Consider the following 115,343-nt stretch of genomic DNA (forward strand, 5'->3'; position numbering starts at 1 on the left):
TCATCAACGCATTCGGGAAGTAGTGCGACCTGCTTGCGGTCTTCGCCTTCAACGAATCGCTTCATGAGTCACCCGGTCTCAGTGCGTTGATTCAGTTTAGGCGATCAATGCGTTTTCACACACTCTGGGTCGAACTGGGCCGTTCGCCTTCATTGAGTAGAAGTCACCCAGAGGACCGCTTCGCGTCGATCCCAGCCTCCCGACAAAGCAAAGCCGCAATCCCGACGTCCAGGTCTCCATTGGAACGATCTCTGGTAGCGCTCATTGCGGCCCTTCACTGACAGACCAGCTCACCGCCGAGACATGAGGCGCAAGCGCGAGTTCGCCTACCAGTACCTCCAGTTGCTCATCCTGTTGCTGGGGCGCAAACACCACGGCATTCACTTCAACCTGCGCGCTGCTCTTCAAAGCGTGGCTCTCCAGGCTCTGGAGCGAGAGTCCGTTGGCGTCCAGACGTTGCAGCAGCGTGGCTCGAACGAGTGCTTCCTGTTGCGACTGGGTAACCACTTCGATGATGTAATAGCACTCGTTTCTCGGTTCAACTGGAGCGTGCCGATATATAAATCGTGCTAACGGCGGTAGTGCGAGATTACATAGGATGATCAGCAAAGCTGCGATGAGGGCTGTGGCGAGGAAGCCGCTGCCGGCGATCACACCCACCGCTCCCGTACCCCAGACTGTCGCCGCTGTGCTTAGTCCGCGCACGCTGAGACCGTCACGAATGATGACGCCTGCGCCAAGGAAGCCGATACCGGAGACAACCGGCGCTGCCATCCGCACGACCTGTCCCTCCTCTCCAAGCAGGAATGGCAGTGTAGTGAAGGTGGCCGCGCCCAGTGAGACGAGTGCATGGGTGGCAATACCTGTGAAACGCTGCCTTGATTGCCGCTCCATGCCGATCAAGGCACCGAGCGCAACGGCTGCCAGCAAATCATGGATTATTTCCGGGTGCATGTCGTTCTACTCAAAGCTCCGCGAATCAGCCTCGATGGTACCTGGTTTTTCTCGCGATGAGCGCTGCCGTCAGCAGGACGATGCCGCCGCCAACTTCGACGTAAAGGAAATGTTCGAGGGCCACGAAGGCTTTGCGCGCGATGCGCAATGGATGGGAGAGGATATCGGAGGACAGATTCTGTGACATGGGCGTGTCAGTCCTGCGGCCGGACCAGCGCAGATGACCTGCCCCGCCGCAACACGCGGCTGACGCCCCTGGATGATTTCCCCTTACGTTGCGTGCCAGGCTACGGACATCCTGGCTGTGCGGCCCAGGCCGGGCACGTTGGTGTGGACGGGGGGACGATTGCGGGCCTTTGACGCCTTGCAGTCGTCACTCCTGCTAGCGCGAACTGCGACTTGCTGCAAGTTGCAGCAGGCAAATTGAATTTCCGAGACAATCGGTCTAATATCGCGATATGGACACGCCCACAGCTAAACCTCGCCGAGGTCGCCCGCCGAAAGACCCCAGGGTTCACGGCGCAACGCGCGCGACTTTAATCCGCGCCGGCATGGCTCTACTCACGGAGCAAACCTTCGCCGCGACGGGCCTCGATACGATCCTCAAACGGGTTGGGATTCCCAAAGGCTCGTTCTATCACTACTTCGAAAGCAAGGAAGCCTTCGGCCGCGAGCTGATGACCGCCTACGACGAGTACTTTTGCTCGAAGCTCGATCACTGGCTTCTCGATGACACTCGCCCTGCCCTCGAACGCCTTGCCACTTTCGTCGACGATGCGAAGGACGGTATGGCACGTCACGGTTTTACGCGGGGCTGCCTGATTGGTAACCTCGGCGTGGAGGTCGACATGCTGCCCAGCGATTTCCGTGCGTCGCTCGAGCGCATCTTCGAAGGCTGGCAGGCTCGCGTGGCCGCGTGCCTGCGCGAGGCCCAGATCGAAGGCACGATCGCGCCAAACGCCGATCTGGCCGCGCTTTCAGAGTGCTTCTGGATCGGTTGGGAAGGCGCCGTTCTTCGCGCGCGACTGGTGCGTAGCGCCGCGCCCCTCGAAAAATTCTTCCACGGATTTATCACAGGCTTGCCGCTTATATCGCAGCGGTAGGCCCTCCTCCTGAGCAGTCGTCTTTCATCCTTTTTCAGCGAGACGAAACATGTTTAAAGCCATTCTGGTTACCAAGGACTCCGACACATATTCGGCTCACGTTACCGAGCTCGACGATGATCGTCTGCCGGACGGTGACGTGCTGATCGACGTGCAATACAGCACGCTCAACTACAAGGACGGCCTTGCCATCACCGGAAAAGGCCCGGTAGTGCGAAGCTTTCCGATGGTGCCGGGCATCGACCTCGCCGGCACCGTAGCTAAAAGTTCGCATCCGCGATATTCGGTCGGAGATGCCGTCGTGCTTAATGGTTGGGGTGTCGGCGAGCAGCATTGGGGCGGCCTCGCACAGCGGGCGCGTCTTAACGGTGACTGGCTGATTCCACTGCCCACAGGCCTCACGCTACGTCAGACGATGGCGGTAGGCACCGCCGGTTACACGGCAATGCTCTGCATCCTCGCGCTCGAACGTTACGGCATCCACGCAGACCGCGGCGAAGTACTCGTGACCGGGGCGAGTGGTGGCGTCGGCAGCTTTGCCATCACGCTACTCGCGCGACGCGGCTACCGTGTCGTGGCATCGACAGGAAAGCTCGAAGAAGCCGACTATCTGAAACAACTGGGCGCGGTGGAAGTTATCGACCGTGCATCCCTGGGGGCTCCCGGCAAACCACTCCAGAAGGAACGCTGGGCAGCGGCCGTCGATTCGGTGGGCGGCCATACGCTCGCGAACGTTTGCGCGAGCCTGCGTGCCGATGGCGCTGTCGCCGCTTGCGGTCTCGCACAAGGTATGGACCTTCCGGCCACGGTCGCGCCTTTCATCCTGCGTGGTGTGAGCCTGCTCGGCGTCAACAGTGTGACGCGTCCGTTCGAAGAACGTCAACGCGCATGGCAAGCGCTCGCCGAGACACTCGACCTCGCCGACCTCGACACCATCACACGAGAAATCGGCCTTGCAGAAGCCATTCCCGCAGCAAGCGATCTGTTCGCGGGGCGTGTGCGCGGACGGATCGTCGTCGATGTAAACCGTTGATAAACGCGGGGCGACGCCTAAGCGGGCACCTCGCCACGCCGTCATCCGAATTCGCGTCCCGAGAAATCAGGGTCGATCACGGGACGCGAATCGGCAAGCGCCGACAGCGGCACCGACACGAGCGATTCATCCGGCACGTCTGCCACGTTATCGATTGACCAGTTCGCGCGGGAAACACAGCGCGAGGCACCCGCCGACGAACATGAAACCTGCCAGCATGACCATGCTTGCGGTAGGCGTTCCGGTAAGTTCGCGCAACCATCCCACAGCGTAAGGCCCGACGAAACCGGCCACATTCCCCATCGCATTCACGAGCGCAATGCCCGCGGCAGCGCCGGCACCCGCGAGGATCGCGGTCGGGAAACACCAGAAAAGCGGGAGCGTCGTCAGAATGCCCGCGGTGGCGAGCGATAGCGCGATCATCGCCAGCGTCGTGTCGTGCGACCACGCGACGGCAAGAAGCAGCGCGACCGCGCCGCAGAGCGCGGGCGCCGCCGTATGCCACCGACGCTCCCGGCGCAGGTCGGCACTCCGCGCTACACCGAGCATCATCACGACGGCAGTGAATGCCGGAATCATCGACAGCACGCCGATGATCCACGGATCCACCACGCCGGCGCCCTTGATCAGCGTCGGCAGCCAGAACCCCACGCCATACATGCCCATCACGAAGCAAAAGTGCATCGCGCAGATCAGCCAGATGCGCGCATCCGTCATGACCGCGCCGAAAGTCAGGCTCTCCTTGCCGGCGTTATCGATCTCGACGTTGCGCTCGAGCAGCGCCTTTTCGTCGTCGGACAGCCATTTGGCTTTGCCGATTCGATCGTCCAGACACAGCAGCACCAGCACGCCAACCGCAATCGAAGGCAAGCCCTCGAGCAGAAACAACCACTGCCAGCCATGCCAGCCGTGAACACCGTCGAAAGTCTTGAGGATGTAGCCGGAGAGCGGTCCGCCAATCATGCCGGACAGAGGAACGGCAACGATAAAACGCGATGTCATACGCGCACGACGATGCGCGGGAAACCAGCACGTCAGATAAACGATGATGCCGGGAAAGAACCCCGCTTCCGCGACGCCGAGCGCAAAACGCATGATGTAAAACCAGGTCGGCGACGAGACGAACATCGTGAGGCACGAAATGAGTCCCCACGTCACCATGATGCGGGCAATCCAGATACGCGCGCCAACCCGGTGAAGAATCAGGTTGCTCGGAATTTCAAACAGAAAGTAGCCGAGAAAGAAGACTCCGGCGCCGAAGCCATACACGGCATCCGACAATTGCAGGTCGCTCGCCATCGGCAGTTTGGCAAAACCGACATTGACGCGATCGAGATACGCGACGACATAACATAGCAACAGCAGCGGCACCAGCCGCCAGGCAACCTTACGGTAGGTTGCTTCCTCGAAGCCGCTCTCGCCGGCGCGCAAGCCTGTGCGCACAGGCGATACGGGACTGGAAAAAGGCTCTCCTTGCAATGCCATCGACGCGTCTCCAAAGGAGGACCCTCGTGTGGGATCCTTTAATAGGTGGTCTGTCGTGAAGCTATTGCCGGATTCTATGCTTGCCGTTCGTTAAACCACTCTTCCGAATGTCGAATCCATTCATCCAAAGACCGAATGAATCCGCGAGCCGACGTGCGAACACGGGGCATAGGCGCCGCAAACGGAATTCACAACGTCATTTCCCATCAATTGGAATATCAGAAACCTCACCATCCAATTCAGCTACGCGTAAATTCGGTCCGATATATGTCCGCCTAGTCAGCGTTTTATGCTCGTCGCGTGCCTTTGATTAATTTTGCGATTCACCCGGCATTTAAGCGGGTATCGAGCGATAAATGACTGCGTCACGCGTGAAATCGTCATATATACTCGCCTCGATCTCCCTGCGATATACGAGGTCGTGCAAAGATTCGACGCCTTGGAATTAGCTATACATAACCTCCAATTAATCCCTCCTGCGCATACGAGACGACGCCGCCCTTCAAAACGGTGCCGATGACGCAGGAAGCCGCTTGCGGTCAATAGCGGCTCACAATATTTAGGATGACATATGTTTATCTATCGAAGGAGCAGTTACGTTGTTTTCTCCTTGAGTGCCGTATTGGCCGTCACGTTAACGGCGTGCGATAGCGGCGCCGGCAGCGTGGCCGGCAGCGTAGCGCATGCGCATGCCGCTATCGTTACGTCGAATACGCCAGACTTCGGGTCCAATGTCGTCGTGTTCGATTCGAGCATGTCGAGTGCATCGATTCAATCGCAACTCGATGCCGCGTTCAATTCGCAATTGCTCAGTTCCACCGCGCAATTCGGTTCGCAACGTTATGCATTTCTGTTCAAGCCCGGCACGTATAACAATATCAATGCGAATGTCGGGTTCTATACGTCGGTTGCCGGACTGGGACAGAATCCGGACGACACGAATATCAACGGCTCAGTCACCGTGGATAGCGGATGGAATTACGGCGACCAGTCGAACGCGACGCAGAATTTCTGGCGCTCGCTGGAGAACGTGGCCGTCACGCCGAGCAATGGCACCGATCGTTGGGCGGTGTCGCAAGCCGCGCCGATGCGCCGCGTGCACATCAAGGGCAACCTGACGCTCGGCCCGTCCAATCAGGGCGACGGGCAAGGCTACGCAAGCGGCGGCTATCTCGCCGACAGCGCGGTCGACGGCACCGTCACCTCCGGTTCGCAACAACAGTGGTACACGCGTGACAGCTCGATCGGAGGATGGTCGAACGGCGTCTGGAACATGGTGTTCTCGGGTGTCAACGGTGCGCCGGCGCAATCGTTCCCGGCCACGTGGAATGCCGCGCCGCCCTACACCACGCTCGCCACCACGCCGGTATCGCGCGACAAGCCTTATCTGTACATCGACGCGTCGGGTAACTATCACGTCTTCGTCCCCGCGCTGCGCACTGGCGCGAGCGGCGCGTCGTGGGCATCGGGGTCGACGGCGGGCACGTCGCTTCCGATGAGCCAGTTCTATGTCGCGCATCCGACGGATACCGCCGAGACGCTGAACGCCGCGCTGCAGCAGGGGCTGAATCTGTTCTTCACGCCCGGCACCTATCACCTCGACCAGCCGCTTGCGATCACGAACGCTAACACCGTGGTACTGGGCATCGGCTTTCCCACGCTCACGCCCGATAACGGCGTGAACGCGATGACGGTAGCTGACGTGGATGGCGTCAGAATCGCCGGCCTGCTGTTCGACGCAGGTTCGGTGAATAGCGACACGCTGCTGACTATCGGCGCTACCGGTTCGTCGACGAGCCATGCGGCCAACCCGACCAGCGTGCAGGACGTGTACTTCCGCATCGGCGGCGCGCAGGCGGGCAAGGCGACCAACAGCCTGGTCGTGAACAGCAGCGACGCGCTGATCGACGACATCTGGGCATGGCGTGCCGACCACGGCTCCGCGCCGACCGGCTGGACCGTGAACACCGCCGACACCGGTCTGATCGTCAACGGCGCGAACGTGCTGGCTACGGGTTTGTTCGTCGAGCACTATCAGAAGTACAACGTGGTCTGGAACGGCCAGAACGGCAAGACGATCTTCTTCCAGAACGAGTTGCCCTACGACGTGCCCGATCAGGCGTCATGGATGAGCAGCGCCGGCAATGGTTACGCGGCGTACAAGGTGGCGGACGGCGTGACGACGCACGAAACCTGGGGGATGGGCAGCTATTGCTATTTCAACGTCAACCCCGCGGTCAACGCGCTGCACGGCTTCGAAGTCCCGCAAACGGCCGGCGTGAAACTGCATGACACGCTTACCGTATCGCTCGGCGGCGTGGGCACCATCTCGCACGTGATCAACACCACGGGCGCGGCGGCGACCGGCACGTCGACGATTCCGGTTAATGTGGTCAGTTATCCTTAAGCGCTGAAGGCTGGGCACGAGATTCCGGACGGTGCCGGGGATCGTGCCGGTGCGCAGCGCAATCGATCAGGGGATTGCGCTGCACTACTCTATATCTGCGATTCATCTACGCGGCGAACTGAGCGACCATAGCGAAAACGTGGTCGACCGAACACACATCCACATCATGTTTCAATTCCCTGACAACCCCTCTTCTGTCAGGACGCGCTGCACCGCTGGCCTATCCCTGACGCGTTCGTACCACGCCTGAAGATGACGATGCGAGCTGAAGTCAACGTTCGCGTTGTATACAGACTTCATCCATGTCGCCTTGCCCCAACCCGTCAGCGTGAACAGATAGGCATCTGCGATAGTGAAATCGTCTCCCATTAAAAACTGCCGGCCAGATAGCTGCTGATTAATCCACTCGTACCTGCTTTCGAGCTTTGGCCTGGCGGTATCAACCCATTTGCCCGCTGCCACGGCATAGAGCAACGGGATGAAGCCTTTATGAACTTCGGAAGTCAGAAAGTTGAGCCATTCGAGCAATCGATAACGGCCCATCGTGCCGTAAGCAGGTGCCAACCGTGTCTCCGGACGCTGGTCGGCAAGATACTGCGCGATGACCGGCCCCTCACGGAGAAACGTGCCATCGTCCAACTGCAAGAGCGGTACGTAGCCCAGTTCGGCAAGGTCGTAATAGCTGGTTCCGTCCTCCAATAAATGCTTGCGGGCATCGACTTTGATGGTCCTCGCATTCAATCCGGTTTCCTGCAAAACGATACAAATTGCCTGCGAGCAACTACCCGGTGCGTGATATAGCTTCAATGTACTTTCCTCATGATCGAAAACGTGTGTGCACCACCGTTATGGCGCGGAGGATAATATCGCCGAGCAGGGATAAAAAGAGAAGAAGGCAGAAGTTTGTGATATAGGTACAAAAAATATACTTAAACGGGAAACAAATAATGAAGAGAAGTGCGACAGGATGTTCAGTTGAAGAGGCAATGCGCTTGCTAGGCGGTCGCTGGCGTCTGCTGCTAGTGTCTTATTTGCTTGACGGACCGAAGCGGTTTAATGATCTGCGCCGGGACGTTCCCGGAATATCACAACGCATGTTGACGCTTGATTTGCGAGCCCTGGAACAGGTCGGCCTGGTCCAACGGACAATATTCGCCGAGGTACCCGCAAGAGTGGAGTACCAGCTTACTGACGATGGAGAGCGCCTCAAACCCGTGGTCGAGGTCATGCGCGACTTCGGGCTTTGGCTTAAGACTCGCATTGAAGCGGAACCTGAAAATCCGGAACTCACAGCCGTCGAGAAGGCACAAGAAGTGGTGCTTCCGAGCGATGCGTGATATCCGGCATGAACAGGATACTTGTCAGCGGCTGCCTCACTGGCTCGCCAGCTTGCCTGTGCGTTACGACGGCTGCACTAAAACGCTCACAAGCGCACTACTACAAGTTTGGCGCGACAAATGTGTACATCGCAACATGCAATCGAAGGCTGTCGCCATGCAACTGAGCAGGACGCTTTGGGGCTCGGTGCCGCGAGAGAGAAGCTGTGTGATTGCACACCCTCAGCCATTTCGAAGTCTGTTTCACGTCGAGAACTGGCGCACACCCGCTTTTTCAAAAAAAACTAATGACATCTCTTCGACAACGCCGTATGTGGATTAGGCCGTAATTATAATAATATCCACCCTCACAATAAATATTAAATCAGAAATTATCATGACCAAACAGAACAACTCGAATAATTTTCGTATAGCAAAACGCAACTTTGAAAAAGATTTAAAAAAAGTAGCTAATCTAAGAATCCTATACTCAACGACGAAAAAATTACTGGACGACAATTTTGATCAGTGTATAGGCACATTGAAATCGTCACTTGCCCAAACCCAATGTTACACAATCATATCGGCAATAGAAGAGATGGTCGAAACGACTTTGATCTGCCTATCGGATCAGCGCTTCACCACCGCGGAGGTTTTATCCAGAGTCATACTTGAGCACAGTGTAAACCTTATCTACATAATTTCTGAAAATCCTAAGTATCGAGCACGTTCGTTTCTGCGGGCACATTTTGAAAATGCACATTCCCGTGCGAAGAAGTGGCATGAGTATGCCATTTCCCAGAAAAACAAAAACGCAATCGATGATGCCGCTGCACGCATGGAATATCTTCAGAGAATCAAGAAGGTTGTAGGAGGAATCAATAACGCGGAAGCATGGCCTGATGCCCGACGACGCTTTCAATCGATAGGGGCCGAACACTTTTATCACGATGTCTTTGCACCGGCGTCCGACTCGATTCATACATTGGGAGAGGACTCGTTCAACAATTGGATTTCTGGACCCATGAATAAGGAATACGATCACGATCTTGCCCTGGCAGTGGTGCATGCCGAGAAAGGTTCGTATGCGGTCTACATGAGCACAAATGCGTTGGCCTTCTATGCAGAAATAGTAAGAAATTTAATCGAAAATTCAGGTAATGACCAAGCCCTTCAATGTGCGCTACATCTCGCTGACAGCTTCAGCAAACTTATCTCGGACTTCACTACATTGCATACCGCAACTATAGATAACGACGATAAGCTTGCGAACCAGACCTAGCCGACGAATCAACCTCATCTGCTGTGTTCATGTGCCCCGAAAATCCGATCGTTCGCGGATCTTTACGAGGCACCGAACGACCGTTCCATGAAAGACGACGGATGCGCCGTATCGGGTCAAGGCAGCTATGGGTCGACTACGAAAGCACCCGAATTAAGCCAAGGGCGTCTCGCAGCGATAGCGACCCAAGCTCCGAAGTCAGCCGAAAAGTGCCCCTCACACTCCAAACGCAACGTCCAACACCGACAACGTACTCCTTGAAGCCCTTTTCTCCCGTCAATTGCCATGGTCCGCGTTCAGTCATCGCAAAGCGTGGATTCACTCACAGCGCCCTCCTAGATGAGGCCATCGAGTGGATCTGTGCCGGCATCAGGCGCTATGACGAAAACCGCGCGAGACACACGCGGCTTTTTCGCACCCTCACCCCTTCGAATACAACCCCAACGTACTCGCATGCAAGCGCGCGAGCCCAAGCAACGCATCCGTATACGGCGTAGCAACCCGCGTCAATTGCCCTAACTCGCGCACCGCGGCCACCAGCGCATCGAGCTCCACCGCCTTACCCGCCTGCACGTCCTGCAACATCGACGTCTTCATCGCGCCGAGCTTCAGCGTCACCGCGTGACGATCCTCCGGCGCCTGATCGATCGGAATGCCGAAGCGCGCGCCGATCTCCTTCGCCTCCAGCATGATGTGCGTGACGAAGCCGCGCACGAGTTCATCGCCGAGGATCTTGTCGGTCGTCGCGCCGGTGATCGCGCTGACCGGGTTCATCGTCATGTTGCCCCACAGCTTGTACCAGACGTCGCGCTGGATCTGCGCCGACATCGTCGCGTTGAAGCCGGCCGCCTGCAGCAGCGCGGCGAGCCGTTCGACGCGCTCGCCCGGTTTGCCCGACGCCTCGCCGACGATCAATCCGTTACCCTGGTGATGGCGGATCACACCAGGCGAGTCGATCAGGCAACTCGCATGCACGACGCAGCCAACGGTCTTCGCGGTCGGAATCGCCGCGGCGATCGCGCCGTCCGGGTCGATGGTCTTCAGACGCTGGCCGGCAAACTCGCCGTCGAGGCCGTCGCAGAACCACCACGGCACGCCGTTCATCGCGGTCAGCACGATCGTCTCAGGCCCAAGCAGCGGCTTGACGTGCGCGGCCACCGCCGCCATCGCCGGCCCCTTGACGGCGACCACGACGAGGTCCTGTGCGCCGAGGTCGGCCGGCTTGTCGCTGGCCTTGACCTGCTCGGCGTAGATCACGCCGCCTTCGATCAACCGCAAGCCGTGCTGGCGCACCGCGTCGAGCGTCGCGCCGCGCGCGACCACGCTCACCTCGTGCCCCGCCTGCGCGAGCTTCACTCCCATCCAGCCGCCGATCGCACCGGCGCCGTAGATCGCTACTTTCATCGCTTCAATCCTTGCTCATTTTCTGCGTCCGCTGCTGTGTTCATCACCGCGTTCGTCACCACGTTCGCGCTTTCACACTCCGCCCAAGCCATTCTATTCAATCACTGCCGATAACTCGCATCGATCCGATCGACCCGCCGCACCAGCGCATCGAACACATCCTGCCCGGCGCCATGACGCGGATCGAATTGCAGCGAATCGCGCGAGCAGCGAATCGCGACCTCCTCCGGCACCGGCCGCGCGCGGCCCATCGAGAACGTCGCCATCTGGATTTCGCACGCGCGATTCAGCGTCCACAGAATCGCGAAGGTCTGCGCCAACGTGTGGCCCCACGCGAGCAGGCCGTGATTGCGCAGGATCACCGCCTGTTTGTCGCCGATATGCGCGAGCAGGCGCGGCCCCTCTTCCGCATGAATCGTGATGCCCTCGAAGTCGTGATACGCGATCCGGTCATGCAATTGCGCGCTATAGAAGTTGGTCTGCTGCAAACCGTCTTCGAGGCAGGCCACCGCGACGCCCGCCGTCGTATGCGTATGCATCACGCAGTGCGCGTCGGGTAGTCCCTCGTGAATCGCCGCATGCACGACGAAGCCGGCCGGATTCACCGGATACGGCGAGCCGTCGAGCACGCGCCCGTGCGCATCGATCTTCACCAGATTGCTCGCGGTCACTTCGCTGTAGTGCAGCCCGAACGGGTTGATCAGGAAATGCCGCTCGTCGCCGGCGACGCTCGCGGGCACACGCAACGTGATGTGGTTGTAGATCATCTCGGTCCAGCCGAGCAGATCGAAGATCCGGTAGCACGCGGCGAGTTGCACGCGCGCCTGCCATTCGTCCGGATGCATCGCGGCGGAGCCGGACGCGCTGGCCGGTTGCGCTTCGAGGGTCGTGGCCGTCATCGGTGTCTCCATGATTGTTGTCGTGGCGGCGCGGTCGCGCGCCGCTCATTCGTGTGCCATGCCGTCATGCACGGCGGCTCGACTGCCCGACTCCTTGCGTCAGGCGCCCGACACCACCGCCGCGATCGACGACGCAACATAGTCCGCGTTCCGCGCATTCAGACCGGCGACGCACATTCGCCCCGAGCGCAGCACGTACACCGCGTACTCGTTGCGCAGTCGCTCGACCTGGCTTTCGCTCAGCCCGGTGTAGGTGAACATGCCGCGCTGCGCGACGTAGCGCGTGCGCATCACGTCGTCGACGCGACCTTCGAGGCCCGCGTAAATCACGTTGCGCATCGCCAGAATGCGCTCGCGCATCGCGCCGAGTTCGGTCTCCCACGACGCGCGCAGCGTCGCGTCGGCCAGCACGTTGGCGACGAGCCGCGCGCCGTGCGTCGGCGGATTGCTGTAGTTCGCACGCACCGCCGACATCAGCTGACCAGCCACGCGTGCGGCTTCGTCGGCGCTCTTGCAGACCACGCTCAACGCGCCGACGCGCTCGCCATACAGCGAGAAATTCTTCGAGAACGAATTCGCGACGATCAGCGGCACGTTCGCATCGGCGAGCAGGCGCACCGGCGCAGCGTCTTCTTCGAGGCCCGCGCCGAAACCCTGGTAGGCCATGTCGACGAATGCGATCAGCTTGCGGCGCTGCAAAACCGGCACCAGCTCAGCCCATTGCGCCGGGCTCAGATCGACGCCGGTCGGGTTGTGGCAGCACGCGTGCAGCAGCACGACGCTCTTTTCCGGCAGCGTATCGAGCGCGGCGAGCATCTCGGCGAAACGCAGGCCGCCGGTTTGCGGGTCGTAGTACGGATAGGTGTTGACCGTCAGGCCCGCGGCCTCGAACACGACGCGATGGTTCTCCCAGCTCGGGTCGCTGATCCGCATCTGCGAGCCCGGGAAATAGCGCTTCAGGAAATCGGCGCCGACCTTCAGCGCGCCCGAGCCGCCGAGCGTTTGCAGCGTCGCGATCCGGCCTTCGGCGCGCGCCGCGCTGTTCGCGCCGAACACCAGCGCCTGCGCGGTGTCGCGGTACAGCGGCAGACCGGCCATCGGCAGATACGAGCGCGGGCCGATCGCCTCGAGCAGCGCGGTCTCGGCGCGGCGCACCGCGTCGATCACCGGCAGCTTGCCGGCGTCGTCGAAATAGATGCCGATGCTCAGGTTGACCTTGTTCGGCCGAGGGTCCAGCTGGAAGTCTTCGTTCAGGCTCAGAATCGGGTCGCCCGGATAGGCGGGAATATGGTCGAACATGACGGGTCCTTGAAGGCGGCCTCGGAGGGCCTGGGGTAGCGGGCTGGCCGCGCGGCGCGCGAGCCCGCGTGAGCGACCTGACGCGCGCCGGCGGCGCACGGCCGGGCAAAGCTGAAGTCTAAGCGGGTTTGCCGGGCTACGTCGACCGCTACGAGTGTCGTTGCTGCGGGCGCCGCGCACAATCAACCGATTTTTCACGATTCGTAAGTTTTTCTTTAGAATCGATCGTATGCCACTCACCCGCGTCACGATCCGCCAATTCGAAGCGTTTCTCGCCATCGTCGATCTGCATAGTATCGGCGCGGCGGCGCAGCGGCTCGGGCTGACTTCGTCGGCGGTCAGCCAGCTGCTGGCGGAGCTGGAAACCGAGCTCGGCTTTCGCCTGTTCGACCGCACCACGCGACGTGTCGCGCTCTCCAGCGCCGGGCAGGATTTTCTGGCGTCGGCCGAATCGGTGCTGCGTCACGTGCGCGCGGCCGCCCAATCCGCCGACGATATCCGCAACCGCGCGGCCGGCATCGTGCGGGTCGGTGCGCCGCTCGTGATCGCGTCGACCGCGCTGCCCGCGGCGATCGCCGACTATGCGCGCGACAAACCGAAGGTCGTCGTGCGCATCTGCGATACCGTGGTCGAGCAACTGGTGGAACGTGTGGAGAGCGGCGACATCGATCTGGCGATCGGCCCGGACCGTCAAAGCGGTGCGCGCGTGCGCTGCGATCGGGCGTTCGCGAGCCCGTGGGTGATGTGGTGCGCGGCTACCCATCCGCTCGCCTCGCGACGCCGCGTGCAATGGCAGCATCTGCGCGACGTGCCGATCGTCGCGACCGGCCGCGATCACGAGCGCGCGGTCGACCAGATGCTCGCGAACCTGCCGCTCGAAGCCCGCATCATCCCGGTCGATGTCGTCGATAACGTGACGACCGCGTTCGGCCTCGCCGCGCAAGGGCTCGCGGTCACGCTCGCGCCGGCCTACGTCGCGCCGCTCGCGCGCACGTTCGGGCTGGTGATGAAACGTATCGTCGATCCGGAAACGATTCGCGCGGTCTGCGTCTACCGCTCGACCGAACGCACGCTGTCGCCGTCCGCCGACGGCTTCGCGGACTTCGTGATGCCGTGGCTGAAACGCTGGGACCGGGACACGCAGACCGACGCGCGGAGCAAGCGGGATTGATGCGCGGCGGCAGGCTGAACGTGAAACGGAGCCGCCGCGGTGGATGCAACCGGCTCTGAAACCGGCGATGAAACGGCACGCGAATCAAGCGTGTTGAAGCGCGCTTTAACGCGCTATTCGAAACCACACGAAACCGAACACCCGCGAAACCTCAAGAAACGCCGGCCCAACCCAAACCACTACGGCTGCATACACAGCGCGAACAATTGCCGCTGATTCGAAATCCCGAGCCGCGCATACGCGCGTTTCTGATAAGTGATCACGCTCGCCGGCTTCACGCCCATGCACGCGGCGATCTCGACGGCGCTCGCACCTTCGAGCGTGCCGCGCAGCACGTCGAGTTCGCGCGGCGTCAACGCCGGACATACGCGCCGCACACGCGCGAGCATCGCCACGGCCGCGCCCTGCTGATGCTGCCCATTCAACGCGTAATGGCCTGTGGCCGCATGCGCGAACAGCGGCGCGACGCTTTCGATCCGCTCCAGCTCGCCCGCCTCGAACACGCCGTGCGCGCGGTCGCGATACAGGTTGATCGACAGCCACACGCTGTCCATCGGCTGCATCAGCAGCGACAGCCGGTCCGACACGTTCGGCTGCGCGTAGCAGGCCGCGCGATACGCTTCGTTTTCGATTTCGTCGCCGCGCTGCTGATGCAGCACCAGCGCGTTGCGCGCGGGCGGCTGAGCGTTGTGGCGGGTATCGCCGATAATCGCGCGATTGCCGTCCAGCGCATAGAAATGGGTGGCGTAGCGCTCGGCGACGTCGCGCAGAAAACGCCCGCCGCGATGATCGGCCGCCGACACCGTGCGCGGCCGCGCGCCGAATTCGTACGCGAAGATCGTGCACTGCGAAACCGGCAGCGACAGCGCTTCGCCAACCGTCTGCAGAATGCTCGCGGCGAGCGCATCGGCGTCCGGCTGCGAGATCGCCATGACGAGATCGGCGGCGAGCGCGGTGCTGATCTGTCCGCTGCGCTGGGGTGAGGCGAGACGCCAGGAACGCATGATGGGTGCCGGTTGCGCTGCGTGAAATGGGTGGACCCAAGCGTAGCACAGCGCGCGGCGCCGCCATCGCCACCGACCTCCGCCTACCTCCGGGTAAACGCGCCCCGCGAGCCGCGTTGCAACGTCACCGTGCGCGGCAATGCGATCGTAAACGTCGTGCCCGCAGCCTCGCTCGATTCGACGCTGACCTCGCCGCCATGCATGCGCGCGATCTCCTGCACGATATGCAGACCGAGCCCGAGCCCTTCGCGCGAACGCGCTCCGCTGCCGTTCGAGCCGAACGCCTTGAACAGATGCGGAAACACCTCGGCCGGAATCTCGCCGCGATTGGACACCTTGAGCCGCACGACCTCCTCCGCGTCGCCGTCGACGTCGACACCGATATCGCCTTCCGGCGCGCCATGATGCAGCGCATTGCCGATGAGATTCGACACCGCCTGCCAGATCAGGTCCGTATCCCACGCGCCCGTGCTGTTGCCCGAGCAGGTGAACACGATCCGCTTGCCGCTCTTCTGCGACGCGAATTCGTCAATCACGGAACGGCACAGCGTCGCCAGTTCGATCGAGCGCGGCTGCAACGGCAAGCGTCCACCCTGCAGGCGCGCGAGATTCAGCAGTTGATCGACCATCCGTGCCATGCGCAGCGAGCTGTTCTTCACGCGCGTGGCGACGGTCGCGGCCTGCTCGTCGGTGGCGGTACGCATCAAATATTCCGCCGACGCCAGTACCGCGCCAAGCGGCGTGCGCAGATCGTGGCTGAGCACCGCCATCAGCATCTCGTTCGCTTCGAGCATCTGGCGCGTCGTCACCAGTTGCGCGGCGAGCTGGCGCTTCTGCTGTTCGAGTTGCACGAATACGTCGACCTTCGATTGCAGGATGCGCGGATCGAACGGCTTGTACAGGAAGTCGACCGCGCCCGCCTCGTAGCCGCGAAACGTGCGCGACGCGTCCTGCGCGGTCGCAGTCAGGAAGATGATCGGCACGTGCGAGGTGCGCGGGCTGCCGCGCATCAGCGCGGCCAGTTCGAAGCCGTTCATGCCGGGCATGTTGACGTCGAGAATCGCCAGCGCGACTTCATGCTTGAGCAGCAGATCGAGCGCGGCGGTGCCGGAGTCGGCGACCAGCACGGTGACGTCGGGGCGCGTAAGCAGCGCTTCGAGCGCGGTGATGTTGTGGACGATGTCGTCGACGATCAGGATGTTGACAGGTGAGTTCGTCATTGCATCGAATCAGGGAGAAGTCGGCAGCGCGGCAAGGTGCGCGGCCAGGGTTTCGGGATTGTAGATGGCATCGGCCGCGCCGCGCACGATCGCCGCTCGCGGCATTTCCGGCGAGCCGGCGCTCTCCGGCGTCTGCACCCACGCGGTACCGCCGAATGCGCGCACGCGTTCGAGGCCAAACGCGCCGTCGTCGTTGGCGCCGGACAGCAGGATCGCGAGCAGCCGCTCGCGGTACACGGCGGCAGCCGACTCGAACAGCACGTCGATCGACGGCCGCGAGAAGCGCACCGCCGCATCGGTGGACAGCGCGACCGTGCGATCCACCTCGACCAGCATGTGATAGCCGGGCGGCGCGACCAGCACGCGCCCCGGCACGATCGGTTCGCCCGCGTCCGGTTCGAGCAGCGGCAGCGCGCAGCGATGCGCGAGCGCGGGCACCAGATAGCTCGGCGAATCGGCCGGCAGATGCATGACGATCATCACGGCCGCCGCGAAGCGCGCGGGCAACGCGAGCAGCAGCACGCCGAGCGCGTCGATGCCGCCCGCCGACGCGCCGATCACGACGAGGTCGTAGCCGCGCGGCACGGTGGGCGCTTCGGCGTCGGTATCGGTATGGATATCGGCAGCCGGCGGGGTCGAAGGCGGATCGATCGGGCGTGACATGGCGCTACCGCTTCTGATAGATGCGTTCGGCCGCGCGAAACTCGTCGAACGCTTCGTAATGACGGGAAAAACGCAGGCTTTCCTTGCTGCCCAACCCAAGAAAGCCACGCCGCACCAGCGCGTTTTCGAATAGCCCCAACGCGCGATCCTGCAAGCCGCGATCGAAATAGATCAGCACGTTGCGGCACGACACCAGATGCGCTTCGAGAAACACTTCGTCGGTGGACAGGCTGTGATCGGCGAACACCACGCGCTCTTTCAGCGAACCGGCAAAGCGCGCGCCGCCATACGCCGCATGATAGTAGTCCGATAGCGACCGCGTGCCGCCGGCCGCCAGGTAGTTCTGCGTAAAGCCCTGAATCCGCTCCAGCGAGTAAATGCCCGATTCGGCGCGCGCGAGCGCGTCGGGGTTGATGTCGGTCGCGTAGAACAGCGTGCGCTCGGTGAGGCCCTCTTCGTCGAACAGGATCTTCAGCGACCACAGCTCTTCGCCGGTGCTGCAACCGGCGACCCATACCTTGATCGACGGATAGGTGCGCAGCCGCGGCAGCACGTGCTCGCGCAGCGCGAGAAAATATGAAGGATCGCGAAACATGTCGCTGACCTGCACGGTCAGGTACTGGAACAGCCGCGAGAACTGCTCGCCGTCGCGCATGATGCGGTCCTGCAGTTGCGACAGCGTCTGCAGGCCGAACTCGTCGAGCGCCTGCGTCAGGCGGCGGCGTAGCGACGACATCGCGTAGTGGCGAAAGTCGTGCTGATACTTCAGATAAATCGCGTCGAGCAGCAGCTTCAACTCGATGTCGAAGTCGCTCATGCGCTGCGGTACGTCGAAAGCCGATCGGCTCATCGCGGTTCCCGGTTCCGTTGTTTCTTCCGCCTCTGTATTCATTTTCACTGCCCCCGCGTGCGCGTTCGCCCGCCGTCCCGTCAACGCTGCCGCAACCAGACGCGGCACAGCGCGACCAGCTTGTCGACGTCGATCGGCTTCGATACGTAGTCGTCGGCGCCCGCCTCAAGACAGCGCGTGCGGTCGTTCGCCATCGCCTTCGCCGTCAGCGCGATGATCGGCAGATGCGCGAAGCGTGGATTGCGACGGATCTCGCCCATCGCGGTCAGGCCGTCCATCTCCGGCATCATTACGTCCATCAGCACGAGGTGCACGTCGGGACCGTTTTCGAGTTCGTCGAGCGCCTCGCGGCCGTTACGCGCGATCAGCAGCTTCGCGCCGAGCGGCTCCAGCACATGCGACAGCGCGAAGATGTTGCGCACGTCGTCTTCGGCGAGCAGGATCGTGCGGCCCTCGAACGCATTGTCGCGCTGCCGCACGGTACGCAGCATGCGTTGCTGCTCCGGCGCGAGCGACGACTCGACGCTATGCAAAAACAGCGTGACTTCGTCGAGCAGCCGCTCCGGCGACTTCGCGCCCTTGATGATGATCGACTTCGAATAGCGGCGCAGCCGGTGCTCTTCGTCGTCGGACAGCATGCGGCCGGTGTAGACGATCACCGGCAGCGACGCGTGCGCGGTGTTCGCGGCGAGGCGTTCGAGCAGATCGTAGCCGGTGCCGTCGGGCAGCGCGAGGTCGGTGACCACGCAGTCGAAGCTCAACGCCTCCAACCGTTCGAACGCGTCGGCGAGCGTCGCGACCGCGACGATCTCGGTGTTGTCGCTTTGCAGCAGCGCGCGGATGCTCTCGCGCATCGGCGCGTCGTCCTCGATCACCAGCACGCGTTTGAGCCGCTGTTGCAGGCGCGCTTCAAGGCGGCGGATCGCGGCTTCCATCGTCGAGCGCGCGGTCGGCTTCAGCGTGTAGCCGATCGCGCCGAGGTGCAGCGCCTTGTCCGCGTGGTCGGTGGCCGACACGATATGGATCGGAATATGACGCGTCAGCGGATCGTTCTTCAGCCATTCGAGCACGGTGAGGCCCGAGCGGTCCGGCAGGCCGATGTCGAGCAGCACCGCGGCCGGCCGCATGTCGCGCACCAGCGCGAGGCCGCTCGCGGCGTCGCTCGCGTGTACGAAGTCGAAGTCGAGTTCGTGCACGAGGTCGCGCAGAATTTCGGCGAACGCGAGATCGTCTTCGACCGCGACGATCAGGCGGCCGGCGCGGGTGCGCTGGTCGCGGTCGTCGGGAATCGATGCGGCAGCGGGTTTGGCTGGTTCGGCGCTGTCGGTCGGCGGGGACGTTGGGGTCGCGGCTGTCGCTATGACCGATACGCCGTTCACGGGCGAGAGCGCCGTGGCCGGTACAGGCTCCGCTGGAGCGCGCATTAACGGAGCCTCGGCCGCGCTCATTGCGCCGCTTGTCGAGTCGCTCATTGCACTGCTTATCGCACCACTCATCGCCCCGCCGTCGCTGGCGGCCGGCACGTCACGCGCCGCCAGCGCATCGCGCGGCAGCCACAGCGTAAACACGCTGCCCTTGCCCACTTCGCTCGCCACCGTGATACGCCCGCCGAGCAGCCGCGCCAGCTCGCGCGAAATCGACAGTCCCAGTCCGCTGCCGCCGTATTGCCGGCTCGTCGAACCGTCGGCCTGCTGGAACGCCTCGAAGATCATCTCCAGCTTGTCGGGCGCGATGCCGATGCCCGAATCGCGCACGTCGAAGCGAAGCGCGTCATCGCCGACCGGCGCCACCGCGAGCGTCACTTCGCCGTGCTCGGTGAACTTCAACGCGTTCGACAACAGGTTGCGCAGAATCTGCGTGAGCCGCTGCGCGTCGGTGACGAACGTATCCGGCGTGCCCGGCAAGCTGTCGAACGCGAGCCGCAACCGCCGCGTCGCGGCGAGCGGCCGGAACATGTCCTCCAGCGACTGCAGCGTCGCGTCGAGCGATACCGTTTCGGCTTCGACCGTCAGTTGCCCCGCTTCGACCTTCGACAGATCGAGGATGTCGTTGATCAGCACCAGCAGATCGCTGTTCGAGGCGTAGATCGTCTCCGCGTAGCGCACCTGCTCGTCGGTCAGATTGCCGCCGCGGTTCTGCTGCAGCAGCTTCGCGAGAATCAGCGAGCTGTTCAGCGGCGTGCGCAATTCGTGCGACATGTTGGCGAGGAACTCGGACTTATAGCGGCTCGACTGTTCGAGGCGCTCCGCATTGGCCGCGAGATCGTTCTGCGCGCGCAGCAGATCCGACTTCTGCCGCTCCAGCCGTTGCGCGTATTCCTCGAGCTGCACGTTGGTCTGTTCGAGTTCGGCCTGCTGCGCTTCGAGACGCCGCTGCGAGTCCAGCAGCGCGCGGCCGCGTTCTTCGAGCCCTTCGTTGGAGACGCGCAATTCTTCCTGCTGGACCTGCAGCTCCTCGTTCAACTGCTGCGTCTCGGCAAGCACGTCCTGCAGACGCTCGCGATACAGCGCCGCCTCGACGAAATCGCCCATGCTGTTGCGGATCAGCTCGATCAGTTCTTCGTCGCGCGGCATCACGTCGCGCAGAAAGCCCATTTCGACGACCCCGTTCACCTGGCCGTCGTTGTCGAGCGGTGCGATCAGCAGATTGCGCGGCGCGCTTTTGCCGGTGGCCGACGCGACCTGCACATAGTGCTCGGGCACCTCGCGCAGCACCATCGTGCGGCGCGAGCGCGCGGCCTGACCGATCAGCGTCTCGCCGTCCTCGAAACTGAGCGCCGCGCCCTGCTCGCTTTCGCGGCTGAAGCCGTAAGTCGCGACGCGCCGCAGCGTGCCGTGCTGCCGGTCGCGCACGTAGAGCACGGCCACCACGACGTCCAGATACTGGGCCAGAAATTCGAGCATCGCGCGACCGACCAGTTGCGGGCTCGTCTGCCCGACTACCTTCTCCGCGAGCAACCGTTGGCCGGAGCGCAACCAGACCTGCTGTTGCAGCTTGCCGGTCTGTTCGGCCTGCTGACGCAGCGCGGCGTCGTAAGTCTCCGACAGGCCCAGCAACTCGCGACGCCCGCGCCATGCAAGCAGCCCGCTGACGATGAGGCTAAACAGCAGGAACGCGCCGACCAGTGTCGCCGTGACACCGCGCGTCGCTTCGGCGCGCTGCTGGCGCAGGCGCAATTCGACGTCGAGAAAATCGTCGAATTCGCGACGGATTTCGTCGAACTCGACCTTGCCACGCCCGGTCGCGATCGCGCTTTCGTAGTCCTGATTGCGCCGGCGTGCGTCGATGATCTCTTCGGCGAAACGGCTCCAGCGCTGCTGCAGCGCCTGAATCTGCTTGAGCCGCTCGACTTGCGGCGGGTTGTCGGCGACGAGCTTCTGCAGCGCGTCGAGCTGCGCCCTGAACTTCGGGCCGCCGTTTTCATACGGCGCGAGGAAGCTTTCGTCGGCGGTGATCAGGAAGCCGCGCATCGACGACTCGCGATCCACCGCGAGGCGCAGCATTTCGTTGGCGTTGCCGATCACGCGCTCGGAATGCTCGGCCCAGTTCATCGTCGATACGAGGTAGGCGATCAGCCCGACGAACAGCGCCATCGTGACGAGGCCGACGCCGAGAGGCAGCGCGAGATTGCGGCGCAGGATGCGGCGAAAACGCAGTTGATCGACGGCCGGCGCGGCGGTCATTTTTTCTGTTTTCGGCATGGTGAATCGGGTCGATGCGGAATATTTTTCGGATTGACGTGCGGTGGTTTTCATCGCGACACGGCCGCCGTCATCATACAAGCACGAGGTTCATCTTGAAAATGGATGCGCTCGCGCCGAGGCTTGCTGCATATGGCCGCGCGCGGAACCGGCGGGCTCGCGCGAGGGTTTGTCCGGGGCGTCGTCAAGCGCAAAAAAACTGGCCGGTTCGTACCGGCCAGGTGTGTTCACCGAGCGCTTGCGCGGCGCGCCGCGGTACTGCGCTCACCGCGTGCAGCGCCGTCGCAACCGGTGCGTTGGTCCGCTCATGCAGCACCGCTCATGCAGCACCGCTTATGCAGGACCACTTACGCCGGCACCGATTCGGCCTGCGCCGCGCGCGACCACACGCGATGCTGCTCGGCCGCCGCGATAAAAGCCTTCAGCACGTCGGCGGATTGCTGATCGTCGCCGGTCGCGACGCCATCCGCATGGTCCGGTAACTGCGCGGCGGTGAGCACGTCGCGCCCCGCGCCGAGCGCGGCGATCGCCTTCAGATGCTTGAACGCCTCGAGCACGAAATGCCGCGCGTCGCCCGATTGCGCGAGCGTCTTCGCCCCCTTCGCACCGCCGACGACGATCACCCCATCGAACATGATCGACGGCAGCCCGGCGATCGTCGCGTCCGGCGCGAGGCCGTCGATTTCCGCGAGCGTCGGCGCGATCAGCATCGGCACCGCGCCTTCGCCGCCCAGCGCCTGCTGCAACTGCCTGATCGCGGCGCCATCGGAACCGGGCGCGGCGAGCAGCGCGATCTTGCAGGTCTTGATGCCGGGCTTGACGCGGTTCATCAGACTCAATGCGGGCGAACTCTTCGGCCCGACCAGCTTCGCGGTGCCCTTCTTCGGCGCCGGCAGCCCCAACCCTTCGGCGACCGTGGCGGCGAGATCCGCGTCGAAGTTCGCGAGGATCTCGTTGACGACGCGCGCGCGAATCTCGGGCTTCGTGACCTTCCCCAGCTCGAACTGATAAGCCGCCGCGATATGGTCTTTCTCGGGCTGCGACATGCTGTTGTAGAACAGCGCGGCCTGCGAGAAGTGATCGGCGAACGACTCGCTGCGCACGCGAATCTTCGTGCCGTCGACGCGCTCCTGATAGCTTTCGAAGCCACCGTCCTCGGCGGCCGGGTCGGTTTCCTTCGGCCAGCCGTCGTTCAGCGAGTTCGGTTCGTACGACGCCTGACCGACGTGAATCGCCTGCCGATGCATCGCGTCGCGCTGATTGTTCACATACGGGCAGACCGGCCGGTTGATCGGAATCTCGTGGAAATTCGGGCCGCCGAGCCGGCTGATCTGCGTATCCGTGTACGAGAACAGCCGCCCCTGCAACAGCGGATCGTTGCTGAAATCGATGCCCGGCACCACATGACCCGGATGAAACGCCACCTGCTCGGTCTCGGCGAAGAAGTTGTCCGGATTGCGATTGAGCGTCATCTTGCCGATGATTTTCACCGGCACCCGCTCCTCCGGAATCAGCTTGGTCGGATCGAGCAGATCGAAGTCGAACTTGTGCTCGTCCGCTTCCTCGACGATCTGCACGCCGAGTTCAAACTCGGGATAGTCGCCGCGCTCGATCGCGTCCCACAGATCGCGCCGATGAAAATCCGGGTCCTTGCCCGCGAGCTTCTGCGCCTCATCCCACAGCAGCGAATACGAACCGAGCACCGGCCGCCAGTGAAACTTGACGAAGCGGGCCTGGCCCTTCGCGTTGACGAAGCGGAACGTGTGGATGCCGAAGCCCTCCATCGTGCGCAGACTACGCGGAATCGCGCGGTCCGACATCGTCCACAGCACCATGTGCGCCGATTCGGGGACCAGCGAAACGAAGTCCCAGAACGTGTCGTGCGCGGAACCGCCGGTCGGCATTTCGTTCGGCGCCTCCGGTTTCACCGCGTGCACGAAGTCCGGAAACTTGATCGCATCCTGAATGAAGAACACCGGCATGTTGTTGCCGACCAGATCGTAATTGCCTTCCTGCGTGTAGAACTTGACCGCGAAGCCGCGCACGTCGCGCACGGTGTCGGCCGAACCGCGCGGTCCCTGCACGGTCGAGAAGCGCACGTAGACCGGCGTTTCGACCGCCGGGTCCTGCAGGAACGCGGCCTTGGTGTACTCGCGCATCGATTCATACACCTTGAAGATGCCATGCGCGGCCGAGCCGCGCGCATGCACGATGCGCTCGGGAATCCGCTCGTGGTCAAAGTGCGTGATCTTTTCACGCATGATGAAATCTTCGAGCAGCGACGGGCCGCGCGGACCCGCGCGCAGCGTGTTCTGGTTGTCGGCGATCTTCACGCCCTGATTGGTGCGCAGCGCTTCGCCTTGCGGGCTGACGCGATTGCGTTCGAGATCGCGCGACTTGGGATCGTTCGTCGGGTTCGTCCCGGCCGACCGGGCGGCGGCCTTCTGGGTATTCGCTTTACCTGCCATGGGGATACACTCCTTGGTTCCTTTGTTCGAGGGCGCGGGCGCGTGCTCACTCGTACTCATCGAGGCAGCAAGCGATATACCCATGCCGCGGGTTCGTGGTTGCGTCGATGCGGGCGGGGACGAGGTGGGGAATGCAGCGGCGTTGCGGAGGGAAGGCGGTGCGAGCGGCGGGAGTAGTGAAAAAGACAGTGGGAAGAAAAGACGCAAGCCCTGGGCGCGGCGCTTGCCGCGCCGCCCCGCTGGGTGCAGCGGGCACCTCAGGAAGGTCACCCGACAAGCGAGCCCAACCGCCGCGCTTCCGAAGCGGCCCCGCATGCCGCTTCAGAAATGCCGCGTCAGAACCGGTAATTGATCGACACATCGGCGACGCCGGTCGCGCGGCTCCGGACGATCGGACTATTGCCCGCGCTACCGACCAGTTGCTCGAACGCGCCATCGGCGGTCGCGAACCAGTGCTTGTTGAACAGCCAGATCGCGCTGACGCCAAAGCCCACCGATTTGAAACCGGCGCTCGCGTGGTACTGCGAATACTGCGAGTGCGCGGCCTGCTCCTGATTGACGCCGAACCAGCTGTTCATGTACTTCGAATTCGCGAGCGTCACGTTCGGTCCGGCGAACCAGAAGAATTGCTTCGAGCTGCCAGGCATCGGCAGATACGCGCCGATGTCGCCGATCCAGCCGTTCGAGCCGCCGAAATAGCGGCGAATGTCCGCGCGCACGACCAGCGGAAAGTTCTTCGACACTACGTATTCGCCCGATAGCTTCAGGCCCGGCGCCACGTTGATGTTGCCGAGGCCGTCGAGCTCCTGCGGGTCGTCGCGCGCGCGTCGGCCGAGATCGTAGACGGCCGCGAGACTCATGCGCCAGTTCTGGCCCTGCGCGAAGTTGACGCCGAAGCCCTCGCCGCTCGACAGAAAGAACAGATCCTTGTAGCGCACGTCGATGCTCGGGCCGCCCACCACGTGATAGCGGTCCGAGCCTTCGAAGCGCGGCTGGAACGACGCCGCCGCGCCGAGGCGCACCTGCCAGTCGGGGATGTTCGGCTGCCACATCTTCTGCAGCGGTATGCCCACCGAGTACTGCCATTCGCCGAGCGGCGACGGCGTCTGCGCTTGTGCCGCGTTCGGCATCCACGCCATCCCGCCAAGAGCCGCGACGACCAGCGAAGTCGCCGCGATGCCGGTTTGTTGGTGGCGAGGCGTCGCGCCCCGCTTCTTTCTACGGCCGATCCACACCAGAAGCCTCCGATCCCGCAGTCGCGAGGAGCTTATGTGCCCGTTAATGTTCCCGCCCGGGGTCCAGCGCGGACCCAGAAAGCTCGAGCGAGCGCCGCGCTACTACTGACGGCGTGTAATTTTTCCAGTAAGACGACGCGCGCCGCCTGGCCTGAGTGAAGCATCGCGAGTCCACGTGGCTCCAGAGCCGCGGCGAGCCGGTTCACGGCTTGCACGAACGCTGCGATGCGCGATACGGCGAAAACGCGCGACGACGGCAAGCTGATTCGCAAGATATGCGCCAAGTCTGTGGAGGTTTGATGACGGCGAGCCGCAGCGGTGCGACTGCACCGCCGCATCGCCGAAAACCTGGAGCCGGAAAGAGCGCGCGAAGACGCGACGCTACTGCGCCGCGTCGACCAGCACAGGTTTGTCGCGATATAGATGAGGGAACAGACGCTTCAGACTGGCAACTTTCGGCATGTCGTTGATCGCGATATAAGCCGAATCCGGATGCAGCGTCAGGTAATTCTGGTGATACGACTCGGCCGGATAGAAACCCCTGTACGGCTCGGTCTTCGTGACGATCGGTGCCGGGAACGCATGCGACCGGTCGAGTTGCGCGATATAGCCTTGTGCGACGCGCCGCTGCGTGTCGTTCAACGGAAACACCGCCGAGCGGTATTGCGTGCCGCTGTCGGGCCCCTGGCGGTTGAGTTCGGTCGGGTCGTGAATCACCGAGAAATAGACCTGCAACAGTTGGCCGTAGGTGACCCGGGCGGGATCGAAGGTCACCTGCACCGATTCCGCGTGGCCGGTCTCGCCGCCGCTGACGATCTCGTAGCCGGCGGTCTCGCGCGTGCCGCCGGAATAACCGGACACGGCCTTCGTGACGCCGCGCACGTGCTGGAACACGCCCTGCACGCCCCAGAAGCAGCCGCCGGCGAACACCGCCGTCTCCTCGTGCGCGGTGCTCGCGGCAAGCGGTTCGTCGAGCGCGGGTGGGGCGATCACGACCGCCGTTTCCGCCGATGCCGCCAGCGGTTGGGTGAGCAGGAAGGTCAGTAGGCTCGCGGTGATGCTGATGCTGATGCGGAGTGGCCGTCGATTGGTTGTGGGGCGTGGGTGCGTCGCGGGGTGGGCTGGGGAAATGGGATGGTTTGGCTTGGCCGCATTGGCCAGGTTTACCGCATTGGCCGCATTGGCCGCGTTAGTAGCGCTAGTAGCGCTAGTAGCGTTGGCGGCGTTGGTGAGCTTCCCGGCATGGAGACCGGCGTGAGGACCATCGCCGTTTTCCGAACCGTCTTTAGTGCCGCGTTCATAACCGCGACGGGCACCCTTGCGTTCGCCGATGTTCATCCCGCACCTCCTCATTCAAGCCACGCTCGGGGCGGCGTCGATCCGCCTCGCGCTACGGCGGCCGCCTGACCGCGAAGCCGCACGCGAGCATGCATGGCGCCGCACAACGTCGCCCGGCGACCGCTCCACGAGCGAACCCGCCGCCGCTCCGCTCATGACAGCATGCGCGTTTTCCGCTCCGCTTGCGCGGCCTACAGCGGAAATTTCGTCGTCGACAGGATTTCCTTCAGCACCATGAACGAGCGGATCTGCCGCACGCCCGGCAGATACAGCAGTTGCTCGGCGTGCAGACGATTGAAGCTGTCGCTGTCGCGCGTGCGGATCACCATGAAATAGTCGAACTCGCCGGTCACGACGTGGCACTCCATGCAGCCCGCGACGTTCTGCGCGGCCTTCTCGAACTCGGCGAACGACTCCGGCGTCGAGCGATCGAGCACCACGCCAATGATCACCAACATGCCCGCGCCCGCCGCCTTCGGATCGAGCAACGCGACCACGCCGCGAATCAGCCCCGACGCCTTGAGCCGTTCGACGCGCCGCAGACAGGCCGGCGCGCTCAGCTTCACCCTGGCCGCGAGCGCGACGTTCGAAATCGATGCATCGGTTTGCAATTGCCGCAGGATCGCGCGGTCGATGCGGTCGAGCGTGGGCTGGGTGGCAGCCGAAGCGTTGGCCGTGGACGCAGCCGGGGCCGGCTGCGTAGACGGCGCCGACCGGCTTGCGGTCTTGCCGGCTGCCCCGGTTCTGGCGGTAGTTTTACCGGTACGCGTCGTTCCAACTTTAACCGTGCGAACTTTTATTGTGCTCATAGGCTGATAAGCAAACTTTTCTTAAAAGAAGGTCACAATTTATTTTCCAAACGTATGCGTTGGTATTTTTTTTCGCAAGCTCATTTCTCTCGGTTTTTTCTACCATGAAGCCACCGAATTCACCACCATGGAGCCGCGATGAACCTGCAACGATTCCCCCGCTACCCGCTCACCTTCGGCCCGACGCCGATCCAGCCGCTCAAGCGCCTGAGCGAACACCTCGGCGGCAAGGTGCAGCTGTATGCGAAACGCGAGGACTGCAATAGCGGCTTCGCGTTCGGCGGCAACAAGACCCGCAAGCTCGAATATCTGATCCCCGATGCGCTCGCGCAGGGCTGCGACACACTGGTGTCGATCGGCGGCATCCAGTCGAACCAGACGCGCCAGGTCGCGGCGGTCGCCGCGCATCTGGGTCTGAAGTGCGTGCTCGTGCAGGAGAACTGGGTCAACTACTCGGACGCGGTGTACGACCGCGTCGGCAATATCCAGATGTCGCGCATGATGGGCGCCGACGTGCGGCTCGTGCCGGACGGTTTCGACATCGGCTTTCGCAAAAGCTGGGAGGACGCGCTCGAAAGCGTGCGCGCGGCCGGCGGCAAACCGTATGCGATTCCGGCCGGCTGCTCCGATCATCCGTTGGGCGGGCTCGGTTTCGTCGGCTTCGCGGAGGAAGTGCGGCAGCAGGAGGCCGAGCTCGGCTTCCAGTTCGACTACATCGTCGTGTGTTCGGTGACGGGCAGCACGCAGGCAGGCATGATCGTCGGCTTTGCGGCGGACGGCCGCGCGGAGCGCGTGATCGGTATCGATGCATCGGCGAAACCCGCGCAAACGCGCGAGCAGATCATGCGGATCGCGAAGCACACCGCGGAGAGCGTCGACCTCGGCCGCGACATCACTGCGCGCGACGTCGTGCTCGACGAGCGTTACGGCGGCCCGGAATACGGCCTGCCGAACGACGGCACGCTCGAAGCGATCCGCCTGTGCGCGAGGCTCGAAGGCGTGCTGACCGATCCGGTCTACGAGGGCAAATCGATGCACGGCATGATCGAGAAGGTGCGCAACGGCGAGTTTCCGGAAGGCTCGCGCGTGCTGTATGCGCACCTGGGCGGCGTGCCGGCGCTGAGCGCGTATAGCTTTATTTTCCGCGACGGCTGATGGGTATTCGGCGGGCTGGCCGCCCGAGCAACTTGGGCAACTTGGGCGGCTAGCAAATTGGGCCGCTCACCCCGCCCTCACCCCGCCAGCTTCCGCAGATGCTTGCGCAGAAACTCGACAAACGCCCGGATCGTCACCGAACTCTGCCGATGCTGCGGGTACACCGCATAGACACCCGTCGCCGTCGGCAGGAACGCTTCGAGCACGGGCACCAGTTGCCCGCTCTGCAGCGCAGCAGCGACGATAAAATCAGGAAGCCGAACGATGCCGAGCCCCTCGACGGCGGCGTCGCGAATCAGATCGCCGTTATTGGCGCGCAACGGTCCGCGTACCTCGACGCTCTTCACCGCGCCGTCGATCCTGAACTCCCAGCTCACCGCGCCGCCATGGCCGTACAGCAGGCACTCGTGCTTCGCGAGGTCGGCCGGCACGCTCGGCGTGCCGTGCCGCCGCAGATAGGCGGGACTGCAACACGCGACCATCCGCACGTCGATCAGCTTCTGCGCGATCAGCGACGAATCCGCCAGCGTGCCGATGCGAATCGCCATGTCGAAGCCCTCGCCGATCACGTCGACCGCGCGGTCGCTCAGCTCCATATCGAAGCGCACGTCGCGGTGCTCGCGCAGGAACGACGCGACGAGCGGCGACAGATGCATCATGCCGAACGACATCGGCGCACTCACGCGCAGTAGCCCGCGCGGCCCGGCGCGGCGCAGCGACATCGCCTGCTCGGCATCCTCGACCTCGCCGAGGATGCGCTTCGCGCGCTCGTAGAACTCCTGGCCGAGATCGGTCACGGCCAGCTTGCGCGTATTGCGGATCAGCAACTGCACGCCGAGCGCTTCCTCGAGCGCCATCACCCGACGGCTGACGAACTGCTTGGACAGCGACAGACGATTCGCCGCGGCGGTGAAGTTATGGGCGTCGACAGTCGCGACGAAGATGCGCATATCATCGAGCTGCATGCGGTTTGTCCACTCCAATGTGACAGTGTTTTCATTTTATCATCGATTATAGCCATCTGAATTGACCTACACTGTCGTTCATGGATCGCAGCCAAACATCTGGCCCGGATCGAAGACAACATCCAAGGAGAAAAGCATGCTCGAAATCAGACACGCCAACCAACGTGGCCGCGCGGAACATGGCTGGCTCAGCTCGCGTCACACGTTTTCGTTCGCGAATTACCACGATCCGAAGCAGAACGGCTTCTCCGACCTGCTGGTGATCAACGACGACCGTGTCGCGCCCGCGCAAGGCTTCGGCAAGCATCCGCATCGCGACATGGAGATTTTTTCGTACGTGCTCGAAGGCGCGCTCGAACACAAGGACACGATGGGCACCGGCTCGGTGATCGTACCGGGCGACATCCAGTTGATGAGCGCGGGCACGGGCGTCGCGCACAGCGAATACAACCACTCGAAGAACGAGCCGGTGCACTTCCTGCAGATCTGGATCGCGCCGGCACGGCAAGGCACGGCGCCGCGCTATCAGCAGCAGCATTTCAGCGCGAACGACAAGCGCGGCGTGTTGCGGCTCGTGCTGTCGCCGGACGCCGCGGACGGTTCGCTGCAGTTGCAGCAGGATGCGCGGGTGTATGCGGGCCTGTTCGACGGCGCCGAAACCGCACGACTCGAACTCGCCAGCGATCGCTACGCGTATGTCCACGTGGCACGCGGCACCATCACGGTGAACGGCGTCGAGCTGGGCGAAGGCGACGGCGCGCGGGTGCGCGGCGAAGAAGCGCTGACGTTCTCGCAAGGTCACGACGCGGAAGTGCTGGTGTTCGATCTGCGTAATATCGAAACCTCGGCGTTGTGGGGTTAAGCAGGTCGATGAGCGGATCGAAGCGAATCGATAAGCCCGTCGAATAAACGCGTGAATCACGCGCGTTCGTAAATGGAAAAAGCCACCCGTATTGGGTGGCTTTTTTTATGCGGCGTCGCTCGCCGCATGACGCACGCTGCAAAGCAGCCCGCACCGCAAATAAAAAACGGCGGCCCACAGGCCGCCGCTCTACCACTCACAACATCGAACTACCCGAACGCGTCAGACCACCGCTTCGGCGACCGTCTCGCTCTCTTCGTCCGCGCTGTTGCGGATCAGATGATCGAACGCGGAAAGCGATGCCTTCGCGCCTTCACCGACCGCGATCACGATCTGCTTGTACGGCACCGTGGTCACGTCGCCGGCGGCGAACACGCCCGGTACCGACGTCGCGCCGCGTGCATCGACGACGATCTCGCCGTGCTTCGACAACTCAATCGTGCCCTTCAGCCATTCGGTGTTCGGCACCAGACCGATCTGCACGAACACGCCTTCGAGTTCGACCTTCTTCACTTCGCCCGACGCGAGATCCTTGTACACCAGACCGTTGACCTTCTTGCCGTCGCCGGTGATTTCGGTGGTCTGCGCCTGGGTGACGATCTTCACGTTCGGCAGGCTGCGCAGCTTGCGTTGCAGCACTTCGTCGGCACGCAGCGTGGCGCCGAATTCGAGCAGCGTCACTTCGCGCACGAGACCCGCGAGATCGATCGCCGCCTCGACGCCCGAGTTGCCGCCGCCGATCACCGCGACGCGCTTGCCCTTGAACAGCGGGCCGTCGCAGTGCGGGCAGTACGCAACACCGTGATTGCGGTATTCGCGCTCGCCCGGCACGTTGATTTCGCGCCAGCGCGCGCCGGTCGCGAGGATGATCGTCTTCGCCTTCAGCACCGCGCCGTTGGCCAGACGCACTTCGTTGATGCGGCCGGGAATCAGCGCTTCGGCGCGCTGCACGTCCATGATGTCGACGTCATAGGCCTTCACGTGCTGTTCGAGCGCGGTCGCGAACTTCGGTCCTTCGGTTTCCTGCACCGACACGAAGTTTTCGATCGCGAGCGTGTCGAGCACCTGACCGCCGAAGCGCTCGGCGACGACACCCGTTGCAATCCCCTTGCGCGCCGAGTAGATCGCCGCCGCCGCGCCCGCCGGGCCACCGCCGACGATCAGCGTGTCGAACACCGGCTTGTTCTCGAGTTCCTTCGCAGCGCGCGCACCGGCGTTGGTGTCGAGCTTCGCGAGGATTTCCTTCACGCTGCTGCGGCCCTGGCCGAACATTTCGCCGTTCAGGAACATCATCGGCACCGCCATGATCTGGCGCGCTTCGACTTCGTTCTGGAACAGCGCGCCGTCGATCGCGACGTGACGGATGCGCGGATTGATCAGCGCCATCACGTTCAGCGCCTGCACGACTTCCGGGCAGTTCTGGCACGACAGCGAGAAATACGTTTCGAACTGATAGTCGCCGTCGAGACTGCGGATCTGTTCGATCACCGCGTCGTCGAGTTTGACCGGATGGCCACCCGTCTGCAGCAACGCGAGGACGAGCGACGTGAATTCATGACCCATCGGAATGCCGGCAAAACGGATGCCGCTTGCCTTGCCCGCCTCTCCGATCGAAAACGACGGCTTGCGCTCGTCGTCGCCGCGACGCTCGATCACCGTGACGCGCTCCGACAACGTCGCGATGTCGTTGAGCAAGGCCAGCAGTTCCTGCGACTTCGCGCTGTCGTCGACCGATGCGACGAGTTCGATAGGCCTGCTAACTTTTTCGAGGTACGTTTTCAGTTGAGTCTTGAGATTGGCGTCAAGCATGGCGTTGCGATTCCGTGACGAGGGGTGTGGAGTTCCCGGCCCCGCATGCGTCAGATACAACGTGTGCGGCCCGGGGACGCGCGACGCGCCGTAGCGGCGGTTCGCGCGGTGATGCGCCGGGAAGAATCCCGGCCAGATGCAGACTACGAATGCAGCCTGAGCTGCACGAACCTTAGATCTTGCCGATCAGGTCCAGCGACGGGGTCAGCGTTTCTGCGCCCGGCGTCCACTTGGCGGGGCACACTTCACCCGGGTGCTTGGCGATGTATTGCGCAGCCTGAACCTTGCGCAGCAGTTCGCCAGCGTCACGGCCGATGCCGTTGTCGTGGATTTCGCACAGCTTGATTTCGCCTTCCGGGTTGATCACGAACGTGCCGCGCAGTGCCAGACCTTCTTCTTCGATCAGCACGTCGAAGTTGCGCGAGATGGCAAGCGTCGGGTCAGCCAGCATCGGGTACTTGATCTTCTGGATCGTGTCCGACGTGTCGTGCCATGCCTTGTGCGTGAAGTGCGTGTCGGTCGACACGCTGTAGATTTCGACGCCCAGCTTCTTGAACTCGTCGTAACGATCGGCCAGGTCGCCCAGTTCGGTCGGGCACACGAAGGTGAAGTCAGCCGGGTAGAACACGAAAACCGACCACTTGCCCTTCAGGTCTTCTTCCGTGACGGTCTTGAAATCGCCATTGACGTAAGCCTGTGCCTTGAACGGTTTGACTTGACTGTTGATGATCGGCATTTGCTGAATCCTCTTTGTGAGTGGTTGGGAAGTAGAGCGAGTATGTCAGACTACACTTAATAGGTAAAGCGGATTGTGTTAATGAGATTGATAGTCTGTCACTATTTATTTTACCGGTGCAGACTATCGAGTGTCATTGGGGGGCGTTTCAGTCCTTCTTCAATCCTTCAGAAGTCGCCACAACGTGGTTCGGCCGATGCCGAGTGCGCGGCTCGCGGCGGCACGATTGCCGCCTGCCTGGTCGAGGGCGCGCAGTACGTCCTCGCGGGTAGGAGTGGCACGCGGCGCCGTGCTGCCCGGCGCGGCGACTTCAGGCGGCGCGATAGCCGGAGCCACCGCAGCTGTCGCGATAGCGATCCCGAGCCGACCGAACTCGGGAAACACCGCCAGCCAGTCTGGCAACGCAGTGATGGTCGAGTTCCCTGCCAGTTCGTCGAAATTGTCCGACGGATCGTGACCGATGCCGCTGACGTAGATCACCGCGCGCACGAGCAGATTTTCCAGTTCGCGGACATTGCCCGGCCATGCGTATTGCTCGAACAGCGGATCGAGCAACGCGAGCACCCGTGCCGACGCCGCCGCCGATACCCCGTACTGCAACGCGCTGCGTCCCAGCAGGTGCCGCGCCAGCGGCGCGATGTCGGCGCGGCGTTCGCGCAGCGGCGGCAATTTTATCTGAAGCAGATTCAATCGAAAATACAGGTCCGCGCGGAACGCGCCCTGCTCGACGAGCGCCGGCAGGTCGCGATGCGTGGCCGCGATCACGCGTACGTCGACCGGGGTCGCGCGGCTCGCGCCGAGCTTCATCACCTCGCGCTCCTGCAGCACGCGCAATAGCCGGCTTTGCAGCGCGGCCGGCATTTCGCCGATTTCATCGAGAAAGATCGTGCCGGTGTGGGCAATTTCGAACAGCCCCGGCTTGCCGCCGCGCCGCGCGCCGGTGAACGCCCCTTCCTCGTGGCCGAACAGCTCGCTTTCGATCAACCCCTCCGGCAGCGCCGCGCAGTTGAACGCGACGAACGGATTGCCGCGCCGCCGGCTCGCGTTGTGGATCCCCTGCGCAACCAGTTCCTTGCCGGTGCCGCTTTCGCCGGAGAGCAGCACGGTCGCGTCGTGCGCGGCGCCGGCGCGGGCGAGCCGGCGCACCCGCGCGAGCGCCGGCGATGCGCCGATCAGGTCATCGAGCTGATGACGCGCGACCAGATGCCTCGGCCGCTGACTCGTGCGCAGCGAGTGGTCGATCCGCTGCGCGACGAGCGCGTCCTGAGCGGTCACGACGAAACCGGCGCGCGCGCCCTGCTCGACGATTGGCACACAATTGACGATGAGCGCGCGCCCGCCGATCTGCTCGACGCGCTCGTCGACCGGCTGGTCGGCGGCACGCGCCTCGCGCAGCAGCGGCGCGAGTGCGCGGGCCACCTGCTCGGGCAGTTCGGCTGCGGCTTCGGCATCGCGCGACACTTCGCTCGCAGCCCCCAAACCTAGCAGTTCCAGCATCGCCGGATTGACGGCTTCGAGCTGGCCGGCTTCGTCGAAAGCGGCGACGCCGTCGCGTAGATGCGCGACGATCCGGTTCAGGCGCACGCGCTTCGATTCCTTCTGGCGGCTCACGCGCGCCAGTTCGACGGAGCGCTCGAACGCCTCCTCGACCGCGGCGAGCGAATACAGGAACACGCTCTCCATGCCCGCCTGCTGCGCCAGATCGCAGGCCATGCCGGCCCCGACGACCACCCGGCAGCCTTGCGCCGCGAGCTGGTCGACCGCGAGCCGCACTTCGTCGATCGAACGATACGCACGCTGTCGCAGGTCGACATTGAGCAGCGGCCCGAGGTCGGCCAGTTCGTGCGCGATCGCCTCGTGCAGCACGAGGCCGATGCGCGCGCCGGGCCACGTGGCGGTGGCACGCGTGAGCGCGCTCAGCACGTCGAAGCCGTTCACCTTGACCATCACGACCGGCACGCTGAGGTTCTCGCGCAGATACGCGCCGTTCGAACCGGCGGACAGCACGACGTCGACCGAACCCGCGTCCACATAGGCTTGCAGCGCGGCGACCGCCGCGCCGTAGCCTTCCCGGACGGTGAAGAATTTCGCGCGCCCGGCGTAGCGCGGCGCGACCGCCTCGCAAAGCGACTGCAGCCGGCTGATACTGACGAGTGCGACGCCGGGACGGCCGGCATCGGCGGGCGCGATCGGATTCGCGACGAACGGGTTGAACGTGGACACGGCGGCTCTCCTCGGCTGAAACGTTCCACGGAACGTTTCATGAAACGTTTCACCGATTGTGCCACGAACACACACGCCGAGCCGATTGCGCGCAAGCCGTTGATCTCTTGGAATAACCGACCACCCGCGCGCGCGACACCGCCAATGGCACGCTTCCTGCAAAATGACGCCCGCGCTTCACCACCGACTTTCCTTCAGGAGACCCGCATCATGACCACCACTTCCGCCACCCGCCGCGCCGCGTTCCGCGCCAAGGTCAACCAGCGTCAGGGCCTGCTCGTGCCCGGCGCGTTCAATGCGATGAGCGCGCGCGTGATCGAGGACGCCGGTTTCGAGGCGGTCTACATCACCGGCGCGGGCGTCACCAATATGTCGCTCGGGCTGCCGGACCTCGGCTTCATCGGCCTCGCGGAAGTCGCCGAGCACACCGCGCGGATCCGCGACGCGGTCGCGCTGCCGCTGATCGTCGATGCCGACACCGGCTTCGGCAACGCGCTGAACGTCCGCCAGACCGTGCGCGTGCTCGAGCGCAGCGGCGCCGACGTGATCCAGTTCGAAGACCAGGTGATGCCGAAGAAATGCGGCCACTTCTCGGGCAAGGAAGTCGTCGCGACGAGCGAGATGGTCGGCAAGATCCGCGCGGCCGTCGATGCGCGCGAAGACGCGAACCTGCAGATCATGGCGCGCACCGACGCGGCGGCGGTCCACGGCATCGAGGACGCGATCGAGCGCGGCCATCGCTTCATCGAGGCAGGCGCCGACATCCTGTTCATCGAGGCGACCGAATCATTGGCCGACATCGAGCGGCTGCCGGGGCTGTTCGACGTGCCGCAGCTGATCAACATCGTGATCGGCGGCAAGACGCCGGTGCAGTCGCGCGACGCGCTCGGCAAGCTCGGCTACGGCATCGTGCTGTACGCGAACGCGGCGCTGCAAGGCGCGGTGCTCGGCATGCAGCGCGCGCTCGGCACGCTGCAAAGCAACGGCCGCCTCGACGAGGACGCGACGATCGTCGCGCCGTTCAGCGAGCGCCAGCGACTCGTCAACAAGCCGCTGTACGACCGGCTGGACAAGGAATACGCGGCGAAGGATTGAGCGGCGGGCGCGCATGCGTCGTCGCTGCGACGCCGGGGTGTCGCCGCTGCCTCCCCGGTGTGTCGCCATTTATTGCGTTACGATTCGGGGCTGGCCCACGGGCCAGCCCCAACGCAATCGAAAGGTAGTCGCCAGCTCATGAAGTCGATCTTCTCGCGCGCATCGCGCCGGCATGTCGGTGCCGATGCCACGCCCACTCCGGTCCATTCCGCGCGCATCCCGATGCGCCGCCCCGCGGAGCTCGCCCAATGAGCACCGGCACTACCCGCAACGCGCACGTCGGCTGGCTGCCGTACATCGTCGCGGCCACCTTCTTCATGGAGTATCTCGACACCACGGTGATCGCCACCGCGCTGCCGCAGATGGCGCACTCGTTCGGCGTCGGCCCGAACAGCCTGAGCCTCGGCATGACCGCCTACATGCTGGCGCTCGCGATCTTCATTCCGGCGAGCGGCTGGGTCGCCGACCGCTGCGGCGCGCGCACCGTGTTCGTCAGCGCGATCGGTGTGTTCACGGTGGCGTCGATCCTCTGCGGGCTGTCGCAGAACGTGACCGAATTCACCGCCGCGCGGCTGCTGCAAGGCATCGGCGGCGCGATGATGGTGCCGGTCGGGCGTCTGATCGTGGTCCGCAGCACCGAGAAGAGCCGCATGATGCAGGCCATCTCGACGATCACCTGGCCGGCCATCGCGGCGCCGGTGGTCGGCCCGCCGATCGGCGGCTTCATCACGACCTATGCGTCGTGGCGCTGGATCTTTCTGCTGAACGTGCCGTTCGGCCTCGCGGCGATCGCGGTGGCACTCGCGATCGTGCCGAACCTGCGCGGCACCGAACGCAAGCCGCTCGACGTCGTCGGCCTGCTGCTGAGCGGCGTCGCGCTGACCGCGATCCTGTACGGCGCGGAACTCGCGAGCCAGCCGGCCACCAATCCGTGGCTCGCGGGCGCGGTCGTGCTGGGCGGTCTGACGGTCGGCGCGATCGCGTTCCTGCACGCGAAACATCATCCGTATCCGCTCGTCGACGTGTCGACGCTGAAAGTGCCGACGTTCTCGGTGACGGTCATCACCGGCTCGTTCACGCGCATCGGCATCGGCGCGGTGCCGTACCTGATGCCGCTGCTGTTCCAGGTCGGCTTCGGGCTGTCGGCATTCCGCTCGGGCCTGCTGCTGCTCGCGAGCGCGCTCGGCAACCTCGGCATGAAGGCGCTGACCACGCGCATCCTGCAGCGCTACGGCTTCCGGATGGTGTCGATCGTCGACGTGACGATTGCCGGCGTGTTCATCATCGCGTGCGGGCTGCTGACGCCGAACGTGCCGCTCGCGCTGATCCTGTTCGTGGTGTTCGTGTACGGCGTCGCGCGCTCGATGCAGTTCTCGACGCTCGCCACCCTCGCCTACGCCGACATCCCGCAGCCGCAGATGAGCGGCGCCAGCACGCTGTGGAGCGCGGCCGCGCAGATGACGATCGGCCTCGGCATCGCGTTCGGCGCGGTGTCGCTGCGCGTCGCGGCGCTGATCAACGGCGAAACCAGCGGCCACGTGTTCACGCTCGACGATTTCCGCCTCGCGTTCCTGTTCGCCGGCGTGCTGACGCTGCTGTCGGTGCTCGGCTATATGGGGCTCGCGCGCAACGCCGGACAGAGCATCGGCGGCGGCTCGCGCGGTAGCGAAAACACGGCGAAGGGCTGAGCTATACATAGGCCTGCCTTTGGGCTTTGGGCTTTGGGCTTTGGGCTTTGGGCTTTGGGCTTTGGGCTTTGGGCTTTGGGCTTTGGGCTTTGGGCTTTGGGCTTTGGGCTTTGGGCCGACCATGGTTCAGCTTACGCAGCGCGGCTCATGCCGCGCTTCATGCACAAACCCCGCGCAGCGAGCCGCGCCCACCAGAAGGACACGCGATGCCAGCAAACGCACTGACGTTTTCGACCGACCGCGACGCACTCGATCTCGACATGGTCTACGCGTTCCTGTCGCAGGAAACCGCGTGGGCGCAGGGCATGCCGCGCGACACCTTCGAGCGGGCCGTCGCCGGTTCGCTGTGTTTCGGCGCCTATCTCGACGGCAAGCAGATCGCGTTCGCACGCGTGATCACCGATCAGGCCACCTTCGCGTATCTCTGCGACGTATTCGTGCTGCCCGCGCAGCGCGGCAAAGGCTATGCGTCCGCGTTGCTCGGCCATATTTTCGCGAGCCCGGCGCTGCGCGGGTTGCGCCGGATCGTGCTGGTCACGACCGACGCGCATCGCGTGTATGTGCCGCACGGGTTCACGTCGCTGGCGAATCCGGAGCGGTATATGGAATTGCATCGGCCGGACGTTTATAAAACGACGGCCTGATCGCGCGGCACCCGGCGCGCGGCACTCAAGGCGCGGCAACCAGCACGCGGCCCGCACATTCGTCACCGCCAGCCCAGCCCAGCCGCACCGGCCCACCCACGCCACCCACGCCACCTCTCCTCACCCGTACGCGCGCTCGCGCAGCCACTTCGTCATGATCCACTTATCGCCCGCGAGTACCGGCGCGCCGCCGTGCAGCGTCATCGGATCGAGTTGCTGCCGGCCGTTCATATAGCGGAAATAGACCGCGCCGCCCGCGCGCGCGACCACCGACAGTCCCGCCGCCGGAAAGATCGTCGCGCCGCCATCGGCGACGTCGTTCAGATAGATCACCAGCGTCGCGACGCGCTGGCCGCCCTGTGCGGTATGCACCGCGCTGCCCGGCTGGTCGGGCGCGAAGTAGTCGAAATGCGGGCTGTATTCGCCGCTGCGGCCGTAATGCAGCACCTGCAGACCCTCGCCGTTTTCGACCGGCCAGTTGGTCAGGCTCGCGATGCGCCGCTCGATCCGCCCGATCAACGCATCCTCGTCGCGCCGGTACCAGACGCCCTCGCTGGTGCGGCTGCGAATCACGTCCTCGCCGCCGGTCGTGGGATTGACGGTGGTCGAGCGTTGCAGCCGATGCCGCGAACGCTCGATCAGCTCATCGCATTCGTCGGACGACAGCACGTCGGCGAACACGATCAGTTGCGGACGCTCGCAGCGCAGCAGCACGCGCACGTCGCGGTCGTACGCGCGGATCAGGTTGCCGCGCGCGACCGGCGCGGCGTCGTAACGGTAGGCGTCCTGCGTGAGATCCGGCGTCTGGACGTTCGATGCAGCCGCGGCAGCGGTCACGGCCGGTTGCGGGTGCGTCCGGCGTCGGCCGAACGCGTGGTGGACAGCGACGCGGGCGGTGTCGGCGGGAAAACCGGACTGCACCATCACGTCGATCATCGAAGCCGGTGTGCAGCCTCGCGCGACGTTGCTGCTCAACCACTCTTCCCAGGCGGCATCGACGGCTTGCATGGCGTTCCCCATGGCTCGGCCCGGCGGCATGCCGGCGCGCATGACCTTCGATCATAGCGCGTGAGCTACGGCGGCTCCGGCCACCACGTAGCCATCGCGCGAAAGCCGCTGCGCTGGCCGCTGTTCGCCCCGCCTGCTGCCCCGCTGTTCGTCCCGCTGTTCGTCCCGCTGTTCGTCCCGCTTTTCGCCCCAATACGCCGCCCCGCTACGCATCGCGCCCGACCGGCCTACTCCCGATTCAACTGCCCGCGATACATCAGCAAGCCGCGCCGCGCCTGCTGTCTGAGCAGGCGCCGCACGAACGGCGACCAGCCGAGCAGCGTCCCGCGCAGGCCCATCGCCTGACGCATCCACAGCCACAGATCGAAGTGGTCGCGATGCTCGACGATCAGCCCATCGCGGAACACGAAACGCGCGTCGATCCGGTTGACCACGTCGCGGCCGGTCTGGCTGAAACGGTAGCGCGCGACCCATTGCGCACGGCCGCTGCGATCGTCGGCCTCGATGCCGTCGAAGCTCAGCGAGAAGTCCTGCGCGTGCTTGACGAGCATGCGCCACATGTCGCGCGCTTCGTCGCCGATCAGCTCGCCGAAGGCGGGATCGCTGAATACGACGTTGTCGGCATAGCAGCCGACCATGGTCTCGGCGTCGCGCCGCTGGAAGGCGCTGTAGAAACGTTCGATCAGCTGGGCGTTGGGGTGGCGGTCGGTATCGCTCATGAATTGGGTGTCGTGCGTTGCGGGAGCGTGGTCTGCGCCGCTCCGGAAAGGCGGCCCGCGCGGACGATGCGGCGGGCATCGCGCACACGATATCGGAAAACTGGCCGGATGGGTAAGGCCCGTCGGCCTGCACGGCAGCACGCGGCAACACGCAGCCGGTCTTTCGTTATATCCTGTTGGATATTACGGTAGGCGTTGCCCCTTGAACGGCGCGGCGCCACGAGCCGGCAACGAAGCAGCAGGAGCCATCAGCGGTGCGCAGTCGATCCACCTTGTCAGCCCTCGGGCCGCGCGCGGCGAACGAGATTTCGTCGGCCATCGTCGCGGTCAGGTCGACGTCCGGGCGCGGCCGCGCCGAGTCGATTCGCGACGTCGTCGATGCCTATCGGCGCCTGTACGGCAGCGTGCAGCGCTTCGTGACGATGCTGAGCGGCGACCAGTTGAGCTTCAAGTCGATCGGCACGTCGGGCTCGCATTCGCTGAACCAGTTGTTGTCGATGCTTGCCGAACAGGCGCGCGGCACCGCATTCGCGCGGCTGCGCGAGCTGAAGGCGACGATCGAGGAAGCGCGTCTCGCCGAGCCGCTGCGCGACACGATCTTCTCCGACGCGTTCAGCAACGATCCGCCCGCGCTGCGCCGGGTCGTCGCGGAACTCGAACGGCTCGATGCCGCGATGGTCGGGCTGTGCGTCGCGCACGTGCTGGAGCAGCACGCGCGGCCGGCCGGTGAAACGGCGTGGGATGCGCAACGTGGGGCGGATCGGACGGCTGGGCCCGCCGCTGCGAATGCAACGGGTACCACGGATACCGCGCATGCCACGAATGCGGAACGTACCGAGCCAGGAAGCGCACACGCCGAACCGACGCTCGCGCGTGCCGCCGACTGATGCACAACACCTGACGAACGCCACCTGACGCACCACGCCAACGCATCACGGACTAACTCACCGACCGCACCTCACCGCCGATGAACGCATTTTTCCGCCCACCGCTATATCCACGCCAATACATCGCAGGCACGGTGCGCGTGACGAGCGCATGCCGCGCCGGCGTTCGACACGATTGACCCGAACCGGATTCGAGACCTCCATGCACACGCCCCCGTTTCCTCTTGCCCAGTCGTCGCGTCTGAAGCTAACGGACGACGCGCTGACGAGCGCCGGCATCCGTACGCACGACGCCTGCTGCTCGCCCGCCAAGGCGGCGCCGGCGCTCAACGCGAAACGGCGCGCGCGCCTGTCCGAACTCGACGCCCATCTGCACTGCTCGATCATCGGTACCTGCCTGAACACGCATGAATTGCGCAAGCTGGTGCCGAAATTCGCAGACCTCGACCGCCGCGACGCGAGCGACCTCGAGATTCACCACACCGCGGTGGAACTCGCGATCGCCGGCGGCCCCGGCGCGAAGGCGCTGCACAAGCTGCTCGACGACCGCTACGCCGCGGCAGTCCGCCGTTTCGACAAGGCCGCCGATGACGCCGAGCTGCTAAAGCTATGGGACGAGGCGCTGAAGAACGGCGACATCCCGCCGGCCTACTGGGCGCTGATGACGCATCCGTTCGCGACGATGCCGGTGCGCCAGAAAGCATTCGGCGAATTGCACATGCTGTCGCATCTGGTCGGCGCGGCCAATCGCGCGGATATCCGTCGGCTGGTCGCGCTGGAGGAAGAAAACGCCGCGCTGAAGGAAAAGATCGAGCGGCAGCAGAGCCGCCTGCAACAGGTGAGCGTCGCGCGCGATGCAGCGATCGCGGCGCTCAACGAACAGATCGCGCAACTGAACGCGCAGCTCGCACGCCCGTTGCCCGCCGATGCGGCCGGTCTCGCGACCGAAGTGCAGCAACTGCGCGAGTGGCTCGAGGTCGCCGATCAGCGCGTCGCGCTGCATACGAGCCGTCGTGAGGCGGCCGAACAGCGCATGCAGCAGGAACAGGACGCGGCGACCGCGCTGCGCCGCAGCCGCGATCAGGCGCTCGCGCAACTGAAACTGGTGCAGAGCGAATGCGACGCGCTGGAACGCGCAACCGTCGACGCCGCCAACGGCACGGGCGGCACGACCGGCATGGGCGGTGTCAACGGCACCGGCCCGCGTCGCGCGAGTCTCGACGGCGTGCAGGGCAAGCGGATCGTCTATGTGGGTGGCCGGCCGGGTTCGAACGCCGCGCTCAAGCGTCTGGTGGAGGCGGCCGGCGGAGAACTCGTCGTGCACGACGGCGGCGTCGAAGATCGCAAGGGATTGCTCGCGGCCGCGTTGCCGGGCGCGGATATCGTCGTGTTTCCGGTCGATTGCGTCGATCACGATTCGATGAATACGCTCAAGCGGATCTGCGAGCGTCATGCGATCGACTATCACCCGCTGCGCACCGCGAGCGTGGCGAGCTTCGTCGAACTGATCGCGCGGCTGCATCCCGAGCATGTCGCGCAGCTTCGCGACGCGCCAGCTTCGGCGTTCTGCTTGCGGCACGGTTGACGGGCGCCACGCACTGAGCGAGCCGTCGGCCCACCCGGCTCCTTCAGCCCCTTAGCCCCTCACGCGCGGATCAGCTTCATCAGCTCGGCGATCTGCTTCGCGCAGCTTCGCCGCGCCTCTTCCTCGACGTCGCGATACAGCCGGATGATGGTTTCGCCGACCGGCGTCAGCGTGCAACCGCCGCCGCTCTGACCACCCTGCTCCGAATGCGTGGCCGGCGACTTCAGCGAGCGGTTCAGCTCGTCGATCAACAACCATGCGCGCCGGTACGACATGTCGAGACTGCGCGCCGCCGCCGAGATCGAACCGTATTCGCGCACCGCTTCGAGCAGATCGACTTTGCCTGGTCCAAGCGCGACCGCATCGCCATGACGGATGCGCATTCTGAAACGCACTTCGGGACGCGTCCGGGTGGTTTTCGCCGCCGGTGCGGCGCGGGTTTTCGCGGGTTTTGCGGTGTCGGCCATGCGCGCAAGCATACACGAACGGGTGTGCGCTGCCACCTGCCCGCGCGCGTCAGCGGGGCGACGGAAAGCAGTAGCCGTAGTCTTCACAGCCGGGGCAACCGGGCGCGGGCCCGGGCGGCAGGCCCAGCGAAAACGCGGTTTGCGCGGCGAGGAATTTCTTCCAGCGCAGGTTATCGACGTTCAGCGCGACCAGCGCCGGGAAATAGCGTGTGAGCATCCACGTGACTTCGTCGCGGCCCGCGAGGCCGAGGTCGCGCCACAGATGATCCGGGCGCAGGCACGCGTGCGCGATGATCGTCGCGAGGCAACGCGCGTCGTCGATGTGGACTGCGCCGTCGACGTTGGCCATCAGCAGCGCGCGAAGTGCATCGACGAAGCCGACGTGTTCGCCCGGCATCACCGGCAGCGGCAACGCGGCAAGCGGCGCGCGATCGAAATGCCGCGCGCGCAACGCATGCCATTCGTTCACGTGCAGGCCGAGCAACGCGAGTTCGGCGCGGGCGTCGCGCGCGGCGATCAGTTTGGCGAACAGCCGCGTGTCGGCGCTATCGATGCTCTCCGCTTGCGTGGCTATCGCAAGCCATGCGCGCATACGCTCGGCTTGCTGCGGATCGGCGGGCCACTCGGGCCATGCGGGCCATTCGGGCCCCGGCAACGCCGACGCAGCGCTGCCGCGCGCGACGGCTGCCGGGTCGTCATCATGATCGCGATCGCGGGATTTCATCGTGGCGCGCGCGGATGGATCGTCGGACATGGGCAGGCCCCGCCGGAAAGTCAGTCAAAGAAAGTGAATCAAACCTCATGCGCTTGCGCTCGTTCGCGAACCTCGGCCAGCGACATATCCACCAGCAGCCGCCCCGAATCGAACACCGTCACCAGCGCGTCGTCCCACTCGCCCGCCACCGTGTGCTCGTCCCACGCGACCGGCAACGTCACCGTTCGATATTCGCCGGTGCGGCGATGGCGCAACAGCGTGAGCCGTCCTTTCATCGAACGCTTGCCGTGGTCCGTGACCGGGTCCTTCGATACGTCGTGCCATTCTTCGCCGAGTCGGATCGCTGAGCACTTCATCGCGAAGCGCTGGGTGTCGCGATTGATCTGCTGCAGCAGCGCGCCGCCCATGCCGAACACGATGTTGTCGGCGGCAAAACCGGCCTCGTCCATCGCGGCGAGAATCGCGGCGATCGAGTCCGGATTCACGCCGTCGCCCTGGATCACCCGTACGTTGTTCAGCACGCGCCGACCCTTGCCATTCGCCGCCGAGCCGAACGATGCATCGAGCGCATGCAGCGTCTGCAGCACGATCGTGCGCGGATCGCCGGAGTCCGGGCGAATCACCAGCGTGCCGCCCGAGTCGAGCACCGCCTGCTTGAGCTCGCCGCCCCAGGCATCGAGCGCGGCGAACAGATCGTAGGAGTCCGACACGACCGACACGATCGCGCCCGGCTTGCTGAAGCGCTCGATCATGTTGCGATACGCGTCGACTTCACGCTCGCGGCCCCACGACGTGATCGTGCTGTGCTCGGCGGCCGGCACCGAGAACGCGGCCATGTCGTCGTTGTAGTAATGATTCGCCGCGATCACGCCGAGCACCGTATCCGAGCCCATGAAGCTGACCAGATGCGCCGCCCCGCCGATCGCCGCCGACTCCGCGCTCGACACGCCACGCGCGCCGAAATCGTGCAGCTTGAACGGCAGTTGCGAAAGATCGTCGCTGCTCCTGAGCAACGCCGCGCGAATCAGCTGACGCAGATGCCAGCTTTGCGTCGCGACGGTGATCGGATACCAGACGCGCAACAGCATCGTCTCCAGATACGACGCGAGCCAGAACACCTGCGGATCGTCGCATTCGACGGTGACGAGCACGTTGTGGGTCGGTACCACCGAGCCTTCGGGCACCGCGCGAATCCGCACCGGCAGATAGCCGCCGTATTGCTCGACGACATGGCGCCAGCCCGCCTCGTTGAACGGCTCGCCATGCACGCCGAAGAACGCGCGGGCCTGCGCGATCATCGGTTCGGTGATCGGGCGACACAGATATTCCTTCAGCAGCATCTGCAGGCCGAAGAACAGCGTGCGCTCGTAGCGTCCGCCGCGCGATTCGATGTATGAAAACATCGCCGACGCTTCCGGCGGGTATTGCAGATAGTGCGATGCCTTGTACGAATCCGTGTTCAGAATCGGATTGGAGAGGATCGACGCAAGGTTGCTGAAACCCTGCGCGTCTTGCATGGACGGTGCTGCGCTCACGTGACTGTCTCGCTGGAGTGCCCGGATGGATCGCGGACGGTGCGCGAATGGTTTGGATGGGCCGGAGGCTGACGTCCCGGCCCCGCACCGTCAGAATACCCCGGGAATGACCCTGAACTTCACCTTACTCCGGTACGCACGGTAGCGCTCGTCGTCGCACAGCAGCTTCTCCTCGCGCAGGATGCGCCCCACCTGCAGCGCGAACTGGCAGCCGTAGACGATCATGTTCTGAATGCCGAAGTTCACCAGCAGAAAGCCGAGGTCGAGCAGGAAGTAGCCGAGGTACATCGGATGCCGCACGAAGCGGTAAGCACCGCCTGACACCACGCCGCGATTCGCCGGCAGGATGCCGAACGAACGGCGCAGCGATGCCTTCGCGAACAGCTCCCAGAAAATCCCGAACAGCTGCAACGCGGCGCCGGCCGTTTCGGGAATCAGTTGAATGCCGGGCGAGAGCCGCACCGCAAGGAAATAGAAAGTGCCGCCGACCGCGCAGATAAACGCGAACGGCGTCCAGTCGCGCCGGCTCGGCACGCGCGAGAACAGCGATAACCCGACCGTCACGCACGCGCCGACCACCAGCAGCACAAGGGTGATGCGCGTCGGGTCCGCGAGCCAGCGTTTGATCGCGCCGTACGCGAACAGGCTCAGCAGCGTTGCCGCCGCCACGCGCGTGAGAATTTCCACCAATGCGTCGCGCAACGGCAGTGTCCCGGGCGCGGGTTCATCGCGAGCGGCGGGTTGGGTCGGCGCTTTGGTGTCTGCTTTGGTGTCTGTTATGGAGTGGGATGCAGCATCGGTAACGACATCGGCGACATCAGGTCTGGCAGCGGGGTTCGGTGCGGCCGCGCGGTCCGCGCGTTCCGACTCCCCCGGCGAATCGATTCCGGTCATTGAAAACTCGCTTCGACATGCGAATTATTTTTCTACCCGGCGCCGTGGATGGAGGGCGACCGCGCCGGTCTCTCAGTTGTCGGAGCGTAGCAGTCGCGCCGGGCGCTGTCCACAGCGGCCGACGCCGGCAAGGGCATGCCACGGCATGTCATGGCGATCCACGACGAATGCGTCGCGTCGGCGACACATCGGCCGCGATGCCGCGCTCACACGCCGGGTTTCAGTTGCGGCGGCAGATTCGGCCAGGTCTCGAGCAGCCGCCCGAGCACGCTCTTGCGGCGCTCGGCGCCGGCCGGCCACAGCATCTTCGCGAGCAGGTCGATGCCTTGCGCGAGTGCGCTGTCGCGCGCGGACGTGACGACCGGCACGCCGCGGCTCAGCGCGTCGTTCACGTGCAGGTCGTCGCGCGGCAGTTGATGCGCGACCTTCGCGCCGAGCGTGCGTTCGAGCATCGGCAGATTGATCTGCGCGTTCTTGTCGTACTGGTTGACGATGACCCGTACCTTGCTCGCCGGATGCCCCAGTTCGCGGAAGATGTCGAGCATGCGCCGCGCGCCGTGCAGATACAGCGGGTTTTGCCGCACGACCATGCAGATCGCGTCGCTGTAGTCGAGCGCGCGGATCGTCAACGGATTGACACTCTGGCCGACGTCGATCAGCACCGCATCGTAGCGCTCGCGCACCAGCGTCAGCATGCGCTCGAGTTGCGCCGGCAACAGCTCGGCGGCCTTCAGCGGATCGCCGGCGCCGGCCAGCAAATCGAGGTTCGCGCGCACATGCATCGCGCAGGCATCGAACAGCGCCGCGTCGAGCGGCTCGTTGCGCGAGCACAGATCGGCCAGCGTCATCGGCGGCGGACGGTTGGCCATCAGCAGGCTCGCGTCGGCGAACTGCTGGCTCAGGTCGATCAGCAGCACGCGCCGCTCACGCTGCGCGGCGAGCGCGCAGGCCAGGTTGACCGCGATTAGTGTGGTGCCGCTGCCGCCCTTGCTCGACGCGAGCGCCACCACCCGGCCGCAGCGCGGTTCGGACTCGCGACGTCGCGCGTCGAGCTGGGTCAGCGCGTCGGCGATGGCCTGTGCATCGAGCGGCCAGCCGAGCACGTGCCGCACGCCGACGCGCAATGCCGCGCCGATCAGCGCGGTGGACGGCGCCGGCGTCACCAGCATGCAACTGAGCGCCGGCGCGCAGGCGAGCGTTTCCTCGATGCCGCCGAGGCCGCGCACATTCAGATCGGCATCGTCGACGATCAGCAGGTCGGCATTGCGGATCGCCCGCGCCTGCGCGCGCAGTTGCCGGACCGAGCCGTACGCGGTGCGCAGCCGGTAACGCACGCCGCTGTCTTCGAGTCGCTGGACGATGCACTGCGCGTTATCGATGCTGGCGGCAATCAGGAAAATGTCGATCATGGCGGGTCCACGGCGCGCGGCAGCGCGGTCATCGTGAGGCGAAAGCCGTCGGGCGGGCGCGCTCGGGTGGAGCGTGCCCGTTGGCTGGCGGGTCAGTCGTCGGCGCCGAAGTCGGTGTCCTGACCGGAATCGGGCGAAGAATCATCGGTGGCTACGTCCGTTTCGCGTCGGCGCTGCATCGGCAGGTCGTACAGCGCATCGCGCAACACGTCGCGTTGGATCTCCGCCTGGGCGTTGCGCCTGAGCGTGTCGGCCACCACCAGCGTCAGCAGATCGACCGACGCGGCCGCCGACTGCCCAAAGAAGCGCGCCCCCGATGTCGCAGGACAGCGACGGTAGATCAGCGCCGGTGTGTTCGTCATGGTGTCTGTCGCCGTGCGCGTATCAGCCGGCGCGCTCGCGGTACCCGGCACCACAGCCGCGCGTGCGGCGGCCGGTTTATAGATCGGTTGTTTCATGACACCCCCTATCGGGCAGGATCGCGCCGGACTTCGGCCTGTCCTGCCGCTCAACTGCCACCCCAACTGCCAGCCAGGTCGCCGTGCCCATGCCAATGCACGGACACGGCACCCGGTTCACCTCGTACATTTGTCCCTCTATGGAGACTGTGGCCTCTCTCCTCGCTTCCTCGCGCCAGCTGGTCCTGGTCCGGCGCGGCCCCTTTCATTGCTTCGGTGCGTCGTTCGCAAACGTTGTCGACGCGTCACCTGTTGTTATCGCCATCCTGTTCGCGTCCATCCGGACCAAAAGGCGAAAAGGAAAAACGGCGAAGTCGATGCCTGTTGTCGTCCGGTAACGAATGCCGATTTTGCCGCTCGCCATTCAACCGGGTTGTCCGTTTTATCCGACGTGTAAATAACCAGGCCCCGCCGCGCACCCGCAAACACCTAATGGCTTCCCCGACCATGTCCGCGAGTGATCTGTATTGCCGCCGGTCTTTTTCTTAATGCTGGTTTCCCCGTACCACCGACCTGACGACAAAATGTTTTTTCTGCGTCGAGCTTATTGCAACGGTTATGCCAAGCCGTAGGTGGAACGCCGCGAAACCCGTCGCAGCCATGTGCGAGCGCGCCATCCGCAACGCTTCGGACTCGACGCCGTCGACGTACGCACGCGACGCATCGCGCATTGATTCGTTCGTGACACGTCAATCCCCGCCAACCGGCGCGCCGTGGCGCCATTCGCCGCCCCACGGCGCAGCCGCGAGCGCGCCGCGCCGTCCGCTCGGGCAAGGCTTGCGCGATGCATCCCGGTCTGTCCGATACGGAGCCTGCCCGGCAAAATCCTCGCAAACGCGCCTGCCGGATTTGTCGCACGAGTGAAACACCGCAATTCGGCACCGGCCGCATTCCGTCGTGGGTTAACTCGTGGCCGAATGCGATGCAATGTGCGATGCCTCGCATAACCGGGCTTGACCGTTTTTTCATTAGTGGTGCATGCCAATTCAATAACGAAAAATCGATTGTTTATCCATATTTGTTTGTATGGCGCTTCCACGCGCTTTCGCTTATCGTTAAGCCATACGCCAATCAGAGCGTCTGTATCAGGTCAACGAGGCAACCCACGGTTCAAGTGGTTTTCACGATTCGGGGATAAAGTCGCCGGGCAGTTTCAGCAATGAACGCTATTGCGTCGCCATTGCGTAATGGGCCCGTCATGTCACGCGTTGCGGTTCGTGCCGCGCGCACCCTGTTTCGCGTATCGCCGCTGCCGTGACCATGTCGCAGCCGGCTTGCCGCAAGCAGGTCCGCGCGTTGCGGCATAACACCAGGCTCGAATCCGCGCGAGCGGACCGGGCTCAGCCGGTTGGCCGAAGGCGGCCCGCCGGCCGCCCGTCTGTCCAGTACGTCGCACCGCAGTCCTGAAGCATCGAACCCGGGGGAACCATGACTACGACTTGCACGCCTGCCGACACGGAGCGCACCGTTCTTTACGTCGCGAATGCGCCCGACCAGAAACTCGTCGAGTTTCTGGCCGCCTCGGGCTGGCAAGCCGTGCACGCGAAAAGCACGGCGGTCGCCGAACGCATGATCGAACGCGACAACATCAAGGTCGGTCTCGTTCAGTTACCCGAAACCTGCACGTCGCAGCAGCTTTCCGCGCTCGCGCTGTGCATGCGGCGCGTCGAAACCAACTGGGTCGCGCAGATCGTGCCGGGCCAGACCGACAACGAACTGGTCAGCCGCTTCATCCTCGATTACTGCTTCGATTTCGTCACCCAGCCGTGGCTCAACGAACGGCTGGTGTTCGCGCTCGGTCATGCACATGGCCTGTCGAGCCTGCATCAGCCGCGCGTCGCGCCGGAGCCGTCGCTCGGCCGGCACGGCATGGTCGGACAATGCGAACCGATGCAGCAGCTCTACCGCCGCATCGACAAATGCGGCGTGACCGACGCGCCGGTGTTCATCGCCGGCGAGTCGGGCACCGGCAAGGAATTGACCGCCCGTGCGATTCACGACCGTTCGCGGCGCGCGGGGCGGCAGTTCGTCGCGATCAATTGCGCGGCGATTCCGCCGAGCCTGCTGCAGGCCGAGCTGTTCGGCCACGAACGCGGCGCGTTCACCGGCGCGTTGCAACGCAAGATCGGTCGCATCGAAAGCGCGCACGAAGGCACGCTGTTTCTCGACGAAATCGGCGACATGCCGCATGAATGCCAGGCGGTGCTGCTGCGCTTCCTGCAGGAAGGCACGATTGAGCGGCTTGGCGGCAACGGGCCGATCAATGTCGACGTGCGCGTGATTTCGGCGACCCACGTCGATCTGGACCGCGCGGTCGAAGACGGGCGCTTTCGCTCCGACCTCTATCACCGGCTGTGCGTGCTGCGCCTCGTCGAGCCGCCGCTGCGCGAGCGCGGCGGCGACATCAAGCTGCTCGCCAACTACGCGCTCAGCATGTACAAGCAGGACGGTGCACGCAAACTGCGCGGACTGTCGAGCGACGCGATCGTCGCGATGTCGAACTATCCGTGGCCCGGCAACGTGCGCGAGTTGATCAACTGCGTGCGCCGCGCGATCGTGATGAGCGAGGGCCGCTTCATCACCGCGAGCGATCTCGGCTTACCGGAAGCCGACAACGGGCCGGCCGTCACGCTCGCCGAAATCCGCAGCAAGGCCGAAAAGGATGCGATCGAGCATGCGCTGCTGCGGCATGGCTACAAGCTGTCCGACGCGGCGGCCGAGCTCGGCATTTCGCGCGCCACGCTGTACCGGCTGATGCACGCGAACCGGCTGCATCAGGAACCGGCAGCGAGCCGTGCGGCGAACGGCGGTGCCGATGCCGACGACGAAGCGGAGCGGCATGCGTCGTCATCGGTGGTTTGAAGGCCGTTGAATGATTTTTTAGTAGTTTTTAACGGCTGTTTAGTGGATCGCGGGCGTGGCGGGAAAGGTGCGAACGCGGCGTGTCATGCGTGGCGTGACGTAATGGCCCGCGGAGGTGGCGGTCCCGCCACGTGTACACGCCGCGTCTTCGCGTCTCCTGTTCATGCGGCGCCCACTGCGTCATGCCTGTCTGCTTCACGCGGTCTGCCTCACCTCAGCCAGCCCCCGCGCCCGCCTGACCGCGCAACGCAACCTCGCTTTCACTCGCCAATCCCGCCCCGCACATGCCGGCCCCAGGCCGGCTTTGTGCTACCTTCGACGAGTCTGCCGGCCGTCATCGGCTATCCTCACGGCTTGACTATCATGTCCGGCCGGCCTGTCGCGCGGCCCTGTCGCCCATTTATCGGCGCGCCGCCGCAGGAACTTGTGCGCGCCGCCTCCTGTCGGTCCTGGGTCGCGGCGCCAAAACGGTGCCACCTTCCGGCACAATTTTCCGCATTCGCCTGATCCCGCTTTACACCCTATGCAAAAACTATTGCGTGTCTGGTTCTTCGTTCTTCTGCTCGCCGGCGCGGCCTCCGCTGTTGCCGCGGCACCGCCGGCTTCGCCGGCGACGCCCGCCTCCGCTCCCGCCACGCTGACACCCGAGCAGGCCCGCGAGGCGCTCTCCGTGCTCAACGACCCGAAGCGCCGCGCGCAAGTCGCCGACACCCTGCAGGCAATTGCCGCCGCCGGTGCCCTGAGCGCGCCGCCCGCTTCCGCGCCGACCGCCGCTTCGGCGCCCGCGCCGGCGAGCGGCGTCGCGGCGCTGGTGCCGGATGCGCTGAAATCCAATGGCCTCGCATCGCAGATCGCGCGTCAGGGCGCGCACTGGGCCGGCTATCTCGCGACCTCGCTGCGCGGCTCGGTCGCCGCGCTGCTCGACGTCGCGTCGGTGCGCGCGTGGTGGAACTGGCAGTTCGCCAATCCGCATGCGCGCGCGGTGCTGTTCAAGGTGCTGTGGTCGCTGCTCGCCGCGCTGATTCCCGCGTTGGTGATCGAATGGCTTGTGCGACGGCTGCTGCGGCGCGCGTATCTGGCGATCGCCGCGCGCCGCGAGCTCGCGTTGCAGGACGAGCTGGACGACGACTCGACCTCGACCTCGACGTCGTCGACGCCGCCCGCCTCGCCGGCCTTGTCTACCCCGCCGGTGGATCGTCCGATAACCAGCACGCCGCCGCTGCCACCCGGGGCCGCGCTGCCGCCCGTCCTCGAAGCGGAAGCGCAGGCCGTCGCGACCGGCCCGGCCGCGCCCTACGACGCGCACCTCGCGACGCCGTCCGAGAAAGGCCGCGCGATCGAAGCCGAAGGCAAGCGCAACGCGACCCATCACTGGACACTGCTGCAGCGCCTGCCGCGCGCGTTGCTGATCACGCTGGTGCGGCTCGTGCCGCTCGCGGTGTTCGTCGGCGCGGCGAGCGCACTGATGTCGGTGTTTACCGACAACGGCACGCCGCAGGATCGCGCGCTCGATTCGCTGATCGACATCTACGTGTTCTGCCGCTGCGTCGTGATCGTCGGCGCGTTCCTCCTGCAGCCGAGCGCGCCGCGTCTGCGGCTGCTGCGCATGAGCGACGCGTGGGCGGCTTACGTGCTCAACTGGATCGCGCGGATCGTCAGCGTGGTCGGCGCCGGCGTCGCGCTCGCCGAAATCGCGCAGGCGCTCGGCATGAACGACGCCGCGCATCTCGCGCTCCTGAAGGTGGTCGCGCTCGCCGGTCACGTGATGATCTCGATCCTCGTGCTGCAATGCGCGACGCCGGTCGGCAACCGGATCCGCAAGCGCTTCTCGGCGCACGAATCTCTGCAGATGTTCGGCAACGCGCTCGCGGATGCCTGGGCGTGGGTCACGGCGGCGATCGTGATGGCGCTGTGGTTCGTGTGGGCGTTCGACGTGCAGAACGGCTACCACGCGCTCGTGAATATCGGCGGTATGACGCTCGCGATTCTGGTCGGCTCGCGGCTCGTGTCGATCGTCGTGTTCGGTGCGCTCGCGCGCCTCTTCCATGTGCAAGACGATGAATCGCGCTCGCTCGTGCATCAGCACGCGTACCGCTACTATCCGCTGCTACGCCGCGTGATCGGCTGGATCATCGGCATCGTCACCGCGCTCGCGCTGCTGCAGGCGTGGGGCGTCAACGTGATCGACCTGTTCCGCACCGGCACGATCGGCCACCGGCTTGCGTCGGCGCTCGCGACCATCGGCGTGGCCGCGGTGGTCGCGCTGATCGTCTGGGAGGTCGTCAACGTGGCGGCCGAACGGCGCCTCGACAACTGGACGAACCGCGGCGACCTGATGCGCGCCGCGCGGCTGCGCACGCTGATGCCGATGCTGCGCAGCGCGCTCTTCTGCGTGATCGCGCTGGTGGTCGTGCTGACCGGCCTGAGCGAACTCGGCGTGAACATCGGGCCGCTGCTCGCGGGCGCCAGTATCTTCGGCGTCGCACTCGGCTTCGGCTCGCAGAAGCTGGTGCAGGACTTCATCACCGGCATATTCCTGCTGATGGAAAACGCGATGCAGGTCGGCGACTGGGTCACGCTCGCGGGCGTGTCGGGCACCGTCGAATATCTGTCGATCCGCACGGTGCGGCTGCGCGGCAGCGACGGCTCGCTGTTCACGGTGCCGTTCAGCTCGGTGTCGACGGTCAACAATACCAATCGCGGGCTCGGCAACGCCGCGGTGCGCGTGAACATCGTGTTCGGCCAGGACGTCGAGCGCGCGATCGACACGCTCAAGGAAATCGGCGTGTCGCTGCGCGAGGACGACAAGTACAAGGACGGCATCCTGTCGGACTTCGCGTTCTGGGGTGTCGATGCGGTCGACGGTTCGGCGATCACGCTGGCCGGTCAGATGCAATGCCGCGACACCTCGCGCTGGGGCGTGCAGCGCGAATTCAATCGACGCATCGTCGAGCGCTTCAGCGAACGCGGCATCGAGATCGCGAATCCGCAACGTCATCTGCTCACGTGGGACCCGGCGAGCAAGGCCAAGGTCGATTCCACCGTACCGCGCGTGCCGCTGCATCCGCAAGCACACCCGCAGGCAAGCGGCGACGCGCACAAGGGCGACGCGCCGGTCGACGATCAGATCCCGGTCGACCCGAGTCCGGCCGGCGGCCCCGGCTCGCCGGGCAATCCGGGCTCGACGTCGCCGCACGTTTGAGCGGTGGGCGATTCGCTTCGCCGCTGTTTGTCGGCGAAGCGCGCCGCCCTAGTCCACCTGCCACCAGCGCGGCAACAAGCGCCGCACCTCGGACCGCCGATAACGGTCGTCGATCAGATGCACGACGCCGCGATCGTCTTCGGTGCGGATCACCCGGCCCGCCGCCTGCACGACTTTCTGCAAGCCCGGGTACAGGTACGTGTAGTCGTAGCCGTTGCCGAAGCGCGCGTCGAGCGTGCGGCGCATCTGCTCGTTGATGTCGTTGACCTGCGGCAGCCCGAGCGTCGCGATGAACGCGCCGATCAGTTGCTGCCCGGTCAGATCGACGCCCTCCGAAAACGCGCCGCCCAGCACCGCGAAACCGATCCCCTGCCGCATGGTTCTGAAACGCGCGAGAAACGCATCGCGCGCGGCTTCGTCCATGCCCGGCTCCTGCGTCCACACCGGCAAGTCCGGATGCCGCTCGCGCAGCAGCGCGACCACCTGCTGCAGATAATCGAAACTGCTCAGGAACCCCAGGTAGTTGCCGGGCTGCGTGTCGTACTGCCGCGCGATCAACTCGACGATCGGTGCGAGCGAACGCTCGCGGTCGCGCCAGCGCGTCGAGACATGAGCGGCGACGCGCACCTGCAATTGCTCCGCGCGAAACGGTCCGTCGACGTCGAGCCACCGCGTGTCGTCGGCGAGACCGAGCGTGTCGCGATAGAAATGCCGGGGATTGAACGTGCCGGAGAACATCACCGTGGTGCGCGCGGCCGCATAGCGCGGCGCGAGGAACGGCGCCGGGATCACGTTGCGCACGCAGAGTGTTGCGCTGGTTTTGTCGCGCGGCGCGTAACGGTCGGTGCTCAGGGTGATGTCGAACAGCGAGTGTTCGCCGAACTGCTCGGCAAGCGCGACGAAATGCATCGCGTCGAAGAAGAAGCGCAGCGCGTGTTCGTCGATCGACAGCGGCGCGTCGGCCAGTTGATCCGTGACCGCGCCGATCAGATTCTGCGCGGCCGACAGCAGCTTGCCCGGCACCTCCGTCAGCACCTGATAGCGTGCCGTCTGCGCGCGCTTGAGTGCGTTCCATTCGCGCTGCAGGCGTTCGAGCGGCTTGCGCAGCGTCGCCGGCGCACTCTTGCGCGCGAGCCTGAACGCGGTTTGATCGAGCGACGCGCTGTACATGCGCCGCGCGCGTTCGAGCAGGTTGTGCGCTTCGTCGACCAGCACGCCGACGCGCCACTGATTGATCTGCGTGAGCGCGTACAGCATCGCGCTGCCGTCGTAGTAGTAGTTGTAATCGCCGACCACCACGTCGGCCCAGCGCGCCAACTCCTGCGCCAGATAGTACGGACAGACCTCGTGCGCGAGCGCCGCCTCGCGCACCGCCGCGCGATCGAGCCGCGAGGTCGCCAACGCGCTCGCGCGCGCCGCGTCGAGACGGTCGTAAAAGCCGCGCGCAAGCGGACAGGACTCGCCGTTGCAGGCCTTGTCGGGATGCTCGCAGGCTTTGTCGCGCGCGACCAGCTCCAGCGTTCTGAGTGGCAACGACGTCGTGCTACGGTGCAGCGTGTCGATCGCGTCGAGCGCGAGCGCGCGGCCCGGCGTCTTCGCGGTCAGAAAGAACACCCGGTCGAGACGATCTTCGCCGCACGCCTTCAGCAACGGGAAAATCGTCGCGACGGTTTTGCCGATGCCGGTGGGCGCCTGCGCCATCAGCGGCGTGCCATCGCGCGCCGCGCGATAGACCGCCACCGCGAGTTCGCGCTGCCCACGCCGGAACTGTCCATGCGGAAACGACAATGCGGCTAGCGCCGCGTTGCGCGCGGCGCGATGCGCGTCTTCCTGCACCGCCCAATCGAGAAACCGTTCGCACTGTTCGACGAAAAAGATTTCGAGCTCGCGCGCGTCGTGCTGCTGCGTCAGCACCGTTTCCTTCTGACTGCCGATATCGAAGTACACGAGCGCGACCGTCAGTTCGGCGAGCCCGCGCGCACGGCACAGCAGATGTCCATACACGAGCGCCTGCGCCCAATGCAGCGCCCGATGGTTCGCCGGCATGCGCGCGAGGTCGCCGCGATACGTCTTCACTTCTTCGAGCCGGTTCGCAATCGGATCGTAGCCATCCGCGCGGCCGCGCACCGTCAGACTGCGATGCGTGCCGCTCAGCGCAAGCTCGGTTTCATAGCCGCTCGCGCGTCGGCCGGCCACCATCTGATGACCGGCGATGCCCTCGAGCGACGTCGGCGCGGGCGTAAAGCGCAGATCGAGATCGCCGCGCCGCGCGGTGAATTCGCACATCGCGCGCACCGCTACTACATAGCTCATGCGGTACGCTCCGTTTCGGCGGACGTATCGAGGTGTACGTCGACATCTGTGTCTGGATTCGCTTCGGTTTCCTGATCATGTCCGGCCCAGCGCACATCGACCACCCGTACCGGCATCCCATGCTGCGCGCAGTACGAAAGCCAGCGGATCTGGTTGTCCTGCAGGCGATCGCCCGGACCTTTCACCTCGATCAATTCATAGCGACGCTCGGCCGGCCAGAAGCGGATCAGGTCGGGCAAGCCCGAACGGTTGCCGCGAATGTCGCGCAACAGGCGCTCGAACCAGAGCTTCAGATGCGCGGCAGGCAGACAGTCGAGCGCGAGCGCGACGAGTTCCGGGCTCAGCAGTCCCCAGAACACGAACGGCGACTGCATGCCGGCCTTGTCACGCAGATGCCGCAGAATCGTCTCGCGATAGACGCCGCTATCGAGTTGCGCGAGACAGACGGCGAACTGCGCGGCGCGGCGCGCATGAAAATCCGGCGCATGCAGATCGGCCGGTCCGCGCTGGAACGGATGGAAAAACGCGCCGGGCAGCGCCGCGAACACGGGCTCCCAGCACAGCAGCCCGAACAGCGAATTGATCAGCGCATTCTCGACGTAATGCACGGGCGCCGTCTCGCTGCCGAGATAATCGCGCACCACGTATTCGACGGCGAGCGGCGCGTCGGGCTTCGGCAGCACCAGCGTGCTGCGCTGGACCGGCCGCGCGGCTACCGCCCGCGCTACCGGCTCGCCGCATTTGCGCCGCAAGCGCGGCAACATCCGCGCAACCCGTTGCGCCTCCTCCTCGCTCTCTGGCGTGGCGGCTGCCTGCGCCGCGAGCGCGAACGCGTCGTCGCAACGTTCGCTACGTTCGAGTACGCGTATGCGCCGATGCCGCGCACCGGGCCACGCACACGCTTCGTAGACCGCGAGCGCCGTACTCCATTGCTGACGGCGCTCGCAATCCTGGCCGATACCGAACAGCAGCTTCGCGCGACGCGTTTCGAGCCACGGGTTCGCGGTGTCGATCGCGCGAACGGTGGCGATCAGTTCGTGCAGCGCGGACGCATCGTCGTCGCGAGGTAGCCAGTCGAGCGCTTCGCGGCACGCGTGCAGCGCGAGATACACATCGACGTCCACGCGTTGCTGGAACGCGCGTGACGACGGCTCGAACGCGACCTTCTCATACTGGAACACGCCGAGATCGGCGAGCACGAACTCCGACCAGTCCTGCTGCAGGTTGCCGAAGAACATCAGCCGCAGACGCTCGCAAAGCGGTGCAATCGCGACGTGCAGTACGTGGTCGGTCGTGGCCGAATGCCATTGGGCGAGCGAGCGCGGCGCGCATGCGGTTTTGTCGTCGCTTCCGCTTTCGTTTTCGCTTTCATGCAACGCCCGTAGCGTCGCCAGCAACTCCGGCTTACGTAATGCCTTCGCGCCGGCGATTCGCGCGATGTCGGCGGCGAAGATCTCCAGCAATTGCGCGCGGGTGCTGAGCGCGAACAGTTCGTCGAGGGAAAGTAGCGGCCCGGTGTCGATCCAGCCGTACGACGCCAGCGGCAGCGCGGCCTGCAACGGACAACCTATTTCATCGTAGACGAGACGGCTCGCACGAAACAGCGTGCCCTGACGCATCAGCATGCGCACCAGCAGCGCGCGCGAGGCCTGCGGCAAAGCCGCGAAACGCGTCAGAAATGCGAGCTCCTGGTCGTCGAGCAGATCGTCGTAACGCGCGGCGAGCCATTCAAGCGCGCGCTCGAAATTGGCCAGATAGTAAGGGACGTCAGAGCGAGGGACGTCAGAGCGGAACGCTGGGCGAGCATCGGTTGCCACGGGCTTTTGCAGGACCTGTATGTTTATACAGTGATGATAGCAAAGTCCGGCGCGGCGACCGACGGTGCGGCTATCGCAGCAACGCGCCGCCATGGCGCGCTGCCGCTATTGGTATTGCCGTCTGGTCATCGTGAGATCGCGCAGAGTGGCGAGCGCGGTGTGAGCGAACAGAAAGTCCGTTGCGGTTTTCATCGAAGGGAGTCTCTGCGCTGGGAAGAACGCCCGCTCACTGCCAGACGAATACCTGCGGGTAGTGATCGGAGCCGCTCGGCGCACGCGTTTCCTGCCGATAGACGAAGTTGTCGGCATTGGTGATTGCGTAGTCGAGAATGCCGCCGCTTTCCTGCGTCGCGCGCGTGCCGCGTTTGATGCGACCGGCCGGCGGCCCGTCGAAATCGATCGCGGTCGGATCGGCATTGAAGTCGCCGACGCAGGCCCACGTGCCGCCCAACGCAGAGATCTGCGCGATCTGCGCGTTATTCCATGCGCAGGTATCGGTTAGCGTGACCGTGCCGAATACCGGCGGACTGTGAATCGAATAGATCGTGATCGGCGTACCCGAATCCGGATTCGCAACCGTCAACCACGGCAGCGAACGCGGATTATTCGGTGCAAAACCATTGGCCACGGCCGGCGCCATGATCCCGCTCGCACTAATGCCGATATTGCTGAGCACCGCGAGACTGCCCTGCCCCCACACATTTTCCCAATACACGCATTCCATGAATCCATAGCCCAGAACCAGATTACCGGTATAACCGATAATCGAACCATCGCCGCCCATGATCGGCGCACGGCCTTGCAAATGCTCGGCCAGCGATCCGCATTCCTGCAGGCAGATAATATTGGCACCGGTCGATTGCGCGACCTGATTGATCGACGGCACATTGACTGCGCCCCGCATATTCCACGTAGCAATGATCATCTTCTCCCTCCTGTGACGGACACGAAAGCGCCGTTTCTCGCGGGCATGCAAGCCGGCAAGCTTCATGAACGACTCAGGACGCGCGCTGTGAACGTAATCCGCGGAAAGAAAAATGCTTTGCCATTCGTAATCCACTTGTCAGAAAACCCGCCATAGCGGATAAAAATTAATTCCCATCGAATTTTTTACCAATGCAGATCGAATAAAAATAAGTTTGTGAAACGCTATTACGTCGAATAAATATTTCAATGAAAAATGCATGACCGCTTCATGCGAATAGGACCTTCGACTCGTATGATGAATAGTTCACAGAACGTCGCTTCGAACGTTCAACGTGTTTCGCGAGAAGAAAACGACGGGGGGCAAATTGGAATCACACCGCACTGCAAAAGCCACAACAGATGAAACCCTGGCGCTCGCGACTCGTCATGCCGTGCTGCAACGCTCGAGACTCTTTCGCGACATGCCCGAGTCGCTGATTCACCATGTGGCGACGCACGTCGTCGAACGACGTCTGCGCGACGGCGAAGCGCTTTTCCTGAAGCACGATCCCGACGATTTCGTCGCGCTGGTGGTGGTCGGCCGCATGTACACGTGGCTGTACGGGCCCGACGGACGCGAGCTGATTATCGACAGCGCAGAGCCCGGCGAAGTAGTCGGCGAAACCGCACTGGTCGAGCCGAACCGGCGCGAGGCAGCGGCCTTCGCCTGCGGGCCGACGCGGCTTCTTCTGCTGTCGCGCAGCCATTTTCCGCAACTCACGAACGAACCGGTGTTTATCCAGCGGCTGCTCATGCTTCTGTGCGACAAGGTCCGCAAAGCAGCCGCGTTTATCGAATCGGCCTGTCTGCACCGGCTCGAATCGCGTCTCGCGCGCTATCTGGTCACGGCCGTCGATCGCTACGGTCGCCCGGAATTCGGCGGTGTCGTCGTGCCGTTGCCGCCGAGTCAAAGCAACCTCGCGGCGATGATCAATGCCAGCCGGCCGAAACTCAACGCGCAATTGCAGACGTGGCGCCGCAACGGGCTCGTCAGCTGGACGCGCGATTCGCTACTGATTGCCGATGTCGAGCAACTGCGTTCGGTCGCGCTGATTCCCGCCGGACGGTAACGCCGCTATTGGGCGTAGCCGCGCGATATGAATTGGCTGCCGCGCGCGGCACGCTTTAGCAACTCGACTTCACGTGTATTACGCGTAATTGAAGCTGAAGCGCACTTCAGGTATGGAAGGCACTTCAGACAAAGCAGCGTTTGTACACGACGCAAGCCGTGCGCAAACGCTGCCAACTCCTGACGCCTGCTTTTCTGCCGTTTGCCGGCCGTTTGTATACCGTTCCCGCGCGCGTCAGATCGCGCTGGTCGGCGGACGCAATGCGTTCAGCACCGTGAGCAGGCTGGTCAGATTGTCCGAGACGCCGGTTTGCGCGACCTTTTCGGTGGCGCCCGCGGCGGCCGTCGTGTCGAGCGTGTAGACCTGCATCACGCCCTGGTTCGCAGCGGCTTGCGACAGCGTGTTCTGCTGTTGCTGCGCGGACACCGAGTTCTCGAACAGGATGCCGGTGGAGTGCGCCATCGTCTGATACAGCGAACCCATCGCCATTGCCGGCGCTTCGGCGACGACCTTGACGTTCGATTGCGTCACCGCATCGGTGATCTGGCTATTGACTGAAGTGGGAAATGCCATTGCCATGCTCCTCTATCGGATTGAGTTACGTCGGACCGCCGATACCGCGAGGCGTGCCCGTTTGCGTGCTCGGTTGCCTGCCCATTTACGCGCGCGTTTAGCGGCGCAAACCGCCGAACGCGTTGAAAATGGTCAGCAGGCTCGTCAGGTTGTCGGCGACGCCGGTCTGCGCGACCTTTTCCGTCGCGCCGGCGGCGGCCGTCGTGTCGAGGCTGTAGATCTGCATCACGCCCTGGTTGGTCGCGGCCTGCGTCAGCGTGTTCTGCTGCTGTTGCGCGGACACCGAATTCTCGAACAGAATGCCGGTCGAGTGCGCCATCGTCTGGTACAGCGAGCCCATCGCCATCGCCGGTGCCTCGCCGACGACCTTCACGTTGGACTGCGTGACTGCATCGGTCACCTGATCATTGACTGAAGTAGGAAATGCCATGGTCTGACTCCTTTGCGTGGTGCGTGGCGGTTGCCTCGCGGGTTACATGAACGTCCTGTGGCGGACTCTGTGAATCGTGTATATGGCGTGTCTGGTGTATCTGTTAGCGGCGGCTGATTCATGCCGAAGCGTGCGTCGCTTCAGCGCATTTCAGCGCATCACGGGCGGTGCAGTGCCTTGTGCGGGCAGCGTTTGCGTCGCGGTGGTGGGCAGCGGCGCGGATGGCACCGACGCTTGAGCCGACGTTTGCTCGGACCGATGGCCCGCTTGCTGCGCTACCTGCTGTGCTGCCTGGTGCTGGTTGAGCACCGCCGCGAGTTGCCGCTGCAGCGGACCGAAATGCCGCTCGAAACATTGATCGACCTCGCTCTTGATCAGATTCGCGAGGCGGTCGGCGATTTGCGGTAGCATCATCTGTGCGCTCGGCGGCGCGGCACTGGCAGCAAGGTTCAACGACGACGGTCGCAAGTCGTTCAGCGAACGTGCCGCCTCGACGACTTTCAGAATCGCCTGTTCCTCGCTCTCGTATGCCTGAAGCGCGTGCGCGGCCGTACCTTGCAGCTTCTGCAGCACCTCGCGTATCGCAGTCTCGGAGCGCTGCTTCACTTCGCTGACCGCCTGCGCGGCCTGCTGGCGAACCTTCGCGGCGGGATCGGCGACACTTTGCACGGCCTGCGCATTTTCCGCCGGCGCGTTCCTGTTCCAGTCACGCTGGAACTGATCCAGTTCGGCGATCTCCGCCGGCGTAAGGCGGCGCTTCAGCCAGTTCTCCGCAAGCGCCCGCAACGTGGCGGAGACTTCTGCTTCGATATCGCTCATCAGTATTCCTTGTCAAATTGCCGGCATGCCCGCACTTGCGAATCCGCGCACGGCATGTCGGAGATTCGCTCCTACGACGCCTGGCTGGCTTTTCTGTTGGCGAGCGTCGCGCTGTAGCGTGCAATGCTCTGATCGATCTTGTCGATCGCGAAGCTCGCCGACTCCGCCTCGATCGCGCCCGCGGCCGCCGCGACCGCCGCCGCGGCAGCCATCAGCAGATCGGTGGCGAGCGCGCCGAGCGCATCTTCCGCCGCGGCCGGCAGATTTTCCTTCGCGATGTCTTCGGTCATCTTCTTCAGCAGCACCGCCTGACTCGCGAGCGCGAGCTTGCTGACGCCGTCGAAATAGTTCGCCGCCGATTGCGCGACGAGACCGGACGCCTGGCTGATCATCATGTCGGGCGCCGTCGAAATCTGCGACGCCGCGTAGCTCGCCGTTTCCGCGTTGCTCAATTGCACCGCTTGCACGATCTGGCTATTCAATGCGTCGGTCGGCGTAGAGGCGGCGGATTGCTGCGCGAGAGACTGCGCGCGCATCGTCGATAAAGGCGTTTGCGGCGGCGTGCCTGACGATTGCGGTGCGCTGTCGATCTGCGTCGGCGATGTGGTAGATGCGGTGGCGCCTGGTGCCGCTGCCGTCGTCTCCGAAGTTGAAGCGCCGGCCTGTGGCGTGGAAGTCGAATCTGAAGCTGAAGCCGAGGTCGATGCGGAAGCAGCCGGCGACGTCGACGTGGCATCACTCGCAGCAGGCGGCGGTGTCGTCGCCGCTACCCCGGCCGTCGAAGCCGACGCGCTAGCCGACGACGGCACCGCGCTCGCACTCCCGGTCGGTTGAGCCAGCCTGGTGAACATGTCCCAGAGTGCCATGAACGAACTCTCCTGTCGGATGGCGTGAAATCGGAACTGCCGCGAATTACGTGCTCTTCTCGCCGATCGACATGATCAGCGACACTGCCTTCGATACCACCGCCGTCGAAATCTGATTCAACGATTGCTGGCTATGCACCGCGTTCTGCAGCGACAGCCCCGCCGAATGACTGGCCACCTGGTACAGCGCCGCGATCGCCTGGGCCGGCGCCTCGGCCACGACCTTGACGTTGGTCTGCGTCACGGCATCCGTGATCTGCGCGTTGACTGCGGTTGAATCCGCCATGGAATACTCCTTGAGGGGACGATGAGTTCGAGGGTCAGCAGATCGATGAACGTCTCAGCCGCACACTCGTGAAGCCGTGACGCGTTTTTTCTGCGGACCGTCCGCTGCCTTGCGCAGTTTCTTGCGCAATAGCTCGACGCGTTTGCGCGCGAGTACTTCGCTGATATGCAATTCGGTTGCAATACCCGCGTACGACAGCTCCTGCTCGAATTTCAGCGCGAATAGCAGACGCTCCTGCGCCGACAGATCGTCGAGCGCGTTCGCAATCAGCGAGAGCCCCTCGCCCAGTTCGATCGTCTGCGTGGGCGACGGCGCGGTCGTGGCGAGCGTCGCGAAGTGATCCATGTCGAATTCGTCGCAATAGAAGATCACGCGCGCTTCGCGACCGACCTGCCGCACCCGGTCGACGAACACATGATTCAGTACCACAAACATAAAGCCTTCCGGATTGCGGATACGCTCGGGCATGCGGCGCATGTAGAGCAGTGCTTTGAGCGCCGTGTCGGCCAGCAATTCGTCGGCGGCTTCGGCATCACCGCGCACGAGCTTGCGGGCACGCCGCGTCAATTGAGGACGCACGTTGCGCCACGCTCGCTCGAATGTCGCGTTGGTCGTGCCGATATCCGCGCGTCGATCTTGCGGAGGGGGAAATGGGATCGGGAATTCGAGGTCCATCGCATCCTCACAGAGTTGATGCCCGTGAGCTTGGCGACAGACGCGAACGATGGCTGTTACTTAGGTGACAACGACAACGTGCAGCGCCGCGGACCATGCGACCTGCATTGATTCTTTCTTACGCTGGGTTAACTGGCTTTAAAAACGCGCTCTATGCCGCGAAAATTCAGGCGCGCAATTCATTCGATCGCGAAGATTGAAGCGATCGTGCGTCACGTGTGGCGAGGTAACGTGAAATGAAGCGGCGTGTCATAAAGAAGATGAAATGCGAAACGGCTCGACGCGATGTGTCGCGCGTCGAGCCGTTTACCCGCTTTGCATAGCGGCACTGCACGACACACATCACGGCGCGAGCCATACGACCGTCAGCGAACGCACACCTTGTGCGCCGCGAATCAGCACGCCTTCGATATCGGCGGTCGCGGAAGGACCGGTGACGAGCGCCGCGTAGCGCGCACCATGAAAATCGTCGCGGCGATAAACGTCCTGCAATCCATCGAGCAGTTGCACCGGATCGAGCAGCACGACCAGATGCTGAACGATGTAGCCCAATGCATTGACCACGTATTCGCGTTCGCTGAACCACACCGAGCCGGTTTCGGCAACGCCGAAACGCGCGCGCACCACCCCGACATCGACGTCCTGCAGCGACGCGGGCTCGGTGTCCGGTGAAAGCGCCCGCGTGCCCGCTACCTCCGGCACGCTCGACGCAATCGACGCGTTCGCGCCGAACCGCGCACGGATCAACTCCGCGACGTCGTTCGAACTCGTCGCGTCGACGCAGGCACCGCCCATTGTCTGCAACGCCGCGGTAAAGCGTGCTCGCAGATCACCGCCGGGCGCGGCGAACAACGGCACGTCCGGACGCGGCCGCGCCGCCGGCTGCGCGGCGCGCACCTTCGCGAGAAAAGCCTCACGCGTTGTCATCGCCGCCTCCACGATTCTTTTTGTACCACGCATGAAAAGTCATCTTCGGCGCTTCGGGCAACTCGCGTTGCCGCCCCCAGATATTGAGCGGGTTATACAGCACGAAATTCGGCAGACGCCGCAACGCACCGCCCATCGACGCCACCGTCGCGCGATACAAGGTCGGACTCGCGAGCAATCGCCCCGCCATCTTCAGGACTTCCTGCTTCACGAACGGCACTTCGTGCTGTTCGGCAATCACCGCGCGCCATTTATAGATCTGCTCGTGGATATTGATCTTCACCGGACACACGTTCGTGCAACTGCCGTTGAGCGTCGACGCAAACGGCAACGCGCTATAACGCTTCAGATCGAAAGTCGGATTGATGATCGCGCCGATCGGTCCCGAGTAGGTGCCGCCATACGACAGCCCGCCGCTGCGTCGATAGACCGGACAGGTATTCATGCACGCGCCGCAGCGAATACATTTGAGCGAGTACCAGAAGTCTTCCATCGCGAGCCGTTCCGAGCGGCCGTGATCGACGAGAATGAAATGCATCTCGGTGCCCGGACGCGGCACACGAAAATGTGACGTGTACTGCGTGATCGGCGACCCCAATGCGCTACGCGACAGCATGCGCACGAAGACGCCGAGATCCGACACTTTCGGAATCAGCTTCTCGATGCCGATCGACGCGATATGCAGCGGCGGCACGTTCGCCGAAAGATCGGCATTGCCCTCGTTCGTACACACGACGACCGTGCCCGTCTCCGCCACCGCGAAATTGCAGCCTGTCATGCCGGCGGTTTTCTCGCGCACGAAATACGGGCGCGTATTCATCCGCTGGCTTTCCGCCAGATAGTGAATGTCGCTATTGTCCGGATCGGTGCCGATGGTCCGGCCGAACAGTTCGGCCACGTCCGCGCGCAGCTTGTGCACGGCGGGCACGACCATATGGCTCGGGTCCTGATGATCGAGTTGCTGGATGCGTTCGCCCAGGTCCGTTTCCATCACCGTGATACCGCGCGGTTCGAGATATTCGCGCATCCGGCATTCGTCGGTCAGCATCGACTTGCTTTTCACCAGCGTGGTCATGCCACGCTCGGACATCAGCCGATGCACGATCGCGTTGTGCTCTTCGGCGGTCGCGGCCCAATGCACGACCACGCCGTTGGCCTCGGCCGCCGACGCGAACTGGTCGAGGTAGTCGGCCAGATGCGACAGCGTATGTTCCTTGATCCCGGAAGCCAGCACGCGCAGCGTTTCCCATTCGGCGATGCCGTGCGCCTGCGCGTCGCGCTTCTCGCGCAAATCCCACAGACGCCGGTCGTGAAACGCAACGTGCTCGGTCTTTTCGATGAACGCACCGGCCGCTTTCGCGTGATCGATGCGCGGTTCGCGTCGGCTCATGCGCGCGCTCCATTGAGAACCTGCGCGATATGAATGAAACGCGCGTCGGCCTTCATGCGTTCCGCGCAGCCTTGCTGGTGCATCAGGCACGACATGTCGCCGGAAACGATATATTCGGCGCCCGCGCCCAGATGGTCGCGCACCTTGTCCTGGCCCATGCGCACCGACACCGCCTCTTCGGTCACCGAGAAAGTGCCGCCAAAACCGCAACATTCGTCGGGTCTCGCGGGCTTCACGAACTCGATGCCCTTCACGCCTTCGAGCAAGGTCTTCGGTTTCGAAAACGCTGTACCCGCGATTTCCGACGCCGACGCTTCCTTCAGATGACGCAGCGCGCTGCAACTGGTGTGCAGACCGACGCGATGCGGAAACTCGGCCCACGGAAATTCGCGCGCGCCGACCACGTCGTGCAGAAACTCGACCAGCTCATACGCGCTCGCGCGCACCTTTTTCACCTCGTCGGTCTGCTCGAGCGCGGTCAGATGTTCCCGCACATGATGAATGCAGCTCGCCGACGGACCGACGATATAGTCGTAGCCGGCGAAATTGCGCGCGAACAGCCGTTCGGTCGCGGCCGCGTCCGCATGCGCGCCGCTATTAGCCATCGGCTGACCGCAGCAGGTTTGCTGCTGCGGATAATCGACCTCGATGCCGAAGCGCTCGAGCAGTTCGAGCGTCGCGATACCGACTTCGGGGTAGAACGCGTCGATGAAACACGGGATGAACAGCGCGACTTTCATAGGCTCTGACGGGAAAACGGCGGCGGGGACAAGACCAGCCCAGGTATTTCGAACATTTTGGCCATGCTGGCCAGTCTGGTCATGTTGGTCTGACCAAGACTATAGAAAAGTCCGCAAAGGGTGTCAATGCGGCGTCAGCCGGTATCAAACTCGGCGCCAACCCAGGCGCCGCGACGGACCGGCCTCAGGAACTCACCGTCGCCGACGGTTTTGCGGCCTCGTCCTTGTAAAGCTCGCGCACGAAGGCCAGATGGCGTTCGGCGGCCTTGCGCGCCTTCGGTGCATCGCGTGCGATCACGGCGTCGTAAATGGCTTGATGCTGGGTCAGCAACTGCTTTTCCATCGCGTCGTCGTAGTCGATCAGCCGATGATATTGGCGCATGCCTTCGCGGATCAGCGTATGAATGCCGTGCATCACATGCGCCAACGCGACATTATGCGTCGAGTCGGCAATCGCGAGATGAAACGCGGCGTCGAGTTCGGCCAGGTTTGTCCGGTCGCCCGACAGCGAAGCCGTCTTCAACGCATCGAATGCCGCGCCGATTTTCTTCAGGTCTTTCGCCGTCGCGCGCTGCGCGGCGTAAACCGTCGAAATCGCTTCGAGCCCCTGGCGCAGTTCGAGAATATCGGCGCTGGTACGCGGATTTTGCAGCAGCAGTTTGGCCAGCGGTTTCGAAATGATCGGCGCGGTGACATCGACGACAGTAAAACCGCCCCGCCCCGAGGTCTCGATGTAGCCATCCGCTTCGAGCCGGATCAGCGCCTCGCGCAGCGACGGCCGCGACACGCCGAGTTGCGCCGCGAGATCGCGCTCGGCCGGCAAGCGGTCGCCGGGCATCAACGTGCCTTCCGCGATCAGTTGCTTGATCTGGTCGGACACCACGTCGGAAATACGCTTGCGCGCGAAGGACGGGATCGGGGTGAATGGCATAGGCAGCAAGCGATGAAGCCGGTTGACGAAGCGGGCGTAAAAACAAAAGTCGTAGAAGCCGCGCGGCTCTTCCACAGTGCGTGGATTATACCGTTCGCCTCCTATCAGCCGATCGCGTGCAGACCTTCCCGGCTCAGTGCGGTGCCGCCGTATAGAAGCTCGCCAGATCGCGCCGGAGCGCATGCAGCGCCGCGTCGTCGAGATAGACCATGTGGCCGGTCGGGTAGTAGGCGATCCGCACGTTGCCGCGCAGCGGCGGGTCGAGGCCGAGATGCGCGAGCGCGTATTCGGTCGCGTAGAACGGCGTGGCCAGATCGAAATAGCCGTTCAACGACATCACGCGCAACTGCGGATTCTGCCGCATCGCTTCGGCGAGATCGCCGCCCGCATACGGCAATTGCAGATGCTCGCCCCACCATTCGCGATGTTTCCAGTCCCACTGCCTCAACGCGTCGTCATTGAAGACCCGGTAGCGGTCCGTCGGCGTGTAGTGCAGATCTTCCGCAAGATGCCGATGCAACGCTGCATTGAAGGCCTTCGACACACTGCTCACCGACGCATCGAAGTCGGGACGTTCGGACGCGTCGTCGAAATCGATGCCTTCGAACCGCCCATCGTAACGGCCCACGCTGCGCGACTGATCGCGCAACAACTCGCTGCGAAAACGCGACGGATAAAGCCGCAGACGGTTGCGCTTGACGAAGCCCACGTCGAGCCCGGTGAAGTAGGCTATGCGCGCGGCAATCGCGTCGCGTTGCTCGTCGGGCAGCGCATCGCCCTGCGCGAGCGCCTGCACATAGGGTCCGCGCGCGAACGCCCGCGCTTCGTCGAGAAAGGCCGGCAGGTCGACAGGCTTTGGCGTGATCCTGTCGTGATACCACGCGATCGCCGCAAAGCTCGGCAGATAACTTTCGCTCTCGAAGTCGGAGCCCGGCGAGAACGCCGCGGAATTGAGTACCGACGACAACAGGATCACGCCGTTCAGCGCGACGTCGTTCTGCCCCAACGCGTAGGCAAGCATCGCCGCGCGCGCGGTGCCATACGATTCGCCGAACAGATACTTCGGCGAATTCCAGCGCTGATTGAGCGTCAGATAGCGGTCGATGAATTGCGCGAATGCGTTGACGTCCTGGTCGACGCCCCAGAAGTCCTTGCCGGTGCCGTGGCCGACCGGTCTCGACAGGCCCGCGCCGACCGCGTCGATAAACACGAGGTCGGTGATGTCGAGCAGGCTGTCGGGGTTGTCGTCGAGCGTGTACGGCGCGGGCGGCGTGCTCGCGGGGCTCGCGGTGCGCACGCGCTTCGGGCCGACCGAGCCCATCAACAGGAACACGCTGCCGGCGCCAGGGCCGCCGTTGAACAGGAAGGTGACCGGACGCGTCGCCGGTGTTTTTGTCGGCACGGTGTAAGCAACGTAGAACACGCTCGCGTTGGCCGCGCCGTTCTTGTCGTGCAGCAGCAGATTGCCGGCGGTCGCGATGTAGTCGAACTTGCGGCCGTTCAGGCGGATCGAATGCGTGGTGACGCTGGTGGCTTCCGGCGGAACCGGCAGCATGGGCGTGGCGGTATTGTTGCCATGCGGCGGCTTGTCCGGGGCGACGGAGGCGTCCCTGGCGTCCTTCATGTCCGCTGCGTTCGATGCTGCCTGCGTGTCGGCACGCGGCGCCGCGTGCGGACGCGGTCGGTTCGAAGTATCGGCGGGCAAAGTATGCGCGTCGGTGCCCAGTTCGCGAGAGGCTGCAGTAGCGTCGGATGCCGCGCCTTCCGCACTCGCCGCCGTGGACGGATCGACAGGCTGCGCGGCCAGACCCGCCTCACTCAACGACGCCAGACTGACCATGCAAAGCGACACAGTCAACGTCGCCGTCAGCGATCTGCACAACGAGGCACGGAAGCGAAGGATCATGAAGTTTTCCGTCACGAGTCGAAACGCGCTGGCGCCCCATTGCCCAGCGTCGGGAATCTGTCCGGCGCTCGATTCTTGACGCAAGTTCGCCCGACGTCAACCGTCGACCGTCGTCGCGTTCAAGATTACAAATCGCTTGTCCCAAGACGATGTCGCGAGCCGGGCCGGGTCATTCGCGCGACCTGATTCGAATGTTGCGAACTACTGATTAACGTTCGGTACCTCGTGCGAGCGAATGCATGACTGGCGAGATCGTCATGACCGCGTCAGCTTCGCGCCATCCGGTTTGCGTAAGCTAGGTTCCGTTAACAGAGGGAACCCGAGCCACCCTCCCGGAGCGTGCAATGGAATCCTTTCCGCTGTTCATCGTCGGCTCGCCGCGGTCGGGAACGACCTTTCTCTGCTCGGTGCTGAACGCGCATCCGCTCATTCAACTCACCAACGAAGGCCGGGTCTTTACGCTACTGAAAGACTTTCTGGAGGTCGGCTGCAAGCGTCCCGATCTGCTCGGCGAATCCTGTCGCGATCGTTTCACCGCCTTCAGTCGCCGCACGCTCGGCCCGTGGGTCGAACGCTTCTATCGCGAGGAGTTGCAACTGGGCGCGCCGATCTGGGGCGACAAGCATCCGTCCTATGCGGACCCGACCGTGCTGTCCGGGCGCATCGGCTCGATCGAGCGGCTGCCGCGCTCCGGTTCCTGTCTGCATCTGATTCGCGAATTGCTGCCGCGGGCGCGCTTCATTCATATCCATCGCGATCCGCGCCATGTAGCCAATTCGTTGCTGCATAAACGCTGGACGGGCTCGATCGAGGACGGCATTCGCGTGTGGGGGCAATACGTCGGCGAGATCAACGCATTCTTCGAAGAAATGCCGGCGGAAACAACGCTGACCGTTTCGTATCGCACGGTGATCGAAGCACCGCACGCGACGGCGACACGCATCGGCCACTTTCTCGGTCTCGCCGATGCGTCGCCGATCAGCGACTTTCTGATCTCGCAGCGCGTCGCGCCGACGCCGTTCAGCGATCCGGTGACCGACATCGGCGATCTCTATCTGATTGCCGATACGGCAGCGAGCGACGACGGACTGCTAGCGTTGGCGGAAACGGAGGCGCGCCGGCTTGGTTATGCAGCGGCGTGAGGTGAAAAAAGCGGTAAGAACTGCGATGAATAGCGAAGCGAATACCTGAGATAAAGCGCCCGAGGTGACCGCACGAAGCGGCCACCTCGAACAGCGTTGCCCGGCTATCACCGCCCGAGCAACACTGCCTGAAGCGCTCAAGCGGCGCTCAAGCAGCCGTCAAGCCACGCTCAAACGTCGGCGTAGTCGATGCCGGTCAATACGCCCAAGTGCGCGACCGTCGTGAAGTGCCCTTCGCGTTTCGTATCGATGTCCAGCTCGCGCACGTTGCCGCCCAGGTCGGTGACGAACGCGCGACGTCCGCGCCGGTCGAGCGACACGCCGATCCCTTCCTTCAGTTCACGCGCGAGCACCTCGTGGCCCACGAGCCCCTCCGCGGTGATCTGCGCGCGATTCAGCGTGTTGCCGTCATGCGTATCGTCGCCGCGATCGGTCCAGTACAGCATGCCGTCGCGGTGATCGATGTCGAGATCGATCGGCTCGGGCAGCCCCGCCAGCAGACATTCGAGGTCGGGCCGCGCATCGGGCGACGCACCGGCCGGCAGTTCGAGGCCGGCTCTGAAGATGCGGCCCTCGCCCGCATCCGGCGCGCCCTTCTGGGTCCAGTAGAGGTGTCCGTTCGGCTTGTCGAGCGCGATGCCGACGCAATGGCGGGTCGCGTCGCGCGTGTCCTGCGGGAAATTGCCGGTGCGCACAAGCTCCGTCACCTCGGTGCCGTCCATGCGCGCGCGCATCACGCGCATGCCTTCGCGATCGCACCAGTACAGAAAGCCGCCTTCCTTGTCCAACGCGATTTCCTTCGGCGTGCCGGCGACACCCTGCGGCACCAGCACACGATGCTCGCTGCCGTCGAGCTTCGCGCTCTCGATCGTGCCGTCGTTCGGCGGCACGGCGCCGCTAACCGGATCGCCGTCGATCAGGTGAATGCCCGTGCCCATGTTGGTCCAGTACACCGTCTGCTTCTCGGCATCGACCTTGATGCCGTCGGGCGTACGCGTCAGATTCGCAACGATCACCTCGTGCGAACCGTCCGGCCACAGCGCGATGATCGCCGGTGGACGTGCCTGCAGGACATACAACGTGCCGCCATTCTCGGTAGCCACAATAAGTACCCTCCATCTGATCGTCGGAATGTCGTCGGACTGCCTGAGCCTATCCGTGGACTCGCCACAACGCAGGCAGCGCCCGACAGCCTACCTCAGGTTGCGTGAGAACTTCGTGAAAGAGTGCAAGGGTCCAGCGGCCAGGCGCGCACGGGCCGGCGACCGTCAGGGTGACAGCGGGCGACGCGCCGGCCCGCCGATGCCGCGCATCGCCACGACGGCGCCGTGCGTTTATCCGCCCGTGCCCGCGCCCGCCCCCTCGCGCAGCCCCGCCACGAACGCCGCGATCCGCTCGCATGCATCGATCAGCCGGTCCTCGTCCACCACCAGCCCCAACCGCACGAAGCCCTTCGCGGTGTCCCCGAACGCACTCGCGTCGAGCACCGACACGCCCTTCGCGCGAAACAGCTGCCAGGTGAAATCGACGGTATCGAGGCCGGTGCCGCTGACGTCGACCATCATGAACATGCCGGCTTCGGGCAACAGACAACGCAAGCCCGCCACGCGATGCAGCCGCTCGAACACCACGTCGCGCCGCCGCCGGTAAATCTCGCGAATCGGCGCGACGATGTCCGCCTTGTTCTGCAAGGCGGTCAACGCGGCCTGCTGGACAAAGCCCGGCAAGCCGTACAGCATCGCGAGCGCGAGCCGGCTCATATGCTCGATCAGCGTCGTGGGCCCGATCGCCCAGCCGACGCGCCAGCCGGCCATCGCATGCGACTTCGACAGACTGCCGAGCGTCACCGTGCGCCCGGCCATGCCAGGCAGCGACGCGATGCTCACATGCTCGCGCTCGAACGTCAGTTCCGCATAAACCTCGTCGGACACCACCCACAGGTCGTGCTCGCACGCGAGTCGCGCGATGCGTTCGAGATCGGCGCGCGGCATCACGACGCCGGTCGGATTGCAGGGCGTCGCGAAGAAAATCGCCTTCGTGCGCGGCGTGAGCGCCGCTTCGAACGCGTCGCAATCGAGGTGAAACGCGCGCGCCGGATCGACCGGCACCGCGACGAGCGTCGCGCCCGCCGCGCGCACGCAAGCCTCGTAGGTCAGGTACATCGGCTCGGGGACGATCACTTCGTCGCCCGCTTCGAGCAGGCACAGCGACACCGCGAACACGCCGTTCTGCGCGCCCGCGGTCAGCACCACGTTGGCGGCACTCACGTCGCGGCCGGTCGCGCGCGCGTGAGCGGCCGCGATTGCCTCGCGCAGCGGTTCGCGGCCGGCGATCGCGGTGTAATGCGTATCGCCGGCGCGCAACGCGTCGATCGCGCGTTCGACGATCGGCGCGGGCGTCGAGAATTCCGGATCGCCGACGCTCAGCACGATCACGTCTTCGCCGTTAGCGGCCGCCTGGGTCGCGACCCGATGAATTTCCCACGCCGACGTGCGCCGCCCCTGCAGCCGCTCGACCAGACTCGAATACTTCATTGCGCTCACCCGTGATGTTGATCCGCTCTGTTGTTCCGCCGTGCGATGCCCGTGCACGATTTCCATGCGACCCGCCAATGTAATGGCGCGCCGGCGAAACGTCCAGATACGAAAAAGGGCCATGCGAGCGGACAGCCTCGCATGGCCCTTTGCATATTGTCACGGCATCAATGTCGCGGACTTCCGGATATCGTGATCGTGTGAGTATCCGGTAAGATTCGGCACCGCTACCCAATCCCGCTCATGCGCAAACTCATCGCGACTTTCGCCGCATCGATCATCACGCTAACAGGCTGCGTAACAGGCTACTCACAGCCGCTTCATCCCGATACCACGATTGATTGCATGCTCAAGGCGCCTGCGTACCCCGCGCTATCGAGAAAGCAAGGTGAAACGGGCACGGCCGCCGTGAAGGCCACGGTCGATGAAGCCGGCCGCTTCATCAGCGTCGTCATCGCGCAGAGCAGCGGTTTCCCGAGGTTGGACGAAGCCGCATTAGCCGCGATGCGCGCATCGACCTGCCAGCCGCTTTATCACGGTGGCGAGCGAGTTCCATTCTCGTTCACACAACCCTATCACTTCGCGATCCGCGCTGAGTCGCCGCCTCACCCGCAGTAGTGTCTGGCTCGGACCGCGCTAGCGACATGGGATCGAAGCGGCCTACAGCTGCCGCCGCAACTCCGCTGGCGGCACCTTCATCAGATGCCGGTATTTCGCCACCGTGCGTCGCGCGACCAGCACGCCCTGATCGGCGAGCATCTTCGCGAGCGTGACGTCCGACAGCGGATCGCGCGTATTCTCAGCCGCGATCATTTCCTTCAGCAGCGCGCGCACCGCGGCCGCCGAACAGGTGCCGCCGCTTTCAGTGCCGAGTTCGCGCGGGAAGAAGTGCTTGAATTCGAAAATACCGCGCGGCGTCGCCATATATTTGTTGCCGGTGGCGCGCGAGATCGTCGATTCATGCAGACCGAGTTCGTCGGCGACATCGCGCAGCACCATCGGCTTCAGCGCGATTTCGCCGTACTGGAAGAAAGCCTTCTGATGCGCGACGATGCATTCGGCCACGCGTTGAATCGTATCGAAGCGCTGCTGCGCGTTGCGGATCAGCCAGCGCGCCTCCTGCAGTTGCTGCGCGAGCGGCGAACGGCTCGCGCCGGCCGACTGCGCGAACAGCTGCGCGTACATCCGGTGGATCCGCGCACGCGGCTGCACCGCCGGATTGATCGACACGACCCACTTGTTGCGCACCTGACGCACGATCACGTCGGGCACCACGTAGTTGTCCTCGGCGCGGCCGTAACAATTGCCCGGCTTCGGATCGAGCTTGCGCACGAGCGCGCAGGCCACACGCAATTCGTCGGCGCTGCAGCCGATCTGCTTTTGCAACTCGGCCTGCTCGCGGCGCGCGAGACGTTCGAGATGATGTTCGACGATCTGCAACGCGACCTCGCGGCCGGGCGTATCGTCCGGCAACGCGTGGAGCTGCAGCGACAGACACTCAGACAGCGAGCGCGCGCCGAGCCCCGGACGATCGAGCGATTGCACGAGGCGCAAGGCCACCAGCAGGTCTTCTTCGCTCAACGCGGGTTCGAGATCGACGCTGTCGGCGAGATCGGCCAGCGACTGACGCAGATAGCCATCGTCGTCGAGCGCCTCGATGATGAAGCGGGCCACCGCGCGATCGCGATCGTCGAGGCGATACAGACGCAACGCATCGTGCAGTTGCTCACGCAAGGTCGGCTGCGAGCGCGCCCATTCGGCCGGGTCGCTGCCGTCCGTGTCGCTGTTCTGGCGGCTTGAATTGCGTGAACCGTAGTCGCCGGAAAAATCGGCGGGCATGTCGTCCGATGCGCTGCTTTCAAGCATATCGCCGGCAGCGCTTTCAGCAGGCAGGGTTTCGGGCTCGGCCGCGGCCAGCGTGTCGGTGGCGGGCAGCGCGCCTGTGTCTTCGCCCGGCGACGTGGTGGCGAGCGCAACGTCTTCCGTGTCGGAGGAGTCGTATTCGAGGAACGGATTCGTATCGAGCGCTGTGCGCAACTCCTGCTGAAACTCGAGCGACGACAACTGCAACAGACGCACCGATTGCTGAAGACGCGGTGTCAGTGCAAGAGACTGCCTTGTGCGTAGTTCGATGGAAGGCATTGAAGTGGATCCCGTTCGTTGGTAGCTAGTGGCTGAATATCAGTCGAGTTCAGTCTCTTAAAGCAACGGTCGTACCAACTCACGCAACGCGCTGTTTTAGTTACGCTTTGTTTATTCGGGCGGCCTCTCTAGAGGGCCTCGCGTCGCCGGTTTTTACAATTGACGCGCAATTTCCGGTCCCTTTCTTCACACTTCTTGCAACGTACCGCGTGACCTCTGCCGCGCCTCTTCCAGAGCGATTCGTCAGTTCAAAAACCCCGCCCATCGCGCGATTCACGATCCGCGGCGAGGTAGGCGGCCGCGCCGGGCACGAGGCTTGCGGAATGGTGCCGTGTGGACGGACGTCGGCCTGTGCGGCAACTCCGTGTGGCGACTCACACAGCGACAGCGTCGCCGCATCGCTGCACGAAGCCGACGTCCAGTGTCGAGAAACGGACCCCGACGGTACCGTAGCGGCAACGACCCCACGTGTGTCATCAGCGGTTTCGACCGCGATCGGCCACCGGCAACAAGACCGCCATTTTCATCAACACCCGAAGGAGAAACCATGAAGACGATCCAGCTTCTGAAGACCGCAGGCAGCATCGCTGTCGTTGCATTCGCACTGAATGCCACCGCGCAGACCACGGCCCCGGCACCGTCCGCTTCGTCGGAAAGCGTCGGCCAGCATATCGACGACGGCACCATCACGACGAAGGTCAAGGCGGATCTGCTGGCCGCGAAGAACGTCAAGTCGACGCATATCCACGTGAAGACCCGCAAGGGCGTGGTGTGGCTCACCGGTTCGGTGCCGTCGGCCGACGACAAGTCGGCGGCGCAAGAAGTCGTGCAGAACGTGAAGGGCGTCGACAGCGTGAAGAACCATCTGAAGATCGCGGCCGAATAAACGCGGGCGTTCGGTTCGTACCGATCGCAGCTGATGGAAAGAAAAGAGCCAGCAATGTGAACTGCACCCCAAAAGTTGGACGCCGATCCAACCTTTGGGGTGCAGTTCACATTTCACGGCGCTTTTTTGGGTGAGTCTCTTCGTTTGAACGGAATCTCCGTTTCCGAACGCTATGACGAGTCTCTCTCAGACTGAATCTATTCGGCCATCTCTTCAACCGAATCTTCCATCTGAAGACCCGCACCTTCCGGCACGGGTCTTCGTCTTCAATCTTTGCCTTCTTATTTGCCTTCTTAACGCCTCATCGCCGCATACTGATCGCGTAGATCGCGCACGCGATCATGCGTTTGCAGCACGCCCTGGTACTGACGCTCGACGATTGCCCGCACGTCCGCCGGCAGATCTTTTTCGAGCGCGTCGTGATAGCGCTTCTTCGCAACGTCCTCGCCCTTCTCGCACTCGGCGAGAATCGCGTGATCGCTACGATCCGTGACGGCCGACTTCACGTCGACCCAGCCGCGATGCAACGCGCCGCTCATGCTGCCGCCGCTTTCCGGCTTGCCGCCGAGTGCCTGCACGGCGTCCTGCAACTCGCGCGCGCCGCGCGAACAGTCCTCGGCAGTCGAGCGAAACATCGTCTTCAACTGTTCGTCGTGCGCATCCTCGGCCGCCTTGAGAAAGCCCTTCTCGCCATCCTTCGACGTTTCGACCAGATCGTTCAATACGGAAACAACGTTCGTAGCCATTCAATACCTCCAAGGGTTTCGTTTATCGCGGAAGTCCGCCGCACGAGGCCTGTTCCGGCATCGCGACGAAGTGCTTCGATGCAATGCTCTGAAGCGCGGCGGAGTTCGTCGATGAAGCCGCATGAGTCGTGCCCGGCGTGGTCGCGAATTAACCGCTTTGCGCCACACACGCGACGTGGGTAATCACGGGTAATCCTGTCCACGACCATGTCAAAGCGCGCAATCGCACACCGCAAAATTATTCGTCTGGCGGCCGGAAAAGCCCACTACGATGTCGACGCAATGGCATAGCGATTGCTTGATTAGTCCGTTCGAATCGAAAGACGCATGTTTTCGACGCGCCGCGACGGGTATCGACGAAGTGAATACGTTCGAACCACGATCGCAGGCTATAACGACAGGGAGAATTGCCATGAAGAAAACGGCCAGCATGAAGTTTCTCGCGATGGTCGCTATCGTGACATCCGCCACCGTGCTGCAGATTCGCGAGCACGTCGCGCCGCCCGACACGGCGCACACCGATAACGCGGCCGCGATGTCGGATTGCGAACGAATTCGGGACGGCTTCGCGCCCGCTGCTTGCGAACGCTCGAAGGATCAGCGACAGGTCGAGCAACAGCAGCCGGACGCACGGTTAGGAGTACAACCCGCGCATGGTGCGCGGCAGATCTGGGTGTAGCGGTAGCGGCATCGCGCGGTCAAATAGCCCGCAAGTAGTCCGCAAAAAAAGAAGGCCCGACGATGATCGGGCCTTCCTTTTTTCTGCCTTGTTGCGGGGGCGGCGATTCCGCTGCGTCACGTTAGCGATCCGCTACCGTCGCGTGCAACCCTGCAAGCAACCCTGCGCGTCCCCCATCAAACACGCTTCTCCGCGAACTCGTTAAGCGGCTCCGGCGTCCGGGTCGGATCGAAGTCGGCCCAGCGCCCCTGCTGCCATCGCCCCGTCGCCTTTTCGATCGACACGCCGCCGGCTTCGCGCAACACCCGCGCGGCATCGAGCTGATTATCCGGTGACACATGCGCGGCAACCAGCACGCCGGAATCGCGAATCTCTTCATGAAATGGTGTGCGATGCCCAGACTTGCCGTGCTCATGCGTGTGCGACATCGCGCCGACCAGCGACCCGACATACGCGCCCACGCCGGCCGCGATCACCGACACCAGCAGCGGCGCGGAAAACGCCGCGAAAATCCCAACGCCGACGATCGCGCCCGCGACCGCGCCGATCGTCACGCCGAGACCTGCGCCTTTCGGCGCCTCGCGCGCGGCCGGATCGGTACTGACGTCGCCGCCGAGCGGAAAGCGCGCGTGCTGGCCGCGCGGATTGACGAAAAACAGCGTGACGTCCTCTTCGACGAAACCTGCGTTGAACAGCTTCTGCGCCGCGCTTTCCGCAGCGGGGAAAGTGGTGAAGCGTGCTGCGACGATGAGTGACATAGGGCCTCCTTATCGTTCGTTGACTGGCGTTCGCGGACCATGCCATCGCTTCTTCGGCGCGCTCTCGTCACGTCATGACTTCATGACGTCGTACGGCTACGCTCAGCGCGTAGCGCGTATCGCGACATGCAGCGGCGGCGCTATGCCGTAGCACCGCGATCCGGTTCCATGCCTTCCACTCTGAACAGTCCGCTATGCAACACTACGCCTTCTCCGTTGTTCAGGTCGAGCGCTTCCGCGCAGACCGAGCGGATGCGCTGACGGCCCTTGTCGAACGCGGCCATCAACGCCGCTTCGAGCGCGGAGTCGGCGCCGAAATGATCCTCCAGCGCCTCGGCTGTGATCGCGCACACCACCGCTTCGCCGTCCACGCGCGCGAGGAAACGCACTGTCAGATTGGCGCCGTCGAAGTCGGGCTTGTCGTCGGGAAAATTGATCTGCATAAGAGAATCCTCATAGGCAGGCCGCGGCAGAATCGCGTTCATGACGAGCCCTTTATCGTGCCGGCGAGTTGCTGCGCCATCTCGAGGTGATGCTTGATGGTCGGCAGTGCTTTCTGGGCGGCGGCCTTCAACTGCGCGTCGGTGCCGCTCGCGCTTTGCTGCGTGAACAGATCGACGGCGCGCTGATGGGCTTCCACGCCGATCTGCTCGACGTAGGCCTGATCGAATTCACTGCCCTTGAGCGTCTGCAGCTTGCCGACCAGCGCGGAATCTTCCGACGGCGTCGGCTTGAAGCCCTTCTTCGCCACCAGCGCCGCCATTTCGTGCGACAGCTTCGTATGGTCGGCAATCATCTGCTGGGCGAACTTCTTCACATGCGGATCGTTCGAGTTTTTCAGCGCGACCTTGCTCGCGGCAATTTCGGTGGCATCGGCCTTCGACGCGTCGAGCACGAACTGCTGATCCGCCGGCGACAGCTTTGTGGCGCTCACTGGCGCGGCGCTCGCGGGTGCATCGCTTGCTTGCGCGCGGGCCGTGCCGACGGCCGCCGCGCTCAAGCCGAACGCGGCCAGCGCGGTGGTCAGCACTTGTAGGGAATACCGGAATTTCATGCATTTTCTCCCTATGAATTGGCTAAAACCGACGAGTCCTGATGAGGCTCCATGAACCCGCTCCGCTCACGCCGCCTTACGCTTCGACAGCTGCGCAATCAGCGTCCGGTTGAACGCGGGCAAATCGTCGGGCTTGCGGCTCGAAATCAGATCGCCGTCCTCGACCACTTCACGATCGACCCACGTGCCGCCCGCATTCCGGATGTCGTCCTGCAGACTGGGCCAGCTCGTCACCGTGCGTCCCTTGACGATGCCCGCCGACACCGGCAGCCACGTGCCGTGGCAGATCACCGCGATCGGCTTCTTCGCCTGATCGGCGGCTTTGACGAAAGCCTGCGCCTGCGGCAACAACCGGATCGCGTCGCCATTGACGACTCCGCCCGGCAACACGACCGCGTCGTAATCGTCGGGGCGGGCCTGGTCGAGCGTCGCGTCGACGTCGACCGCATCGCCCTTGTCGACGTGTTTGAAGCCCTGGATCTTGCCGGCCTTCGCCGAGATCACATGAACCGTCGCGCCCGCGTCGACGAGCGCGCGTTTCGGTTCGACCAGCTCCGCCTGTTCGAAACCGTCTACCGCGAGGACCGCGACCTTGCAGCCCTTCAGGACGTCCTTCAATGCGTCAGTCATGCATGCTCTCCTGTGTGCGACGCCGACTCTGGCCAACGTGCGATGGCGACGCGCAATGCGTTGGCAGTTGCGCATCCAGCGGAGCCGGCGCCGTCCTTAAGATTGGGGGAACGCAAAACCTGTGCCCAGTTTTCGCACGAGGTTCGCGCTGATCCGAGCGCGCCGCCGCGATGTTCAGCACGGCGCTCAGACGTTCGTTTCGTCTTCGCCCTCACCTTCGTCTTCGTCGGCACCCGGCGATTCCAATGGATCGATGACGCGGTCCACGTCGATATCGCGGTCGAAGTCCAACGTCGAATCGCCATCGGCCGCGGCGCGCTCGCCGGTGCCGCTGCGATCGGTATCGCTGCCGAGTTCGGCGTCGCCGGTTTCGAGCGCGTGATTGTCGAGTTCCGAATCGACGTCGAACTCATGACGCTTCGCGCCGGCGACATCGCTGCCGCTATCGGACGAATCGCTGGGTCCAAGCGCGCCGGTCGTGCCGGCTGTCTGCCTGACGGTCTGCCCGCCCGGTTGCGGCTCTTCGTCGGGATTCAATGTGCTGCTCATCGTGGCCCCCTCATCGGTTAGTGATGCCGGTTAGTGATGCCGGTTGGTGATGTCGATACTCGCGCAAGGACCGTTCCGCTTCGCTGTATCCAACAACGAACTGGCCCACGCGAACCAGGGCGTCAGGCACTGCCCTTGCTTTTTGCCGATCCATCACAGCCCGCGCGCCGCTGCCTGTTGCGGCGTACCGAACCCCGCTTGAAACTTCTACCGGCAACGATGGCTACCGCAACCCACACCACGCCCGCTCCACGCAAACGCGCCGCCGCGAACGGCAACGGCCATGGCCACGCCGACGCCGAACCGATGCCGCCCGGCCTGCGTCACGCCGACGACAGCAAGGCGGGCTACACCCGCAAGCGCGCGAAGACAGGCTTCACCTATTTCGACGCGACCGGCAAGCGCATCGTCGACGCCGCCGTGATTCAGCGCATCGACTCGCTCGCGATTCCGCCCGCCTACGAAGACGTCTGGATTTGCCCCGATGCGCGCGGTCATTTGCAGGCGACCGGCCGCGACGCGCGCGGGCGCAAGCAGTATCGCTATCACTCGCGCTGGCGCGAAACGCGCGATGCCGACAAGTACCAGCGCATGGCCGAGTTCGGCCGCGCGCTGCCGAAGATTCGCGCACGCGTCGCCCGCGATCTGAAGCTGCGCGGCATGCCGGGCGACAAGGTGATCGCCGCGGTGGTCCGGTTGCTCGACACGACGCTAATTCGCATCGGCAGTGCCGAATACGCGCGCGACAACCAGTCGTACGGCCTGACGACACTGCGCAAGAAGCACGTGAAAATCGAAGCCGGCCAACTGCGCTTCCAGTTTCGCGGCAAGAGCGGCATCGAGCACGACGTGAGCGTCGACGATCCGCGTATCCGGCGTATCGTGCGGCGCTGCGCCGAACTGCCGGGCCACGACCTGTTCCAGTATCTCGACGAAGACGGCACACGCCGCACGGTCGGCTCGGCCGACATCAACGATTACCTGCGCCGTGCGAGCGGCGCGGACTTCACCGCAAAGGACTATCGAACGTGGGCCGGCAGCGTGTTCGCGCTCGCGGCATTGCGCAAGCTCGTGTGCGGCAGCGCGGCCGACGCGCGCCGCCATCTGGTTGCGATCGTCAAAGAAGTCGCGACGCTGCTGCGCAATACACCGGCTGTGTGCCGGCGCTGCTACATTCACCCGGAGATCATCGGCGCGTTCGAGGCCGCCGAATTGCAGAGCCTCATACCGGGCTCGCCGCGACGCGGACTGAAGGTGGACGAGGTCGCGTTGACGACGTTGCTCGCTCAGGCGGCAAAGCGCGCGAAAAAGCGCGCGCTGCGACTCGCGCGCGAAGACACCGGTAACGGCCGCATGCCGTCGTCCTCGGTCGATAGCGGCATCGACCGTTCGTTGACGGGCTTGCTGAAGAAGTCGCGCGCGGTGCGTCGGAAAGCCGGGGCCGCCCAGGCGCCCTGCTCGCGCCGTACGCTGTAGTCGGCCTGGTCAGCCTCTAAACCTCTTCCTCGAACGCCGCCATCGCGAGCCGGACGTCGCGCTCGCCGTCGCGTATCCCGGCCCGCATCTCGGCCCGTCTCTCCGCCGCCATTGCATACGCGTCTCCCCCACGGCATTCTCCGTTGATGCACACGCGCCGCGATCGGCGGCGTTGCACGCGCTCGCATCGATCCGGCCTTACTGCCCCTTGGTATCGCTGCTCGCGTCGGCGCCGGGCGTGTTCGTCGAATCGGTCGCCGGCCTCTTCGATTTCGACTTCGATACGTGATGGTGCTGGTTCGTCATCGCCCCGCCGGTGGCCCCCGGTGCATTCGACGCGGGCTCGTTGCCCGCCGTCGGTGCCGCGGTTGCCGCGCCATGCGCGTTGCCCGAGCCGGTTCCGCCATTGCCGTTGCCGCCGCCCGCCTGCGCGAACGCGGCGCCCGACACCGCGACACACGCCGCGACCAGCCATGCTTTCGAATACGTAGTGCTCATTGAAGCTCTCCCTGAAGTGAGGATGATGAGATGACATCGTGCGTTGCCGCGCCCGCTGGCACCGCTCTCATAGATCATCGAGCAAGGGCTATGCCGCACGAAACCGAACGAAACGCGCTCCGTGCGAGGACTGATTCTCCCGCGATTGACTTCGCGAACGCCGCGTCGCCCCGTTCATGCACGGCAGCCCCTCGCTGACCGGCGAAAGAATTTCAAACGCGCTCGCATCCTTTACGCAAGCGGAGCGGTGTTTCGTCGCGGTGTTTCTTCGGTCGGGTCGCGCCGCCTGCTTCAATCTCGCCACGCGGACGCACGGCGGTGGATGGAACGGCCGTTGCTGAAGCAGCGATACCCTCAATCGTTCAGGAGTTCCATCATGGTCACCCCCACTCAGACGCAAGGCGCGAATATCGTCGGCAAAGGCGCCGCCACCGCCGAAGGTCCCGGCCCGGATGTGATGGCCGCGTCGACTCTCGACGGCAACAAGGTCGTCAGCAGCGACGGCGAATCCATCGGCAAGATCAAGGACATCATGCTCGACGTACGCTCGGGCCGCGTCGCGTATGCGGTGCTGTCGAGCGGCGGCTTTCTCGGCATCGGCGACAAACTGCTCGCGATTCCATGGAATGCGCTGACGCTCGATACGGAGGAGAAATGCTTCGTGCTGGGCATGACGGCCGAACGCGTGAAGAACGCGCCGGGATTCGATAAGGACCACTGGCCATCGATGGCGGACCAGACCTGGGCCACAACCGTGCATCAGTACTACGGCAGCGAACCGTACTGGGGCAGCGACGTCTATACGCGCCGCGACGATCTCGGCGTCGGCACGATCGAACCCGGCGCGTCGGATGCGCCCGAGGCAGGCGGCGTCAAGCTCTGAGCGCCACCTGAGCACCGGCAGTGCGGCCGGCCCCGCCCCATCAGCAGCACAGGAGCAACGCCATGGCGACCCGCAAGCGCACCAGCAGATCGAAACACCCCGCCTCGCGCGGCAAGTCGGGACGGCCGCCGCGTCAGCGGCATGCCCAGGCGCATGCCGCTCGTCGCGCGAAAAGCGCCAAGTCCGCCAGGACTAACGGCACGCAAAAATGGTCGCATCACGTGATGGAAACGAGCGACGCGATGGACATCGAGAAGGACGTGTTCAAAACCGGCAGCGCGGAGTCCATCGCGCGATCGTTGAAGCATTCGTCGACTGCGAGCCGGCGCCGCAAGGGCACGCCGTTTCAGTCGGCGATGTCGATGCTCAATTTCTACATCAACCGGGCGGGCAGAAACCTGCCGAAGGAGCGCCGCGACACCTTGCAGCAGGCCAAGCGCAAGCTGCGCGAAGCGTTTGGGCGCGAGCCGCGCTGAGGCCTAGGATTGGGGCTGCCAGCGCAACCAGGAGCATGAATAAAACCGCGAATATAAAAGACCCGGCACCGCCGGGTCTTTTATCATGCCCCGTCGAATCGACCTCAGACCCCGCTGCCGCCCACGGTCCGTTGACTCTTCCACTGCCCCTGCTGCACTTCGAACAGCGTATACGGCGGCTTGATCAGATCTCCATGCGGATCGAACGCGATCTTGCCCGTCACGCCCGTAACGTTCACCTTCGGAAACGCCGCGACGATCTTCGCGCGATCGAGCGAGTCCGCCTGCTGAATCGCCTGAATCATCGCAAGCGCGGCATCGTACGCGAACGGCGCATACAGTTCGACATCCTGATTGAAGCGCGCCTTGTAGCGCTTGCCGAACTCCTGCGCGGCCGGCAATTTGTCGAGCGCCGGTCCCGGTTCGAGATCGCGCGTGCCCTCGCCCGCATTGCCCGCGATCTGCAGGAACGCGTTACTCTTCAGCGCGCCCGCGCCAAACAGTTGCGCGGGCATGCCGAGCGAGCGCATCTGTTTGACCAGCATCGCGCCCTGCTCGTCGAGCCCGCCGAAGAAAATCAGGTCGACGTTTTTCTGCTTCAGCGAAGTGAGAATCGCGCGCAGGTCGACGGCCTTGTCGTTCGTGAACTCGCGATCGACGACATTGCCGTTCGCCTGCTTCGCGCCTTTCTCGAACGCATCGGCGAGGCCCTGGCCGAACGCGGTGCGATCGTCGATGATGCCGATGCGCTTGGCCTTCAACTGCTGCACCGCGAACTCGCCCGCGATCACGCCGCCCACACCATCGTGGCCCATCGTGCGAAACACGTTGGTGAAACCCTGCGCGGTGAGAGCCGGATTCGTCGAACCCGGCGTGATCATCGCGACGTTCGCCGTGTGATACACCGCCGAAGCCGGAATGCTGCAGCCCGAGTTGTAATGGCCGATCACGCCGACCACGCCGTCGTCGACGAGCTTCTGCGCGACCTGGATTGCGATGCGCGGATCGGCCTGATCGTCCTGTACGTCGAGCACGTATTTGACGGGCTTGCCGCCGATCGTCGGATGCTTCGCGTTCGTTTCGTCGACGGCCAGTTGCGCGCCGTTCTGCAGATCCTTGCCGACGCGGGCGACCGGCCCCGTCAGCGGTCCGACGAAACCGATCTTGACGACTTGCGGCTCGGCACCGTACGACGGCGCATGCGCGCACAACACCCCAAGGGCCAGTGCGACAACCAGGTTTCTGCGTTTCATGATGTCCGTCCTCTTCCGTACAGCGGTTGCGGTGATTAAAAACGACGCGGGCTATAAGGCGCGAGATCGACTGGCGGCGCGCGTCCCGTCACCAGATCGGCGACGATGCTGCCCGTCACGCCGCCCAGCGTGACGCCCAGATGCTGATGACCGAACGCGTAGACGACGCGCGGCGAAGCGCTCGACACGCCGACGACCGGCAAGCCGTCGGGCAGGCTCGGCCGGAAGCCGAGCCAGTGGCTGTCCGGTCGCGGCAATGGCGGCAGCGCCTCGCGCGCCGAGCGCGTAATCAGTTCGAGCAACGCGGCGTTGCGCTGCGCGCCATAGCCACCGAGTTCGACCGTGCCCGCCGCGCGGATGCCGCCGTCCATCGGCACCATGTAAAAGCCGCGCTCGGCCCAGCCGCATGGCCGCGAGATCAACGCCGACGTGCCCGGAAAGCGCACGTGATAACCGCGCTCGGTATCGAGCGGCACGCGGTCGCCGCATTGGCGCGCGAAGCGGCCCGAGAACGCGCCCGCGCAGACCACCACCTGCGCGGCGTCATGGCTGCGGCCCGCCTCGTCGACGATGCGCACGCCGCTGGCGCCCGGCGCGAGCGTACGAACCGCGACGCGCTCGTGCATCAGACCGCGAGCCAGCAGCGCCGCGTGCAACGCCTGCAGAAAGCCGCGCGGATCGCTGAGAAACCAGCTGTCGTTGAACAGGGTGCCGTGCGCGAAGATCGGCGCGAGATTCGGTTCGAGCGCGGCGATGCCGGCGCGATCGACGTTCTCGAAGCGCACGCCGAGCGAGCGCCGCAACGCGAGCGACGCCTGCGCCGCGTCGAACGATGCGGCATCCGAATACAGGTACAAACATTCGCGCGGCCGCACGAAATGCGACAGGTCGTCGGTCGCGAGCATCTCGCGATAACCGTCGAACGCGCGCGACAGCAGGCTCGCGAGCGAGCGCGCGCTGTGCTCGTAGCGGCGCGGCGTCGACGCCCACAGAAAGCGCGCGAGCCACGGCGCGAGTTGCGGCAGATAACGCCAGCGAATGCGCAGCGGACTGGTCGGCGAAAGCAGGAAGCGCGGCAGGTTGCGAAACACGTCCGGGTTGTTCACCGGAATGCAGCCGTAGTTCGCGAAGGTGCCGGCGTTGCCGTACGAGGTGGCCTCGCCCGGACCCAAGGCGTCGAAGAGCGTGACGCGGTGACCGTCGCGCATCAGCCAGTAGGCGCTCGACAGCCCGACGAACCCCGCGCCCAGCACGGCGACCTCGCTCATCGCGTCCGCCGTCCGGCCACGCTGGCCGGGCGACCCGAACCCAGGCCGGATGTGTCGGCCGGCACACGCTTGCGCCACTGATCCATTACCTCTGTCACAGCCGTCCCTCCTGTACTACAGTTCGGGGTCGCTTTCCGATGCACCACCACACAAAACTTGCTTTAATACTCACACAAAGTTTTTTTGTGTGCAATTAATACGCCTTTGTATGGCCCCAGGACTTTCCCCGAGCGAACGCTTCCGGCACTCCACATCGCCGGACAATTGCTTGCCGCAAGGCGGAAAAAGCAGTTTAGTATTGGCGATATGTACGCGGACGTCGCGTGTCACTGCTTGATCCTGTACTGTCGAACGAGTTTTTGTATGGAGATTTTCGCTGGATGAAGACCGCAATTGACCACACAAACGGTGAAGACATACTCCAGACAAAGGGCCGTCAGCCGACTTATCTCGAAGTGTCGCGCAGCCTCGAGCAAAAGGTCCGCAGCGGGCTCTACCCGCCGGGCAGCCGCCTGCCGCCGCAGCGCGAGCTTGCGCTGGAGCTGGGTCTGAATGTGTCGACCGTATCGCGCGCGTACAAGGAGTTGCAGGCGCGCGGGCTGATCGTCGCAAGCAAGCGGCGCGGTTCGATCGTCACCGGCGGCGCGATGCCCGCCGTGCACGCGCGCGGCGACGGCACCGCGACAAGCGGCAACGCGGACCCGCATGCGCTGATCGATCTGACCGTCAACCGGCCGGCCACCGGCGAATTCCTTACGCAGCTCGCACGGACGATGGCGCAGATCGCGCACGATCCGCGCTACCCCGAAACCCAGGAATATCAGCCGCCGCAAGGCCCCGAATGGGCTCGCGCGGCGGGCGCGCAATGGCTTGCCGCGCCGGGATTCACGCCCAGTGCGGACAGCGTGGTCGTCACGAGCGGCGCGCAACATGGTCTGTATGCGGTGCTCAGCAGTCTGATGGGCCACGACGGCGTGATTCTGTCCGACCAGTTGACCTACTACGGCCTGAAGGCGCTCGCGCCGGTGTTTCAGTTCGAACTGGTCGGCATTCCGAGCGACGATGACGGCCTGCTGCCCGAGCGCCTCGAGGAGGTATGCCGGCAACGTCGCGTGAAGGCGATTTTCACGGTGCCGAATCTGCAGAACCCGACCGTCGTCACGATGAGCCTCGCGCGCCGCTCGGCGCTCGCCGACATCGCGCGCCGGCATCACATCGTGATCATCGAGGACGACGTCTACGGCCCGCTGCTGCAGGCGCGTCTACCGACGATCGCCAGCCTGTGCCCCGAGTTGACCTTCCATATCACGTCGACCTCGAAGATTCTCGCGCCGGGCCTGCGTATCGGCTATCTGCACACGCCGCCGCACGGCGCCGCGCTCGCCGCGGAAGCCGTGCGCACGACCGCCTGGATGCCCGCGCCGCTGTCCACGCTGATCGCGACGCGCTGGATCGAGGACGGCACCGCGCGGACGATCCTCGACGCACAACGCGCCGAACTGCGCGTGCGTCAGCAGATCGCGCGCGAACTGTTGCCCGCCGAGCATCTGAAAAGCGACCCCGCGTGCATGTTCGTGTGGTTGCGCGTGCCACCGCCGTGGCGCTCGGACGACTTCGCGGCCAATGCGCTCGCGCGCGGCGTCAACACGATGCCGGCGTCCGCCTTCGCGGTCGATCGCTCGACAGTCGAGCATGGCGTGCGCATCAATCTCGCCTGTGCGGCGTCGCGCGAAGAGTTGACGCGCGGCCTGCAAATTCTCGCGCACACGCTGCGCGACCGGCCGCGTGCGCTGTTCGGCACGATCTAGACGGCGGCGAAGCAACGCGTGAAGTAGCGCGCGAAGCAACGCGCGGAGTCGCTAGAATACGGCACGCTCATGCTGCCGCTACGTGCCTCGTTTCCATGACTCCCTCCGACGATTCCCGCCCCTCCTCGCGCACCCGCGCCGCCGATGCGCTATTCGCCTTCCTGAAGTCACTGCCGCTCGGCGACCGGCTGATCGAAGGCGGCTTCATGGCCGTGCAGGCGGTGGCGGGCGCGAGCCTCGCGTTCGGCATCGGTCGCGCGCTGCATACCGAGCAGGCGTTCTGGGCCGCGATCACCGCGATCGCGGTCAGCCAGCACAGCTATGTCGATACCCGCAAGCTGTCGCGCGATCAGTTCATCGGCGCGATGGTCGGCGGGATTTGCGGGCTGATCGGCACGCTCGCGGGTGGCGGCCATTTCGCGGCCTATGCGGCAACGGTGGCTATCGCGATCCTGATCTGCTGGGTCGTCAACGTCGGCAGCGCGGCGCGCCTCGGCGGCATCACCGCGACGATCATGTTGCTCGTGCCGGGCATCGGCCCCGCGTGGGACAAGGCGTTCCTGCGGCTCGCCGAGGTGACGCTCGGCACCGTGTGCGCGCTGCTGATTGCGCGGCTGATGGCGTCAATCGAAAGGCGCGCGTTCAGCAAGGCCGAGCCGCCTAAATGACGGCACGTCGTTTGTTTCGGTGGGCCACCGCTGTCATTCATCACCCGCACCATCACCCGCGCATGCGCGCCGACTTTTAATCAGCGATCCGAATCATCGTCCGCTTGCGTGCGACGCCGGTAACGTCCCGGCGTTACGCCGACGCTTTGCGCGAACGCCTTGCCAAACGCCGCTTCCGATTGATACCCGACCATCTCGCCGATCTCCGCCGCGCTGCGCTGTGTGCGCAACAGCAGATCGCCGGCGATCGTCATGCGGATCTGCGTGAGAAAGTCCATCACGGTCACGCCGGCGCGCTCGTTGAAATGCCGCGCGTAAGTCGCGCGCGACATCGCCACGCGCTCGCCGAGTTCGGCGATCGTCCATGCGCGTTCGGGCGCGTCGAGCATCGCCTGCACCGACGCGCCGAGCCGCGCGTCGGTCAGCAGCGCGAGCACGCCGGCGCTATTCGCATTGCGCTCGCCATGCACGCGCAACGCGATTGCGAACAGCGCATGGCTCAATGCGGTGACGATTGCGAGCGCGCCCGGCTGACGCCGCTCCGCTTCGCCGCGCATCAGCGCGATCAGCGTCTGCAACGCATCGAGCGTATGCGCGCCGCCCAGCGACACGTGCAAAGGATCGGGTAACGCGTTCAGCAGTAACGCCGACGAACCGGGCGCATAGACGAAGCGGCCGCATAGCAGATCGACGTCGGCGTGAATGGCATGAACGGCCGACGCGTCGCCTTCAGCGCGATCGTTGCGCCGCAGCGGCAGCATGCCGTCGTGCCCGAGTTGCAACGGCAAGCCGCCCGCCGAGCGCTTCACGTCGCGCACGCGATGCGCGGCACCACGTGGAAACAGCATGAAGTCGCCGGCCTGCAATTCCAGTTGCGCGCCGCCGACCGTTTCGATCACGCAGGCGCCATCGAGCACCAGGTGAAACGGCGCGATACCCGCTTCCAGCGGCGCGTGATCGATATCGAAAGCGCCCGACAGCAGACAGCGAAGATCGAGGCTCGCTTGTGGCCGGGCAAGGTCGATCAGGCGGCTGAGCGTATCCATGAGACGTTCGCGCTAGAAGTTGAGTCGAACGAGTATTCAGGATATCGCGGCCGCGCGCAATACTGCTTTCACGACGCCGGCACTCGCCAGCGCGCAACGAAACCAAGGAGCACAGCCATGTTGAACTGGATCGATTACCGCAAGGAACTGTTCGGCCGTATCGGCGAAATGTCGAAGCTCGCGCCGGACAGCGTGAAGGCCTATCAGGCGATGTCGGGTGCCGGTCAGAAGACCGATCTGCTCGGCGCGAAAACGCGCGAGCTGATTGCGCTCGCGGTGGCGGTCAGCCTGCGTTGCGATGGTTGTATCACCGTGCACACGGCCGAGGCGCTGAAGCACGGCGCGACGCGCGAGGAAATCGCCGAAGCGCTCGGCGTCGCGATGGCGATCAATGCGGGCGCGACGCTCGTTTATTCGGCACGCACGCTCGATGCGGTCGCCGCGCATACGCAAGCTTCGCTGTAAGGCGCTGCTGCAAGCCCTTCTGTAAGCCTCTCTGCAAGCTTCCCTGTAAGCCGCGTCGATGATGAGTCGCGGCAATCTGTAAGCCTCCACTCGTCTTTACGCACCGCATGACCGGACAGTATCCGGCCATGCGGCGCGCGTCTTTTCACTGAAGCGATTAATCACCGCGAACCGCTCGTCGACACGGCGCCGCTATCGCAACGTTCGCAATAGTTAGAGCAGTGCCGCCGCGCGGCACACACAGCGCGACGCTGCCGCCAAACCTTCGGATACGAACCATCGAGCGTCCCAACATTTATCGCGCGACGCCTATAAAGATTTTTCGAGCCGTGCCGATACGCCAGTCATTGCAGTGCGTGCCGACCGCCGCAAGCGGCTTCGACACCAGCCAGGACACTGTTGAGTTGCCGCGTTGTGGCGTCGCGGTTCATGCCCGTATTCATGCCCGTACGTCACTGCACTCGAAAGCGCAGCCTTCATCAAAACTGGATCGTCGTCCGCAAGCCGAGCACCGCTTCGTTTCCGATGCGCCGGGATGCATCGTTCGGATCGGGAATACCGCCGCCCGGACGCCAGAAATATTGAAAGTCCGCTTGCAGCAGCCACCACGGCGCGACCTGGTATTGATAGGTAGCCTCGAGCACCGTCTCCGAACTGCGCGACGGATAGCCGGGCGTGTAAAACGCCTGCGCGTTCGCGAGATTCCGCGCGTGCGAGCCGATCTTCGCGTAACCGAGCGCGAGTCCGACCACGTCGTTGTCGCGCCCCTTGAACGGCGCATGGAGCGTCACGCCCGCATTCACGCCGAGGTCCACGAGATTGCGATCGCCCGGCGCGCCCATGATGCGTGCGAACACACCCAGCGATCGCGGACTGTCGGGGCCCGCGCGCCACACCATCTGATCGGCGACCGCGTAGAAGCTGTAGCTGCCCCGATGACTCGCCGGCATGCCGTTGCTCGCCGGACTCGCCAGCGAGAGTCCGTTCGTATCGACGTTCTGATCGTCAAAGCGGTTGCTGTTGTACCAGAACCCGAGCTTGTACGTGCCGGGCAAGCCGCCCGGTTTCGGATCGGACGGATTAGAAGAATTGGGCGACGGCTCGTTGATCGCGTACTGCACTTCGCCGATTACAAGCGCGCCGTTGCCGAGAGTGAAGTTCGTGCCGTTCGCATTGAGCCTCTGCGGATCGCCGATGCCCGGCGCCGGATTGCCGTCGAATACGCCGCCCAGCACGCTCACCCCATTCGCGAACGATGCCCGCGCGCGCACGCCGAGCGACGATAGCGGATAGGCCGGACCGCCCGCGGGCAGATCGACGGATGGCAGCACCGGCCAGCCGAAAGTCGCGTTCATGAAGGTGGCCGCGTTCTCGCTGACCATGAACTCCTGATCGAGACTCTGCTGACCGATTTTCACGTCGACGTTGCCGAGCGACTGCTGATACCACAACTCCCACAGACGGGTCGTCGCCCCGGCTTCGATCCCGCTCGCGGTTTGCAGCGTCTGCAGATTTCTCGCGGTGAGGCTGGTGCCATGAATCTGCAGCCCGGAGACGTTGAAGGTGCCACCCGGCAAACCAAAAGCCTTGTGCGTATCGACGACGAGCCCGAACTGCGTCAAGCCCTGATACGCGCCGCCACGGCTCGTGCCGCCCGACACGTTGCCCATGTATTCGCTGGTTTCCTGCAGATCGAACGTAACACCGTAATTACCGAGCCACGGACGCAGTCCGCCCATATCGCCGAGCAGGGTCGAGCGCTCCCACAAGCCGGTCGGTGCGACGGCGGTTTGCTCGGCGGGCGCAGCGTTGTCCGGGGCGGCTGAAGATGTCGACGCATTCGATGCATTCGATGCGCCCGTTGCCGGCTCCGTGGCCGGTGGTGTCGCTTGAGCCGGCACGGCTTCGTCGACGGTCTGCGCGAACGCGCAAGGAACAAGGCCGAGAGACAGCGCCGCGCTCACGGTAATCGGACCACCGGTGCCGAACAGTCTGCGTTTACGGATATTTTTCATGATGTATCGGGGGTCCCGGTTGTACGCGGAGGGGCTCGCTCCGCTGTTATGTCGCAGACGCACATTGCAGAGGTGTCTTCACGCTGTCGCCGGCACGCGCAAACCTGCAGTTGTGCGAAACATCCCGCGCACGGCAAACGCCATGCGCAAGCGCAACCGTCCCTGCATCGGACGTGCAGATGACGAACAGAAAATGAGGAAGCGTGCGACTGACAAACCGGCCGCACTGGCCGGTTGAATTGAAGCGCGCTAACCCGACTGGGGCGAGTTAGCGGCGAAGGAGCAAACCTGCGGCGACTATCTCGCGATCATGTTGCCGGCGCTGGCCGGCATCGGACTTCCACTGCCTGAACATGCGTCCATGGGACGACTCCTTCGATACGTTGGGGCGGATTGTATTGACTTTGTCCGCATCAGTGCAAGTAAAAAGCACATCAGAACGATCGACCCGTCGCGTTGCACTGCGTCACACTGCGCCGCGTTGCGTCGATCCCGACACCCAGCCAGGCCCGATGGAAAGCCGTATCGCTCGCGATAACTATCCACGTCTTTGCGCGAATCGTCGTCGATCACGCTTGGCTCTGCTTAACGAATATGGCAAATAGGGTTGACTTCCCGTTTTTACCGAGTCTAGAATTCGCCGGTCTTATCAATTGGGGCTAACGCCTTGGACTCCTGTAGTAGTCAACCTTCGAACAGTTTCACTGCCTGACCGGCAGAACGTCCGCGCCCCCTTCCCTCGCGCCGCCGTTCCGCCAGCAGGCAGAACGGTGCGCGCCGTAGTTCATCTCCTCGTGCACCTCGATCATCAGCGCCATGCGGACGCGGCCTTTGCTCGCCCGCACGGTATGCCCTCGCGAGCCTTCGGGTTTGCGGCCGTCGCTCGCCGTTGTCCCACGTTTTATCGCGGACCCGAACAAGCCCGGTAGAACTACGCTGCACGCCTGCGCGCAGCCCACCCCGACGAGGAGCCGACATGCCCGACAGTGACAGTTGTTGCTTATGCCCATCCCTTTCAGTCTTACCGAAGGAAAGCACGTAGCACCCTGACGCCGCGCCCAGCGTGCGACGCCTGAATGTCTGCTGGCTTTCCGCTTGCGCGTCACGCACGACGCGCGGAGAAACGCCATGAATTTCGCTCTGCTTCTGTCTCATCTGCCGAATACCCACGAGTCGCGCGCTCACTACGAGTCGCTGCTGTCGCTCGACCCCGTCCGACCGAATCGTCTTGCCGCCTTCTGGCGTCGCCTCGGATCGCTGTTCTCCTAAGTTCTGCCAGGCTTTCGCCACGTATCGGCGCCGCGATCGAAAGATCGTGGTGCCGCCCCCTCACGGCCGACGTTTGCCGAACCCGCTCTTTCATTACCTGTATTTCGTCATGTTCCACCTCAACGCCCCGACGCGAATCGATCTATCTGCCGGTCTTCGGCCTACCCGCGCGAATGCGCTACACGCAACCCGTCACGTCCCAGGAGCTTACTGATGGAGTTCGGTTTCAACCTGAACCGCACCGCCAATGCATCGGCCGCACGGCTGCTGCCGAACGGATGGGATTTCGTCGCCTTTCCGTTGATCCTTTGTCTGATCGCAATGGCGTCGATCGGTTTTCATCAAACGCTTGCGCCGATGTCGACGCTCGACACGCAAGCGATCTCGCTCGATCCGGTCAACCTGCCCGGCTACGCGATGCGCACCACGCTGCGCATGCTCGCGGCGATGATCGCGTCGCTCGTCTTCACGCTCGTGTACGGTACGCTCGCGGCCAAAAGCCGGCGTGCCGGACTCGTGCTGGTGCCGATTCTCGACATCCTGCAGTCGGTGCCGGTGCTCGGCTACATCTCGTTTACCGTCACGTTCTTTCTCGCGATGTTTCCGGGCCGCGTGCTCGGCGCCGAATTCGCGGCGATCTTCGCAATCTTCACGAGCCAGGCGTGGAACATGACGTTCAGTTTCTACCAGTCGCTGCGTACGGTGCCGCGCGATCTGGACGAAGTGTCGCGCGGTTTTCATCTGACCTCGTGGCAGCGCTTCTGGAAGCTCGAAGTACCGTTCTCGATGCCCGGCCTGATCTGGAACATGATGATGTCGATGTCGGGCGGCTGGTTCTTCGTCGTTGCATCGGAAGCGATTACGGTCGGCAATCATACGTTCGCGCTGCCGGGCATCGGCGCGTATCTCGCGCAGGCGATCTCGGAGCAGAACCTGCACGCAATCGGCTGGGTCATTCTGACGATGACGGTCGTGATCCTCGCGTACGACCAGTTGCTGTTCCGCCCGCTCGTCGCGTGGGCCGACAAGTTCCGCATGGAGACCACCAGTTCGGGCAACGCGCCGCAATCGTGGCTGCTCGACATGATGCGGCGCACGCGTCTGATTCACCGGCTGCTGACGCCGGCCGGCTGGATGCTCGCGGCGCTGGCACGCATGCCCTTGCGCGCACCTTCTTTACTCGTGCCGTTCGCGAACGTCCGGCGCGACAGCCCGCCGCGCAGCGAGAAATCGACGCGCATCGGCGACATCGTGTGGGGCACGCTCGTGTTCGCGCTGACGCTCTACGTGATCTATCTCGTGGTCGGCTATGTGCGCACCGGCGTCACGCTCGACGAGGTCGGACACGTGCTTGGGCTTGGGCTCATCACGCTGCTGCGCGTGGTGGTGCTGATCGTCATTTCGTCTCTGATCTGGGTGCCGGTCGGCGTGCTGATCGGATTGCGGCCGGCGCTCGCCGAGAAAGTGCAGCCGCTCGCGCAGTTTCTCGCCGCGTTCCCCGCGAACCTGCTGTTCCCGGTGTTCGTGATCGTGATCGTGCGCTTTCATCTGAACCCGGACATCTGGCTGTCGCCGCTGATCGTGCTCGGCACCCAGTGGTACATCCTGTTCAACGTGATCGCGGGCGCGACCGCCTATCCGAACGACTACCGCGAGGCGGCCACCAACTTCCGCATCCGCGGCTGGCAGTGGTGGCGTCAGGTGATGCTGCCGGGCGTCTTCCCCTATTACGTGACCGGTGCGATCACCGCGTCGGGCGGTGCGTGGAATGCGAGCATCGTGTCCGAGTTCGTCCAGTGGGGCGATACCAGGGTAGTCGCGCACGGTCTCGGCGCCTATATCGCGGAGACCACCGAGGCCGGCAACTTCCCGAAGATCATTCTCGGCGTCGCCGTGATGTCGCTCTTCGTCACGCTGTTCAACCGCATGCTGTGGCGCCCGCTGTATGCCTTTGCCGAATCCCGGCTCCGACTCGACCAGGAGTGAACCCATGCAAGACATTATTCAAACCATTCCCGCCGAGCTGACCCAGTCGTCCCCGCGTAAGCGCGCGCAGGTGCTGAACATCGAGCACGTGTGCCGCGGTTTCGATAAAAACCAGAGCGATCTGCTGGTGCTCGACGACGTCAATCTGACGCTGCACGAAGGCGAAATCGTCGGATTGCTCGGCCGTTCGGGCTCGGGCAAGTCGACGCTGTTGCGCATCATCGCCGGTCTGATCCGGCCGACGAGCGGCCACGTGACGTACCGGGGCAAGCCGCTCGACGGCCCCGCCGAAGGCGTCGCGATGGTGTTCCAGACCTTCGCGCTGTTCCCGTGGCTGACCGTGCTGCAGAACGTCGAAGCCGGCCTCGAAGCGCTCGGCGTCGATCCCGACACGCGCCGCAAACGCGCGCTCGCGGCGATCGACCTGATCGGCCTCGACGGTTTCGAAAACGCGTATCCGCGCGAACTGTCGGGCGGCATGCGCCAGCGCGTCGGCTTTGCGCGCGCGCTGGTCGTCGACCCGACCATCCTGCTGATGGACGAGCCGTTCTCCGCGCTCGACGTGCTCACCGCCGAGACGCTGCGCACCGATCTGCTCGACCTGTGGAACCAGGACCGCATGCCGATCAAGTCGGTGCTGATCGTCACGCACAACATCGAGGAAGCGGTATTCATGTGCGACCGCATTCTGGTGCTGTCGTCGAACCCAGGGCGCGTGGTGGCCGAAATCGAGGTGCCGTTCAAGCATCCGCGCAACCGGCTCGACCCGGTCTTCCGCGCGCTCGTCGACGACATCTACGCGAAGATGACCGCGCGTCCCACCGGCGCCGCGGCGAAGCGCGAACTCGAGCCTGGCAGCTGGCTACCGAACGTATCGACCAATCTGATGGCCGGCCTGATCGAAACGCTCGCCGACGCGCCGTACAACGGCCGCGCCGACATGCCCGAGATCGCGCGTTCGCTGCGGCTCGAAGTCGACGAATTGTTCCCGATCGCCGAAATGCTGCAGTACCTCGGCTTCGCGGAGATCCGCGAGGGCGACGTGTTCCTCACGCCGCCCGCGCATCGCTTCGCCGAAGGCAGCACGCAGGAACGCAAGTTGATGTTCGCCGGTCATCTGCTGCAGAACGTGCCGCTCGCCGCGCGAATCAGGAAGGTGCTGAACGAGCGGCCGGGACATCGCGCGCCTCGCGTGCGCTTCGAGCAGGAACTCGAAGACCTGCTGTCCGACAGCGTGGCCGAGGAAACGCTCGATGCGGTGATCGACTGGGGCCGTTACGCGGAAGTGTTTTCGTACAATGACAAGACCGAGACGTTCAGCCTCGCAGACGTCGAAACCTGAGCGAGTGCCGGCGCGCTGCCGCCGGCATTTGCTCGCCCTCTCTCGCGCTACCGCTGCGTCCCATGCCGCACGTCGGCAAGCTGCTGCCGACGCGGCTCGCCCTGCCGCTCCAGCATCCAGCCCGGATACTCGGACGGCAGCCTGCTCACTTCCGCGAGCTTCGCGAGTTCGTCGGCATTGAGCGTCACCTTGGTCGCCGCGATGTTGTCGTCGAGCTGCTCGACTTTCTTCGCGCCCACGATCACCGTGCTGACGACAGGTTGATGCAGCAGCCACGCCAACGCGATCTGCGCGACCGAGACGTTTTTCGCGGCGGCGATCTCGCGCATCGTGTCGATGCAGTCGTACGCGCCACATATCTGCGTCAGCAGATCGTTCGCTTTTTCCTTTGCCGCTCGTATCCTCATGCAACTGCCGGCTGTAAGGGTATTAGTTCAGAACCCGCCCTCCGTAAATCCATTCGATGCTTCCGTAGGGCGCGATGCGGTTTAGGCTATCCAACATCGCTCTGCCACCAGCCTCATTTCCTTTCACGAATCTGGCATAAGCTCCGCCGTAAAACAACGCTTCTCCGAATGCCTCCTGCTGATCCGCCCCGGACATCGCAGCAATAATCTTCGCCACCTCTCTAATCGTGTCTTCGCCCTGCCACATGCGCAGCAAGGCTCCATAGTGCCCTTTGTCGTGCGTTGCGTAGTATGTCGCCTCCTGTTCGAGGACAGGATTCGCTAGCGATGAATCCTTCGCTCTTGCCATGATGTACCGGTAAACCAGACTCCTGTATGCGTAGAAGCTCGGACCTTCAAGCACGGACTGCGCGTCAACCAGCGTGTTGATGGCTTCCCGCCATTGCTCCAACTGCATATAGGCGAAGGTTGCTGTTATGAATCCCTCGGTATAGGTACTCAATGCGGACGCGCGTTGTATGGTCGGTTGTTCGTTTGCAAACTTGCGCGTGCGCTCAAGCTCCGGTGCCAATAAGTTCAGCGCGCCTTGGGGATTGTTAAGGTTAAACAGAATGCCGGCCTTGGTAGCAATCAGATCCTTGCTCTTCGATGGATCGAGTATGTCCAACGCGTGGTCGATTACGATAAGCGCCTCGTCGGACCTGCCAAGAGAGTCGAGTGCGGCCGCTTCGCGCTGCATTGCAAACGCCTTATCCGAAGGGGAAACGGCAGCGGCCTCATCTTTTCGGGCATCATCCAGATTGTGCTCGTGATGGGTTTTGAGAAAATTGCCTGCCGTATTCGCCTGCAACGCTCCTTGTTTCGGCGGAGTACATTGAAGAGGCTGAGTTTCTACCGCGGCCAATTTCGCCGGATTTGTGATGTCCGACACTCTTTGCGAGCAGCTTTGAGTGCCGTTAAACACAAACTCCACGAGATACGTTCTGGCTTTTTCCGGTGTGAACGTAGTCACCAGAGGTCCGCAATAGGGGTATCGAGTATCCGGCGACCCATCGGGCGTCGATGCCCCCGTGAGTCCTTTCACCTGAATGGGCGTTCCTGGTTTGAGTATCTGCTCACGCGACACTTCCGTGCGATCAATGCCCTTATTAAACGACTCGGTCATTCTCGCGATCCAGGGCAGCAGAACATCGCGGCCGCTATCGAATACCTTTCCGACAGGTTGAAATCCGGCACATTGAGTGGCTGACTCACTTGTCCAGTACATCACACCCATTGGCATACCCTTTGAACGGAATATCAGCTTCGCATCGTCAGCGTTGCTGGAAAGTGCGGATTCTCGATCGGCTGCGGGTACTTGCGGCACGACAGTGCCTGCTGCGGTGCTCGCCGTGCTGTGATGCTGATGCGCACAACCGGAAAGCAGTAATGCCACACCGGAGAGGATCATGGCGGCAAAAATTGAACGGTGATTTTGCATGGAGGAGTATGGGATAGTGCTGACTGAAATATGTACCTAATCCATTCACTAAAGAATGGTAACGCAAATGCATAGCCCAGAATGTTCAACGCGATCGGGCTTACATTTTGAATGTGCGAGCGTTTTTCCTACGACTACCCCTGTCAGTGGCAAAGTGACCTGTTACCTCCAGAAAGCCGCGTAGCTGGCTTGGCGAATTGCTGTTGACCTGGTTAAGAATGATTCGCGCCGACTGCCTCGGCAGCAGGTTTGCATTGCCGTTGATCTGACCGGCCTGCTGTGTCTGGACGATGGTCGGCGAATTGTTCAGGATGGCGCCAGCCTTCGGCACGACGAACTGCGAATAGCTATTCTGGGATACACCCGCTCCGCTCGGCCGGTTAATGTTCACCTGGTCAATACCATTCGCGGTCTGGATCACTGTCGGCGCATGCGCGCCTGCTGCCGTGACCTGCAACCATCGGGGGAGCCACGCCAAACGCCAGCAACGCCGCGTGCCGCATTGAAAATAGCGAGAGGTGTCGCAGGAGGTGTGTGGCGCAACGGTGAACGATGGCTTCACCGCAATCTGTTTTTCCTGCCGCAGTCGCGGTTTCCGCAAATGCCACGAGCATGCCCCGGCATCGGCTGTAGATCAGCCGAAACGTATTCGCATTCATTTTTTGCCTGGTTGTTTTCTTTGAACGGCGGGAAGGTAGCCTACGCAATGAAAGCAAATCGCAAATAAATGTCAATTTGGTAGAACGAAACAACATTTGTACATAAATCAAAAATTTCCGGTAGACAGACTCGGTTGCAGCCATGACTGAAATAATATGCAGAGCGAATATTCAGGGCAGAGCCCGCCAGGAACGCGCCGTTTGGACAGGCGAAAACGACACGGAAAGAGGAAGAAAAGCGGCTATCGCCGGCAACCGTGCGGCACCGTCAACCACCATCGGAGCGCTCTGCACATCTGCCCTGTGCCGGCCGTGACAATAGCGACGCCCGAATCAATGAATTCGGAGAATCTTGCCCATGAATTCAACGATGAAAAACGTTCAGCAAAAATTGCCTTCGTACGCCAAATCCCCGAAAACCTGCGAGACTAAACACTCCTGCGCGACCACCAGCGACTGCGGCCAAGCCCCCGCGCGCCCCACCCGCCACGCCGCGCCCCACTGGATATCGCACGCGCCGCCCCCACTTACACGAGCATGACTTCGGCCAGGACATCCGCCTCACTCGACGCGCCGCCGCGCTCGCGAAAGGCTCGCACCACCGCGAGCACCACGAGCGCCACGCGCCCCGCACGCACCGCCACGCCAGCTTCGCCGCCGGCCCCGCACGCGCTCGACGGCTTCCATCCGGCCGTCGCCGGCTGGTTCCGCAAGACCTTCGATTCCCCGACCAGCGCGCAAGCCGCCGCGTGGCCGCAGATCCGCCGCGGCCGCTCGACGCTGGTCGCCGCGCCGACCGGCTCCGGCAAGACGCTGACCGCGTTCCTGTCCGCGCTCAACGACCTCGTATCGCAAGGGCTTGCCAACGGCGGCGGGTTGCCCGACGCCACGCTCGTCGTCTATGTGTCGCCGCTCAAGGCGCTCTCCAACGACATCCGCCTGAACCTGCAATTGCCGCTGCAAGGCATCGCCGCCGAACTCGACGCGCTCGGCCTGCCGCCGCTCGAAATCCGCACCGCCGTGCGCACCGGCGACACCACGCAGCAGGAGCGCAACGCGCTGAAAAAGCGCGCGCCGCACATCCTCGTGACGACGCCGGAGTCGCTCTACGTGCTGCTCGGCTCGGACTCGGGCCGGCGCATGCTGGCGACGGCGCGCACGGTGATCGTCGATGAAATTCATGCGCTCGCCGGCAGCAAGCGCGGCAGTCATCTCGCGCTGAGCCTCGAACGGCTCGATGCGCTGTGCGGGCAGCGCCTGCCGCGTATCGGTCTGTCGGCGACGCAAAAGCCGATCGACGCGGTCGCGCGGTTTCTGGTCGGCGGCGCGGCGATCGACAGCGATGCGCCGGCCGACTGCGCAGTGATCGACGTCGGCCATGTCCGCGCGCGCGACCTCGCGCTCGACATCCCGCCGGTGCCCCTCGAAGCGGTGATGGCCAACGAAGTGTGGGAACGCGTCTACGACCGCCTTGCCGAACTGGTCGCGCAACATCGCACGACGCTGGTGTTCGTCAACACGCGCCGCATGGCCGAGCGCGCCGCGCGTCATCTGACCGAGCGGCTCGGCAAGGACGCGGTCGCCGCGCATCACGGCAGCCTCGCGAAGGAACATCGCTTCGACGCCGAGCAGCGCCTGAAACGCGGTGAATTGCGCGTGCTGATCGCGACGGCATCGCTGGAACTCGGCATCGATATCGGCGACGTCGACCTCGTCTGCCAGATGGGTTCGCCGCGCGCGATCGCGCCGTTTCTGCAGCGCGTCGGCCGCTCGGGGCATCACGTCGGCGGCATGCCGAAGGGGCGGCTCTTTCCCGCCTCGCGCGACGATCTGCTCGAATGCGCGGCGCTGCTCGATTGCGTGCGGCGCGGCGAACTGGACGCGCTGCGCATCCCGCGCGCGCCGCTCGACGTGCTCGCGCAGCAGATCGTCGCGGAGGTATCGAGCGCGGAGTGGAGCGAGGACGCGCTGTTCGACATGATGCGGCGTGCGGCGCCCTACGCGGAGCTGTCGCGCGAGCAGTACGACGCGGTGCTGCGCATGCTCGCCGAGGGTTACACGAGCCGCCACGGGCCGCGTGCCGCCTACCTGCATCGCGACGCGGTCAGCGGCACGCTACGCGGCCGGCGCGGCGGCAAGCTGGTCGCGGTGACGTCGGGCGGCACGATTCCGGAGAACGCCGATTACGCGGTCGTGCTCGAACCGCAGGCCCTCCAGATCGGCACCGTCAACGAGGATTTCGCGGTCGAGAGTCTGGCCGGCGACGTGTTCCAGCTCGGCAACGCGTCGTACCGGATTCTGCGCATCGAGAGCGGGCGCGTGCGCGTCGAGGATGCGCAGGGGCAGCCGCCGAACATTCCGTTCTGGCTCGGCGAAGCGCCGGGGCGCAGCGACGAATTGTCGTTCGCGGTCGCGCGGCTGCGCGAACAGGTCGCGGCGTTGTTGGGTGAGCCGGAAGCGTGCGCGCCGACCGCCGCCGCCCCTCGCCTCGATCACGCGATCGGGTGGCTCGTCGAACACCTGTCGCTCGACGAAGCCGCCGCGCGGCAGATCGTTGACTATCTGGCGCGTGCCCGCGCGGCGCTCGGCGTATTGCCGACGCAGAGCACGCTGGTCATGGAACGTTTTTTCGACGAATCCGGCGGCACGCAGCTGGTGATCCACTCGCCGTTCGGCAGTCGCGTGAACCGTGCGTGGGGTCTCGCGCTGCGCAAGCGTTTCTGCCGCAGCTTCAACTTCGAGTTGCAGGCGGCCGCCACCGAAGACGCGATCGTGCTGTCGCTGACCGGCAGCCACTCGTTCGTGCTCGACGACGTCTGGCGCTATCTGCACTCGAACAGCGCCGAACATCTGTTGATCCAGGCGCTGCTCGACGCGCCGCTGTTCGGCGTGCGCTGGCGCTGGAACGCGACCACCGCGCTCGGCCTGCCGCGCTACACCGGCGGACGCAAGACCGCGCCGCAACTGCAACGGATGCGCAGCGAAGATCTGCTCGCGAGCGTGTTTCCGGACCAGGCCGCGTGCCTGGAGAACATCGTCGGTGAACGCGAGGTGCCAAGCCATCCCTTAGTTGACCAGACCATCGACGACTGCCTGCACGACGCGATGGACAGCGAACGCTGGCTCGCGCTGCTACGTCGCATCGAGCGCGGCGACGTGCGGCTGGTGGCGCGCGATCTGCCGGCGCCGTCGCCGCTCGCCGCCGAAATCCTCACCGCCAAGCCGTATGCGTATCTCGACGACGCGCCGATCGAGGAGCGCCGGACCCAGGCGGTGCTGAACCGTCGCTGGACCGATCCGGCAAGCACCGACGATCTCGGCGCGCTCGACGCCGACGCGATCGACAGCGTGCGCGACGAAGCGTGGCCGCAGGCGCGCAACGCCGACGAAATGCACGAAGCGCTGACCGGCCTGGCGTGCATTACCGAAGCCGAGGCGCGCGAGCACGAAGGCTGGCCGATGCTGCTTGCGGATCTGGCGAAGGCCGGACGCGCGACACGGCTGACGCTCGCTGAGGGCACTCACGCTAGTTCCACCGTCAAAGCAAACGCCAAAGCGGAGGCAAACGCGAACACAAACGCCGGCTCCAAAGCAAACGCCGGCGCAACCAAAAACGCAAGCCCCATCGCAACCCACGCCGCCAACGCCCCCGCCCTCTGGCTGCCCGTCGAGCGCCTCACCTGCTTCGCAGCGCTCTACCCCGCGATCCCGCGCAACCACTACGTACCGCAATTGAACCCGCCGAAGGGCTACACCGACAGCTGGAGCGCCGACGACGCGCTCGTCGACGTATTGCGCGCGCGCCTGACCGGCTTCGGCCCGTTATCGGTCGACGCGATCGCCCGACCGCTCGGCCTGCCCGCCGGCCAGATCGAACAGGCGCTCGTCCGGCTCGAAGCCGAAGGCTATCTGTTGCGCGGCCGTTTCACGCCGCACACGAGCGCCGAGGAATGGTGCGAGCGCCACCTGCTCGCGCGCATTCATCGCTACACGGTGAAGCGTCTACGACGCGAGATCGAGCCGGTCGAGCGCCACGACTTCATGCGCTTCCTGTTCGAGTGGCAACATCTGACGCCCGCGACACGCGCCGAAGGCCGCGACGCGCTAGCCGCCGCGCTCGCCCAGCTCGAAGGCTTCCAGGCTGCGGCCGGCGCGTGGGAGGAAGACATCCTGCCCGCGCGTGTGCTCGCGTATGCGAATAGTTCGCTCGACGAACTATGCCGCGCCGGCAAGATCGTCTGGACCCGTCTGACCGAGCGCACGCGCGGCGTCGCCGGACCGGTGCGCAGCACGCCGATCGTGCTGTTGCCGCGCGCGCAGTTGCGGGCATGGCGCGCGCTGCTCGATCCGGCGCGACAGATCGAGTTGTCGGCGCTCGCGCAAAGTGTGTACGACACGCTCGCGCAACATGGCGCGATGTTCTTCGATGAACTGCTCGCCGAAGTTCGCGTGCTGCGCATGGAACTCGAAAACGCGCTCGGCGAACTGGTCGCGGCCGGGCTCGCGAATTCCGACAGCTTCGCTGGCCTGCGCGCGTTGCTCAAACCGGTCGCCAAACGCAACGCGTTCGGCGGCAGCCGACGCGCGCGTCCAAGCGCGCTGATCGGCGGCATGGACGATGCGGGCCGCTGGGCACTGGTGAACCGCCCCGCTGCTGCAGCGTCGGAAAACATGCCCGCGCGACACCAGCCACCACCCGAGGTGCTCGAGCACGTCGCGATGACCTTGCTGCGCCGCTACGGCGTCGTGTTCTGGCGCGTGCTCGAACGCGAAGCCGAATGGCTGCCGCCGTGGCGCGATCTGCTGCGGGTACTGCAACGGCTCGAAGCGCGCGGCGTGATCCGCGGCGGACGTTTCATCAATGGACTGGCTGGCGAGCAGTTCGCGCTGCCCGAGGCGATTCCGCTACTGCGCGAGGTGCGGCGGCAGGCGAACGACGGTGCGTTGATCTGCGTCGCGGGCACCGATCCGCTGAACCTCGCGGGCACGTTGCTGATCGGCGACAAGGTGCCGGCCGTCGCGGGAAACCGCGTGCTGTACCGCGACGGCGTAGTCGCGGCGACGCTGGTGGCCGGCAAGTTCTGGTTCGACGCGACGCTCGACGCCGATCCGGCCGGCCGCGAACGGGCTCGTGCGCTGCTGGCGCGCCGGTTCTAGCCGACGCTCGCCGCATCGAATCACGTTGGACCGCAGCGCCTCCCACCGGGCCACATCAGGCCACCTGCGACAGGGTCGCCGCGGCGTCGGGTTTTGTTCCTGATAGGCCTCCAGCACACGGCCGCGTCGACCGTTAACCAACGTTAATGTTTCTTCGCTTGAACTGTGGCGCTTCGATACAATGGGGCAAATTCAATTTGGTATGAGGAAGACTGTCTGCCGCCGCCTGCCACGAAGCGGGCTACCGGCACACTGCCCGGGGACTTCATGAGCGACCAGCAACAAGACCAGGTGCTTCACGCGCGGTTCGGCACGAGCAGCCCATGCTGGCGTCTGTCAGCGGGCAGCGACACGCTCGAACTTGCCGCGACAAGTGCTCAGGCTGCCTGCGTCGCGCTTGCCCTCACTTCCGAACAGGCGTCGCAGGTGCGCCAGCTGAGCGGCGTCACCTCGCACGTCGTGATCGACGTACAACTGGACGGCGCATCGCTGCGCCTGCATCTGGTCGGCAAGAAGCTCGACCGCGAGCGCTGGGGCGGCACCGCGTCGGCCCACGGCGACACCGAATCGGTCGCCCGTGCGTTGCTGCACGGCCTCTCGTTCGCCGAGCAGGTGGTTTCCGAGGTGAACTCGGTCGTCGTGATCGTCGACCGGCATGGACGGATCCAGCGCTTTAACCGGCTCGCCGAGGAACTGACCGGCCTGAAGGAAGAAGACATCATCGGCCGCAGCGTGTGGACGCTGTTTGTTCCGTCCGACGGCGAGGCGCCTTCGAACCAGGCGAGCGCGGGCTTCTTCAATCGCGGCGAACCCTACGAGATCGAACGGCGCATCAGAACGGTGCATGGCGAGCGCCTGTTCCTGTTTCGCAACAAGTTCGTTCGCGGTGGTGGCGGCGGCAGCGAAGACCAGTTCCTGATCTGCTCGGGCACCGACATCACCGAACAACGCCTCGCGCAGGAACGGCTGATCGAGCAGGCCGCCACCGACCCGCTGACCGGCCTCGCAAATCGCCACGCGATCCAGGAGCGGATCCAGATCGCGATCGAACAGGCCGCGCCGGGCGAAACGGTCGGCATCCTGTTTCTCGATCTCGACAACTTCAAGAAGGTCAACGATCACTACGGCCACGTGTTCGGCGACCGGCTGATCTGCGACGTCTCCGACGCGATCCGCAGTTGCCTGAATCCGGGCGACTCACTCGCGCGCCTGGGCGGCGACGAATTCATCGTGCTCGCGGCCAAGGGCACCGCGCACCAGCTCGAAAACACCGCGCAACGCATTCTCGAGCGCATGCGCGTGCCGTTCGCGGTCGGGCTCGTCGAGGTCTACACCGGCTGCTCGATCGGCATCGCGTGTTCGCCGGAACATGGCGACAGCCTCGAATCGCTGATCCGCTCGGCCGATACCGCGATGTACGTCGCCAAGGACGAAGGCAAGCGCACGCATCGCGTGTTCTCGCCAGATATGAACCGCCGCGTCGCCGAATTCATGTGGCTCGACACGAACCTGCGCCGCGGTCTCGACGAAGGCCAGCTCGCGCTGTATTACCAGCCGAAGCTGAACCTCGCGACCGGCACCGTGCAAGGCGCGGAAGCACTGGTGCGCTGGAATTCGCCCGAACGCGGGCTGATCATGCCGGTCGAGTTCATCCGCTATGCTGAGGAATCCGGATTGATCGGCGTGCTCGGCCGTTGGGTGATGGAAACCGCCGCGAGCCAGGCGGCACGCTGGAAAGCCGCCGGCTACAACCTGCGCATCGCGATCAACGTGTCGGCACGGCAGCTCACCGATACCGCCGTTGTCCGCCACTTCGCCGAGGCGTTGCAGCACGCGAACCTCGATCCCTGCCTCGTCGACCTCGAACTGACCGAAAGCTGCCTGATCGAAAACGAAGCCGCCGCGATCGAGCTGATCAAGCAGTTCCGCCGGCTCGGCGCGCAGGTGCATCTGGACGACTTCGGCACCGGCTATTCGTCGCTCTCGCAACTCGGCCGTATCCCGCTCGACGTGATCAAGCTCGACCGCAGTTTCGTGCGCTCGATCCATGCCGACATGAAGGCGCAGGCGCTGGTACGCTCGATGGTCGCGGTCGCCCAGGAACTGGACTTCCAGGTGGTCGCCGAAGGGATCGAGACCGAAGCGGAAGAAGCCTTCATGAAGGGACTCGGCGTCGACTACGTGCAGGGCTTCCTGTACGGCAAGCCGATGCCCGCCGCCGAATTCGAACGCTGGCTGCTCGATCGGCGCAAGCTCAGGCTGATCGCCTGAGCCTTTCCCGCTGCCCTTCTTTTCTCGTCACCTCTAGCGGCGGGCGTCAGCGCAGCCGCGCCCCCCAGTCGCTCACCGCCGCCTCGCTCATCCCGACCTCGCGCGCCGCCGTGTGGATCTGCGCCCACGTGGCTGCATCGACCGGAATGCCGTCGGCTTCGCGCTGCGCGCGCGTCACGCGCTCCGGCTCGCCCGGCTCGTAGATGCGCTCGCTGCTCGCCGCGAGCGGCGAGGCCTTGACCCATGCGAGAAACGCGTCGGCTTCCGCCTGCGCGTCGGGGGCGTCGAACGCGGCGGGATCGATGATCACCGACAGCATGCAGTTGATGATCGCGTGCGTCGTGCCGAGCGTGTCCGCGTGCGTGGTGAAGCCGCCCGACAGCGCGCCGCCGAAAATCTCGCACATCGCCGCGAGCCCGAAACCCTTGTGTCCGCCGAACGGCGTCAACGAGCCGAACGGCGCTTCGTGCATCACCTTCGGTTCGAGCGTCGGCATGCCCTCGTGATCGATCAGCGCACCCGGCGGCGTGTGCTTGCCCTGGTTGTACGCGACGCGGGTTTTGCCGAACGCGATCGTGCTGGTCGCGAAGTCGAGCACGAGCGGCGGCTTGCCGGGACGCGGATAGGCGGCGCAGAACGGATTCGTGCCGATGCGACGGTCCGCGCCGCCGTACGGCGCGACGAGCGGGTCGCCCGCCACGTTGACGAAATGGAACGACACGAGGCCCGCGCGCGCGCACTGCTCGGCCCAATGACCGATGCGGCCGATATGATGCGCGCCGCGCAGGCCGACCGCGCAGATGCCGATCTGCCGCGCACGCTCGATGCCGCGCTCCATCGCCTCGAACGCGATCACCTGACCGAAGCCCTTGCCACCCTCGACGGTCAGCACCGCGCCCGCATCCTTCACGACGTCGGCGTGCCGGTTCAGTTGCAGTTGCCGGTCGGCCAGCGATTCGACATAGCGCGGAATCATGCCGACGCCATGCGAGTCGTGACCGGTCAGATTCGCGGCCACGAGGTGATCGGCCACCAGCTCGGCCTCGCGCGGCGTGCTGCCCGCCTGCTCCCAGATCGCCTTCACGTAGGCATGCAGTTGATCGGCCGGAATCCGGGGCGTGGAGGCTTGGGCAGTGGCGTGGTCGGTCATGCGGCGTGTCGGTGTGGGTGTGGGTCGAAGGGAGAAAATGGCGTGGTGAGCAGGCGGCGGCGCGGCTCGGGTATCTGACTCGGGTATCTGACTCAGATACGTTCAGATACGTACCCGAGGTAGCCGCATCCGCCGCGCGGACTCATGCAGCAAAATCAGGCAGTGGATGCGGGCAGCGCCCGACCCACTACCCGTGGGCACAGATGAAACTCAGGGCGCCGAAGCAATCACTTCGGCCACCGCGGCCGTCAGCTTCTTGCCGTACGGCACGTGGAGGAATTCGTTCGGCCCGTGCGCGTTCGACTTCGGTCCGAGCACCCCGCACACCATGAACTGCGACTTCGGGAAGCCCGCCTTCAGCACGTTCATCAACGGAATCGTGCCGCCGAGGCCCATGTACGCGGCATCGGCGCCGAAGTGCTGGCGCGATGCATCGTTCAACGCGGTAGCGAGCCACGGCGCCACTTCCGGCGCGTTCCAGCCGCTCGCCGCGCCGGCGTCCGGCTTGAACGTCACCTTCGCGTTGTACGGCGGATCGAATTCGAGCAGCGCCTTCAGTTCGGCGACGGCCTTGTCCGCTTCGATCGTCGGCGGCAGACGCAGCGACAGCTTGAACGCGGTGCGCGGCCGCAGCACGTTGCCGGCGTCGGCGAGCGCGGGCAAACCAGCCGCGCCCGTGACCGACAACGACGGCCGCCACGTCGAATTGAGCAGCGCCTCGCGCGGATCGGTGGTGGTGGGCAACACCTGACGGCCATCCTGGCCACACGCCCACGGCATCTTCTTCCAGACGTCGTCGCCGAGGATACGCGCGGCGGCCTCGGCTTCGCGCAGACGGTCGGCCGGCACCGGGCAATGGAAGCCCTTCGGCAGCAGCGTGCCGTTCGCCGCATCTTCGAGACGATCGAACAGCTGCCGCATGATGCGGAAGCTCGACGGCACGATGCCGCCGTAGACGCCCGAGTGAATACCTTCGTCGAGCACCTGCACTTCCAGATCGCCGCCGACGAGACCGCGCAGCGACGTGGTCAGCCACAGCTGGTCGTAATTGCCCGCGCCCGAGTCGAGACACACGACCAGCCCGACCTTGCCGAGCCGCTCGCGCAACGCGTCGACGTACGGCAGCAGATCGTAGCTGCCCGACTCCTCGCAGGTCTCGATCAGACCGACGCAGCGCGGACGCTCGACGCCCTGCGCATCGAGCGCGGCCAGCGCCGTCAGACTCGCGTAGATCGCGTAACCGTCGTCCGCGCCGCCGCGGCCGTACAACTTGCCGTCCTCGAGCTTCGGCGTCCACGGCCCGAGGTCGTTGCGCCAGCCGTCGAACTCCGGCTGCTTGTCGAGGTGGCCGTACAGCACGATGGTTTCATCGCAACCCGAGCGCGTCGCGGCGGTTTCGAAGAAGATCACCGGCGTGCGGCCGGGCAGACGGATCACTTCGAGCTTCAAACCGCGCACCGGCTGCTGCTCGGCCCATTGCGCGGCGTCCGTGATCACCCGCTCCAGATAGCCGTGCCTCGCCCAGTCGGGATCGAACGCCGGGCTTTTGGCCGGCACCGCGATGTAGTCGGTCAGCGCGGGCACGATCTCGTCGTTCCACTTGCGCTCGACGAACTCGCGCAGCGTGTCCGGGTTCAGGCGTTGGGCCTGCAGGGTCGTATCGTCGGTGCTCATGATGGGTCCGTGTCGGGGCTGTTCAATGAAACGATCATGATAGTCCCGATGCGCGCCGGGCTGAACCCCTTGGGGCGTGTCACAGCAATTGGGAACGGTCGGCAGTAGCGCGGACCGCGCGAGCCGCGGAGCACGGTACGGGCTGCGCGAAGCCGTCATTCGCGCGACAATCCCCTTACATGCATCGTGCATCAGGGAGTGGGGATGAGGGATAACGTGGCCATGCAGGCTGTCGCCGCGGTATGTGCGCTGGCGTTGTATTTCCTGCCGGCGATTCTCGCGGACCGGCGCAAGCGTCGCGACGTGCTGACGCTTGCGCTGTTCAACGCGTGCCTCGGCTGGACCGGGCTGGGCTGGGCGCTCGCGCTGTACTGGGCGTTGCAGCCGAATCCGCCGGAGAGCATCGCGACCGACGTGGTGAAGAAACGCAAGCTGCTGAGCATGCGGGCGTTTTCGTCGGCGCTGATGTCGCGTGTGCAGCGGCGCGAAACTACGCGCGATCGGCCGGGACACTGACCCGATCGAGCGATGCGGATACTGTCTGTGGGGACAAGCTGCTCGGCGCACACGCCGGGCAGCGCAACCGAAGCAATGAGACGATGCAATAACACGAAGCGATGACGCGGCCGTTTTACCGAGTCCGTACTACGTCGTTCAGACGATGTCACTGTTCACGCGGCAAACTCGCGTGAATAGGCTTGAAACCAGATGTTCTTCCCGAACCCGCACGAGCGCATTCGGCGCCCGTCAGGCCGCGCGCCCAATCCGACTCCACTGCACGGAGCCAGCCGGAATCGAACGCGGTTCGGCGCGCACGCTATGTGGCGCAAAGATTTCGCGACGCAGTTCGCCGTGTTCGTCGAACCACTCGCAGATCAGCCAGTCACCGGGATTGAGCGCAACCGGCCCCGCATACGTCACCGTCATGCGCGAGCCCCCGTCCTTCAGCTTGACGACGTCTCCGATGTTGAAAGCGGGCGGTGTCTCGAATCCATCAATGGCAGCGGTCAGCATTATGAATCCCCCATATCCAGCGTTATTAAGTCATTGAACCGACCTTTATCGATAGCGACCTACCGAAAGAACCCTCTAAAAGTTAAGAGAGATTAACAATTGAATTTAAACGCAGCAAGCGCTTTTTATTGGTACCGTTTTCAGCACAACAGAAATTCGCGCGCACCGCGTTTAGTTCCCTTGTGAGCTACGGAAATCCGAAAATACGTGAGGATTACCCTATGTGCGTCAACACACAAACGCAACACTTACTGCTAGCGGGTTTGCGGCCCGGTAGAAAATTCAAGCCGCATTCGTCATATTAGAAACGGTGACGCAACGCCGCATAAACCTGATTTACCCGCTGGCAGATTGATGTAAATCAGAATCACCTGTGAATGTCCGACTCACCGGTAAATCCAGCAGCCACGCATTCAGCCTTTCTTTCAAAGCAGCCGATTTTTACTGGTAACCAGTTAGTGAAAACGATTACCACAGCGGGATTTTCAAACTGCCCGCGCGAGCGCACGTTGTACCGCCTGCTGATGACGCACGAGCAGCACGCTCAAACCGATGCAAACGAACATCAGCGCCGCGTTGATACCGAGGCTCAACTGGAACGCCTGCGCGTAAGACGCGGCGGCCGTGCTGCCGCCCAGCGCGCCGAAAAACGCGCCGCTGATTGCCGCTGTGCCGAACGCCGAACCGATCTGCAACGTCGACGACACCACGCCCGACGCCAGCCCCGCCTTTTCCGGCACGACCTCCTGCAACGCGATACGCATGATCGACGGCAGCAGCAGACCGTGCCCGACGCCCGCGATCACGAGCCCGCAATAGAACGGCAGATCGGGCGTAGCGGCTTGCGTCGTGGACCAGCCGGTTACCATGAAGCCGAGCGTCATCATCGAGAAACCGAGCGTCAGCACGTGCGCGCCGATGCGCCTGACGACCGCCGGCGAAGTCAGCGGCCCGATCACGAAGCCGAGCGCGAACGGCATGATCGCGATGCCCGAGGCGAGCGGCGTCCAGTGCAGACCGGTCTGCAGAAAGATGCCGTAGGTCAGGAAGAACGCGCTGTTGCAGTAGAACAGGAACGCCAGCAGAAGACCGAGCGCGAACGCGCGATTGCGGAACAGTTGCAGATCGACGAGCGGATAACCACCGCCGCGCTCGACGCGCCGCTCCGTGGCGACGAACCACGCGAACACCGGCACCGCGAGCGCGAACATCGCGAACGTCCAGGCCGGCCAGCCGGCCTCGCGGCCATGCGTCATCGGATAGATGACGAGCAGCAGCACCGCCGACAGCAGCGCGACGCCCTTCAGATCGACGCCGGCGCGCGTCGCCGGCTGGTTCTCCGGCACGAACTTCCACGTGCCGATAAACGCGGCGATGCCGACCGGAATGTTGATCAGGAAGATCGCGCGCCAGTCGAGCCCGAACGGGTGATACGTGATCAGCGCGCCGCCGCCGAGCTGTCCGACGATCGACGACAACCCGAACACGAAGCCATACAGACTCATCACGCGTGTCTGCTGATGCAACGGCACGACCGCGCGGATCGTCGCGAGCACCTGCGGCGCCATCACCGCCGCCGCGATGCCCTGCACGATGCGCGAAATCACGAGCATCTGGCCGCTGGTCGCGAAGCCGCACAACGCCGAGGCGATCACGAAGCCCGCCATCCCCGTCATGAACATCCGGCGACGGCCGAACAGATCGCCGAGACGACCGCCCGTGATCAGCAGTACCGCATACGCCGACGCGTAGGCCGACACGACGAGCTGCAATTGCGCGTCGCTCGCGTTCAGGCCAGTGCGGATCGACGGCAGCGCGAGATTGACGATGAAGTAATCGAGCGGCGCGAGGAAGGCGCCGACGAACAGCACCGCCAGCGCGACTGCCTGACGCTCGAAATGCGGCGCTTTGGCGTGGGCCTGGGCGCTCGCCGCCATGCCCGCGAGCGCCGGCGTCGGACAGGTCACGGCGTTGGCGGGACAAGCGGGGGCTCCGCCCCATGCCGCCGCAGCGGACTTGATCGCTTCGCTTTTCATGACTAATCGTTCAACAATTAGTTAAAAAATAAGCGGCGGCGCGGCATGCGCCGACGCTACCTCCGTACAGCCTCGACGCTAGACCAGCGCGCGCATCGCCACATCGACGATGCCGGTCAGCGCGTCTTCTTCATGCGCGACCCGCCCCATCACCCGCAAGCCCTGCATCACGCAGAGCAGGAAATCGCCGACGGCCTGTTCGTCGAGCGTCGAATCGAAAGCGCCGCTCGCCTGGCCGCGGATCACCGCCGCCGCGAGCAGGGTCGCCATGCGTCGCTGGATCGCGGCGACGCGCGTACGCAATAGCTCGTCGCCAGGCTGCATTTCCAGCGTGGTGTTGGTGATGAAGCAGCTACGCCGGCCGCTCAGCGCGCACGACACCCGCGCGTAGTGCAGCAGCGCGTCGCGCAGCGCCTGCTCGGGCTCCACGGAATTGCTCAGACGCTGCGCGAGCCGGGCGACCGCGCCCTCCGCGTAATGATCGAGTGCGGCGAGCATGATGCCGTGCTTGTCGCCGAACACGCCATACAGACTGCCGCGCAACAAGCCGGTGGCCTTGCACAGATCGTCGATCGACGTCGCGTGGTAGCCGTGATCCCAGAACACCTGGCTCGCGTTCGTCAGCACGGTGTCGGTATCGAACTCGCGCGGACGGCCGCGCACACAGATGTCGCCGGCTTTTTTCGCGGTTTGCCTTGAATGACTCAATTGCGCTGATCCTGGGTTGCCTGATTGCCTGGTACTTGTAGCCGAAGTTGCCAACGCTGCCAAAGTGCTGTGGCTCACTGCGAGCGCCCAGCTTCTTGGGCTGGATATTATGACTGGCCGTTCAATAAATCAAGAAAGTCGCGCGGTACGCGCATCGCTCGTGGGGTTATTGGCTGGTTATTGGGGTTATTGGGTCATTGCGCCTCTGCCGCCACAAAAAAGCCGGCGCAGAGCGTGGCCGCCCTTCGCCGACTGCGTCGTTGCGCGGGCGCGCAGCGTCAGGTTTCGAGCTTCGCGTCCATCGTGATCGTCGCGTTCAGCACCTTCGACACCGGGCACCCCGCCTTCGCGTCGGCGGTCGCCTTGTCGAACGCGGCCTTGTCGCCGCCGGGGATTTTCACGTTCACGTCGAGATGCACCGCGGTGATCGCAAAGCCGCCGCCGTCCTTGTCGAGCGTGACGGTGGCCGTGGTGCCGATCCGCTCGGGCGTGATGCCGGCCTTGCCCAGCTCCGCCGACAACGCCATCGAGAAACACCCCGCGTGCGCGGCCGCGATCAGCTCTTCCGGATTCGTGCCGATGCCGTCCGCGAAGCGCGTCGCGAACGAATACTGGGTGTCCTTGAGGACGCCGCTGTCGGTGGAAATCGAGCCTTTGCCGTTTTGCAGGCCGCCTTGCCAGACTGCCGATGCCTTGCGCTTCATCGCTCTCTCCTGTTGATGCCCTACCGCCTGCGTCCGACGACCGAAGCTGATGCCCGCCGCGGCGGTCCCGCCCGGATCGGTCCGTGCGCGGGCATCGGTCGCGGGGCGCCGTGCGGCCGATGGGCACGGGCGTGGACCGGGTTTCATCATAGGCGCTTCAGATGCCTGCGTCGTGACGGCACGATGAAACGCTTACAGCTATTACCGCAATAGTCATCTCGAATATTTTCAAAAAAAGAAAC

General features: G+C 64.2%; 98 protein-coding genes and 1 pseudogene. 34 read left to right on the forward strand and 65 right to left on the reverse strand.

The genetic code is table 11. The features are described from left to right. Positions 1 to 261: 261 nt before the first annotated feature. Positions 262 to 954 carry an MgtC/SapB family protein gene (locus tag HHL14_RS18185; RefSeq protein WP_169499017.1) on the reverse strand — a complete coding sequence of 231 codons (693 nt, stop codon included), beginning with the start codon at positions 952 to 954 and terminating at the stop codon, positions 262 to 264. Here HHL14_RS18185 and HHL14_RS18190 point away from each other — a divergent pair. The 3 genes from HHL14_RS18190 to acuI all read left to right on the forward strand — a co-directional run bounded on the left by HHL14_RS18190 (position 953) and on the right by acuI (position 3,090). After that, complete coding sequence (locus HHL14_RS18190) at positions 953 to 1,138, forward strand: hypothetical protein (RefSeq protein WP_169499018.1); 186 nt, start codon at positions 953 to 955, stop codon at positions 1,136 to 1,138. The two genes, HHL14_RS18185 and HHL14_RS18190, sit on opposite strands and share 2 nt — an antisense overlap. Positions 1,139 to 1,412: 274 nt before the next feature. After that, on the forward strand, positions 1,413 to 2,057 hold the full coding sequence (gene acuR, locus HHL14_RS18195) for an acrylate utilization transcriptional regulator AcuR (protein WP_169499019.1): 645 nt from the start codon (positions 1,413 to 1,415) through the stop codon (positions 2,055 to 2,057). 49 nt (positions 2,058 to 2,106) lie between these two features. After that, positions 2,107 to 3,090: an acrylyl-CoA reductase (NADPH) gene (gene acuI, locus HHL14_RS18200; RefSeq protein ID WP_169499020.1), complete on the forward strand. Its 984-nt coding sequence runs from the start codon at positions 2,107 to 2,109 to the stop codon at positions 3,088 to 3,090. 147 nt (positions 3,091 to 3,237) lie between these two features. On the opposite strand, the gene HHL14_RS18205 is transcribed toward acuI, so the two are convergent. After that, positions 3,238 to 4,575: an MFS transporter gene (locus tag HHL14_RS18205; RefSeq protein WP_169499021.1), complete on the reverse strand. Its 1,338-nt coding sequence runs from the start codon at positions 4,573 to 4,575 to the stop codon at positions 3,238 to 3,240. A 622-nt stretch (positions 4,576 to 5,197) separates the two neighbouring features. Between HHL14_RS18205 and HHL14_RS18210 the strand changes: the two genes are divergently transcribed. Beyond that, positions 5,198 to 6,982 carry a hypothetical protein gene (locus HHL14_RS18210; RefSeq protein WP_230413113.1) on the forward strand — a complete coding sequence of 595 codons (1,785 nt, stop codon included), beginning with the start codon at positions 5,198 to 5,200 and terminating at the stop codon, positions 6,980 to 6,982. A 171-nt stretch (positions 6,983 to 7,153) separates the two neighbouring features. Here HHL14_RS18210 and HHL14_RS18215 read toward each other — a convergent pair whose 3' ends face one another. Next, positions 7,154 to 7,789 (reverse strand): glutathione binding-like protein, encoded by a 636-nt coding sequence (locus tag HHL14_RS18215; protein ID WP_169499023.1) that lies wholly within the window; start codon positions 7,787 to 7,789, stop codon positions 7,154 to 7,156. A 140-nt stretch (positions 7,790 to 7,929) separates the two neighbouring features. On the opposite strand from HHL14_RS18215, the gene HHL14_RS18220 reads away from it, so the two are divergent. Together HHL14_RS18220 and HHL14_RS18230 are read left to right on the forward strand one after the other, a co-directional pair. Next, positions 7,930 to 8,319, forward strand: a complete 390-nt coding sequence (locus HHL14_RS18220) for a winged helix-turn-helix transcriptional regulator (protein WP_169499024.1) — start codon at positions 7,930 to 7,932, stop codon at positions 8,317 to 8,319. Positions 8,320 to 8,695: 376 nt separating this feature from the next. Next, positions 8,696 to 9,580: a DUF5677 domain-containing protein gene (locus HHL14_RS18230; RefSeq protein WP_169499025.1), complete on the forward strand. Its 885-nt coding sequence runs from the start codon at positions 8,696 to 8,698 to the stop codon at positions 9,578 to 9,580. Between the two features lie 420 nt (positions 9,581 to 10,000). On the opposite strand, the gene HHL14_RS18235 is transcribed toward HHL14_RS18230, so the two are convergent. The 3 genes from HHL14_RS18235 to HHL14_RS18245 form a co-directional block, all read right to left on the reverse strand. Further along, on the reverse strand, positions 10,001 to 10,984 hold the full coding sequence (locus HHL14_RS18235) for a 2-dehydropantoate 2-reductase (RefSeq protein ID WP_169499026.1): 984 nt from the start codon (positions 10,982 to 10,984) through the stop codon (positions 10,001 to 10,003). A 101-nt stretch (positions 10,985 to 11,085) separates the two neighbouring features. Further along, entirely contained in the window at positions 11,086 to 11,883 is a 798-nt protein-coding gene (locus tag HHL14_RS18240) for a class II aldolase/adducin family protein (protein ID WP_169499027.1), read from the reverse strand. A 99-nt stretch (positions 11,884 to 11,982) separates the two neighbouring features. Beyond that, positions 11,983 to 13,182, reverse strand: a complete 1,200-nt coding sequence (locus HHL14_RS18245; protein WP_169499028.1) for an amino acid aminotransferase — start codon at positions 13,180 to 13,182, stop codon at positions 11,983 to 11,985. Between the two features lie 229 nt (positions 13,183 to 13,411). Here HHL14_RS18245 and HHL14_RS18250 point away from each other — a divergent pair, with 229 nt between their 5' ends. After that, positions 13,412 to 14,353: a LysR family transcriptional regulator gene (locus tag HHL14_RS18250; RefSeq protein ID WP_169499029.1), complete on the forward strand. Its 942-nt coding sequence runs from the start codon at positions 13,412 to 13,414 to the stop codon at positions 14,351 to 14,353. A 179-nt stretch (positions 14,354 to 14,532) separates the two neighbouring features. Here HHL14_RS18250 and HHL14_RS18255 read toward each other — a convergent pair whose 3' ends face one another. From HHL14_RS18255 to HHL14_RS18295, 9 genes are all read right to left on the reverse strand, one after another. Beyond that, on the reverse strand, positions 14,533 to 15,357 hold the full coding sequence (locus HHL14_RS18255) for a helix-turn-helix transcriptional regulator (protein ID WP_169499030.1): 825 nt from the start codon (positions 15,355 to 15,357) through the stop codon (positions 14,533 to 14,535). Positions 15,358 to 15,440: 83 nt separating this feature from the next. Continuing rightward, positions 15,441 to 16,577: a hybrid sensor histidine kinase/response regulator gene (locus HHL14_RS18260; protein ID WP_169499031.1), complete on the reverse strand. Its 1,137-nt coding sequence runs from the start codon at positions 16,575 to 16,577 to the stop codon at positions 15,441 to 15,443. 9 nt (positions 16,578 to 16,586) lie between these two features. Beyond that, on the reverse strand, positions 16,587 to 17,240 hold the full coding sequence (locus tag HHL14_RS18265) for a chemotaxis protein CheB (protein WP_169499032.1): 654 nt from the start codon (positions 17,238 to 17,240) through the stop codon (positions 16,587 to 16,589). A 4-nt stretch (positions 17,241 to 17,244) separates the two neighbouring features. Next, on the reverse strand, positions 17,245 to 18,090 hold the full coding sequence (locus HHL14_RS18270) for a CheR family methyltransferase (protein WP_169499033.1): 846 nt from the start codon (positions 18,088 to 18,090) through the stop codon (positions 17,245 to 17,247). An 80-nt stretch (positions 18,091 to 18,170) separates the two neighbouring features. Continuing rightward, positions 18,171 to 21,773 carry a response regulator gene (locus tag HHL14_RS18275; RefSeq protein WP_169499198.1) on the reverse strand — a complete coding sequence of 1,201 codons (3,603 nt, stop codon included), beginning with the start codon at positions 21,771 to 21,773 and terminating at the stop codon, positions 18,171 to 18,173. Between the two features lie 365 nt (positions 21,774 to 22,138). Next, positions 22,139 to 24,319, reverse strand: a complete 2,181-nt coding sequence (gene katE, locus HHL14_RS18280; protein ID WP_169499034.1) for a catalase HPII — start codon at positions 24,317 to 24,319, stop codon at positions 22,139 to 22,141. A gap of 275 nt (positions 24,320 to 24,594) precedes the next feature. Then, positions 24,595 to 25,398: a MipA/OmpV family protein gene (locus tag HHL14_RS18285; RefSeq protein WP_230413120.1), complete on the reverse strand. Its 804-nt coding sequence runs from the start codon at positions 25,396 to 25,398 to the stop codon at positions 24,595 to 24,597. Positions 25,399 to 25,875: 477 nt separating this feature from the next. Then, on the reverse strand, positions 25,876 to 26,559 hold the full coding sequence (msrA, locus tag HHL14_RS18290) for a peptide-methionine (S)-S-oxide reductase MsrA (RefSeq protein ID WP_329601703.1): 684 nt from the start codon (positions 26,557 to 26,559) through the stop codon (positions 25,876 to 25,878). 464 nt (positions 26,560 to 27,023) lie between these two features. Beyond that, the gene (locus HHL14_RS18295; RefSeq protein ID WP_230413115.1) at positions 27,024 to 27,641 is read right to left on the reverse strand and encodes an Lrp/AsnC family transcriptional regulator; all 618 of its coding nucleotides are present in this window, start codon (positions 27,639 to 27,641) and stop codon (positions 27,024 to 27,026) included. A 138-nt stretch (positions 27,642 to 27,779) separates the two neighbouring features. Here HHL14_RS18295 and HHL14_RS18300 point away from each other — a divergent pair, with 138 nt between their 5' ends. Further along, positions 27,780 to 28,796 (forward strand): 1-aminocyclopropane-1-carboxylate deaminase, encoded by a 1,017-nt coding sequence (locus tag HHL14_RS18300; protein ID WP_169499036.1) that lies wholly within the window; start codon positions 27,780 to 27,782, stop codon positions 28,794 to 28,796. Positions 28,797 to 28,873: 77 nt separating this feature from the next. On the opposite strand, the gene HHL14_RS18305 is transcribed toward HHL14_RS18300, so the two are convergent. Next, the gene (locus HHL14_RS18305) at positions 28,874 to 29,761 is read right to left on the reverse strand and encodes a LysR family transcriptional regulator (RefSeq protein WP_169499037.1); all 888 of its coding nucleotides are present in this window, start codon (positions 29,759 to 29,761) and stop codon (positions 28,874 to 28,876) included. A gap of 136 nt (positions 29,762 to 29,897) precedes the next feature. Between HHL14_RS18305 and HHL14_RS18310 the strand changes: the two genes are divergently transcribed. After that, on the forward strand, positions 29,898 to 30,623 hold the full coding sequence (locus HHL14_RS18310) for a pirin family protein (RefSeq protein WP_169499038.1): 726 nt from the start codon (positions 29,898 to 29,900) through the stop codon (positions 30,621 to 30,623). A gap of 222 nt (positions 30,624 to 30,845) precedes the next feature. On the opposite strand, the gene ahpF is transcribed toward HHL14_RS18310, so the two are convergent. The 3 genes from ahpF to prpR form a co-directional block, all read right to left on the reverse strand. Continuing rightward, on the reverse strand, positions 30,846 to 32,432 hold the full coding sequence (gene ahpF / locus HHL14_RS18315; RefSeq protein WP_169499039.1) for an alkyl hydroperoxide reductase subunit F: 1,587 nt from the start codon (positions 32,430 to 32,432) through the stop codon (positions 30,846 to 30,848). 172 nt (positions 32,433 to 32,604) lie between these two features. Next, entirely contained in the window at positions 32,605 to 33,168 is a 564-nt protein-coding gene (ahpC, locus tag HHL14_RS18320) for an alkyl hydroperoxide reductase subunit C (RefSeq protein WP_169499040.1), read from the reverse strand. A gap of 159 nt (positions 33,169 to 33,327) precedes the next feature. Continuing rightward, positions 33,328 to 35,391: a propionate catabolism operon regulatory protein PrpR gene (gene prpR, locus HHL14_RS18325; RefSeq protein WP_169499041.1), complete on the reverse strand. Its 2,064-nt coding sequence runs from the start codon at positions 35,389 to 35,391 to the stop codon at positions 33,328 to 33,330. 210 nt (positions 35,392 to 35,601) lie between these two features. Between prpR and HHL14_RS18330 the strand changes: the two genes are divergently transcribed. From HHL14_RS18330 to HHL14_RS18340, 3 genes are all read left to right on the forward strand, one after another. Continuing rightward, on the forward strand, positions 35,602 to 36,486 hold the full coding sequence (locus tag HHL14_RS18330) for an isocitrate lyase/PEP mutase family protein (RefSeq protein ID WP_169499042.1): 885 nt from the start codon (positions 35,602 to 35,604) through the stop codon (positions 36,484 to 36,486). A gap of 248 nt (positions 36,487 to 36,734) precedes the next feature. After that, on the forward strand, positions 36,735 to 38,174 hold the full coding sequence (locus HHL14_RS18335) for an MFS transporter (RefSeq protein ID WP_169499043.1): 1,440 nt from the start codon (positions 36,735 to 36,737) through the stop codon (positions 38,172 to 38,174). A gap of 206 nt (positions 38,175 to 38,380) precedes the next feature. Further along, complete coding sequence (locus tag HHL14_RS18340) at positions 38,381 to 38,818, forward strand: GNAT family N-acetyltransferase (RefSeq protein WP_169499044.1); 438 nt, start codon at positions 38,381 to 38,383, stop codon at positions 38,816 to 38,818. A gap of 120 nt (positions 38,819 to 38,938) precedes the next feature. Here the strand turns inward: HHL14_RS18340 and HHL14_RS18345 are convergent, their stop codons facing one another. Continuing rightward, positions 38,939 to 39,826 carry a 2OG-Fe(II) oxygenase gene (locus HHL14_RS18345; protein ID WP_169499045.1) on the reverse strand — a complete coding sequence of 296 codons (888 nt, stop codon included), beginning with the start codon at positions 39,824 to 39,826 and terminating at the stop codon, positions 38,939 to 38,941. A 227-nt stretch (positions 39,827 to 40,053) separates the two neighbouring features. Continuing rightward, positions 40,054 to 40,545 (reverse strand): nuclear transport factor 2 family protein, encoded by a 492-nt coding sequence (locus HHL14_RS18350; protein WP_169499046.1) that lies wholly within the window; start codon positions 40,543 to 40,545, stop codon positions 40,054 to 40,056. A gap of 254 nt (positions 40,546 to 40,799) precedes the next feature. Here HHL14_RS18350 and HHL14_RS18355 point away from each other — a divergent pair, with 254 nt between their 5' ends. Together HHL14_RS18355 and HHL14_RS18360 are read left to right on the forward strand one after the other, a co-directional pair. Continuing rightward, entirely contained in the window at positions 40,800 to 41,432 is a 633-nt protein-coding gene (locus HHL14_RS18355; RefSeq protein ID WP_329601691.1) for a hypothetical protein, read from the forward strand. 202 nt (positions 41,433 to 41,634) lie between these two features. Next, a complete protein-coding gene (locus HHL14_RS18360) occupies positions 41,635 to 43,017 on the forward strand; it encodes a DUF2325 domain-containing protein (RefSeq protein WP_169499047.1) in 1,383 nt (460 codons plus the stop codon). 59 nt (positions 43,018 to 43,076) lie between these two features. On the opposite strand, the gene HHL14_RS18365 is transcribed toward HHL14_RS18360, so the two are convergent. The 6 genes from HHL14_RS18365 to HHL14_RS32860 form a co-directional block, all read right to left on the reverse strand. After that, positions 43,077 to 43,484 (reverse strand): winged helix-turn-helix domain-containing protein, encoded by a 408-nt coding sequence (locus HHL14_RS18365; protein ID WP_230413116.1) that lies wholly within the window; start codon positions 43,482 to 43,484, stop codon positions 43,077 to 43,079. 49 nt (positions 43,485 to 43,533) lie between these two features. Beyond that, a complete protein-coding gene (locus HHL14_RS18370; protein WP_169499201.1) occupies positions 43,534 to 44,076 on the reverse strand; it encodes a nitrogen fixation protein NifQ in 543 nt (180 codons plus the stop codon). 200 nt (positions 44,077 to 44,276) lie between these two features. Further along, entirely contained in the window at positions 44,277 to 45,716 is a 1,440-nt protein-coding gene (locus HHL14_RS18375; RefSeq protein ID WP_169499048.1) for a nicotinate phosphoribosyltransferase, read from the reverse strand. A gap of 108 nt (positions 45,717 to 45,824) precedes the next feature. Further along, complete coding sequence (locus tag HHL14_RS18380; RefSeq protein WP_329601692.1) at positions 45,825 to 46,628, reverse strand: methyltransferase family protein; 804 nt, start codon at positions 46,626 to 46,628, stop codon at positions 45,825 to 45,827. Between the two features lie 206 nt (positions 46,629 to 46,834). Beyond that, positions 46,835 to 48,037 carry an AAA family ATPase gene (locus HHL14_RS18385; protein WP_169499049.1) on the reverse strand — a complete coding sequence of 401 codons (1,203 nt, stop codon included), beginning with the start codon at positions 48,035 to 48,037 and terminating at the stop codon, positions 46,835 to 46,837. Positions 48,038 to 48,129: 92 nt separating this feature from the next. Beyond that, complete coding sequence (locus HHL14_RS32860) at positions 48,130 to 48,495, reverse strand: hypothetical protein (RefSeq protein ID WP_206002395.1); 366 nt, start codon at positions 48,493 to 48,495, stop codon at positions 48,130 to 48,132. Between the two features lie 1,428 nt (positions 48,496 to 49,923). On the opposite strand from HHL14_RS32860, the gene HHL14_RS18395 reads away from it, so the two are divergent. Both HHL14_RS18395 and HHL14_RS18400 read left to right on the forward strand, forming a co-directional pair. Continuing rightward, positions 49,924 to 51,357: a sigma-54-dependent transcriptional regulator gene (locus HHL14_RS18395; RefSeq protein ID WP_169499050.1), complete on the forward strand. Its 1,434-nt coding sequence runs from the start codon at positions 49,924 to 49,926 to the stop codon at positions 51,355 to 51,357. Between the two features lie 523 nt (positions 51,358 to 51,880). After that, positions 51,881 to 54,559 (forward strand): mechanosensitive ion channel family protein, encoded by a 2,679-nt coding sequence (locus HHL14_RS18400; RefSeq protein WP_169499051.1) that lies wholly within the window; start codon positions 51,881 to 51,883, stop codon positions 54,557 to 54,559. 48 nt (positions 54,560 to 54,607) lie between these two features. On the opposite strand, the gene HHL14_RS18405 is transcribed toward HHL14_RS18400, so the two are convergent. From HHL14_RS18405 to HHL14_RS18415, 3 genes are all read right to left on the reverse strand, one after another. Then, entirely contained in the window at positions 54,608 to 56,872 is a 2,265-nt protein-coding gene (locus tag HHL14_RS18405; protein WP_169499052.1) for an ATP-dependent DNA helicase, read from the reverse strand. Beyond that, entirely contained in the window at positions 56,869 to 58,689 is a 1,821-nt protein-coding gene (locus HHL14_RS18410) for a VRR-NUC domain-containing protein (RefSeq protein WP_169499053.1), read from the reverse strand. The genes HHL14_RS18405 and HHL14_RS18410 overlap by 4 nt, the downstream gene beginning before the upstream one ends. Positions 58,690 to 58,915: 226 nt before the next feature. After that, positions 58,916 to 59,614 (reverse strand): endonuclease/exonuclease/phosphatase family protein, encoded by a 699-nt coding sequence (locus HHL14_RS18415; RefSeq protein WP_169499054.1) that lies wholly within the window; start codon positions 59,612 to 59,614, stop codon positions 58,916 to 58,918. Between the two features lie 463 nt (positions 59,615 to 60,077). Here HHL14_RS18415 and HHL14_RS18420 point away from each other — a divergent pair, with 463 nt between their 5' ends. Next, positions 60,078 to 60,725: a Crp/Fnr family transcriptional regulator gene (locus HHL14_RS18420; RefSeq protein WP_169499055.1), complete on the forward strand. Its 648-nt coding sequence runs from the start codon at positions 60,078 to 60,080 to the stop codon at positions 60,723 to 60,725. Between the two features lie 234 nt (positions 60,726 to 60,959). Here HHL14_RS18420 and HHL14_RS18425 read toward each other — a convergent pair whose 3' ends face one another. The 4 genes from HHL14_RS18425 to HHL14_RS18440 form a co-directional block, all read right to left on the reverse strand. After that, complete coding sequence (locus HHL14_RS18425) at positions 60,960 to 61,298, reverse strand: RebB family R body protein (protein ID WP_169499056.1); 339 nt, start codon at positions 61,296 to 61,298, stop codon at positions 60,960 to 60,962. A gap of 97 nt (positions 61,299 to 61,395) precedes the next feature. After that, positions 61,396 to 61,728, reverse strand: a complete 333-nt coding sequence (locus HHL14_RS18430; RefSeq protein ID WP_169499057.1) for a RebB family R body protein — start codon at positions 61,726 to 61,728, stop codon at positions 61,396 to 61,398. A gap of 150 nt (positions 61,729 to 61,878) precedes the next feature. Beyond that, positions 61,879 to 62,547, reverse strand: coding sequence for a hypothetical protein (locus HHL14_RS18435; RefSeq protein WP_169499058.1), 669 nt, complete (start codon positions 62,545 to 62,547; stop codon positions 61,879 to 61,881). A 71-nt stretch (positions 62,548 to 62,618) separates the two neighbouring features. Beyond that, on the reverse strand, positions 62,619 to 63,083 hold the full coding sequence (locus HHL14_RS18440; protein ID WP_169499059.1) for a hypothetical protein: 465 nt from the start codon (positions 63,081 to 63,083) through the stop codon (positions 62,619 to 62,621). A 133-nt stretch (positions 63,084 to 63,216) separates the two neighbouring features. Between HHL14_RS18440 and HHL14_RS18445 the strand changes: the two genes are divergently transcribed. Beyond that, on the forward strand, positions 63,217 to 63,381 hold the full coding sequence (locus HHL14_RS18445) for a hypothetical protein (RefSeq protein ID WP_169499060.1): 165 nt from the start codon (positions 63,217 to 63,219) through the stop codon (positions 63,379 to 63,381). 78 nt (positions 63,382 to 63,459) lie between these two features. Here the strand turns inward: HHL14_RS18445 and HHL14_RS18450 are convergent, their stop codons facing one another. The 7 genes from HHL14_RS18450 to HHL14_RS18480 all read right to left on the reverse strand — a co-directional run bounded on the left by HHL14_RS18450 (position 63,460) and on the right by HHL14_RS18480 (position 70,268). Further along, a complete protein-coding gene (locus HHL14_RS18450; RefSeq protein ID WP_169499061.1) occupies positions 63,460 to 63,699 on the reverse strand; it encodes a RebB family R body protein in 240 nt (79 codons plus the stop codon). Positions 63,700 to 63,753: 54 nt separating this feature from the next. After that, positions 63,754 to 64,374 carry an RNA polymerase sigma factor gene (locus HHL14_RS18455; RefSeq protein WP_169499062.1) on the reverse strand — a complete coding sequence of 207 codons (621 nt, stop codon included), beginning with the start codon at positions 64,372 to 64,374 and terminating at the stop codon, positions 63,754 to 63,756. Positions 64,375 to 64,716: 342 nt separating this feature from the next. Continuing rightward, a complete protein-coding gene (locus HHL14_RS18460) occupies positions 64,717 to 65,301 on the reverse strand; it encodes a LutC/YkgG family protein (RefSeq protein WP_169499063.1) in 585 nt (194 codons plus the stop codon). After that, the gene (locus tag HHL14_RS18465) at positions 65,288 to 66,691 is read right to left on the reverse strand and encodes a lactate utilization protein B (RefSeq protein ID WP_169499064.1); all 1,404 of its coding nucleotides are present in this window, start codon (positions 66,689 to 66,691) and stop codon (positions 65,288 to 65,290) included. Before HHL14_RS18465 ends, HHL14_RS18460 begins: the two co-directional genes overlap by 14 nt. Further along, a complete protein-coding gene (locus HHL14_RS18470; protein WP_169499065.1) occupies positions 66,688 to 67,431 on the reverse strand; it encodes a (Fe-S)-binding protein in 744 nt (247 codons plus the stop codon). The genes HHL14_RS18465 and HHL14_RS18470 overlap by 4 nt, the downstream gene beginning before the upstream one ends. Before the next feature lie 184 nt (positions 67,432 to 67,615). After that, positions 67,616 to 68,362 (reverse strand): FadR/GntR family transcriptional regulator, encoded by a 747-nt coding sequence (locus tag HHL14_RS18475; protein WP_169499066.1) that lies wholly within the window; start codon positions 68,360 to 68,362, stop codon positions 67,616 to 67,618. Positions 68,363 to 68,495: 133 nt separating this feature from the next. After that, positions 68,496 to 70,268: a S10 family peptidase gene (locus HHL14_RS18480; protein WP_169499067.1), complete on the reverse strand. Its 1,773-nt coding sequence runs from the start codon at positions 70,266 to 70,268 to the stop codon at positions 68,496 to 68,498. Between the two features lie 344 nt (positions 70,269 to 70,612). Between HHL14_RS18480 and HHL14_RS18485 the strand changes: the two genes are divergently transcribed. Further along, a complete protein-coding gene (locus HHL14_RS18485; protein WP_169499068.1) occupies positions 70,613 to 71,410 on the forward strand; it encodes a sulfotransferase family protein in 798 nt (265 codons plus the stop codon). Positions 71,411 to 71,580: 170 nt separating this feature from the next. Here HHL14_RS18485 and HHL14_RS18490 read toward each other — a convergent pair whose 3' ends face one another. After that, positions 71,581 to 72,513 (reverse strand): YncE family protein, encoded by a 933-nt coding sequence (locus tag HHL14_RS18490; RefSeq protein ID WP_169499069.1) that lies wholly within the window; start codon positions 72,511 to 72,513, stop codon positions 71,581 to 71,583. A 231-nt stretch (positions 72,514 to 72,744) separates the two neighbouring features. Then, the gene (locus HHL14_RS18495; protein ID WP_169499070.1) at positions 72,745 to 73,944 is read right to left on the reverse strand and encodes a pyridoxal phosphate-dependent aminotransferase; all 1,200 of its coding nucleotides are present in this window, start codon (positions 73,942 to 73,944) and stop codon (positions 72,745 to 72,747) included. 243 nt (positions 73,945 to 74,187) lie between these two features. Here HHL14_RS18495 and HHL14_RS18500 point away from each other — a divergent pair, with 243 nt between their 5' ends. After that, entirely contained in the window at positions 74,188 to 74,562 is a 375-nt protein-coding gene (locus tag HHL14_RS18500; RefSeq protein WP_169499071.1) for an energy transducer TonB, read from the forward strand. Between the two features lie 42 nt (positions 74,563 to 74,604). Here the strand turns inward: HHL14_RS18500 and HHL14_RS18505 are convergent, their stop codons facing one another. Further along, a complete protein-coding gene (locus HHL14_RS18505) occupies positions 74,605 to 76,086 on the reverse strand; it encodes an RNA polymerase factor sigma-54 (protein WP_169499072.1) in 1,482 nt (493 codons plus the stop codon). Between the two features lie 547 nt (positions 76,087 to 76,633). On the opposite strand from HHL14_RS18505, the gene HHL14_RS18510 reads away from it, so the two are divergent. Further along, positions 76,634 to 76,972, forward strand: coding sequence for a BON domain-containing protein (locus HHL14_RS18510; RefSeq protein WP_169499073.1), 339 nt, complete (start codon positions 76,634 to 76,636; stop codon positions 76,970 to 76,972). Positions 76,973 to 77,265: 293 nt separating this feature from the next. Here the strand turns inward: HHL14_RS18510 and HHL14_RS18515 are convergent, their stop codons facing one another. Continuing rightward, positions 77,266 to 77,718: a PA2169 family four-helix-bundle protein gene (locus HHL14_RS18515; protein ID WP_169499074.1), complete on the reverse strand. Its 453-nt coding sequence runs from the start codon at positions 77,716 to 77,718 to the stop codon at positions 77,266 to 77,268. Positions 77,719 to 78,130: 412 nt separating this feature from the next. Here HHL14_RS18515 and HHL14_RS18520 point away from each other — a divergent pair, with 412 nt between their 5' ends. Further along, the gene (locus HHL14_RS18520; RefSeq protein ID WP_206002397.1) at positions 78,131 to 78,397 is read left to right on the forward strand and encodes a hypothetical protein; all 267 of its coding nucleotides are present in this window, start codon (positions 78,131 to 78,133) and stop codon (positions 78,395 to 78,397) included. Positions 78,398 to 78,573: 176 nt separating this feature from the next. Here the strand turns inward: HHL14_RS18520 and HHL14_RS18525 are convergent, their stop codons facing one another. From HHL14_RS18525 to HHL14_RS18545, 5 genes are all read right to left on the reverse strand, one after another. Beyond that, positions 78,574 to 79,155, reverse strand: coding sequence for a hypothetical protein (locus HHL14_RS18525; protein WP_169499075.1), 582 nt, complete (start codon positions 79,153 to 79,155; stop codon positions 78,574 to 78,576). A 140-nt stretch (positions 79,156 to 79,295) separates the two neighbouring features. Next, positions 79,296 to 79,640: a DUF1488 family protein gene (locus HHL14_RS18530; protein WP_169499076.1), complete on the reverse strand. Its 345-nt coding sequence runs from the start codon at positions 79,638 to 79,640 to the stop codon at positions 79,296 to 79,298. Then, complete coding sequence (locus HHL14_RS18535; RefSeq protein ID WP_169499077.1) at positions 79,637 to 80,209, reverse strand: DUF4142 domain-containing protein; 573 nt, start codon at positions 80,207 to 80,209, stop codon at positions 79,637 to 79,639. Before HHL14_RS18535 ends, HHL14_RS18530 begins: the two co-directional genes overlap by 4 nt. Before the next feature lie 66 nt (positions 80,210 to 80,275). Beyond that, positions 80,276 to 80,839 carry a type 1 glutamine amidotransferase domain-containing protein gene (locus HHL14_RS18540; protein ID WP_206002398.1) on the reverse strand — a complete coding sequence of 188 codons (564 nt, stop codon included), beginning with the start codon at positions 80,837 to 80,839 and terminating at the stop codon, positions 80,276 to 80,278. A gap of 186 nt (positions 80,840 to 81,025) precedes the next feature. Then, entirely contained in the window at positions 81,026 to 81,388 is a 363-nt protein-coding gene (locus HHL14_RS18545; protein ID WP_169499078.1) for a chemotaxis protein, read from the reverse strand. A 219-nt stretch (positions 81,389 to 81,607) separates the two neighbouring features. On the opposite strand from HHL14_RS18545, the gene HHL14_RS18550 reads away from it, so the two are divergent. After that, a complete protein-coding gene (locus HHL14_RS18550; protein WP_169499079.1) occupies positions 81,608 to 82,864 on the forward strand; it encodes a DNA topoisomerase IB in 1,257 nt (418 codons plus the stop codon). 198 nt (positions 82,865 to 83,062) lie between these two features. On the opposite strand, the gene HHL14_RS18555 is transcribed toward HHL14_RS18550, so the two are convergent. Continuing rightward, positions 83,063 to 83,362 (reverse strand): hypothetical protein, encoded by a 300-nt coding sequence (locus HHL14_RS18555; RefSeq protein ID WP_169499080.1) that lies wholly within the window; start codon positions 83,360 to 83,362, stop codon positions 83,063 to 83,065. 376 nt (positions 83,363 to 83,738) lie between these two features. Between HHL14_RS18555 and HHL14_RS18560 the strand changes: the two genes are divergently transcribed. Beyond that, on the forward strand, positions 83,739 to 84,245 hold the full coding sequence (locus tag HHL14_RS18560) for a PRC-barrel domain-containing protein (protein ID WP_169499081.1): 507 nt from the start codon (positions 83,739 to 83,741) through the stop codon (positions 84,243 to 84,245). Positions 84,246 to 84,307: 62 nt separating this feature from the next. Then, the gene (locus HHL14_RS18565) at positions 84,308 to 84,721 is read left to right on the forward strand and encodes a DUF3175 domain-containing protein (protein ID WP_169499082.1); all 414 of its coding nucleotides are present in this window, start codon (positions 84,308 to 84,310) and stop codon (positions 84,719 to 84,721) included. Positions 84,722 to 84,825: 104 nt separating this feature from the next. On the opposite strand, the gene HHL14_RS18570 is transcribed toward HHL14_RS18565, so the two are convergent. Beyond that, positions 84,826 to 85,974, reverse strand: a complete 1,149-nt coding sequence (locus HHL14_RS18570) for a branched-chain amino acid ABC transporter substrate-binding protein (RefSeq protein WP_169499083.1) — start codon at positions 85,972 to 85,974, stop codon at positions 84,826 to 84,828. Between the two features lie 35 nt (positions 85,975 to 86,009). Next, entirely contained in the window at positions 86,010 to 87,242 is a 1,233-nt protein-coding gene (locus tag HHL14_RS18575; protein ID WP_169499084.1) for an NAD(P)/FAD-dependent oxidoreductase, read from the reverse strand. Positions 87,243 to 87,622: 380 nt separating this feature from the next. Between HHL14_RS18575 and HHL14_RS18580 the strand changes: the two genes are divergently transcribed. Together HHL14_RS18580 and HHL14_RS18585 are read left to right on the forward strand one after the other, a co-directional pair. Beyond that, a complete protein-coding gene (locus HHL14_RS18580) occupies positions 87,623 to 89,050 on the forward strand; it encodes an aminotransferase-like domain-containing protein (RefSeq protein WP_169499085.1) in 1,428 nt (475 codons plus the stop codon). Positions 89,051 to 89,145: 95 nt separating this feature from the next. Next, positions 89,146 to 89,718 carry an FUSC family protein gene (locus HHL14_RS18585; protein ID WP_169499086.1) on the forward strand — a complete coding sequence of 191 codons (573 nt, stop codon included), beginning with the start codon at positions 89,146 to 89,148 and terminating at the stop codon, positions 89,716 to 89,718. Between the two features lie 80 nt (positions 89,719 to 89,798). Here HHL14_RS18585 and HHL14_RS18590 read toward each other — a convergent pair whose 3' ends face one another. Beyond that, entirely contained in the window at positions 89,799 to 90,764 is a 966-nt protein-coding gene (locus tag HHL14_RS18590; RefSeq protein WP_169499087.1) for a cupin domain-containing protein, read from the reverse strand. Between the two features lie 117 nt (positions 90,765 to 90,881). On the opposite strand from HHL14_RS18590, the gene HHL14_RS18595 reads away from it, so the two are divergent. Continuing rightward, positions 90,882 to 91,229, forward strand: coding sequence for a carboxymuconolactone decarboxylase family protein (locus HHL14_RS18595; RefSeq protein ID WP_169499088.1), 348 nt, complete (start codon positions 90,882 to 90,884; stop codon positions 91,227 to 91,229). A 479-nt stretch (positions 91,230 to 91,708) separates the two neighbouring features. On the opposite strand, the gene HHL14_RS18600 is transcribed toward HHL14_RS18595, so the two are convergent. After that, complete coding sequence (locus HHL14_RS18600; protein ID WP_169499089.1) at positions 91,709 to 93,244, reverse strand: carbohydrate porin; 1,536 nt, start codon at positions 93,242 to 93,244, stop codon at positions 91,709 to 91,711. Positions 93,245 to 94,372: 1,128 nt separating this feature from the next. Between HHL14_RS18600 and HHL14_RS18605 the strand changes: the two genes are divergently transcribed. From HHL14_RS18605 to HHL14_RS18615, 3 genes are all read left to right on the forward strand, one after another. After that, entirely contained in the window at positions 94,373 to 94,513 is a 141-nt protein-coding gene (locus tag HHL14_RS18605) for a hypothetical protein (RefSeq protein ID WP_169499090.1), read from the forward strand. 213 nt (positions 94,514 to 94,726) lie between these two features. Next, positions 94,727 to 96,499, forward strand: a complete 1,773-nt coding sequence (locus HHL14_RS18610) for an ABC transporter permease (RefSeq protein WP_169499091.1) — start codon at positions 94,727 to 94,729, stop codon at positions 96,497 to 96,499. Between the two features lie 4 nt (positions 96,500 to 96,503). Next, on the forward strand, positions 96,504 to 97,841 hold the full coding sequence (locus tag HHL14_RS18615) for an ABC transporter ATP-binding protein (RefSeq protein ID WP_169499092.1): 1,338 nt from the start codon (positions 96,504 to 96,506) through the stop codon (positions 97,839 to 97,841). A gap of 47 nt (positions 97,842 to 97,888) precedes the next feature. Here HHL14_RS18615 and HHL14_RS18620 read toward each other — a convergent pair whose 3' ends face one another. The 4 genes and pseudogenes from HHL14_RS18620 to HHL14_RS33835 form a co-directional block, all read right to left on the reverse strand. Beyond that, entirely contained in the window at positions 97,889 to 98,242 is a 354-nt protein-coding gene (locus HHL14_RS18620) for an aldo/keto reductase (protein ID WP_329601704.1), read from the reverse strand. Positions 98,243 to 98,270: 28 nt separating this feature from the next. Further along, entirely contained in the window at positions 98,271 to 99,728 is a 1,458-nt protein-coding gene (locus HHL14_RS18625; RefSeq protein ID WP_169499093.1) for a tetratricopeptide repeat protein, read from the reverse strand. A gap of 100 nt (positions 99,729 to 99,828) precedes the next feature. Next, positions 99,829 to 100,290, reverse strand: a complete 462-nt coding sequence (locus HHL14_RS33270; protein WP_329601693.1) for a two-partner secretion domain-containing protein — start codon at positions 100,288 to 100,290, stop codon at positions 99,829 to 99,831. Positions 100,291 to 100,309: 19 nt separating this feature from the next. Beyond that, positions 100,310 to 100,531 (reverse strand): annotated as a pseudogene (locus HHL14_RS33835) (hypothetical protein); the annotation flags it as partial. 393 nt (positions 100,532 to 100,924) lie between these two features. Here HHL14_RS33835 and HHL14_RS18635 point away from each other — a divergent pair. Together HHL14_RS18635 and pdeR are read left to right on the forward strand one after the other, a co-directional pair. After that, the gene (locus HHL14_RS18635) at positions 100,925 to 105,544 is read left to right on the forward strand and encodes a DEAD/DEAH box helicase (RefSeq protein ID WP_169499094.1); all 4,620 of its coding nucleotides are present in this window, start codon (positions 100,925 to 100,927) and stop codon (positions 105,542 to 105,544) included. A 267-nt stretch (positions 105,545 to 105,811) separates the two neighbouring features. After that, a complete protein-coding gene (gene pdeR, locus HHL14_RS18640; protein ID WP_169499095.1) occupies positions 105,812 to 107,815 on the forward strand; it encodes a cyclic di-GMP phosphodiesterase in 2,004 nt (667 codons plus the stop codon). Between the two features lie 46 nt (positions 107,816 to 107,861). On the opposite strand, the gene HHL14_RS18645 is transcribed toward pdeR, so the two are convergent. Both HHL14_RS18645 and HHL14_RS18650 read right to left on the reverse strand, forming a co-directional pair. Further along, positions 107,862 to 108,965, reverse strand: a complete 1,104-nt coding sequence (locus HHL14_RS18645; RefSeq protein ID WP_169499096.1) for a malate/lactate/ureidoglycolate dehydrogenase — start codon at positions 108,963 to 108,965, stop codon at positions 107,862 to 107,864. A 210-nt stretch (positions 108,966 to 109,175) separates the two neighbouring features. Further along, positions 109,176 to 110,639, reverse strand: a complete 1,464-nt coding sequence (locus HHL14_RS18650) for a M20 family metallopeptidase (protein ID WP_169499097.1) — start codon at positions 110,637 to 110,639, stop codon at positions 109,176 to 109,178. A gap of 204 nt (positions 110,640 to 110,843) precedes the next feature. On the opposite strand from HHL14_RS18650, the gene HHL14_RS18655 reads away from it, so the two are divergent. After that, positions 110,844 to 111,155, forward strand: coding sequence for a superinfection immunity protein (locus HHL14_RS18655; RefSeq protein ID WP_169499098.1), 312 nt, complete (start codon positions 110,844 to 110,846; stop codon positions 111,153 to 111,155). Between the two features lie 231 nt (positions 111,156 to 111,386). Here the strand turns inward: HHL14_RS18655 and HHL14_RS18660 are convergent, their stop codons facing one another. From HHL14_RS18660 to HHL14_RS18675, 4 genes are all read right to left on the reverse strand, one after another. Further along, complete coding sequence (locus tag HHL14_RS18660; protein WP_169499099.1) at positions 111,387 to 111,653, reverse strand: YodC family protein; 267 nt, start codon at positions 111,651 to 111,653, stop codon at positions 111,387 to 111,389. A gap of 485 nt (positions 111,654 to 112,138) precedes the next feature. Next, positions 112,139 to 113,689: an MFS transporter gene (locus tag HHL14_RS18665; RefSeq protein WP_169499100.1), complete on the reverse strand. Its 1,551-nt coding sequence runs from the start codon at positions 113,687 to 113,689 to the stop codon at positions 112,139 to 112,141. 78 nt (positions 113,690 to 113,767) lie between these two features. Next, the gene (locus HHL14_RS18670) at positions 113,768 to 114,397 is read right to left on the reverse strand and encodes a TetR/AcrR family transcriptional regulator (RefSeq protein WP_169499101.1); all 630 of its coding nucleotides are present in this window, start codon (positions 114,395 to 114,397) and stop codon (positions 113,768 to 113,770) included. A gap of 278 nt (positions 114,398 to 114,675) precedes the next feature. Continuing rightward, on the reverse strand, positions 114,676 to 115,101 hold the full coding sequence (locus HHL14_RS18675; RefSeq protein ID WP_169499102.1) for an OsmC family protein: 426 nt from the start codon (positions 115,099 to 115,101) through the stop codon (positions 114,676 to 114,678). Positions 115,102 to 115,343 lie beyond the last annotated feature (242 nt).

This window comes from Paraburkholderia antibiotica, from assembly GCF_012927125.1.
GTDB lineage: Bacteria > Pseudomonadota > Gammaproteobacteria > Burkholderiales > Burkholderiaceae > Paraburkholderia > Paraburkholderia antibiotica.

Bases quoted from the DNA above. Each gene is read 5' to 3' on its own strand.
- HHL14_RS18565 (WP_169499082.1), top strand. From the start codon at position 84,308: ATGGCGACCCGCAAGCGCACCAGCAGATCGAAACACCCCGCCTCGCGC.
- acuR (WP_169499019.1), top strand. From the start codon at position 1,413: ATGGACACGCCCACAGCTAAACCTCGCCGAGGTCGCCCGCCGAAAGAC.
- HHL14_RS18540 (WP_206002398.1), bottom strand. From the start codon at position 80,839: ATGACTGACGCATTGAAGGACGTCCTGAAGGGCTGCAAGGTCGCGGTC.
- HHL14_RS18435 (WP_169499058.1), bottom strand. From the start codon at position 62,547: ATGAGCGATATCGAAGCAGAAGTCTCCGCCACGTTGCGGGCGCTTGCG.
- HHL14_RS18625 (WP_169499093.1), bottom strand. From the start codon at position 99,728: ATGCAAAATCACCGTTCAATTTTTGCCGCCATGATCCTCTCCGGTGTG.
- HHL14_RS18590 (WP_169499087.1), bottom strand. From the start codon at position 90,764: ATGGATACGCTCAGCCGCCTGATCGACCTTGCCCGGCCACAAGCGAGC.
- HHL14_RS18525 (WP_169499075.1), bottom strand. From the start codon at position 79,155: ATGTCACTCATCGTCGCAGCACGCTTCACCACTTTCCCCGCTGCGGAA.
- HHL14_RS18275 (WP_169499198.1), bottom strand. From the start codon at position 21,773: ATGACCGCCGCGCCGGCCGTCGATCAACTGCGTTTTCGCCGCATCCTG.
- HHL14_RS18395 (WP_169499050.1), top strand. From the start codon at position 49,924: ATGACTACGACTTGCACGCCTGCCGACACGGAGCGCACCGTTCTTTAC.
- HHL14_RS18310 (WP_169499038.1), top strand. From the start codon at position 29,898: ATGCTCGAAATCAGACACGCCAACCAACGTGGCCGCGCGGAACATGGC.
- HHL14_RS18425 (WP_169499056.1), bottom strand. From the start codon at position 61,298: ATGGCATTTCCCACTTCAGTCAATAGCCAGATCACCGATGCGGTGACG.
- HHL14_RS18610 (WP_169499091.1), top strand. From the start codon at position 94,727: ATGGAGTTCGGTTTCAACCTGAACCGCACCGCCAATGCATCGGCCGCA.
- HHL14_RS18375 (WP_169499048.1), bottom strand. From the start codon at position 45,716: ATGCAAGACGCGCAGGGTTTCAGCAACCTTGCGTCGATCCTCTCCAAT.
- HHL14_RS18330 (WP_169499042.1), top strand. From the start codon at position 35,602: ATGACCACCACTTCCGCCACCCGCCGCGCCGCGTTCCGCGCCAAGGTC.
- HHL14_RS18450 (WP_169499061.1), bottom strand. From the start codon at position 63,699: ATGGCGGATTCAACCGCAGTCAACGCGCAGATCACGGATGCCGTGACG.
- HHL14_RS18505 (WP_169499072.1), bottom strand. From the start codon at position 76,086: ATGCCTTCCATCGAACTACGCACAAGGCAGTCTCTTGCACTGACACCG.
- HHL14_RS18530 (WP_169499076.1), bottom strand. From the start codon at position 79,640: ATGAACGCGATTCTGCCGCGGCCTGCCTATGAGGATTCTCTTATGCAG.
- HHL14_RS32860 (WP_206002395.1), bottom strand. From the start codon at position 48,495: ATGAAACAACCGATCTATAAACCGGCCGCCGCACGCGCGGCTGTGGTG.
- acuI (WP_169499020.1), top strand. From the start codon at position 2,107: ATGTTTAAAGCCATTCTGGTTACCAAGGACTCCGACACATATTCGGCT.
- HHL14_RS18255 (WP_169499030.1), bottom strand. From the start codon at position 15,357: ATGCGTTCCTGGCGTCTCGCCTCACCCCAGCGCAGCGGACAGATCAGC.
- HHL14_RS18570 (WP_169499083.1), bottom strand. From the start codon at position 85,974: ATGAAACGCAGAAACCTGGTTGTCGCACTGGCCCTTGGGGTGTTGTGC.
- HHL14_RS18455 (WP_169499062.1), bottom strand. From the start codon at position 64,374: ATGGACCTCGAATTCCCGATCCCATTTCCCCCTCCGCAAGATCGACGC.
- HHL14_RS18650 (WP_169499097.1), bottom strand. From the start codon at position 110,639: ATGAGCACCGACGATACGACCCTGCAGGCCCAACGCCTGAACCCGGAC.
- HHL14_RS18655 (WP_169499098.1), top strand. From the start codon at position 110,844: ATGAGGGATAACGTGGCCATGCAGGCTGTCGCCGCGGTATGTGCGCTG.
- ahpF (WP_169499039.1), bottom strand. From the start codon at position 32,432: ATGCTTGACGCCAATCTCAAGACTCAACTGAAAACGTACCTCGAAAAA.
- HHL14_RS18500 (WP_169499071.1), top strand. From the start codon at position 74,188: ATGCGCAAACTCATCGCGACTTTCGCCGCATCGATCATCACGCTAACA.
- HHL14_RS18235 (WP_169499026.1), bottom strand. From the start codon at position 10,984: ATGAAAGTAGCGATCTACGGCGCCGGTGCGATCGGCGGCTGGATGGGA.
- HHL14_RS18420 (WP_169499055.1), top strand. From the start codon at position 60,078: ATGCCCGAGTCGCTGATTCACCATGTGGCGACGCACGTCGTCGAACGA.
- HHL14_RS18675 (WP_169499102.1), bottom strand. From the start codon at position 115,101: ATGAAGCGCAAGGCATCGGCAGTCTGGCAAGGCGGCCTGCAAAACGGC.
- HHL14_RS18335 (WP_169499043.1), top strand. From the start codon at position 36,735: ATGAGCACCGGCACTACCCGCAACGCGCACGTCGGCTGGCTGCCGTAC.
- HHL14_RS18555 (WP_169499080.1), bottom strand. From the start codon at position 83,362: ATGAGCACTACGTATTCGAAAGCATGGCTGGTCGCGGCGTGTGTCGCG.
- HHL14_RS18635 (WP_169499094.1), top strand. From the start codon at position 100,925: ATGACTTCGGCCAGGACATCCGCCTCACTCGACGCGCCGCCGCGCTCG.
- HHL14_RS18520 (WP_206002397.1), top strand. From the start codon at position 78,131: ATGAAGAAAACGGCCAGCATGAAGTTTCTCGCGATGGTCGCTATCGTG.
- HHL14_RS18240 (WP_169499027.1), bottom strand. From the start codon at position 11,883: ATGACGGCCACGACCCTCGAAGCGCAACCGGCCAGCGCGTCCGGCTCC.
- HHL14_RS18645 (WP_169499096.1), bottom strand. From the start codon at position 108,965: ATGACCGACCACGCCACTGCCCAAGCCTCCACGCCCCGGATTCCGGCC.
- HHL14_RS18370 (WP_169499201.1), bottom strand. From the start codon at position 44,076: ATGCGCGCATGGCTTGCGATAGCCACGCAAGCGGAGAGCATCGATAGC.
- HHL14_RS18340 (WP_169499044.1), top strand. From the start codon at position 38,381: ATGCCAGCAAACGCACTGACGTTTTCGACCGACCGCGACGCACTCGAT.
- HHL14_RS18510 (WP_169499073.1), top strand. From the start codon at position 76,634: ATGAAGACGATCCAGCTTCTGAAGACCGCAGGCAGCATCGCTGTCGTT.
- HHL14_RS18585 (WP_169499086.1), top strand. From the start codon at position 89,146: ATGACTCCCTCCGACGATTCCCGCCCCTCCTCGCGCACCCGCGCCGCC.
- HHL14_RS18430 (WP_169499057.1), bottom strand. From the start codon at position 61,728: ATGGCATTTCCTACTTCAGTCAATGATCAGGTGACCGATGCAGTCACG.
- HHL14_RS18665 (WP_169499100.1), bottom strand. From the start codon at position 113,689: ATGAAAAGCGAAGCGATCAAGTCCGCTGCGGCGGCATGGGGCGGAGCC.
- HHL14_RS18270 (WP_169499033.1), bottom strand. From the start codon at position 18,090: ATGAGCCGATCGGCTTTCGACGTACCGCAGCGCATGAGCGACTTCGAC.
- HHL14_RS18660 (WP_169499099.1), bottom strand. From the start codon at position 111,653: ATGCTGACCGCTGCCATTGATGGATTCGAGACACCGCCCGCTTTCAAC.
- HHL14_RS18190 (WP_169499018.1), top strand. From the start codon at position 953: ATGTCGTTCTACTCAAAGCTCCGCGAATCAGCCTCGATGGTACCTGGT.
- HHL14_RS18250 (WP_169499029.1), top strand. From the start codon at position 13,412: ATGCCACTCACCCGCGTCACGATCCGCCAATTCGAAGCGTTTCTCGCC.
- HHL14_RS18560 (WP_169499081.1), top strand. From the start codon at position 83,739: ATGGTCACCCCCACTCAGACGCAAGGCGCGAATATCGTCGGCAAAGGC.
- ahpC (WP_169499040.1), bottom strand. From the start codon at position 33,168: ATGCCGATCATCAACAGTCAAGTCAAACCGTTCAAGGCACAGGCTTAC.
- HHL14_RS18360 (WP_169499047.1), top strand. From the start codon at position 41,635: ATGCACACGCCCCCGTTTCCTCTTGCCCAGTCGTCGCGTCTGAAGCTA.
- HHL14_RS18600 (WP_169499089.1), bottom strand. From the start codon at position 93,244: ATGAAAAATATCCGTAAACGCAGACTGTTCGGCACCGGTGGTCCGATT.
- HHL14_RS18400 (WP_169499051.1), top strand. From the start codon at position 51,881: ATGCAAAAACTATTGCGTGTCTGGTTCTTCGTTCTTCTGCTCGCCGGC.
- HHL14_RS18535 (WP_169499077.1), bottom strand. From the start codon at position 80,209: ATGAAATTCCGGTATTCCCTACAAGTGCTGACCACCGCGCTGGCCGCG.
- HHL14_RS18405 (WP_169499052.1), bottom strand. From the start codon at position 56,872: ATGAGCTATGTAGTAGCGGTGCGCGCGATGTGCGAATTCACCGCGCGG.
- HHL14_RS18380 (WP_329601692.1), bottom strand. From the start codon at position 46,628: ATGACCGGAATCGATTCGCCGGGGGAGTCGGAACGCGCGGACCGCGCG.
- HHL14_RS18415 (WP_169499054.1), bottom strand. From the start codon at position 59,614: ATGATCATTGCTACGTGGAATATGCGGGGCGCAGTCAATGTGCCGTCG.
- HHL14_RS18365 (WP_230413116.1), bottom strand. From the start codon at position 43,484: ATGGCCGACACCGCAAAACCCGCGAAAACCCGCGCCGCACCGGCGGCG.
- HHL14_RS18305 (WP_169499037.1), bottom strand. From the start codon at position 29,761: ATGCAGCTCGATGATATGCGCATCTTCGTCGCGACTGTCGACGCCCAT.
- HHL14_RS18205 (WP_169499021.1), bottom strand. From the start codon at position 4,575: ATGGCATTGCAAGGAGAGCCTTTTTCCAGTCCCGTATCGCCTGTGCGC.
- HHL14_RS18185 (WP_169499017.1), bottom strand. From the start codon at position 954: ATGCACCCGGAAATAATCCATGATTTGCTGGCAGCCGTTGCGCTCGGT.
- HHL14_RS18485 (WP_169499068.1), top strand. From the start codon at position 70,613: ATGGAATCCTTTCCGCTGTTCATCGTCGGCTCGCCGCGGTCGGGAACG.
- HHL14_RS18220 (WP_169499024.1), top strand. From the start codon at position 7,930: ATGAAGAGAAGTGCGACAGGATGTTCAGTTGAAGAGGCAATGCGCTTG.
- HHL14_RS18260 (WP_169499031.1), bottom strand. From the start codon at position 16,577: ATGACGAACTCACCTGTCAACATCCTGATCGTCGACGACATCGTCCAC.
- HHL14_RS18580 (WP_169499085.1), top strand. From the start codon at position 87,623: ATGAAGACCGCAATTGACCACACAAACGGTGAAGACATACTCCAGACA.
- HHL14_RS18440 (WP_169499059.1), bottom strand. From the start codon at position 63,083: ATGCGCGCGCAGTCTCTCGCGCAGCAATCCGCCGCCTCTACGCCGACC.
- HHL14_RS18230 (WP_169499025.1), top strand. From the start codon at position 8,696: ATGACCAAACAGAACAACTCGAATAATTTTCGTATAGCAAAACGCAAC.
- HHL14_RS18575 (WP_169499084.1), bottom strand. From the start codon at position 87,242: ATGAGCGAGGTCGCCGTGCTGGGCGCGGGGTTCGTCGGGCTGTCGAGC.
- HHL14_RS18285 (WP_230413120.1), bottom strand. From the start codon at position 25,398: ATGGCGTGGATGCCGAACGCGGCACAAGCGCAGACGCCGTCGCCGCTC.
- HHL14_RS18300 (WP_169499036.1), top strand. From the start codon at position 27,780: ATGAACCTGCAACGATTCCCCCGCTACCCGCTCACCTTCGGCCCGACG.
- HHL14_RS18470 (WP_169499065.1), bottom strand. From the start codon at position 67,431: ATGAAAGTCGCGCTGTTCATCCCGTGTTTCATCGACGCGTTCTACCCC.
- HHL14_RS18545 (WP_169499078.1), bottom strand. From the start codon at position 81,388: ATGAGCAGCACATTGAATCCCGACGAAGAGCCGCAACCGGGCGGGCAG.
- HHL14_RS18345 (WP_169499045.1), bottom strand. From the start codon at position 39,826: ATGCAAGCCGTCGATGCCGCCTGGGAAGAGTGGTTGAGCAGCAACGTC.
- HHL14_RS18480 (WP_169499067.1), bottom strand. From the start codon at position 70,268: ATGATCCTTCGCTTCCGTGCCTCGTTGTGCAGATCGCTGACGGCGACG.
- HHL14_RS18350 (WP_169499046.1), bottom strand. From the start codon at position 40,545: ATGAGCGATACCGACCGCCACCCCAACGCCCAGCTGATCGAACGTTTC.
- HHL14_RS18245 (WP_169499028.1), bottom strand. From the start codon at position 13,182: ATGTTCGACCATATTCCCGCCTATCCGGGCGACCCGATTCTGAGCCTG.
- HHL14_RS18495 (WP_169499070.1), bottom strand. From the start codon at position 73,944: ATGAAGTATTCGAGTCTGGTCGAGCGGCTGCAGGGGCGGCGCACGTCG.
- HHL14_RS18605 (WP_169499090.1), top strand. From the start codon at position 94,373: ATGAATTTCGCTCTGCTTCTGTCTCATCTGCCGAATACCCACGAGTCG.
- HHL14_RS18515 (WP_169499074.1), bottom strand. From the start codon at position 77,718: ATGGCTACGAACGTTGTTTCCGTATTGAACGATCTGGTCGAAACGTCG.
- HHL14_RS18465 (WP_169499064.1), bottom strand. From the start codon at position 66,691: ATGAGCCGACGCGAACCGCGCATCGATCACGCGAAAGCGGCCGGTGCG.
- HHL14_RS18595 (WP_169499088.1), top strand. From the start codon at position 90,882: ATGTTGAACTGGATCGATTACCGCAAGGAACTGTTCGGCCGTATCGGC.
- HHL14_RS18475 (WP_169499066.1), bottom strand. From the start codon at position 68,362: ATGCCATTCACCCCGATCCCGTCCTTCGCGCGCAAGCGTATTTCCGAC.
- HHL14_RS18295 (WP_230413115.1), bottom strand. From the start codon at position 27,641: ATGAGCACAATAAAAGTTCGCACGGTTAAAGTTGGAACGACGCGTACC.
- HHL14_RS18460 (WP_169499063.1), bottom strand. From the start codon at position 65,301: ATGACAACGCGTGAGGCTTTTCTCGCGAAGGTGCGCGCCGCGCAGCCG.
- HHL14_RS18615 (WP_169499092.1), top strand. From the start codon at position 96,504: ATGCAAGACATTATTCAAACCATTCCCGCCGAGCTGACCCAGTCGTCC.
- HHL14_RS18385 (WP_169499049.1), bottom strand. From the start codon at position 48,037: ATGATCGACATTTTCCTGATTGCCGCCAGCATCGATAACGCGCAGTGC.
- HHL14_RS18550 (WP_169499079.1), top strand. From the start codon at position 81,608: ATGGCTACCGCAACCCACACCACGCCCGCTCCACGCAAACGCGCCGCC.
- pdeR (WP_169499095.1), top strand. From the start codon at position 105,812: ATGAGCGACCAGCAACAAGACCAGGTGCTTCACGCGCGGTTCGGCACG.
- HHL14_RS18265 (WP_169499032.1), bottom strand. From the start codon at position 17,240: ATGTCACGCCCGATCGATCCGCCTTCGACCCCGCCGGCTGCCGATATC.
- katE (WP_169499034.1), bottom strand. From the start codon at position 24,319: ATGAGTACGAGTGAGCACGCGCCCGCGCCCTCGAACAAAGGAACCAAG.